The sequence below is a fragment of the Streptomyces millisiae genome, assembly GCF_031845425.1.
Lineage (GTDB): Bacteria > Actinomycetota > Actinomycetes > Streptomycetales > Streptomycetaceae > Streptomyces > Streptomyces millisiae.
The window spans coordinates 1-91101 of the sequence record NZ_JAVREM010000025.1; the positions used below are offsets into that span (position 1 = coordinate 1).

Here is a 91101-nt window from a genome sequence, read left to right on the forward strand (position 1 = left end):
GAACCAGAAAGGCAGCTGCCACCCCGACAGCAGAGCCGTCGCAGGCCGTCGTGGGCGAGGGGACCTTCGAGCCCTGCGCGGCAGCGCCCGGGGCTCTGAGAGGGGAGCTCAGAGCCCCGGGCAGGATGCCGGGCGGGGGGTCCCGGCGGCTGAGGCGGTTGGGGCCGCCGCCTCAGTGCGTGGTGGCGCGTTCGGCGCCGGCGCCCGTGAGGGCGCGCACCTGGAGCTTGGCGAACTTGCCGGGGTCGCTCTCCTTGGAGAGCAGCGTGCCGATCACCGCGCAGAGCAGGCCGACCGGGATGGACACCAGGCCGGGGTTCTCCAGCGGGAACCAGTGGAAGTCGACGCTCTCCGGGAAGAGCGACAGGTTGTTGCCGGCCGCGTCCACGCCCTTGCCGGAGACCACCGGCGAGAAGAACACCAGGCCGACGGAGCTGATCAGGCCGCCGTAGATGCCGGCCACCGCGCCCGTCGTGTTGAACCGCTTCCAGAAGAGCGAGAGGAGGATCACCGGCAGGTTGGCCGAGGCCGCGATCGCGAAGGCGAGGGCGACCAGGAAGGCCACGTTGAGGTTCTGCGCGAAGATCGCCAGCACGATGGCCACCGCCCCGACGCCGATCGCCGCGAACCTGGCGACCCTGACCTCCTCCTTCTCGCTCGCCTTCCCGCGCCGCAGCACGCTGTTGTAGAAGTCGTGCGCCAGCGAGGAGGACGAGGCGATCGTCAGCCCTGCCACCGTGGACAGGATCGTGGCGAAGGCGACGGCCGCGATGAACGCGAGCATCACCGCGCCCCAGAACTCCCCGCCGAAGTGGTCGCCGACCGCCTGCGCGAGCTGTGGCGCCGCCGTGTTGCCCGCCGAGTTCTGCGCCCTGATCGCCTCGCTGCCGACCAGCGCCGCCGCGCCGAAGCCCAGCACCAGGGTCAGCAGGTAGAAGGTGCCGATGATGCCGATGGCCCAGTTGACCGACGTCCGCGCGGTCTTGGAGTCCGGCACCGTGTAGAAGCGGATCAGGATGTGCGGCAGGCCGGCCGTGCCGAGCACCAGCGCCAGGCCGAGGCTGATCAGGTCCAGCTTGTTGACCATCGTCTGCCAGGCGTCGCCGGCCACTTCGACGCCGTATCGCTGGCCGGGTTCGAGGAACGCCTGCCCGGCGCCGCCGTCGGCCGACGCGTCGTTCATCAGCGCGCCGAGGTCGAAGTCGTAGATGGCCAGCACCAGCGCCGTCACGAGCAGCGCGCCGCCCATCAGCATCACGGCCTTGACGATCTGCACCCAGGTGGTGCCGGTCATGCCGCCGAAGGACACGTAGACGACCATCAGGATGCCGACCACCACGATGCCCACGATCTTGGCCGTGTCGGCGCTCATCCCGAGGTAGGTCTCGCCCTCCTCGATGCCGAGCAGCAGCGCCACCAGCGCGCCCGCGCCCACCATCTGGGCCAGCAGGTAGAAGATCGAGACGGTCAGCGTGGAGACGGAGGCCGCCGTCCGTACCGGGCGTTGCCGCATCCGGTACGAGACCACGTCCGCCATCGTGAACCGGCCGGAGTTCCGCAGCAGTTCCGCGACCAGCAGCAGGGCCACCAGCCAGGCGACGAGGAAGCCGATGGAGTAGAGGAACCCGTCGTACCCGAAGAGCGCGATCATGCCGGCGATGCCGAGGAAGGAGGCGGCGGACATGTAGTCGCCGCCGATCGCGAAGCCGTTCTGGATGCCGGTGAAGCCGCGGCCTCCGGAGTGGAAGTCGGTCGCCGACTTGGTCTTGCGGCTGGCCCTGATCGTGATGCCGATCGTCAGGGCGATCAGCGCCACGAAGAGGATCATCGTGATCAGCCGCTCCTGCGAGGTGGCGCCCTCGCCCTCGGCGGCGACCACCAGGGTGCTGGTGCTGGTGAGCATCACGCCTCGTCTCCCTTCCGCGCGGCCGGCACGCCGGACCCGGTCTCCAGCTCCTCGCGCAGCTCGTCGGCGAGCGGGTCGAAGCGGCGGTTGGCGTAACGGGAGTACAGGATCGCGATGCCGAACGTCGTGACGAACTGGAGCAGCCCGAAGAAGAGCGCGACATTGGCGTTCCCCACCACCTGGGTGGACATGATGTCGCGCGCGTAGGCGGACATCAGCACGTACAGCACGTACCAGGCGAGGAAGCCGATGCTGGCCGGGACCACGAAGCGCAGCAGCCGGGCGCGCAGTTCGTGGAAGCGGGGATCGTCGTGCATCGCGGCCGAGCGTGCCTCCAGATCACCGCCCGGTGGCGGATCGCTGGCTTCGGGGACGGAATGCGTCGTCGTCATCTCCGGCTCCAATATCGGGCGGTGCGGAACTTCTCCGGGGAACTCCTCGGGGGACTTCTCCGGGAACTGTCTTCCGAGGAAATGTAAGGAGCGTCACACAGCCTCGGTACCGCCCAGCAGCGCCACTCGACGAACGGTCGAATTCCGCGCCGAGTGGCGGACGACCGGCATTCGATCCCGAACACGCGTCAGGGGCCTCCCCTCCGCCGGCTGCGGAGGGAAGACCCCTGACGAACGAACCTGTCGGTCAGCTCACTTGATGATCTTGGTGACCTGGCCGGCGCCCACGGTCCGACCACCCTCACGGATGGCGAACTTCAGGCCCTCCTCCATGGCGATGGGCTGGATCAGCTCGACGCGCATGTCGGTGTTGTCGCCCGGCATGACCATCTCGGTGCCCTCGGGGAGGTGCACGACGCCGGTCACGTCCGTGGTACGGAAGTAGAACTGCGGGCGGTAGTTGTTGAAGAACGGCGTGTGACGGCCACCCTCGTCCTTGGACAGGATGTACGCGGTCGCCTCGAACTCGGTGTGCGGGGTGACCGAACCGGGCTTGATGATGACCTGGCCGCGCTCGACGTCCTCGCGCTTGACGCCACGGAGCAGCAGACCCACGTTCTCACCGGCGCGCCCCTCGTCGAGGAGCTTGCGGAACATCTCGATGCCGGTGACGGTGGTGCTGGTCTTCTCCGTGTGGATGCCGATGATGTCGACGGTCTCGTTGACCTTCAGGACACCACGCTCGATACGACCGGTGACGACGGTGCCACGACCGGTGATCGTGAAGACGTCCTCGATCGGCATCAGGAACGGCTTGTCGATGTCGCGCTCCGGCTGCGGGATCGCGTCGTCGACGGCCTGCATGAGCTCCAGAACGGTCTTGGACCACTCCGGGTCGCCCTCGAGGGCCTTGAGCGCCGAGACCTTGACGACGGGGACGTCGTCACCCGGGAACTCGTACTCGGTCAGCAGCTCACGGACCTCGAGCTCGACGAGCTCCATGATCTCCTCGTCGTCCACCATGTCGGCCTTGTTCAGGGCGACAACGATGTACGGCACGCCGACCTGGCGGGCCAGGAGCACGTGCTCCTTGGTCTGCGGCATCGGGCCGTCGGTGGCGGCGACCACCAGGATCGCGCCGTCCATCTGGGCGGCACCGGTGATCATGTTCTTGATGTAGTCCGCGTGGCCCGGGCAGTCAACGTGAGCGTAGTGACGGTTCTCCGTCTGGTACTCGACGTGCGCGATGGAGATGGTGATACCGCGCTGACGCTCCTCCGGAGCCTTGTCAATGTTCTCGAACGCGAAGCTCTCGTTCACGTCCGGGTACGCGTCGTGCAGCACCTTGGTAATCGCCGCGGTAAGCGTCGTCTTGCCGTGGTCGATGTGACCGATGGTGCCAATGTTGACGTGCGGCTTAGTCCGCTCGAACTTCGCCTTCGCCACTGGGGTCCTCCTGTGGACTGGTGCTGTACGCCCCCCGCGTCTGCGGGAGGTTTTCAGAATGGTCGACCGAACCGGTCAGGACCCCGAGGGGATGCCCTTGACCGCTTCGCTGAAGGGCTGGGCACCGGGGGCGGCAACGCGCCCCCGACGCCCCGTATCGCCCAAGCCTAAGGGTTACTCGCCCTTGGCCTTCGCGATGATCTCCTCGGCGACGTTCCGCGGAACCTCACCGTAGGAGTTGAACTCCATGCTGTAGCTCGCACGCCCCGAGGTCTTGGAGCGCAGGTCGCCGACGTAGCCGAACATCTCCGACAGCGGAACCAGGGCCTTGACGACCTTGTCCCCGTGCCGGTCCTCCATGGCCTGGATCTGGCCACGGCGGGAGTTGATGTCGCCGATGACGTCGCCCATGTAGTCCTCGGGCGTGTTGACCTCGACCGCCATCAGCGGCTCGAGGATCACCGGCTTGGCCTGACGGGCGGCCTCCTTGAAGGCCATGGAGCCCGCGATCTTGAACGCCATCTCCGAGGAGTCGACGTCGTGGAACGCACCGTCGAGCAGGGTCACCTTGACACCCGTGAGCGGGTAGCCGGCGAGGACACCGAAGTCCATCGCCTCCTGGCAGCCGGCGTCCACCGAGGGGATGTACTCCTTGGGGATGCGGCCACCGGTGACCTTGTTCTCGAACAGGTAGCCACCGTCCTCCAGCGGCTCCAGGGCGATCTGCACCTTCGCGAACTGACCGGAACCACCGGTCTGCTTCTTGTGGGTGTAGTCGACCCGCTCGACGGCCCGACGCACGGTCTCCCGGTAGGCGACCTGCGGCTTGCCGACGTTGGCCTCGACCTTGAACTCCCGCTTCATGCGGTCGACCAGGATGTCGAGGTGGAGCTCGCCCATGCCGGAGATGATGGTCTGGCCCGTCTCCTGGTCGGACTTGACCTGGAAGGACGGGTCCTCCTCAGCGAGGCGCTGGATCGCGATGCTGAGCTTCTCCTGGTCGCCCTTGGACTTGGGCTCGATGGCGACCTCGATCACCGGGGCCGGGAAGTCCATGGACTCCAGGATGACCGGGTTGGCCGGGTCGCACAGCGTCTCGCCCGTCGTGGTCTGCTTCAGACCCATGACGGCCACGATGTCGCCGGCGCCGACGCGATCGATCTCCTCACGCTTGTTGGCGTGCATCCGGTAGATCTTGCCGATCCGCTCCTTCTTCTCCTTCACGGAGTTCTGCACCTGCGCGCCCGCGGTGAGCACGCCGGAGTAGACCCGGATGAAGGTGAGCTTGCCCAGGTGGGGGTCGCTCGCGATCTTGAAGGCGAGGGCGGCCAGCGGCTCGTCCTCGGACGGCTTCCGACGGATGACCTCGTCGGGGTCGCGCACGGCCTGGCCCTCGATGGCCTCGACGTCCAGCGGCGACGGCAGGTACCGCACCACGGCGTCGAGCAGCGGCTGCACGCCCTTGTTCTTGAACGCGGTACCGCAGAACACCGGGGTGACCGTGGAGGCGTCGGTGCCGGTGGACGCGAGGGTCACGCGGCGGATCGCCGTGTACAGCTGCTCCTCGGTGGGCTCGTTGCCCTCGAGGTACAGCTCCATGAGCTCCTCGTCGTTCTCCGCGACGGCCTCGACCAGCTTGGCGCGCCACTCCTCGGCCTGGGCCTGGAGGTCCTCGGGAATGTCGACGACGTCGTACATCTCACCGAGCTTGGTGTCCTCCGACCACACCAGGGCCTTCATCCGGACGAGGTCCACCACGCCCTTGAATCCGGCCTCGGCGCCGATCGGCAGCTGCATCACGAGCGGCTGCGCGTTGAGCCGCTCGACGATCATGTCGACGCAGCGGAAGAAGTCGGCGCCCGTGCGGTCGAGCTTGTTCACGAAGCAGATGCGGGGCACACCGTAACGGTTCGCCTGCCGCCAGACCGTCTCGGACTGCGGCTCCACGCCCGCGACCCCGTCGAACACCGTGACGGCACCGTCGAGCACCCGGAGGGAACGCTCCACCTCGACGGTGAAGTCGACGTGGCCCGGGGTGTCGATGATGTTGATGGTGTTCTCGACGTTGTCCAGCGACCAGTGACAGGTGACAGCGGCGGACGTGATCGTGATGCCACGCTCCCGCTCCTGCTCCATCCAGTCGGTGGTGGCCGCGCCGTCGTGAACCTCACCGATCTTGTAGCTCAGACCGGTGTAGAACAGGATCCGCTCGGTGGTCGTCGTCTTGCCCGCGTCGATGTGGGCCATGATCCCGATGTTGCGGACCTTGGCCAGGTCAAGTGAAGTGGTAGCCATCTGGCTTCAGTCTTCTCTCGGTCTCGATGGGGGTTTGCGACTACCAGCGGTAGTGCGCGAAGGCCTTGTTGGACTCGGCCATCTTGTGAGTGTCCTCGCGCTTCTTGACGGAGGCGCCAAGACCGTTGGAGGCGTCGAGCAGCTCGTTCATCAGCCGCTCGGTCATGGTCTTCTCACGACGGGCACGGGAGTAGCCCACGAGCCAGCGGAGCGCGAGGGTGGAGGAACGGCCGGGCTTGACCTCGACCGGCACCTGGTACGTGGCACCGCCGACGCGGCGGGACTTGACCTCGATGGTCGGCTTCACGTTCTCCAGGGCACGCTTGAGGGAGATGACCGGGTCGTTGCCCGTCTTCTCGCGCAGCCCCTCCATGGCGCCGTACACGATGCGCTCGGCGGTGGAGCGCTTGCCGTTGAGCAGCACCTTGTTGATCAGCGACGTCACCAGAGGAGAGCCGTAGACCGGGTCGACGTGAACCGGACGCTTCGGCGCGGGGCCCTTACGAGGCATCTCTTACTTCTCCTTCTTGGCGCCGTAGCGGCTGCGGGCCTGCTTGCGGTTCTTCACACCCTGGGTGTCCAGGGAGCCGCGGATGATCTTGTAACGAACACCCGGCAGGTCCTTCACACGGCCACCGCGCACCAGCACGATGGAGTGCTCCTGAAGGTTGTGGTTCTCACCCGGAATGTAGGCGGTGACCTCGATGCCGTTGCTCAGACGCACACGGGCGACCTTGCGCAGGGCCGAGTTCGGCTTCTTCGGGGTGGTCGTGAACACACGCGTGCAGACGCCACGGCGCTGGGGGGAACCCTCGAGCGCGGGCGTCTTGTTCTTCTCGACCTTGTCCTGCCGGCCCTTGCGGACCAGCTGCTGGATCGTTGGCACCGTTTCTCCGGTTTCTCTGTGCCGATCTCGATAAAGCTAACCTGGACACCCGCCGACCCACGCGGTCGGGCGTGTCGAAGACTGCAGGATTCCCGCGCGATGCGGATGCAGATCCCGGGTCTCCTGTCTGGCTGCTGAAAGCGCGCAGGAGAAACCCCAGGCACAAGGTCAGAGCGTACCTACCCCACGGGCTGCGGTCAAAACGATCTCCCAGCCGCACAATGACCGTATGAACAGAGGTGGGGAAAGTGGAAACGATGGTGTGGCGAGAGCCACGGAGACACCCGAGACGACTGACGATACCGGCTCGGAGGCCGAGCCGACACCGCCCCGAAGACGCCGACGCCGCTGGCTCTGGGCATCCCTCGGCGCCCTGACCGCCGTCCTGCTGCTCGCCGGAACGGCGGTCGGCTTCGTCTACTGGCGCACCGACCAGGCGCTCAGCTCCATCGAGCGAATACCCGACGCGCTCCCGACCGCGCCCGAGGCGTCCCAGCCACCGCGCGCCGAGGGCGACGCCCTCGTCTACCTGCTGGTCGGCGTCGACGACGACCGGACGCCCGACGACTCGGAGGCCGGCTGGCAGGCGGGCGCGGCCCGCAGCGACACCATGATGCTGCTCCAGATACCCGCCGACCGGCGGAGCGCCTGGCTGGTCTCGCTGCCGCGCGACACCTGGACCGAGATCCCGGGCCACGGCGAGGCCAAGCTCAACGCCGCCTACTCCTGGGGCGGCCCCTCCCTGATGGTGGAGACCGTCCAGAACCTGACCGGCGTCCGGATCGACCACCTCGCGGTGATCGACTGGTCCGGCTTCCGCGAACTCACCGACGCGGTCGGCGGCGTCACCATCGACGGCGCGCGCCTCGACGGCCGCGAGGCACTCGCCTACGTCCGCGAACGCAAATCGCTCCCCGAGGGCGACCTCGACCGCGCCCGCCGCCAGCAGAACTTCCTGCGCTCCCTGCTGAACGAGACGCTGAGCGCCGGCACCCTCACCGACCCGGGCCGCCTCGGCGGCCTGCTCGACACGGTCGGCGACGTCGTCAGCGTCGACGACGGCCTCAGCAACGGCGACCTGCGCTCGCTCGCCTGGGACCTGCGCGACCTCCGCGGCTCCGCCGTCCACTACATGAACGCGCCGGTCACCGGCACGGCGATGATCGAGGGCCAGTCCGTGGTGCTGCTGGACGAGGCCGCGGCGGCGCCACTCTGGGAGGCCATCCGCACGGACACCATGCCATCCGTCGCCGCGTCCGGCGAGGCACCACCCGAACTCGGCACGAACGTCCGCTGACGCCGTGTCCTGGCCGGCCGAGGGTTCTCCCCCACCCACCCGCCCTGTTCCCGCTACCGCGCCATGCCGACGAACGCCGCGAAGGCGTTCGCGGATACGAGCAGAGCGGGCCCTTCGGGGTGCTTGGAGTCCCGTATGCCGACCCGCCCCGCGCGGCTCAGATCGGCGACCTCGACACAGTTGGTCCCGTTCTCCGCGCTGTAGGACGACTTGAACCAAGCGGACTCGGGGGCGACTTCCGGTGCCATACGGTGAGTCATTCGCATCAGATCTCCCGTGCTAGCCGTTGTAGAAACATGGGCGTCTCACCCGGGGAGAGAGCACCCGCCCGCAGGGCGTCAAACCCCCGGGTGAACTTCCAGACGGTGGTGTCCTTGTCATTGACGGTCGATCCCTCGGGAGCGTCAGCCTGGACGACGGTGGGAAGTCGGCCCTCAAACTCCAGCAGGGTGAAGTTGAAGCTGGAGCGGTAGGTCACCGTACTGGACGGCAGGATCTGCACTGTGACATTGTCCAGCGCCGCGAGCCGGTTGATCTCCTCGTACTGTTCACGCATCACCTCCGGGCCGCCGATGACACGTCGTAGCGCGGCCTCGTCCAGGATGGCCCACAGCGCCACCGGGGCGTCCTGCCGGGTGATCAATTCCTTGCGTTCAACGCGGAGCTGAACCATGCGCTCGACAAACTCGGTAGTCGTCTCCTCGACCGGCTTGGCGGCAAGGAACATCTCCCGGGCGTAGCGTTCGGTCTGGAGCAGGCCGTAAACCACGTCCGGCTGCCAGGCCCGGAGGCTCCGGGCACCGCTCTCCAGGCCGACGAACGTCGCCATCCCTGACGGCATCGTGCTTCGGTACTGCGCCCACCAGCCGCGTTTGAGCGAGTCCCGGTGGATCTCGATCAGGAACTGCACGTCGTCCTCGTCGGTGACGCCGTACCGGTCGAGGAGTTCCCGCAGGTCTTCCACCCTCGGCAAGGCCGTGAGCCCGTTCTCGACCCGGTGGAGTTTGGAGACGGAGAACGTCAACCCTTCGACTGCCTGCACCAGGGTGAATCCGGCTTTGTCTCGCAACCGTTTGAGCTCCCAGCCGAGTTGCATGCGCCGAACCGTGGGTCCGGTGGGTGCCGCCATGAGTCCGCCTCCCTGTTGACCGAGCTTACTGAGCCGTCATGCGAGCCGTGAGCCTGGCAACGCAGGCCGCCCCTCTCAGGAGCAGAGCCCACCTCGTCGCATATGCCATCTCACGCGGGATTCCCAACCTCTATTGCGAGGCGCATCCCGCCGCCATCAAGCTTATTGTGCGCTACCGGGCGACCACGAACGGTAGTTGGCGCTTGAGGGTTGGAGGTCGCATGCCGCAACGCCCGCAACTGGCGGTCGGTGCCACCGTTCTGGACACACGAACGGGGCGGACCGGGGTCGTTCAGCTCCTCCGCGACGCGCGGGGCAACGTCTGCACCTCGGCGATACAGCGGCCAACCCGCGCCCTGCTCCGCGCCGTTGGGCGCCGCGAGCCGCTGTGGTGGGCGCGCGTCGCGGACCTCACGCCGCCGCCGGCCGAGGAGTCGACGGACCTGGGCCTCGGCCACCGCGCGCACCCGTTGCTCGGCCGGACCGTGCGGGACACCGCCACCGGCAGAACCGGCATCCTGCGCGCCGTCTGTCCCGACTCCGCGGACGCCCCTCCGGTCGCCTGGCTGTCCCCGCCGGGCGGCGGCCGGGAGTGGACGACGGCCACGGAGGCCGTCGAGGTGTGCTCCCCGGACGGCCGACCAAGCGGCCACCGAAATGAAGAGCCCTGCCCCCGAGGGTAGGGTCGAGTCGACGAGCCGGGCGGCGCGAGAGGGCTGCCCCGCCCTCGAAGGAGGCTTCACATGCCCACGCGGCCCGGCGCCGGCGTTCCGCAGCCCCTCCCAGGTCTTCGCGCGATGCGGCGGGTCCTCGTCACCGGAGCGTCGCGCGGGATCGGCCGGGCCGTGGCCCTGGCGTTCGCCGAGCGCGGGGACCGGGTGGGAGTGCACTACGCCGCGGGCCGCGCGGACGCGGAGGAGACGCTGCGGCGACTGCCAGGTTCCGGCCACGCCCTGCTCGCGGGCGATCTCGGCGACCCGCAGGCCGCGCGGGACGTCGTCGACGGCGCCGTACGCGATCTCGGCGGGATCGACGTCCTGGTCAACAACGCCGCCGCCGCGCCGTCCGAGGACACCAGGCACCTGGTGACCGAGGTGTCCTACGAGGACTGGCAACGCGCATGGCACCGCATGGTCGACGTCAACCTGCTCGGCGCGGCGAACGTGACCTACTGCGTCGCCCGGCACCTCATCGATCGTGCCGGCACCGGCAGCATCGTCAACATCGGCTCGCGCGGCGCGTTCCGCGGCGAGCCGGACTTCCCCGCGTACGGCGCGAGCAAGGCCGCGCTGCACGCGTTCGGTCAGTCGATGGCCGTCGCGCTGGCACCGCACGGCATCGCGGTGACCTCGGTGGCGCCCGGCTTCGTCGCGACCGAACGGCAGGCCCAGAAGCTGGCGGGCAGCGGCGGCGAGGCGCTGCGCGACCAGAGCCCGTTCGGCCGGGTCGGCACCCCCGAGGAGGTGGCGGCCGCGGTGCTCTACCTGGCCTCCCCGGAAGCCGCCTGGTCGTCGGGAACGGTCCTCGACCTCAACGGCGCCTCCTACCTCAGGACCTGAGGCCCCCGGGGCCTCCACGCCACCGGGAGGGGAGGAGGAGACGCCCTCTCACGCCTCGGCCGGCTCTTCGCCGTGGGTCGGGACGATGTCGAGCTCGCGCATGCGGCGGACGCCCCATTCCCCCAGCGGGCCGAGCGCCGCGTAGAGATTGACGCCCTGGTCGGTCAGCTCGTACTCGACTCGTGGCGGTGTCTCGTCGAACACGGTCCGCCGGACGATCCCGTCCGCCTCCAGTTCACGCAGTTGCTGAGCCAGCACCTTCTCGCTGATGCCGGGGAGGCTGCGGCGCAACTCGCCGAACCGATGGAGCCGCTCGTCGAGCGCCCAGAGGATCAGCGCTTTCCACTTGCCCTCGATGACGTCCATCGCGGCGTCGAGGGCACAGATGTAGGGCGGGTTGCGCATCCGCCACATGGTATCCGGACGCACTGGCGCCGGTTCAGCGGGCGGCGACCGCGCGCCGCATCCGCCACAGCGAGGCGTTCAGGTGTCCGGCCAGATCCGTGGGCACACCCGCCTCTCCGGAGGCGGAGAGGATGTTCTCCAGGCCGGTCGCCTGCATCGCGGGGTTGAACTCGTCCGGGACGGTTTCGCGCCCGTCGGCCCCGGCGACCGTGATCGGCAGCATCTGCTCCATCCACGGCTGGAGCACCTCACGCCTGAACGTCTCCACGTCGCCGCCTTCCGCGTGGACCAGTGCGACGGCGTGGTCCGCCCCGGCGCCCATGCCGTACATGCCGCTCAGCGCGGCCATGTCGTACAGCGCCGCGAACCCGGGGTCCTCGCCCACCCAGTGGGAACGGCCGATGGGGGCGAGCACCGGGGCGAGACGGTCGAACAGGTCACGCGCGCCGCTGTAGAGGATGAACGCCCCATCCGTCCCCACCGTCGGAGGCACGGCCATGATCCCGCCGGCGAGGAACCGCACCCCGTGCCCGCCGAGCCACCCGGCGAGCTCGCGGGCCTGCCGTGCGGAGCCGCTGGTGAGATTGACGAGCGTGCCGCCGGCCAGCTCCCGCAGGGCTGGTGCGAGCGTCTCGCGGACGCTGGCGTCGTCCAGCAGGCACACGACGGCGAGATCGCCGGCCCCGATCGCCCCTGCCACGCTCGACGCCTCCCGCGCTCCGCGCGCGACCAGTTCGTCCGCCTTCCCTGCGATGCGGTTCCAGACCGTCACCTCGCGCCCACTGTCGAGGAGCGCGCCCGCCAGTGCCCGTCCCATGGCCCCCAGGCCGAGAATGCTGATTCGTTCATGGTGCGTTTTCATGCAGATCACTGTTCCTACGGACCATATGGGCCACAAGTACCCACTTTTAAGTGCGTGGTTACCCAAAGGTCAGCCGCCCGGCCCGCACCTGACAGCCTGCGGGGGCCTGCTGGCGAACCCGTTCTTCCTGACCGTCGGTGACCGAATCGGCTTCGCCGGCGGCAGGCTCGTCGCGAGGCACCGACCGGCGATGCGATATCGATCGGACAGCATATTGATATCCTGACCGGTACGTCACTTTACGGATCGAGGAGTGTCTTATGGCGCGAACAGTCATCGACGTCAACGACGAGCTGCTGGCTGAGGCAGCCGAGATCTTCGGAACCACGACCAAGGTCGCCACGGTGAACGCCGCCCTGGAAGATGCGATCAAGCGGCGGAAGCGTGCCTCGTTCCTGGCCTGGCTCGCCGAGGGCGGTCTGCCGGATCTGACCGGCCCGGTCGAGGCACAGAACAAGGACACGGGCCGGGCGGCATGAAGGTCCGCCATCTGATCGACAAGTCGGCCCTGGCCCGGTATCCCAAGCCGACGGTCCGAGCTGTGATCGAACCGCTGCACAACGCCGGCGTGCTGGCAGTGTGCGGGGCAGTTGAGGTCGAGGTCCTGCACAGCGCCCGGTCGAAGGCGGACGCGGAGCGAATCCGCGACGAAATGCGCGGCTTCGACTGGCTGCCCACCCCGGACGAGGTGTGGGACCGGGTGCTGGAGGTACAGACCCGGCTGATCGTGGCTGGGAACTGGCGGGCGGTGTCGGTGTCGGACCTGGTCATCGCCGCGACCGCCGAGCGGCACGGGGCAGTCGTACTGCACTACGACGGCGACTACGACATGATCGCCGGCGTGACCGGTCAGCCGACCCGGTGGGTCGTCCCGGCCGGCACAGCGGACCACTGAACCGCCGCGGATGTCGTCACCCCGGCCCGCTTCCAACCTCCGCTGTGGGCAGGCTGGGCTCACCCTTGTCCGGGCCGAGGTCCCTTCGAGCCGCGAAGCCGGCAGGCGTCAGCGCCTGCGGTCGGTGAGGATGACCGCCGCGGTGATGAGGGCGAAGATCGCGATGGGCGCGGCGACGAAGAGGCTCAGCGTCTCGAAGACGCTCAGGCCCGGGCCCGGGTCGTCGCCGTCGTCGCGGATGAGGGCGAAGGCGGCCGGGGAGGACAGCATCGTCAGCAGGCCCGCGCCGACCGCGCCGGCTGCCGCTCGCTTCGCGTTGCGCTTCATGTTCAGGTTGACCACACAGGCCACAGTAGCCAACGGGTTCCGGCGGCCGTTCAGGGGCCCGCCATCTCGGCGCGAAGGGCGTCGAGCAGCGCCACCACGCGCGGCGAGGCGGCCAGCGCCTCCAGGGTGGTGGGGCGGCCGTCCGCGTCGGCGATCGGCAGGCGCCAGTTGGGGTACTCGCGCCAGGTGCCCGGCACGTTCTGCGGGCGGCGGTCGCCCGTCGCGTCGGGGAGCCAGACGCCGACCATCCGGGCCGGGGTGCGGGCCAGGAAGCGGTAGGCGGCGGCGATCACCTCCGGTTCCCCGGCGTCCGGCGGCAGCAGGCCGAGCCGGTCGAAGTACGCCAGCCACTCGGCGTTCTCGGCGTGCGCGTCCCGCAGTTCGCCCTCGGCGTCGTCGGTGATGTCGAGCAGGTCCCGCAGCCGCACGTGGTCGGCGGCGAGCCGGGCCGCCGTGGGCGGCAGGTCGTGGGTGGTGACGGTGGCGAGGCAGTCGGCGCGCCACGCCTCCGGCGGCAGCGGCGGGGCGCCGGGGGCCGCCCAGTCGCGTTCGAACCACAGCACGGAGGTGCCGGCGATGCCGCGCGCCGCCAGCTCCTCGCGCACCCCGGGGGCCACGGTGCCGAGGTCCTCGCCGATCACCACGGCGCCGGCCCGGTGCGCCTCCAGGGCCAGCACGCCGAGCATGGCGTTCGCGTCGTAGGAGACGTAGGTGCCGTCGGCCGGGTCGGCGCCCTCCGGGATCCACCAGAGCCGGAACTGGCTCATCACGTGGTCGATCCGCACCCCGCCCGCGTGCCGCAGCACCCCGGCGAGCAGCTGGCGGTAGGGCTCGTAGCCGTGTTCCGCGAGCCGGTCGGGGCGCCAGGGCGGCAGGCCCCAGTCCTGGCCGCGGGTGTTGAACGCGTCGGGCGGGGCGCCGGCCGAGACGCCGGCGGCGAGGATCGGCGCCTGCGCCCAGGCGTCGGAGCCGTGCGGGTGCACGCCGAGCGCCAGGTCGTGGACGAGGCCGATGGGCATGCCGGCGGCGCGGGCTGCCCGCTGGGCGCGGGCCAGCTGGGTGTCGGTGAGCCAGGCCAGCCAGCTGTGGAAGTCGATACGCTCCAGGAGCTCGGCGCGGGCCCGGGCGGTCGCCGGGGAGCGTGGGTCGCGCAGCCCGGCGGGCCAGCCGCGCCAGTCGGGGCCGTGTGCTTCGGCGAGCGCGCACCAGGTGGCGTGGTCCTCCAGCGCCTCGCCCTCGGCCGCGAGGAAGGCGCAGTAGGCGGCGCGCCGGCCGGGGCCGAGGGGGACGGCGGCGCGCAGCGTCTCCAGGGCCTGCCGCTTGAGGTCCCAGACGGCGTCCCGGTCGATGTGGGCGCCCCGGTGGAGGACGTCGGCGCGCAGTTCCGCGGCGCGGGCCAGCAGCTGGTCGATGTGGTGCCGCGCGTCGGCGTCGAGGTAGGCGTACTCGGGGATGTCCTCGATCCGCAGGTGGACGGGGTCGGGGTAGCGGCGGGTGGCGGGCCGGTAGGGGGACGGGTCGGTGGGCTGGCCTGGGCCGCCGGGCACGGCCGCGTGCAGCGGGTTGACCTGGACGAAGCCGGCGCCGTGCGTGTGTCCCGCCCAGCTCGCGAGGTCGCCGAGGTCGACGAGGTCGCCCATGCCCCAGGAGCGCTCGGAGAGCAGCGAGTAGAGCTGGACCAGGAGCCCGAAGGCGCGTCCTGGCGGTGCCGGGAGCCGGGGCGGGACGACGATCAGCGTGGCCTCGGCGGTGCGGCCGTCGGGGGCGGTGGCGTGCAGCGTGTGGTAGCCGAGGGGCAGCGGGGCGGGGCCGGTGGGGAGCGGCAGGGCGACGCCGTCCTCGGTGTGCAGCCGCAGGGTGGTGCCCGGGGGCAGCGGCGGCGGCTGGTCGCCGTCGCGCAGCACGAGGGTGGGTGGGAGCAGCGGGCCGTGGTCGAGGTCGTCGGGGTCACCGGGGATCTCGTCGGCCTCTGGATCGATGCCGAGGGCGACGAGGACGGCGGCCACGGTCTCCCGGGGGACCTCGGCCGGCTGGCCGGGCACGGCTTCGTGGACCGTGGCGACGCCGTGCGCGGCGGCGAGCCGGCTGAGCCGCGTCGGCCCCTCCATCAGGGGCCGCACGGCTCCGCGGTGGGGGGCGCGGGCTCGGCGGTGAGCGGCGGGTCGAGGGCGAAGGGGCGCTCGGCCGTGAGGGGGATCAGCTGGCCGAGGGGCGGCTCGCTCGTGAGGGGCAGCTCGTGGGCCTCGGCGGCCTCGGCCGGCATCGGGATCAGGACCGGGGGTTCCCGGTCCCACTGTTTGTCGGTCTCGATCTCCATCCGGGCGGCGGCTGGGGCCACGACGTTCTCCGTTCACGAGGGCGGGGCCTGGGGTGGACACCGCTTGCCCTACCCAGTGAACGCCAGCCCACCCGTTCTCGCGACAGGAAAGCGGCGCAGCTCACGCTGGGTGCGGCCGAAATTCTGCCGCCGGAGGCGGCAAGAACCGCCTGAATTTACGGCGCCGGGCCCCGTGCGGCTGGCCGCCGCACCGCCCACGCACCGCTGCGCGGCGGGTTCCCCGCCACGACCGCCACGACCGCGCCGAGCGCGGCCGCCCGGCGTCGGCCGGCCGCGTGCGGCGGCGGCGACGCCTCGCCACCGTGACCGCGCGGACCGAGCGCCGCTGCGCGGCGCCCAGCCGGGCGGTGGAACCCGCCGTGGGCGCCCTCGCTGAGTCAGGGCCGTTGGGACGGCGCGCGGCTAAGCCGCCGAGCCGCCGAGCCGCTGCGCGGCGGCCAAGCCGCTCGCAGCGAAGAGCATCACCGCCGGGACACCGCGGCGAAGGCTGCGCGTGGCCGGCAGCCGCCAGGGCTTGCCCGGCACGGCAGCGACACCGGCAGTGCCGGGCTCGGGTGCGGATGCCCCTCGCGACAGCGACATCGCGGCGCACCCGCGCGCGGCCCGCAGCCGCCGGGGCCTGCTCGACACGGCGGCGGCCAAGCCGCACGGGCTTCCGGCGGCAACCGGCCGCATGCGGCGGCGGCGACGCCTCGCCACCGTGACCGTGCGGACCGAGCGCCGCTGTGCGGCGGCGACGCCGCACGCCACCCGCCGCGGCAGCGACGTCGCAGCGAAGACCGTCACCGCCGGGGACACCGCGGCGAAGCCGCAGGTGACCGGCAGCCGCCAGGGCTTGCCCGTCGCGGCAGCGACACCGCGGGGCGACCGTCGTGTGGCCAAGGCCGTCGCGGCAGCGACGCCGTGGGTCAGCCGGCACGTCCAGCGACGCCGTGGCCGAGGCCGTCGCGGCCAGCGACGCCGCGGCCTTCGATTCTGGCGAGGGCGTCGTCGGCGCCGTAGGGGCGGAGATACGGGAGCCACCGCGGGTCGCGGTGGCCGGTTCCGATGATGCGCCAGGCCAGGCCGGACGGCGGGCCCGGCTGATGGCGCAGGCGCCAGCCGAGCTCGGCGACCTGGCGGTCGGCCTTGATGTGGTTGCAGCTGCGGCAGGCGGCCACCACGTTGTCCCAGGCGTGCTGGCCGCCCCTGCTGCGCGGGATGACGTGGTCGACGCTGGTGGCGACGCCCCCGCAGTAGGCGCAGCGCCCGCCGTCGCGGGCGAACAGGGCGCGTCTGGTGAGCGGGACGGCGCTGCGGTAGGGGACGCGGACGAATCGTTTGAGCCGCACCACGCTGGGCGCGGGGATGGCGTGGGTGGCGCTGCGCATGAGGGCGCCTGTGGACTCCAGGCTGACGGCCTTGTCGTTGATGAGCAGGATGAGTGCGCGGCGCACTGATACGACGCCGAGTGGTTCGTACGACGCGTTGAGGACCAAGACGTGTGGCACGGACGCCCTCCGTTTCCGTCGGCGGCACGTGGCTCGCGCCGGGACGATCTACCTCAGTGTGTCCTGGGCACGGCCGGTAGCGCCACCACGATCGGGAAATGAGCTGATTGTGTCGTTCGCCACGTGCGCCCCGCCTGTCCCTTCCGGCGCCCCGCCCGGGGCGGGCAGCGGGGCGGTGAGATGGTGCTGGATGGCGGCCCCCACGGAGGCGACGAGCGTCTCGTAGTCCATGGACACGAGCGGCTCGACGCGCAGCACGTAGCGCAGCAGCGCGGCGCCCACGCTCTGGGTGAGCACGAGGCCGGCCCGCGTCTCCAGGTCCGGGTCGTCGGGGAAGGCGCCGCGCAGGGCGGGGACGAGCCGCCTCGCGACGGTGGCCTGGATGGTCCTGGCGGCCTCCGGGTGGGTGGGGGCGGCGCGCAGCACGGCGGCCTCGGCGCTGTTGGTGCCGCCCTCCCAGGGGTCGAGCAGCAGGCGGGCGACGTGCCGGCCCATCTCCTCGCGCGGCACCCGGGAGAGGTCGGCCGGCTGCTCGCCGGCCCCGACGGTGGCGGAGAACAGGCCGGCCTTGCTGCCGTAGTACCGCATGACCATGGCCGGGTCGACGCCGGCCTCGGCGGCTATGGCACGGATGGTGGCCTTCTCGTAGCCGTCCGCCGCGAAGCGGGCCCTGGCGGCGTCCAGGATGGCCCGGCGCGCCGCGGCGGAGCGTGGCCCGAACCTGCGGGTCGGGCGCAGCGCCGCGCCCTCCCGGACTTCCTCGCTGTGCTGCATTCCGTCAGGCTAACCAGGGGCACTGACACCGTGTGACCACGTGGCGGGAGCGGCGCGACGGACATCGGGACAAACCGCGAACCGCATGGCGTGCGCCACAGAACCGTCATCGCGCGCTCCCGAGCCGTCCCCACCTTGTTTACCGTGGATCGGTGAACCGAGAGGACCGATGAGCGAGACATGAGCGCTAACTGGGAGACCTGGCTGACGGCCGGACTGCGGATCCTGCTGATCGTCGCGATCGCGCTGACCGTGCGGTGGGTCGTGCGGCGCGCCATCACCCGGCTGATCTCGCGGCTCAACCGCGAGGACCCGGAGAACCGGCGGCTGACGCGGAGCGGGCTGCTGCTCAACTCGGAGCGGCGGCGGCAGCGCTCCGAGGCCATCGGCTCGGTGCTGCGCAGCGCGGCCTCGGTGCTGATCCTGGGCACGGCGGGGCTGATGGTGCTGTCCGAGATCGGGGTGCAGCTCGGCCCGCTGATGGCGAGCGCCGGTGTCGCCGGTGTGGCCATCGGCTTCGGGGCGCGCAGCCTGGTGCAGGACGTGATCAGCGGGATGTTCATGCTGCTGGAGGACCAGTACGGGGTCGGCGACACGATCGACGTGGGCGAGGCCACCGGCACCGTGCTGGAGATCGGCCTGCGGGTGACGACGCTGCGCGGCGACGCCGGCGAGGTCTGGTACGTGCGCAACGGCGAGATCAAGCGGGTGGGCAACCTGAGCCAGGGCTGGTCGACGGCGCTGGTGGACGTGGAGGTGCCGGCGGACACCGACGTCGAGGCGTTGAAGAAGATGGTGGCCGAGGTGGGCGCCGAACTGTCCCGCGTCGAGCCGTGGCACGAGCTGCTGTGGGAGCCGGTGCGGTACCTGGGCGTGGAGTCGGTCTCCGCCGAGTCGATCATGGTGAAGGTCGCCGCCAAGACGCAGCCGGGGCGCGGTCCCGAGGTGGAGCGTGAGCTGCGGTGGCGGTTGAAGCGCGCCCTGGACGAGGCGGGTCTCGCGAACCGCGAGCCGCTGCCGCTCGTCGGCCAGGGCGGGCCGCGCCCCGCGGCGGCGGCGCCGGCCGAGCCGGCCGCCGCGGAGTGAGCCGGCCCGCGGTTCAGGCCTCGGCCGTGCCGCTGCCGGCACGGCGTGGCCACGGGCGGCCCTCGCCGCGCTCGACGGCCGTGTTGTAGCGGGTGAGCAGGGCGGCGAAGGCGGCCAGCTCCTCCCGCGTCCAGTCCCCCAGGGTGGTGCCGAGGCAGTCGACGAGGCCCTCCCGGTCGGCGCGCAGCCGGCGCTCGCCGTCCGGCGTGATGCGGAGCTTGCGGGCCAGGCCGCCCTCCGGGTCGGGGATGCGCTCCAGGAGCCCGGAGCGCAGCATGGCGGCGGTCTGCCGGTTGAGGGTCGAGGTGTCGAGGCAGAAGGCGTCGGCGAGCTCGCCGATGGACATCGGGCCCTCCGCCTCGATCCGGCTCAGCACGACGTACGCGCTGCGCTCCAGGCGGTCGCCGGAGTAGAACTTCCGGAAACTCCCCATGGTGGCGTGCCGGCGCAACAGCATCAGCTCGCGCTCGATCTCCTCGATCTCCGCGCGCCTCTCGCGCTCTGCCCGCACTTCCGACACTCCCTCGCGACTCGTGAAACCGGGTTGGCGCGGTCTCCTTCATGTGTACTCTACATACGGTGTGCATCATGCACATAGCCGCGCCGCGCGCGGCTCGTGCCCCGGAGCGGAGACCACATGAGTAGCCCCTCGCCCGCGCCGCGCGCCGGCGTCGTCGTCGGCGTGCTGTCGGGCGCCGGAATCACCGCCTCGCTGATGCAGGCGCTCATCGTGCCCCTCATACCCGAACTGCCCCTGCTGCTCGACACCTCGGCCGCCAACGCCTCGTGGGCCATCACCGCGACGCTGCTGGCGGCCGCCGTCGCGACACCCGTCGTCGGCCGCCTCGGCGACCTCTACGGCAAGCGGCGGATGCTGCTGGTCAGCATCGGCCTGCTGGTCGTCGGCTCGGTGGTCAGCGCGCTCTCCGACACGCTCGCCCCGATGGTCGCCGGCCGGGCGCTGCAGGGCGCCAGCATGGGCATCATCCCGCTCGGCATCAGCGTCATGCGGGACGTGCTGCCGGCCGAGCGGCTCGGCTCGTCCATCGCGCTGATGAGCGCCTCGCTCGGGATCGGCGGCGCGCTCGGTCTGCCGGCCGCCGCCGCGGTCGCCCAACACGCCGACTGGCACGCGCTGTTCTGGGGTTCCGCGGCGCTCGGCGCGCTGGTCGCCGTGCTGGTGGCGGCGCTGGTGCCGGAGTCGCCGTCCCGGGTGGGCGGCCGGTTCGACGTCGTCGGCGCCCTCGGCCTCTCGGCCGGCCTGGTGGCGCTGCTGCTGCCCGTCTCCAAGGGTGGCGACTGGGGTTGGGGCAGCGCGACGACGCTCGGCCTGTTCGCCGCGGCCGGCGTGCTGCTGCTCGCCTGGGGCGCCTGGGAGCTGCGGTCGTCCGCCCCGCTGGTCGACCTGCGCGCCACCGCCCGCCGCCCGGTGCTGGTCACCAACCTGGCCACCGTCATGGTCGGCCTCGCCATGTACGGCGGGATGCTGGTGCCGATCCAGCTGCTCCAGCTGCCCGAGGCGACCGGCTTCGGGCTCGGCGAGACCATGGTGACGGCCGGCCTGTGGCTCGCCCCGACCGGCCTGGTGATGATGCTGGTCTCGCCGCTCTCCGCCCGGATCTCCGCCGCGCGCGGCCCCAAGGTCTCGCTGCTCGCCGGCACCCTGGTGCTGGCCGTCGGCTACCTGACCGCGTTCGGCCTCGCCGGCTCGTCGCTCGGCGTGCTGGTCTTCAGCTCCGTCGTCAGCGCGGGCGTCGCCCTCGCCTACGCCGCGATGCCGGCCCTCATCATGGGCGCGGTGCCGCCGTCCGAGACGGCCGTGGCCAACGGCCTCAACACCCTGATGCGATCCATCGGCACCTCCACCTCCAGCGCGGTCATCGGCATGGTGCTCGCCCGCCTGACCACCGGACTGGCCACCCCGGCGGGCCCGGTGACGCTGCCGTCCGAGGCCGGCTTCCGCGCCACCTTCGCCATCGGCGCCGGCGCCTCGCTGCTGGCCGCGCTCGTGGTGCTCGCGATCCCGGGCCGGGCACGCCCGGCCGGCGCGGCGGCCGGGAAGAACGAGGCCGGGCGGAACGAGGCCGGGAAAAAGGAGGCCCCCCGCGCCCGGCGCCGGAGGATCATGTCCGCATGACCAACTCACCCGTCACGATCCGCGGCTACCGGCCGACCGACCACGCGGCGCTGCACGAGATCTGCATACGCACCGGGCACGTCGGGGAGGACGCCAGTGACCGCTTCAAGGACCCGGCGATCCTGCCGGCCATCTTCGCCGAGCCGTACGCCGAGCTGGAGCCCGAGCTGGTCTTCGTGGCGGACGACGGCGAGCGGGTGCTCGGCTACATCGTGGGCACCGCGGACAGCACCCGCTTCTTCGCCGAGTTCCGCGAGCGCTGGCTGCCGACCGTCGCCGAGCGCTTCCCGGCCCCGGTCGGCGAGCCGGCCGACGCGGACGAGCACCTGCGGCACCTGCTGCACCACGCCGAGCTGATGCTGGTCCCCGAGATCGCCGCCGAGTTCCCGGCGCACCTGCACATCGACCTGCTGCCGCCGGGGCAGGGCCGCGGCCTGGGTCGCCGCCTGATGACCGCGTTCCTCGACGCGCTCCGGGAGCGCGGGGTCCCCGGCGTCCACCTCGGCATGAACCCGGCCAACACCCGCGCCCGCGCCTTCTACGACCGCCTCGGCTTCGTCCCGCTCCGCCAGGTCGACCCCACGCACCACCTGGGCATGCGCCTCGGCTGACCGCCGCCCGCCGCCGGACGTCGAACAGCTCTGCGACGGACGGCGCGTCGGCCGCCGGCCACCGCCACGCTCGCGCCCCCCTCCCCGGCCGGTGACCGCGCGCCGGCGATCAGCAACTCAGGCCCGCCCACCACGGGTTCGCCCGCCCCGCCGGGAACCGCGCGACCGCCGGGCGCGTGAGCACTGGAGAACCCGGGCGCCCGGCGAAGATCGCGATCACGAAACAAGATCCCGGCAGGGGCTGTCTGGTTGCCCGAGGCGAGCGGCATACTTCTCGCCGTGTGGCCCGTGCCGAATCGTGAGGGGGAGGGCCCGTACACGTGACTCACCCGCCGATCGCTCCGCCGGCACCGCCCGCGCCCCGGGCCTCGTCGGCGCCGCCGGCGCCCCCCGCGCCGGTGCCGCCGGCCGAACCGCCGCGGCGCGGGTCGTGGGCGGAGGGCGCGGCCCGGCTGCGCGCGGCGGCCAGGACGGAGCCCGGCCGGCTGCGGATCATCGGCGTGGTGCTCGCCGGCCTGCTCCTGCTGTTCGGCGCGGCGACGTTCTGGCAGGTCACCGACCGCTACCGGGCCGCCGACACGGTGTTGGAGAGCAGCCAGCCGCTGAGCGCGGGCGCGGCCGAGATCTACCGGCTGCTCGCGGACGCCAACACGGCCGCCGCCACCGGCTTCCTGGCCGGCGCCGACGAGGACCCCGCGGTGCGGCAGCGGTACGAGGAGGACATCGCCAACGCGGCCGGCCGGCTGGCCGACGCGGCGGCCGACACCTCCGAGTCCGACGAGGCGCAGGAGTACATCACGCTGCTCAACGAGCGGCTGCCGGTCTACACGGGCCTCGTGGAGACCGCCCGCGCCAACAACCGTCAGGGGTTGCCGCTGGGCGGCGCGTACCTGCGGTACGCCGACGAACAGATGCAGCAAACCCTCCTGGTGGCCGCCGCCGACCTCTACGAGCTGGAGACCGACCGGTTCCAGCACGACATCGCCGAGGCCCGGGCCTGGCCCTGGCTCGCGCTCGGCGCCGGCGGCGCGGCCCTGGTGGTGCTCGCCTGGGCCCAGCGACGCCACTACCTGCGCACCAACCGGCTGTTGAGCCCCGGTCTGATCGCGGCCTCGACCGCCGCGACCGTGCTCCTGCTGTGGCTGACCGGCGCGCACGCCCTGGCGCGCGACGCGCTCCACGAGGCGGACCGGGGCGCGGCGCGGTCGCTCAGCTCGCTCAACGGCGCGTGGACCGAGGCGCTGCGCGCCAGGGGCGACGAGAACATCACGCTGGTCGCGCGGGGCGCCGACGACGCGTCGGAGGAGAGCTTCCAGGCCCGGCTCGAGACCCTGCTGGGTCGCGACCCGGGCCGGCCGGGTGGCCTGCTCGCCGACGCGGCGGAGCGGGCGGCCGGCGACCCGGCCGGCGAGGCGCCGGTCGAGCGGGCCATCGAGGCCAGCCGCGAGTGGTCGGCGCGGCACGCCGACGCCAGGGAGGCGGAGCTCGCCGGGGACTACGACGGCGCCGTGGACCGGGTGATCGGCGGGCGCGCCTCGACCGGCGAGATGTTCGACCGGGTCAACGACTCGCTGGCCGACGCCGTGGCGCACGAGCAGGAACAGTTCGAGGCGGCGGGCGACCGCGGCCGGGACCGGCTCGACGGCCTGGCGGCCGGCTCGCTGGTGCTCACGGTGCTGGGCGTCGCCGGCACCGCGCTCGGCATCGGCCGCCGGCTCTCGGAGTACCGGTGAACGCCGGACGGCCCGGCGGCCGGCCCCGAAGGGGCATGGGTGCCGACGATCGGTGCGACGGCGGCCGCCAGCCGGCCGGTGAGGCACGCCGACGATCGCCGTCCCGGCGGACGGCCCCCGACCGGGCGGTGGCCGAGGACAGCCCGCGCCCCCGCACGAGAGAGGTGCCGACGATGACGCGCGGGAGCAGCGGGTGGGCAGCGGCCGCGCGGCGGCGCCGGCCCGTCGAGGTGCCGGTTCCGGCGACGGGTGCGCCCACCGGTGCGGCTGTCACGGCCGGTGCGGGCGCCGAAGGTCCGCAGGCCGCGTGGTCGCCGAGGACGGCCCGCGGCCGTGCGCCCGGGGGGTGTCGATGACGACGGAAACGAACCAGGGGACGGCGGCCGCACGAGCCCTCGCCGAGCGACCCCGGCGCGCGGGTGCGACGGGCCCGGCGCGGCACGCCGTGGCCGGACGCGCGACCGAACCTGGCCGGCCGGCCCCGGCGACCGGCCGATGGCCGCGCCGACCGGCCGGATGGCCGCCGAGGGCCGCCCGCCGCAGGGCCTCGCTCTGCGCGGTCGCCGCCGCGCTGCTGCTCGCCGTGGGCTGCGGGGCGCCGCCGCCGGAAGCCGGCCCCGCCGGGGCCGCGCCCGCGGCGCGGACCGCGAACGGCCCCGCCAGCGGCAGCGACAGCCGCAGCGCCAGCGGCATCGGCCCGTTGGCCGAGCCGGAGCGCTGCGCCGACAACCGCGACGCGGCCGAGAGCCTCCCGGCCGCCCGCGTCAGGGGCGACGCGGTGAACGCCATCAGGGAGCGCGGCCAGCTGCGCGTCGGCATCGACCTCAACAGCTACCTGTGGGGCTACCGCCAACCGGACAGCACCGAGATCGTCGGCTTCGACATCGACCTCGTGCAGGCGATCGCCGTCGACCTGCTGGCCGACCCCTCCCCCGACATCACCTACCTCGCCATCCCCACCGACCAGCGGATCGAGGCGTTGCGCACCGGGCAGGTCGACATGGTGGTGCGCACCATGTCCATCACCTGCGAGCGCCGCGAGCGGGTGGCGTTCTCCACCGCCTACTTCGAGACCGGCCAGCAGCTCCTCGTCCCCAACGGCTCGGAGATCACCGGCTTCGACGAGTCGCTCGCCGGCGCCCGACTGTGCCGCGCCGACGGCTCCACCGCGGAGCGGCTGCTCGAACGCCAGGACCACGGGGCCGAGGTGATCCGGGTGCCCAACCACCTCGACTGCCTGGTCCGCATCCAACTCGGCCAGGCCGACGCGCTGATGACGGACAGCGCGCTGGCCGCGGGGCACGTCGCGCAGGACCCGTCGATGCACATGGTCGGCGAGCCGCTGACCCGCGAGTCCTACGGCGTCGCGATGAACCTGGCCAACACCGACCTGGTGCGCTGGGTCAACGCGGTCCTGGAGGACTACCGCGCCGGTGGCTGGCTCACCTCGTACAACCAGTGGCTGGCCGACTACCTCTACGACCCGCGGCGCGACCCGCCCCCGGCGCCGCCGGAACCGCTCTACCGCGAGTGAGTGACGGCGCCCCGGCCGCCGGGAAGAGATGCGGAAACAGGACGGACGAGTGACGCGTGACGAGAGGCGAGGGGAGAGAACGATGGCCCCGGAATCCACCGGGAAGGTGTTGAGCCGGGAAGAGGTGGACCGCGCGCTGGCCCGGCTCGGCGCCGAGCACGAGGCGATCGAGTCCTCGCTGCTCGCCCTCCAGGACCACGCCGGCTGCCGGCTGCTCGAGGGCGCCGAGCTCTCCGGCGTCACCCGGGAGCGGTGGGAGCGCGCCGAGCGCCTCGTCCCGCTGCTGTGGTCGCACTTCGACGTCCTCACCAGGGCGCTGCACAACGCCAGGCAGCTGCGGGCGCGCAGCCGCTACCCGGGCGAGGACGAGCTGCGGCGGCTGACGGCGCTCCTCGACGGCGCGCAGCTGGAGATCACCGGCGAACCCGAGGGCGGTCCCGCCGAGTCGGTCGGCTGGCCCGAGCTGCTCGCCAGGATGAACGCCGGCTACGCCAGCGTGCTCGACGTCGTGGTCGCCGCCGACGCGGTCTGGTCGGCGCTGCCCGCCCGGATAGACCTGCTCTCCGCCGAGCTGCGCCGGCTCTCGGCGCTGGCCCACTCGGTCGGCGTCCGCCCCGGCGAGCACCCGGCCGGCGACGAACTGCGCGAGGTCACCGACGAGTTGACGACGCTGCGGGCCGAGGTGATCGCTGACCCGCTGGCGTTCTGGATCCCCGACGGCGGCAGCAGCGCGCCCGGCGGCGGGCGCCCCGACACCGCGCGCTACGACCGCGCCGCCCGCGCCCTCGACGACATCAGGCGCGAGGTCGACGCCGTCATCGGGGTCCGCAAGGACGCCGAGGAGCGGCTGATCCGGCTGCGCGACGTGCTGGCCAGGGCCGACCGCACCCTGGCCGAGGCGCGCACCGCGCGCGGCGAGGTGCTGGCCAAGATCGCGGCCTCCGAGGTGCCCGCGGTCAGCGGCCCGCCGAGCCTGCTGCACGAGGAGCTGGCCACCGCCGCCGACTACCGGCGCCGCGCCCAGTGGCACCGGCTCTCGCCGCTGCTGGAACGCCTGGAGGTGCGCGCCGAGGAGGAGTTGGAGCGGGCGCGCGACTCGCTGTCCGCGGTGACCGTGCCGCTGGCGGTGCGGGCCCAGCTGCGCGGCCTGCTCGACGCCTGCCGGGCGCGGGCCGCCCGGGGCGGCAAGGCCGAGGAGCCGCTGCTCGTCGAGCGGTACGACGCGGCCCGCCGGCTGCTGTGGACCGCGCCCTGCGACCTGCGCGCCGCGGAACACGCGGTGCTCCGCTACCAGGAGGCGGCGGCCGAGGTGCTGATGACGAGGAGCGACTCGTGAGCCCGCTGCCGCCCGACGACCTGGAGGTGCCCTGTCAGCGGCCTGGCTGCCAGGGCAGTTACGAGGACGTCGGCGGTGGCGAGCTGTACTGCGGCGACTGCGGCCTGGCGCCCGTGGTCTCGCCGCTCGGCATGCTCGGCGAGAACGCGACCGGCCTCTCCGGCGCGCTGCGGTCGCCCGTCGCGGCGGGCGCGGCCGGCCCCCTGGAGGACGACCCCTCGTCCTCGCGCCCGTCCCGCCCCTCGCGCTCGCAGTCCTCGCGCCGCTCGGTCTCCGGGCGGCTCTCCCGCTCGCTCAGCGGCGGCCTCGCCGTCGACTCGGTCTCGGTGCGCAGCTCCCGGTCGAGCGCCAGCGGCACCGCGCGCTCGCGGCTCGGCGCGGGCCTGGTGACGATGCCGGGCGTGCCGCGCCCCGACCCGCTGTCCGCGGTGCTGGAGGACCCGGAGGTGCCGGAACGCAAGCGGTTCTGCGGCAACAGCGACTGTGGCGCGCCGGTGGGCCGCGCCCGCGCCGGCCGGCCGGGACGCACCGAGGGCTTCTGCACCAGGTGCGGCCACCCGTACTCGTTCGTGCCGAAGCTCCAGCCGGGCGACGTGGTGCGGGACCAGTACGAGATCGCCGGCTGCCTGGCGCACGGCGGCCTCGGCTGGATCTACCTCGCCATCGACCGGGCCGTCTCCGACCGGTGGGTGGTGCTCAAGGGCCTGCTCGACACGGGCGACGAGGACGCGATGGCCGCCGCGATCTCCGAGCGCCGCTTCCTCGCGGAGATCGAGCACTCCAGCATCGTCCGGATCTACAACTTCGTGGAGCACCTGGACCGCCGCACCGGCAGCATGGACGGCTACATCGTCATGGAGTACGTCGGCGGCAAGTCGCTCAAGGAGATCGCCAACGAGCGGCGCGCCCCCGACGGCCACCGCGACCCGCTGCCGGTCGAGGTGGCCTGCGCGTACGGCATCGAGGCGCTGGACGCGCTCGGCTACCTGCACAGCCGCAACCTGCTCTACTGCGACTTCAAGGTCGACAACGCGATCCAGCAGGACGACCAGCTCAAGCTCATAGACATGGGCGCGGTCCGGCGGATGGACGACCAGGAGAGCGCGATCTACGGAACGGTCGGCTACCAGGCGCCCGAGGTCGCCGAGATCGGGCCCTCCGTGGCCTCCGACCTCTACACGGTGGCCCGCACGCTCGCCGTGCTGACGTTCGACTTCCAGGGCTACACGACGTTCTACGCGGACAGCCTGCCGGACCCGGAGAACATCGAGGTCTTCCAGCAGTACGAGTCCTTCTACCGCTTCCTGGTCCGGGCCACGGACCCCGACCCGTGGCGCAGGTTCGGCTCGGCGCAGGAGATGGCCGAGCAGCTGACGGGCGTGCTGCGCGAGATCGTCGCCGTCAACACCGGCCAGCCGCGCCCCGCGCTCTCCCAGCTCTTCGGCCGCGAACTCGGCGTCGTCGACACGGAGTTGGTCCCCCGCCCCGAAGGCGAGGTCTCCCAACTCGGCGCGGGCCCACGGCGGCGCCGACTGCGCGGTGCGAAACCGCTGCGCGGTGCGGCCGCGGCTGCGGCTGCGCCGCAGGCGCGGCCGGCCGGCGAGGGCCGGCCCTGGCCGGCCGATGGCGGGCCTCCGGCCCGCCACGGCACGGCCTGGCCGGGGCCGGCAGGCAGCCTGCCCGCCGGCGGCAGCCGGCCGTGGCCGGCGGGCGAACCCGCCGAGACCGGCACCGGTGCTCCACATAGCGGCTTCGGGCCGGATACCCGGCCTGGCTGGCCGGAGCACGGGAACGGCCCGGGCCAGGGCGACGGCCGGGCGGCCTGGACACCGACTCAGCACGCCGCAGGCGACCCGCACGGGCCAGGACCCGAACCCGCCGAGGCCGGCACCGGTGCTCCACATGGCGGCTTCGGGCCGGATACCCGGCCCGGCTGGTCGGAGCACGGGAACGGCCCGAACCAGCCCGCTGCCCGGGCCTGGGCCCCGGCCCAACACACCGCCGCAGGCGACCCACACGAACCCGGCACCCACGCACCACCGCCGTGGCCGGCGGGCGAGCCCGCCGCGCGCGGCGCCGGCGTTCCGCCGGAGGCCGGCGCACGCGAACCGCACGACGCGGGCGGGCCCGAGGCCCGGGTGGCCTGGGCGACGGCTCAGCACGCCGCAGGCGACCCGCAGGCGACCGGCGACAGCCGGCCGTGGTCCGAGGCCGAGGCCGCCGCCGCGCGGCGTGGGTTGCGGGAGCCGGACGGCTCGCCCGAGCCGCCGGCCTGGCCCGCCGCCGGCGAACCCGCCGAAGGCCCAGCCATGGCCGCGCCCGCCGGAGGCGACCCGCCCAGGACCGTCCAGCTCGACCTGCGGGCCGTCGCGCTGGCGTTGCCGGTGCCGCGGGTCGATCCCGGGGATGCCAACGCCGGGTTCCTCGCCGGGTTGATGGCCACCTCGCCCGCCGATCTGCTGGTGGCGCTCCGTGCCGCGCCCACCGACTCCATCGAGGTCAGGATCCGCGAGTTGCGGGCCTACCTCGAGGTCGGGGACGGCAGGTCGCTCGCCATCGCCAGGGCGTCGGCGGCCGGGCTCGCGGAGCGCCGCGGCAGCGACTGGCGGGTGGTCTGGTACCGAGGGCTGACCGCGCTGGTCACCAGGGACTGGGAGACGGCCGCGCTCGCCTTCGACGCGACCTACGACGCGTTCCCCGGCGAGTTGGCGCCGAAGCTGGCGCTCGCGGTGTGCGCCGAGGTGCTCGGCCAGCTGGACAACGCCGCGGACTACTACGAGTTGGTGTGGAGCACCGACCCCAGCCACGTCAGCGCCGGCTTCGGCCTGGCCAGGGTGCGTCTCGCGGCCGGCGACCGGCGCGGGGCCGTGGCCGCGCTCGAGTCGGTGCCGGAGACCTCGGCGCACTACACGGCGGCCCGGGTGGCGGCCGTGCGGGCCCGGCTGCGGCAGCGGGCGGCCACCCCGGACCTGCTGCCCGACCTGCTGGCCGCGGGCGCGCAGCTCGCCGCGCTGCGTGGCGCGGGACTGGAACCGTGGCTGGCCGAACAACTGTCCTGTGAGGTGCTGGGTTCCGCGCTCGACTGGGTAATCTCCTGCCCCGGACCTTTCCCAGAGCAAACAGACCAGGGGCGTCAGCTACTCGGCGAGCCGCTGAACGAGACCGGGGTCCGGCTGGGCCTCGAACGCTCGTACCGGCGGTTGGCCCGGCTGGCGCCGACCCGAAGTGAACGCATTGAACTGGTGGAGGCGGCCAACCGCTTCCGCCCTAGGACATGGGTGTGACGATGCCGAGGCTCGACCAACTCTCCGCCTGCCCCGGCTGCGGTGAGCCACTGGAGGACGACGACCGATTCTGTGGCGTCTGCGGTACGGACCTGCAAGCGGTCGGCCGCGTCGCCGCGCCGCCCCCGCCTGCCGCCGGCTACGCGCCCACGCCCACGCCCACCGAGCACGACTTCACCCTGCCTCCCCCGCAACCGCCGGCGCAGCCGCAGTCGCAACCGCGGCAGCCGGCGGTCGACCCCAGGGCCCAGCAGGCCGCCCAGCATGCCGCCCAGCATGCCGCCCCGCCCCCGCCGGCACCCGGCTACGCCCCGCCCGCCCCCCCGGCGCCCCCGGCGCCCCCGGCGCCCCCCGCGCCGCCGGCCGACCCCCGCGCCGCGCACCCGGCTCCGCCCGCGGCGCCGCAGGCCACCAGGTACGACGACCCGCGCGCCGCCGCGCCCGGTGGCGGCGCCTGCCCGGTGTGCGGTAATGGATACGTGGACGCCGAAGGCCACTGCACCGGGTGCGGGCGCGGCCCCGCCGGGACCCGGGACCACGCGGAGCGCGAGCTGGGCGGCGTGGCCGCCGTCAGCGACATCGGCCTGCGCCACCACCGCAACGAGGACGCGTTCGCCGTCGCCGCCACCGCGCTGCCCGACGGCCAGCCGGCCGTGATCGCCGTGGTCTGCGACGGCGTCTCCTCCTCCACCCGCCCCGACGAGGCCTCGGCGGCCGCCGCCGGCACGGCCCGCGAGTTCCTGCTCGGCGCGCTGCCCAGGGGCGTCCCCGGGCCGCAGGCCATGCACGACGCGCTGCTCGCCGCCGGCACCGCGGTCGCCGCGCTCGCGCAGGGCACCGAGCCGGAGCCGGGACGCAACTCCCCGGCCTGCACCATCGTCAGCGCCGTGACCGCGGGATCCACCCTCACGGTGGGGTGGATCGGGGACAGCCGCGCCTACTGGGTGCCGGACGAGCCGGGCGCCGCCGCCGCGCGCCTCACCGAGGACGACTCGTGGGCCGCCCAGATGGTGGCCGCCGGGCTGCTCACCGAGGCGGAGGCGATGGCCGACCACCGTGCGCACGCCATCACCGCGTGGCTGGGCGCCGACGCCCAGGAGATCGACCCGCACACGGCGTCGTTCAAGCCGGACCGGCCGGGCGTGGTGATCGTGTGCACCGACGGCCTGTGGAACTACGCGGAGACCGGGCAGCAGATGGCGCACGTGGTGCCGGAGCACGCCAGGCGCGCCCCGCTGGCCACGGCACGGCAGTTGGTGCGGCACGCGCTGGACTCGGGCGGTCACGACAACGTGACGGTGGCCGTGATCCCGTTCCCGCCCGCGGCCCAGGCGTGAGGCAGACCCCAGGACAGTACCTAGACGTACCGGGCACGGCGGCGGGTACTGTTCGTCTGAGGAGGAAGGCCCGCAGACCGATGTCGCCATGGCAGGCGGACGACGTGAGTAACTGGAGGCAGTCACATGCCGACATGCCCTAACGGCCACCAGTCGGTGGCCGAGGACTGGTGCGAGGTGTGCGGTCACCGCATGCTCGCGCCCGCCGCCGCCATGCCGCCGCCACCCGTCGGCTACCCGGGCGCCGGCCAAGGCCCGGGTGGGCAGCTGCCGCCACCGCCGCAGGCCGGCGGCTACGGCTACCCGGCCCCCCAGCAGGCGCCGCCGCCACCGCCGCCGCCCGCGCAGGGCCACGGCGGCTACGGCTTCCCGGACGCCACGGCGCCGATGCAGCAGCTCAACCCCACCGAGCTGTGCCCGCAGTGCCGCACCCCGCGCGAGTCGCAGGCGCCGTTCTGCGAGGAGTGCCGGTACAACTTCCTGACCAACTCCCCCACCACCTACATACCGCCGGCCGCGCCCGGCGGGCAGCAGTACCCGGGGCAGCACGGGCAGCCGGGACCGCCGCCGATGCCCGGGCAGCGCGACATGTACGGCCAGCAGGCCGCCGCGCCGCAGGCCCCGCCGATGCCGCCGCAGCACCAGCAGCAGCCGCCGCAGCACCAGCAACAGCAGGCGCCCGGCACCAACACCGACTGGATGCTGCCGCCGCCCGGCGGCCCGGGCGCGCCCGGTGGCCCCGGCCAGTACCAGCAGCAGCCCCCGCCGCCGCCCTACCCCGGCCAGCAGCAGCCACCGCAGCAGCAACCGCCGCAGCAGCAGCAACGGCCGCCGCAGCCGGAGCGCTGGCTGGTGACCATCGGCCCCGACCCCGAGTACTTCCAGGCGATGATGCGCCGCTCGGGCCCCGAGGCCCACGAGCTCAAGCTGCCGGCCTACGCGCCCGAGCAGCAGGTGCCGCTGACCGGCAACGAGATCACCATCGGCCGCCGCCGGCAGTCCACCGGCGAGGCGCCCGACATCGACCTCTCCCGCCCCCCGGAGGACCCGGGCGTCTCCCACCGGCACGCCGTGCTCGTCCAACAGGCCGACGGCGGCTGGGCGGTGGTCGACCAGGACTCCACCAACGGCACCACCGTCAACATGGCCGAGGACCCGATCCAGCCGTTCGTGCCCGTGCCGCTGCGCGAGGGCGACCGGGTGCACATCGGGGCCTGGACCACCCTCACCCTCTACCGGGGGTGAGGCGCGCCGTTCGGGCGTTCGAGGGCGACCAGTAGCATCGACGGCTGTGACGAACATAACGGCCGCGATCAAGGTCGACGGGATACGCAAGCGATACGGCGATGTCCAGGCCGTCGACGGGGTGACCTTCGAAGTCGGCCGTGGTGAGTTCTACGGCATCCTCGGGCCGAACGGCGCGGGCAAGACCACGACCATGGAGATCGTCGAGGGGCTGCGCGAGCCCGACGAGGGCACCGCGCTGCTGCTCGGCGAGCCGTCCTGGCCGCGCGACCCGAGGCTGCTGGCCCGGATCGGCGTGCAGCTCCAGGCGTCGGCGTTCTTCGAGAAGCTGACGGCCCGCGAGCAGATCCACACCTTCGCGGCCCTGTACGGCGTCTCGACGGAGCGGGCCGACGCGATGCTGGAGAGCGTCGGCCTCACCGAGAAGGCCAACGTCCGCGACGACAAGCTGTCCGGCGGCCAGGCGCAGCGGCTCTCCATCGCCTGCGCGCTGGTCCACGACCCCGAGCTGGTCTTCCTCGACGAGCCGACCACTGGGCTCGACCCGCAGGCCAGGCGCAACCTCTGGGACCTGCTGCGGGAGATCAACTCCAGCGGCCGCACGGTGGTGTTGACCACCCACTACCTGGACGAGGCGGAGATCCTCTGCGACCGGGTCGCCATCATGGACGCCGGCCGCATCCTGAAGATCGGCGCCCCGGCCGACCTGATCGCCGAGACCGGCGTCGACACCCTGGAGGACGTCTTCCTCCACCTGACCGGACGGGAGTTCCGCGAGTGAGCGCGTTCCGAAGCCTCTCGCGGGCCATGGTCCTCGGCCTGCTCCGCGACCGCACCGCGGTGTTCTTCACCCTGGTGTTCCCGCTGATGTTCCTGGCCCTCTTCGGCGCGTTGCTGCGCGACTCGGGGGTCGCCAGCAGCACGGTCGTCCAGGTCGGCGCCGTGGACGTCCTCGACGACATGCCGGCCGACCAACGGGCCGCGCTCTCCGACGCGCTCACGATCATCGAGACCGGCGACCGCGACCAGGCCCTGGAGGACGTCCGCGAGGGCGAGGTCGACGCCGCCGTCTGGCAGGACGCCGAGGGCCGGATCGAGCTGCGCTACTCGGCCGCCGACGCCACCGCGGCCGGCACCGTGCAGGGCCTGATGCAGTCGATCGTGCAGGGCGCCAACGTGGCCGCGACCGGCCAGCCGCCGGCCTTCCAACTCGCCACCGACCAGGTCGAGGACCACTCGATCAAGCCGATCCAGCAGCTGACCCCGGGACTGCTCGGCTGGGCCATCGCCACCGGCGCCGCGTACATGTCGGCGTTCACGCTGGTCAACTGGCGCAAGAAGCGGATCCTGCGGCGGCTCTGGCTGGCCCCGATCCGCCCCTCCACGGTGATCAGCGCCCGGATCGGCGTCAGCCTGGCGATGGCCTTCATCCAGTTCGCCATCTTCATCGGCGTCGCCACCATCCCCTACTACGGCCTCACCCTCTCCGGCTCCTGGTGGCTCTCGCTGCCGCTGGTCGCCTGCGGCACGCTGGCCTTCATGTCCATCGGCCTGCTGATAGGCGCCTGGGCCAAGACCGAGGAGGCCGCCAACGGCGCCCTCCAGATCGTCGTCCTGCCGATGGCGTTCCTCTCCGGCTCCTTCTTCCCCACCGACGGCATGCCGTCCTGGCTGCGGGCCGTCTCCAACGTGCTGCCGCTGAAGCACCTCAACGAGTCCATGCAGGACGTCCTCACCCGCGGCCAGAGCTACGGCGCGGCCCTCCCCGCCATGCTGGGCCTCCTGGCCTTCGCCGCGGTCCTGACCCTGATCTCGGCCCGCCTCTTCCGCTGGGACAACGCGTGACCGCCCTGGCGGCCGGAGCGCCCCGAAGGGGCGAGGCCGACCATGGCGGTAAGCGTCGTAGCGGCGTACTGGACGCGGCGCGGGCGTGGGAGAGGCTGGTGGGCATACGTTCCCGAGCGGATGCCGAAGCCGCAGGGCTGGTCCTCGAGGGAGCGGAGGACGGCCGTCACTGGAGTCCGGAGGCCACGCCCGAGGCCGAGGCACTCGCCGCCCGTTATCTCCCGCTCTGTCTCGCCGGACAGCGCGTCACCTTCGCACAACTCGGGCAGAGCCTGGACGGCTTCATAGCCACCCGTACCGGGGACGCCAACTACGTCACGGGGGAGGAGGACCGCCGTCATCTGCACCACCTCCGGGCACTCGCCGACGCGGTGCTCGTCGGAGCCGACACAGCGGTCGCGGACGACCCCCAGCTGACGGTGCGGGCATGCGCGGGACCCAACCCAGTGCGCGTGATTCTCGACCCGAACGGACGGGTGCCACTCACCCGGCGGGTGTTCACCGATGGGGCGGCTTCCACCCTGTGGGTGGTGGCCGCGGGCCTGGAGCCCGGGCGACGGCTCGCGGACGGGGTGGAGGTACTCGCGCTGCCAGACCGCGACGCGTTCGCCCCCGGACGTCTGGTTCGGGCGCTCGCACGGCGCGGCCTCGGCCGGTTGCTCGTCGAAGGCGGCGGCATCACCGTGTCGCGCTTCCTCCGGGAACGGGCACTGCACCGGCTCTACCTCACCGTTGCCCCCGTCCTTCTCGGCGACGGGGTCCCGGGGATTCGTTTCCCCGGGACCCCGGTCATGCGTGACGCCCTTCGTCCTCCCGTGCGCCGCGCCGCCCTCGGCCAGGACACACTCTTCGAGATCGAACTAGCTGGGCCTTCGGGATGATCTCGGCCCGCGTCACAACGCACGCTCGTAAGACGCCCAGGCGATGTGCGACTCGTGCAGGGTGACCGTGATCCCCGCCAGGCCACGGGCGCCTTCCCCCAACGCGCCGGCGTGCACGCTCTCGGCGACGCGGTCGGCGATGACCTTGGCCAGGAACTCCGTGGAGGTGTTGATCCCGGCGAAGGCGGGTTCGTCGTCGAGGTTTCGGTAGGTGAACTCGCTGATGATTCGATTGAGTTCACGGGACGCTAGCCCGATGTCGACCACGATGTTGTCCGCGTCCAATTCGTCACGGCGGAAGGTGGCATCCACCAGGTATGTTGCCCCATGGAGACGCTGAGCGGGGCCGAAGACCTCTCCCCGGAAGCTGTGAGCGATCATCAGATGATCACGGACGGTGATGCTGAACAACGGTCACCTTTCGGTTGCGAGCCCGTCTGGCCGTCGCTGGCCAACACCAGGTCTTACTTCCTCGGCGCTGTCGTAGCGGACGCGCTGACACAGCCCCGGAAGGTCGCCGGCGGCGATCCCCGGCATCACCCCAGGCAGTTCCTCGAAGGAACACTCGGCAGTGATCAGCGCGTCGAAGGAAGGGTTATCAAGAAGATCGAGCGCGAGCCCGAGTCGGTCAGCGAAGGTCCGACGGGAACGCCGGGCTGGCGACACCGCCCCCACCTGGCTGCTACGCACGACCAGACGGCGGGAGTGGAACGCACTCCCCAAGGGCAGACTGACCCGACGATCGCCGTACCAACTCATCTCCAGGACGGTCCCCTCCATGGCGAGGAGTTCCAGGGACCGTGCGAGTCCGTCCTCCGTGGCGCTCGTATGAACAACGAGATCACAGTCGTCCAGGGCGTCCTCCGGCAGTGCGAAGTCGACACCCAGCGCGGCGGCGACACAGGCCCGGGCAGGGTCCGCGTCAACGAGTTGGACGCGGACGGAAGGGTACTGGGCGAGAAGAGCCGCGACGCAGGAACCAACCATCCCGGCGCCGACGACGGCGATCCGATCACCGATCAACGGCGCGGCGTCCCACAGAGCGTTCACCGCGGTCTCGACGGTCCCGGCAAGTATGGCGCGTGCGGCCGGAACGGCATCCGGTACGACGGTCACGGCGCTGGCCGGAACGACGAACCGGGTCTGATGCGGGTAGAGGCAGAAGACGGTACGCCCGAGCAGGGATGCCGGCCCTTCCTCAACCACCCCGACGTTGAGATAGCCGTACTTGACCGGCCCTGGGAATTCCCCCTCCTGGAACGGCGCGCGCATGGCGGCGTACTCGCTCGCGGGCACGCGACCGTGGAAGACGAGTGTTTCCGTCCCCCGGCTCACACCGGAGAAGAGCGTACGAACCAGAACCTCGCCAGCCGCGGGGCTGGGCAGGTGAACGTCGCGTATCTCCACACACCCAGGGGAGCTGAGCCAGAGGGCACGAGCGGTTCGCTCCACCGGCATGCCCCCGCGATCAGATCGATTCAACGGACGCCAATATACGAACCGGCAGATACAAAGATCAACGTTCTTGATCACAGCCGGTCTAACTGGCCTGCCCCGTGAGCGGCGAAAGCGGGATCTTTGGCGTGGTGGTGGGGCAGCGGGCCGGGGAGACGGTAGTGCCGTATGTGTGGGTGACCTGTCAGGAGTTGATCTTCCCGACCCGGCCTGACGGCCTGACCGTCCCGAAGGGCCTTCCCCGCCCGTCCGTGCGGGATGGTCGTCAGTCCGCGTCCCGTTCCGGCAAGGGCCGGTACCGGCTGGGCCTTGGTGTCTGACCTTCCGGCGGGTAGTCGCAGTCCAGGCTACTGATCTCGTAGTCGTCGCCCTCGTTCTGTTCCTGGTCGACGACCACCGCCGCGGTGCAGACGCGGCCGTGGTCGTCGGTGAACGTGACTATCTCGCTGTAGTCCGTCGGGGTGCCGCACCCCGCGAGCAGCAGCACCGCGACCCCGGCGGCCACCGCGGCGCCGAACCTCCACAGCTTTCTCCGCCTTGCCCCTCCCGCATGACGCCATCGCCCACACCGTAGACGTGCCGGCCCCGACGCGCCATGGATCGAAGGCCTCGGCTCAGCGGCTCAGGGGGGTGTCCCGGTCCAGGCGGGACAGTTTCTCGGGGTTGCGCACAGCGTAGAGGCCGGTGATCAGGCCGTCGTCGAGACGCAGGGCCAGGACGGTGTCGACCTCGCCGCCCTGCCGCACGAACAGCGCCGGGGCGCCGTTGACCTGGGTTGGGTGGAGCGCCGTCGTGGCGGCGATCCTGCCCGTCCCCCCACCCACCCGCCCTTTCCCGGCGGGCCGCCCACGCCTACCGCGCCGGCGGTCCGCCGGGTACCGCGCGCGTGAGCGCGTTGGCGTCCGTCGTCCACTCCCACCCGCTGCCATCCACCGGGCGCAGGTGCGCCTCAATGCGAACGACTTGTCCCGTCCGGCCGGTGACGTGTTCAAGGACGGCCTCCAGCCGGCCGACGCGCCCGGTCGCGTCGGTGACCCACTCGCCAATCAGCTCATGCGTCCCCCATCGCAGCCTGATGTCCTCCTTCATCGGCCCTGCCCCAGCTCGGCCAGCAGGCAGTCCAGGAGCGCTCCGCCGTGCGTGGTGGGCGTACGGTCGAGTTGCAGCCGGGTGAGCCAACTGCGACCGCAGCGGGCTCGTCGCCCGTCGACCAGCGTCAGGTCGGGCGACGGAAGCTTGCTGCTGCCGCCTTGGCCGACGCAGAAGACGTCGCGCAGCTCTCGGCGGCGCGACGGCCACGTCGCGGCCGTGCCGGGCGGCACCAGGAACTCGACCGCGTTCCGGGCCGGCACCTCAAGCACCGGTCCGATCGCGGCGACGTGGTGCGGAAGTTGAGCGAGAACCGCGACACCGACCGAGCTCGGGACACGGACGGTGTCCCACAACCGACCCGCTGGCACAGGCACCGCGCGTCGCCATGGCCAAGCTGCGAGAACGTCGTCTTCGCGCGCCCCTGCCGCCACCACCCAGGCGACGGCCGCTGCCACGTCCGCCCCGACCGGCGCGGCTGCCGGGCACATTCCGCACACTCGCACGGCCCAGCCGAGACATCCCGTGCGAGTGAGGGTGTAGGCGTGACCGCCGGACCGCAGCCCCACCGCGGACCCGCATCGCACGCATTCGAGCCCGTCGAGCCTCCGCTGTATCGCGGCCGTGACATCGCCCAACGGCGCGAAGAACGACAACAGATCAGGCGTGTTGGTACGCACGGGCACCCCCGGGTGTCATCGGCGATTGCGATGACAGACCGTAGAAGTCCGGTGACCCGCACTTTATGAGAGTGCGGAATAATCGCAGGTCGGCGCCGGAAATCAGTCCTCAAGGCGGAAGCGGGTCGACATACGGCGCAGCCGCTCAGACCCGGCGGCGTGCTCCGCTCGGCGAATCCGGCGGAGGGTCGCGCGCGCGATGGGGTGGTTCCGGATCAGCTGAGGTGCCGTCGCTTCCGCCCGCTCCAACTCAGCGAGCGCCCGGTCCCGGTGGCCCGACCACAGATGGGCTCGGGCCAGGTCGAGGCGGTAGTGGCCGCGTCTCCGCAGTCCGGCCTCGGCGGCGGGCCGGATGTCGTTGTCGAGCCGGTCTCCGACGTAGAGCGTCTCTTCCGGCGGAACAGGTACGACCTCGGCCACCCGCTCGAAGAACGTCGGGTCCGGCTTGCTCGCTCCCCAGTCGTCCGAGGTACCGATCAGGTCCACGTCGTCGGCGAACAGCTCGCGGAGGATGCCTCCGGCGCGGACCGTCTGGTTGCCGGCGATGCCCAGCCACAGGCCGGCCTCCCGAAGCCGGGCGAGGGCCGGCCGGACGTCCGGATAGAGGTCCTCCTCACCGAACCACTCCGGCTGGCCGGCGGCGGCTCGGCGTTCACGCTCCGCGTCGAGATCGAAACCGGGCCGGAACACCTGGAACGTCTCCCGGTAGTCAAGGCCCCGCGCGATCACGGCCCCGAACTGGGCGGCGAAGGTGTGTCGCGGCACTCCCAGCCAGTCGGCCCAGGTGCCGTACTCCCTCGTCTCGTCGACGAGACACTCACCGACATCGAACACCACGGCGCGAATCACCCGCCCAGCCTACGGGCGGAGCCCCCACCACGGTCGAGAAGACCTCGGCTCAGCGGCTCAGGGGGGTTCCTCGGTCCAGGTGGGAGAGCTTGTCCGGGTTGCGCACGGCGTAGAGGCCGGTGATCAGGCCGTCGTCGACGCGCAGGGCCAGGACGGTGTCGATCTCGTCGCCCTGGCGCACGAGCAGCGCGGGGGCGCCGTTGACCTGAGTCGGGCGTAGCGCCATCGTGGCGGAGATCCGGCCCAGCACCTGGGCCACCCGCTCGGCCCCCACGACCGGCGCCAGCGCGGCCCGGACGACGCCGCCGCCGTCGGTCAGCAGGACGACGTCGGGGGCGAGGACGTCGAGCAGGCCCTGGAGGTCGCCGGTCTCGACCGCCCGGCGGAACGCCTCGACGGTGCGGTGGTTGTCGGCGGCGGACGGGGCCGCGCGTGGGCGGCGGGCGGCGACATGGGCCCGGGCCCGGTGGGCGATCTGGCGGACGGCGGCCGGGCTCTTGTCGACGGCCTCGGCGATCTCCTCGTAGGGCAGGTCGAACACCTCGCGCAGCACGAACACCGCCCGCTCGGTCGGGGTGAGCGTCTCCAGCACCAGCAGCATCGCCATCGAGACGCTGTCGGCCAGTTCGACGTCCTCGGCCACGTCGGGCGCGGTCAGCAGCGGCTCGGGCAGCCAGGGGCCGACGTAGGACTCCCGGCGCCGGCCGAGCGCGCGCAGCTGGGCGAGCGCCTGGCGGGTGGCGATCCGGACCAGGTACGCGCGCTGGTCCCGCACGGTCTCGTGGTCGACGCCCACCCACCGCAGCCAGGTCTCCTGCAGGACGTCCTCGGCGTCGGCGGCCGAGCCGAGCAGCTCGTAGGCGACGGTGAAGAGCAGGTTGCGGTGGGTGACGAAGGCCCGGGTGACGCCGGCCCTGTGGTCACCGCGGTCGTTCGTGGTCCGGTCGTCCATCGTCGGCTCCTGCCCGTTCGCTCTCGACTGCGCCGCACACGAGATGCCGGCCACCGCCGCCCTGTGACAGCGGGGACCGGTGACGTACGCCACATCGCCGTGCCGTCACAGGGCTCCGGCCGTCGGCATCTTGTGTTCGTCCGGCGCGGCAGCGCACGACACGACGAGTGAGGACGACGTCATGGAACCCCGTTTCAACCTGTTCGACAGCCCGACCGCCGCGAAGATCGCCAAGCGCTTCTACAACGTCTCGTTGGCCCTGGACGGGTCGACGCTGCCGAAGTCCCTGCGGGAACTGGTGGAGTTGCGGGTCGCCCAGCTCAACGGCTGCGGCTTCTGCGTCGACATCCACACCAAGGAGGCGGCGGCCGCCGGTGAGTCCGCGCTCCGGCTCAACCTGGTCGCCGCCTGGCGGCACACCACCGTGTTCACCGAGGCCGAGCGGGCCGCGCTGGCGCTCGCCGAGGAGGGCACCCGGCTCGGCGACCACGGCGTGACCGACGCGACCTGGGCCGAGGTGCGCAGGCACTACGACGACGACCAGGTCGGGGCGCTGGTCTGCCTGGTCTCGCTGATCAACGCCGCCACCCGGATGAACGTCATCGTGCACAACCCGGGCGGCTCGTACGAGCCCGGCCAGTTCGCCGGCCTGTCGAACTGACCGGCGGGCGGGGCGCTCAGGCCGCCAAGCCGGTCACGCGTTGATCATCGAGAACGCGGCGAACGTCAGGTACTTCCAGAGCTCCTGCTCCAGGTCCTCCGGCAGGTCGAGGCTGTCGACGGCCGCCCGCATGTGGCGCAACCACGCGTCGTGGGCGGCCTGGTCGACGCGGAACGGGGCGTGGCGCATCCGCAGGCGCGGGTGGCCGCGCTGCTCGCCGTAGGTGCGGGGGCCACCCCAGTACTGGATGAGGAAGAGCCGCAGCCGCTCCTCGGCCGGGCCCAGGTCCTCCTCCGGGTACATGGGGCGCAGCAGCGGGTCGTCCGCCACTCCCTCGTAGAAGCGGTGGACGAGCTTGGTGAAGGTCTCCTCGCCTCCGACCCGCTCATAAAACGACTGCTGTTCCTCGCTCACCCCCCCATCGTCGCAGACCCGGTGACGCGGGGTCCGGGCAGTCCCCCGCGAGATAACGAAACGGCAACCGAGCGTTCGCCGTACGTCCGTACTCTCCCGCGCATGTCCCTGTGCGTACGCGTCACCCTGCTCGCCACCGTCGTGTGGGCGGTCATGTCCGCCGCCCCGGCGGCGGCCGATGCCGAGCCACGGGACACGCCGCCGCCGGAGCGGGCGGTGAGCCAGCCGTTCCGGCACGGCACCGAGGGCTACGCCTGCTACCGGATACCGGCGATCGTCGCCACCACCGCGGGGACGCTGCTGGCGTTCGCCGAGGCCAGGGTCGCGGACTGCGCCGACGTCGGCGACATCGACCTCGTCGTGCGGCGGTCGACCGACGGCGGCCGCACCTGGGAGGAGCCGACGGTGCTGCGCGGCGTCGGGGACGACGGCGGCTACGGCAACCCGGTGCCGGTGGTGGACGCCGAGAGCGGCCGCGTCACCCTGATGTTCGCGTACAACACGTGGACCCCGAAGCCGGACGACGTCCGCTCCCGCGGGCCGCGTTCGCTGGCGCTGCTGCACTCCATGGACGACGGCCTGACCTGGCAGGACGGCGGGCGGCTGCCCGGCCTCAAGCCGCCGTCGTGGACCTGGATCTCGGTGGGTCCCGGCCACGGGATCCAGCTGCAACGCGGCCCCCGGGCCGGCCGGTTGGTGGTGGCCGGCGACCACGACACGCACGACGACAGGTCGGGCGGGCAGCTGTACTACAGCGACGACGGCGGGCTCAGCTGGCGGCTCGGCGCGGTGTGGGAGACGGTCGAGGAGCTGCCGCACCCGGTCGAACTCTCCCTGGTGGAGCGGGTGGACGGCTCGCTGTACATCAACGCCCGCGGCCTGGACAACGTGCGGCTCGCGGCGTACAGCGAGGACGCGGGCGAGAGCTTCGCCGGCGGCTTCCGTCAGGTGCGGGACCTGGACACGCCGCCGGTCTCCGGTTCGCTGCTGCGGCTGACCGCGACCGACCAGGGCGACGACCGCGACCGGGTGCTGCTGTCCGCGCCGACCAGGCCGGGCGAGGAGGTCGGCAGCCGGCGCCGGATCATGACGATCCGCTCCAGCTACGACGAGGGGCGCACCTGGCACACCGTGGGCACCGTGATCACCCCGGCCAGGGCCGGCTACTCGGACCTGACGCTGCTGCCGTCCGGCGAGATCGGGCTGCTCTACGAGACCGGCCGGCACAGCCCGCACGGCACCCTCAACTTCACGGCGTTCACGGAGCTCTCCCTGGACGCCGGCCGGCGCGAGCTGACCCTGCCGGACATCGTCGGCTGCCCGGTCGCCCGCCACCAGCCGACCGAGACCGTCGCCCCCGCCCGCTACGGGCGGCTGACGCCGGCGCGGCTCACCAGCCTGGCGTCCACCGTCAACGCGGTGACCATCCGCTACGGGAAGCGGGACCGGCGGTGAGCCCCACGGGCCCGGCTTGACCCTCACGTCGCGTGAGGCCGGAGAGTGGGGCACGTGAGCGACTACTACGACGCGTTCGAGATCAGCCCCGTGCCCGCTCCAGGACCGGACGCGGTGCTACCGGAGCCGTTCCGCGGCATCTACGGAATGCCCGCCTTCGCGACCATCCCCACGAACGATCTGGCGGCGTCGGTGGACTTCTGGACCCGTGGGCTCGGGTTCTTCGAACTGTTCAGCATCCCCGGCGGGGTCGTGCACCTGCGCCGGTGGGCCTTCCAGGACGTGCTCCTCGTCCCGGCCGAGAGCGTTCCGGAGCGGCCGCCGGCGATCAGCCTCAGCTTCGCGTGCGTGCTCAGCCAGCTCGACCCCCTCGTCGAGGCGTGCCGCGCGATCCGCCCGGACTCGGTCGAGGGGCCCCGGGACACCCCCTGGTCCACCCGGGACGTGGCGGTGATCACCCCCGAGAACGCACGGATCGTGTTCACCGCGGCGAGGCCCTTCGACCCGGCCAGCCAGGAGGCCAGGGACCTGGCGGCCGTCGGGATCACCCCACCTGGCCTCGGCCACGACGACAATGAGGAGCATGCCTGACGACACCGACACCGACACCGACGCCGACGCCGAGGCCGAGGCCGAGGCCGAGGCCGAGGCCGAGGCCGACGGCCTGACCGTCGGGCAGGTCTCGACCCGTCTTGGCGTGACCGTCCGCGCGCTGCACCACTGGGACGAGATCGGTCTGGCCCGGCCGTCGCTGCGCACGGCCGCCGGATACCGGCTCTACACCGCCGCCGATCTGGAACGCCTGCACCGCGTCGTCGTCTACCGGGAGATCGGTCTCGGCCTGGACCGGATCCGGGCCGTCCTGGACGACCCGACCGCGGACGTGCCCGGCGCGCTGCGCGCGCAGCGCGCCCAGGTCGCCGAGCGGATCGACCGTCTCCAGCGGCTCGGCGCCGGTCTCGACCGGATGATCGACGCCCACGAGCGCGGCCTGCTGCTGACCGTCGAGGAGCAGGCCGAGGTCCTCGGCCCGGGGTGGAACCCGGACTGGCCCGCCCAGGCCCGTCAGCGCTACGGGGAGACCACGCAGTGGCTGCAGTACGTCGAACGCTCGGCCGCTCGCGGTCCCGAGGAGTGGCAGGCCGTCGCCGCCGCCGTCACCGACCTCGACCGCGCCCTCGGGGAGGCGATGGACGCCGGCGTCGCACCCGGCAGCCCGGAGGCGAACGGGCTCGTCGAGCGGCACCGCGAGGTGTTCGCCTCGTACTTTCCGCTCACCAGGGAGATGCAGGTCTGTCTGGGCCGCATGTACGAGGCCGATCCGGGGTTCGCCGCCCACTACGACGGCATCCGCCCCGGCCTCGCCACCTGGTTCCGGCGGATCGTCGACGCCAGCGCCCGCGCCCACGGCATCGACCCCGACACCGCGACCTGGCGGTAGGGCGCGCGGTGCCTACAGCGGCGTCACGCTGAGCCCCGGCCCGCCGCCACCGCGGCGCACCGCGATGGAGCCGAGGAAGGTGCGCAGCCGCAGCCACGCCCCCTTGCTGAGCACCGCGACCGGGGTGGTGGCGCGCAGCATGCCGAGCGCGTGCGCGGCGTGCACGGCGCGCAGCGGCAGCGGGGTGCCGGGCAGCGACCGGGACCAGATCTCCTCGGCCAGCGCGTCCAGCGCCTCGCGGGTGGCCTCGCCCGGTGTCAGCGCCTCCCGCCGGGTGCGGAACTCGGAGACGACGGCCGCCGCCTCGTTCCGCACCCGCCCCACGGGCAGCTCGGACTCGGGCCGCCAGACGCCGCGCGGCGGCAGCACCCCGGCCCAGGAGGGGCCGGTCACCGCCGCCGGCACCGTCATCGCGTCGGCGTCGGCGTCGACCGACTCCAGCAGCTCGCCGGCGGAGACGGTGACGTCGAGCGTCGCCGGCTCGCGCAGCCGAAAGGCGCGGACGGCGAGCACGTCGAACCTGGCCGGCCTGGTGAAGACGGAGACCACGGCGCCGTCCGCCTGGAGCCGGGCGGCGGCCGCCCGGTCCCAGCGCAGCTGCCGCTCCAGGTAGGCGGCGAACTCCCCGGCCTCCCCCGGCTCCGCGAGGGCCAGCCGCGCCGATGCGCTCATGCCGCGGTCGAGCCCTCCACCAGGCCGCCCGCCCCGTCGTCCTGGTACTTGCTCAGGAACTCCCGCTCCTCGGCGGTCAGCCGGCGCGGCCGGGAGTCCTCCAGGCGGTACGGGACGACGACGGTCGCGGCGCGGGCGTAGACCGTCTCGGCGTCCCTGATCTCGTAGGCGACGGTGACGGAGGCGCCGCCGAGCCTGGCCACCCAGGTCTCGATGGTGACCGGCTCGTGCCGGTGCACCATCGGCTTCAGGTAGTCGATCTCGTGCCGCGCCACCACCGAACCGCCGGTGAAGGCGCCGGAGTCGGCCTGCCGGGCGAGCCGGAACATGAAGTCGATCCTGGCCTCTTCGAGGTAGCGCAGGTAGACCACGTTGTTGATGTGCCCGAACGCGTCCATGTCGGACCAGCGCAGCGGGCACAGGTACACATGCCGCACGGCGTCAGCCCCGGGTCAGCTTCTTGTAGGAGGTCCGGTGGGGGCGCGTGGCCTCCGGGCCGAGCCGGGAGATCTTGTTCTTCTCGTACGACTCGAAGTTGCCCTCGTACCAGAACCAGGTGGAGTCGCCCTCGTACGCCAGGATGTGGGTGGCGACGCGGTCGAGGAACCAGCGGTCGTGGGAGACGACCACGGCGCAGCCGGGGAAGTCGAGCAGCGCGTTCTCCAGGGAGGAGAGCGTCTCCACGTCGAGGTCGTTGGTCGGCTCGTCGAGGAGCAGCAGGTTGCCGCCCTGCTTGAGGGTGAGCGCCAGGTTGAGCCGGTTGCGCTCGCCGCCGGAGAGCACGCCGGCCGGCTTCTGCTGGTCCGGGCCCTTGAAGCCGAAGGCGCTGACATAGGCGCGGGACGGCATCTCGACCTGGCCGACGTTGATGTGGTCCAGGCCGTCGGAGACGACCTCCCACAGCGTCTTCTTCGGGTCGATGTTGGCCCGGCTCTGGTCGACGTAGGAGATCTTGACGGTCTCGCCGACCCTGACGTCGCCGGAGTCGACCGGCTCCAGGCCCAGGATCATCTTGAACAGGGTCGTCTTGCCGGCGCCGTTGGGGCCGATGACGCCGACGATGCCGTTCCGCGGGAGGGTGAAGGAGAGGCCGTCGACCAGCACCTTCTCACCGAACGCCTTGTGCAGGTCCTCGACCTCGACCACCACGTTGCCCAGGCGCGGGCCCGGCGGGATCTGGATCTCCTCGAAGTCCAGCTTCCTGGTCTTCTCGGCCTCCGCCGCCATCTCCTCGTACCGCTGGAGGCGGGCGCGGGACTTCGCCTGCCGGCCCTTGGCGTTGGAGCGCACCCACTCCAGCTCCTCCTTGAGCCGCTTGGCGCGCTTGGCGTCCCGCTGGCCCTCGACCTTGAGGCGGGCCTGCTTGGTCTCCAGGTACTTGGAGTAGTTGCCCTCGTAGCCGAAGGCACGGCCGCGGTCCAGCTCCATGATCCACTCGGCCACGTTGTCCAGGAAGTACCGGTCGTGGGTGATGGCGACCACGGTGCCCGGGTACTTGGCGAGGTGCTGCTCCAGCCACTGCACGGACTCGGCGTCCAGGTGGTTGGTGGGCTCGTCGAGCAGCAGCAGGTCGGGCTGCTGCAGCAGCAGCTTGCAGAGCGCCACCCGGCGCTTCTCGCCGCCGGAGAGGTTGGTGACCTGCCAGTCGCCCGGGGGGCAGCCCAGGGCGTCCATGGCCTGCTCCAGCTGGGCGTCCAGGTCCCAGGCGCCCGCGTGGTCCAGCTGCTCCTGGAGCTTGCCCATCTCCTCGCCGAGCTCGTCGGTGTACTCGGTCGCCATCTGCTCGGCGATCTCGTTGAACCGGTCGAGCTTGGCCTTGGTCGCGGCCACGCCCTGCTGGACGTTCTCCAGCACGGTCTTCGACTCGTCGAGCGGCGGCTCCTGGAGCAGGATGCCGACGGTGGCGCCGGGCGCGAGGAACGCGTCGCCGTTGGAGGGCTGCTCCAGGCCGGCCATGATCTTCAGGACGGTCGACTTGCCGGCGCCGTTGGGGCCCACGACACCGATCTTCGCCCCGGGCAGGAAGCTCAGGGAGACGTCGTCAAGGATCACCTTGTCGCCGTGCGCCTTGCGCGCCTTGCGCATGGTGTAGATGTACTCAGCCAAGAGAAACCGTCCGGCGGGTCAGATCAGTGGGCAGTGGGTGCGGAGGAGTCCATCCTGCCGCATGTCCCTGCCACGGCGAAAACCGGAATCGGCCCCGCCCGGCCGGGGCAGCACGAAGGGGCGGGCCCTGACGGGCCCGCCCCTCACGCTCTGTGCGTCGGTGCTACCGCTGTGCTCAGCTGTCCGAGCCGGCGGAGGCGGTGCGACGGCGCATGAAGAACACGCCCGCGCCACCGACGACCAGCAGCGCCACGGCGATGCCGGTGATCATGCCGACGTTGCTGTCGGAACCAGTCGCGGCCAGGTCAGGCTCGTCGGTGTCGCCACCGCCGGTGCTGGCCGGGGCCGGCTCGTTCTCCTCGTCGATCGGGGTCGGGGCCTCGCCGCCGCCGGGGGCGCAGTCGAGGACGCCGGTGAACCGGAAGTCCTCCTCGCCCTCGATCGGGTTGGCGATGGTGATGTCGTACTCCTGGCCGTTCTCGACCGGGACGAGGATGGGCTCGGGGGTGCCCGGGGCGACCGTCACCGTCTCGCCGTTCAGCTCGAACTCGAACGGCACGTCACCGGTGTTGGTGACGGTGACCTGGACGCCACCCTCGGCGCAGATCTCCTCGGCGTCGACCGCGACGGCCGGGGTGCCGGGGGCGGCCCAGTTGGCGCTGGCGCCCGCGCTGACCGAGGACTCCGAGGAGCCGGCCAGGATCATGGTCTGGGTGCGCACGTCGATGCCGGTGAAGGCGCGGCCGATCGGCACCTGGGAGGTGGCGGTGGCGGTCAGCGAGGCGCTGCCGTCCTCGGCGTCCGCCGGCACGTCGAAGAAGAGCTCGGTGCCGTCGGTGACCGGGTCGTCCTCGGTGATGACGTTGCCGGCGCCGTCGGTGATGGTCACGCCCTGCTCGGCCGCGGCCGGGTCCGGGGCGACGGAGACCGCGTCGGCGGTGGTGTCGACCGTGATCGGGCCCAGGCGGTTGCCGGGCTGTCCTGACACCTGGTTCGGGGTGAGGGTCAGGGACGCGCCCGGCTCGGCGGCCTCCTCGGCGTTCTCGGTCAGCCAGTCGGCGAGGGCCGCGGCGTTCTCGCTCTCCGGCTCCGCCTCGACGCCGTCGGAGAACTCCCAGATCGCGGCCTGGGTGCCGGCGCCGGCCTCCGCGTCGGTCAGCGACTCGACGCCGGCCTGCTCGGCCAGCGCCAGGCTGTCGACGACCGGGTAGGAGTTCTGCAGGATCCACTGGATCCGGCCCGCGTCGGGGTTGTTGTGCAGCCGGGACTCACTCCACCCGACCTCCCGGTACCGGGCGTTGGACGCCGTGGCGGTGGTGAAGTCGATGCAGTACGTCTGGAGCGTGCCGCCGTCGTCGGCCTGCAGGGTGAACAGACCACCCCGGTACGTGTCCGTCTCACCCTCGTGGGTGACGGCGATGGGGCCGGAAGCGTCCCGGTCAAGACCGCCGAGCGTGGCGGTGGCACCGCCGTTGTGCGGGTTCTCCTCCGCGGCGGCCGTGCCCGCGGTCGCGAACGCCCCCGCAGCCATCAGGCTGGTGGCGATCGCGGTGGCCGCAAGGCGGGCAGTGGCCCGCTTGCGCGCAAGAATCATGGTGTGTGTCCCCTCCACGAGATCACAGGGCGCAGCCGCAACGTGAGGCGGCGCGCACATCAACATCCCCGTGCGTACGGGGATCGTAGAGAGGGGAGTTCGGCAATGTCCCCACGAGAACGAGGAGTTACACATTCCGAGGTCGAATCGTTACCTCGGATCACGGACGGTTGGCGCAGCCGGGGACAACGCGGACAGCGAAGCCAGTGACGGGAGTTCGACGCCCCCGGTGGGTGAGGCGACCACCACGAACCGCTCCCTGACCTCGCGGTAGCGCATCAGCTCCGCGGCCACCGGTTCGAGCACCTGGCTGTGGCCGCGGTCGGCGGCAAGGCGGCGCAGCCGCCACTCCTCCTGCTGCCCGTAGGACCTGGCCGGGCCGCGGGCGGAGATCCGGCAGGCCCAGGCGAGCAGCGGGCCGCCGAGGGAACCGCAGAGCAGCAGCGCGAGCGGCAGCCAGCGGCCCACCACGGGTTGGCCGGCGACGGCGGCCACCACCCAGCAGACGCCCAGGAGTTGGGCCGCGAGCAGCACCGCCTGGCCGATGGCGGCGACGGACCACCAGCGGGGCTTGGGCAGCGGCTCGGTCGACTGCTGTTCGAGGGTGCGTTCCAGGTCGTCGGGCAGCCGCTCGGCGCCCCGCCGGGCGGCGTCCTTCACCGCCCTGCTCCACGGCTCGGGCAGCCCCTCGGTCGCCTCGTCGGCCAGCTGCCGCACCGCCTGTTCGACGACGGCCGTGGCCACCGTGCGGGTGCCGGCGGCGCGCAGCCGCTGGGCGGCGAGCGCCGGCGGCTCGCCGCGCCGCTCGGCCTGCCGGGCGGCGAGGCGGCGCAGCAGCTGCGCCCAGGGGGTGCCGCAGGCCCGGTCGGCGCGGCGCAGCCAGCCGCGTTCGGCGGCCTGGCCGGCGGCCGCCGCGCCGACGGCGGCGGCGAGCCGGTCCTCGAACTCCTCCCTGGCGTGCGGGGTGAGGCCGGCCGGGGCCTCGGAGCCGTCCGCGACGTACTTCGGGCCGAGCCGGCGGGCGACGCCGTCCACGTCGGCGGAGAGCCGGCGGGTGGCCGCGGTGCGGGAGGCGGCCAGCTCGCCGACGGTCTGGCGCAGTTCGGCGACGCCGTCGCCGGTGAGCGCGGAGACGGCGAGGACCCCGGCGCCCGGCTCGCCGTGTTCGCCGAGGGCCACGCCGCGCTCGTCGAGCAGCCGGCGCAGGTCGTCGAGGACGGCGTCGACGGCGTCGGTCGGCAGCCGGTCGATCTGGTTGAGGACGATCAGGCTGACGTCGGCGTGGCCGGCGAAGGCCCGCAGGTAGCGCTCGTGCAGCAGGGTGTCGGCGTACTTCTCGGGGTCGACCACCCAGATGACGGCGTCCACCAGGCCGAGCAGCCGGTCCACCTGTTCGCGGTGGCTGACGTCGACGGAGTCGTAGTCGGGGAGGTCGAGCAGGACCAGGCCGCGCAGCCCGGGGTCGAGGACGTGGGCGCGGCGGCGGGCCCTGGCGGGCACGCCGAGCCGTTCGAGGAGCCCGTCGGGGTTCTGCTCGCGGCCGGCCTCCCAGGCGCAGGAGACGGCGGTGGCGGTGGTGGGGCGGCGCACCCCGGTCTCGGAGAGCTGGGCCCCGGCCAGGGCGTTGAACAGGGTGGACTTGCCGGTGCCGGTGGCGCCGGCGATGGCGACCACGGTGTAGGCGCGCGGCAGCTTGTCGCGGGCGGCGGCCTCGTCGAGCAGCCGGCCGGCCTCGGCGAGGTCCGCCTCGGCGAGGCGGGTGCGGGAGAGCCCGATCAGCTCGCGCAGCGCGCCGAGCCGCCGGCGCAGGGTCCCCTCCTCCGCTGGCCCCTGGGGGCCCGCGGGCTCGTGCTGGGGGTCGGGCCGCGGTTCCTCGGTGGTGTCCCGCCGGGTGCGGGTGATGGTCATGCTCTCGGTCACCGGACTTCTCCTGCCTCTCGGGCTGGTTCGGGTCCCGCTCGTCTGGACACCGCCGTACCGCTGTGCCAGCCGTGCACCAGGGACAGCGCGGCGACGAGCTCGACCTGGGGGGTCGGGCTGATCTCCAGGTCGTGCAGGGGCGCGCCGCGGCGGTCCCGCTCGCCGTCGAGCACCCGGCCCACGCAGCCCCTGACCTCCCGGTCGCCCTGCTCGGTCAGCCGGGCCGCGACGCGGGTGCCGAGCGAGCTGGAGAGGGCCTGCCGGGCGACCGTGCCGCCCTTGCCGCCGAGCAGCGCGGCGGCGAGCAGCGCGGCGATCTCCGTCTCGGCCCCGACCATCGAGCGGCCGCTGCCGCCCTGGTCGGGGCGGAGCCCGACGGCCGCGCAGGCCTCCTCGGCCAACTCCTCCAGGCAGCGCCGCAGTCGGCGGACCTGGATGCCGATACGTTCCCGCACCGCCTCGGCTCCGTCGACGCCGCCGGCCGGCGCCCCCGGCTCCTTCGCCCAGGCGTCCTCGACGCGCTCGTCGGCGGCCGACACGGCCTCGACGAGCAGCCCGGCCAGCGCCCGGGTCAGCGAGTCGAGCAGCTCGTCGGGGCTGGCGTCGTGCGGGAAGGACAGCCAGTGGGCGCGTGCCTGACCGGTGAGCAGCCCGCCGCCGGCCAGGCAGTCGTGCACCCGGCGGCCGGCCTCGGCGTAGGCGCCGGCGAGCCGCTGGTCGAGGCGGACGGCGGTGGCGTGCTGGGCGGCGCAGGCGCCGGCGAGCGCGCCGACGCGGGCGCGCAGCGAGGCGAGGGCGCCGGCGGCGGTGCGGGCCGCGGCCCGCTGCCGCGCGTCGCCGTCGTGGGCGCGGCGGAACAGCCACTCGCGGAGCGCGGCGACGGCGGTGGCGGGCAGCAGTCCTGAACCGCCGCGGGCCGACTCGGGCAGCTCGGGCACGGTGAACCGGGGCACGCCGCCGAGCCCGGCCCTTTCGAGCATCGCGTCGTAGTGCCGGGAGACCTCGGCGGCGATCTGGTGCGGCACCCGGTCGAGGACGGTGGCCAGCGTGACGTCGTACTCGCGGGCGCTGCGCAGCAGGTTCCAGGGCAGCGCGTCGGCGTAGCGGGAGGCGGTGGTGACGAGCACCCAGACGTCGGCGGCGCAGATCAGCTCGGCGGCGAGGTCGCGGTTCTCGGCGACCAGGGAGTCGATGTCGGGCGCGTCGAGCAGGGCGATTCCGGCGGGCACGGCCCTGGTGGCGTGGACGGCCAGCGCGGCCGACGCCTCGCCCTCGCCCTCCTGACGCTGGGCCACCACCCGGTCGAGGCGCGGCAGCACCCGCTGGTCGCCGAACCAGTGCTGGTCGTCGGGGTGGCAGACGAGCACCGGGGTGCGGGTGGTGGGGCGCAGCACCCCGGCCTCGGTGACATGGCGCCCGACCAGCGAGTTGACCAGCGTCGACTTCCCGGCCCCGGTGGAGCCCCCGATGACCGCGAGCAGCGGCGCCTTCGGGCTGCGCAGCCGGGGCAGCAGATATCCGTCGAGCTGGGCGAGCAGCTCCCCCCGCGACCGCCGGGCGCGCTCGGCGCCCGGCAACTCCAGTGGGAAGCGCGCGGCAGCGAGACGCTCCCGCAGTACGGTGAGCGCGTCCAGCAGTTCGGGCCGTGCGTCCAAGATCGCCACATGCGCAGAATGCCCAATTTCAAGCTATTTCCAAAGCATATTCCACCGAACGCGCCTCATTCCGGGCAGCAGCCCCCACCCCCCGGCATAACGACTAGGCAACACCCCTCCCCAGGGCCCCCAAAAACGCTGCGCGGCTCGCACTCGCCTGCGATTATCAGGGCTGCTTCACTCAATCTCCACACCACGGTGTTGCCGTGAAGCAACAGGGACGAACCCCTCAAGGCCATATCCTGTGCCACGGCGAGGTCACCAGGGGGCTCCGTCCCGCGCCATGACCGAAGACCGGCCCCCGTAGCTCAGTGGATAGAGCAGGCGCCTTCTAAGCGCTTGGCCGCAGGTTCGAGTCCTGCCGGGGGCGCCACACGGACGCGAGGCGCTCCACCGTCGGGGTGAAAAGCCCCTCCCCTCTCCTCTCCGCTCCCGCCGCGCGGGGACGACACGCGGGCCCGGCCCGGCGCGCCCCCGCGCGGCCACGGAGGTCAGACGCCGAACGCCGCCGGGTAGCGCACGGTGCCGCCGGGCAGCGGGTGGTCGGCGTCCAGGGTGAGGGCCATCAGGGCCTCGTCGGGGACGTCGAAGGTCACGCCGATGCCGTGCCCGGAGGCGCGCGTGAAACCGAACCTGGGGTAGTAGGTCGGGTGTCCGAGGACGACGACATGGTGCTCGCCGAGGTCCTCGGCGGCCCGCAGCGCGGCGCGGACGGCCGCGGTTCCGGCGCCGGCGTTCTGCCGTCCCGGCCGGACGGCGACCGGGCCCAGGCACAGGGCCGGGGCTTCGTCGATGTGACAGCGGGTCAGCAGGGCGTGGCCGACGAGCTCGCCGCGCTCGTCCGCGACGACGAGGGAGAGCCCTTCGAGCCAGGCGCTCCGGTCGGCGCGCAGGGCGTCGACGAGATCGGCCTCGAGCGCCGTGGGGAAGGCGGCGAGGTCGATCTCACGGATGGCGGAGCGGTCGGCGCCGGTCTCGGCGCGCGTGATCCAGGTGTTGCCCATGGCAGATGAGAATCCGTTCCGGAGAAGGTGTGTCTGGACGCCTCGCGAGCTCACGCTCCCGGCGAGGCGGGACGGGGCGGGTCAGGCCACGCGCCGGGACGTGAGGGAGACCCGGGCGCGGAACGCGGTGGCCCTGAGCGCGGTCATCAACCTCACCTCCCCGGTTCTCACTTCCGAGCGAACACGAACGGGGGCAGCGTACCCCGGCCCCCGCACCGCCGGCACGGCACTTGTCCGGTACTTTCGTCCGATGAACAACCGTCGCCCCACCATCGAGCAGGTCGCCGCCCGGGCCGGGGTGGGCCGGGGCACCGTCTCCCGGGTGATCAACGACTCGGGCGCGGTGAGCGAGCGGGCACGCGGGGCGGTGCTCCGGGCGATCGACGAGCTCGGCTACGTGCCGAACCGCGCCGCCAGCGCATTGGCCGCGCACCGCACCCGCACCGTGGCGCTGGTCATGTGCGAGACGGACGAGCGGCGGTTCGAGCAGCCGTACTTCGGCCAGATCGTGGGCGGCATCGGGGCGGCCGCCGAGGCGGCGGGTCTCGCGCTGACGCTGCGGCTCACGCAGTCGCCGGCCGAGCGCGCCGACCTGGTCGACCAGCTGCGCGCGCAGCGGGTGGACGGCGTGTTGATGATCTCCCTGGTGTGCGAGGACCCGCTTCCCGCCCTGTTGGAGAGCCACGGGGTGCCCACCGTGCTCGGCGGCCGGCCGTGCGGGCTCGACGTGGTGCCGACGAGCTATGTGGACGCGGACAACCTGGCCGGCGCCCGGCGCGCCACCGAGTACCTGATCGGCCGGGGCCGGCACCGCGTCGCCACCATCGCGGGCCCGCAGGACACCACGGCGGGCATCGACCGGCTCGCCGGCTACCGGGAGGCGCTGGCCGGCCGTCCCGAGCTGGTGACCTACGGCGACTTCAGCGTCTCGGGCGGCATGGTGGCGATGCGTCGGCTGCTGGACTCCTACCCGACGCTCGACGCGGTGTTCGCCGCCTCGGACAACATGGCGCTCGGTGCCCTGTGGGCGCTTCAGGAGCGGGGCCTGCGGGTGCCGCAGGACGTGGCGGTGGTGGGGTTCGAGGACGCGGTGGTGACCTCGCACGCGCAGCCGGCGCTCACCACGGTGCACCAGCCCACGGCGGCGATGGGCCGGCGGATGATCGAGCTGCTGCTCGACCGGATGACCGGCGCGCCGGCGGCCGACGCGCCGGTCATCTGCGACACCAGCCTGCTGGTGCGCGAGTCGGCCTGAGCCCTCAGCCGCCGGCGAAGCGGGCCACCAGGAGGTCGAGGCGGCGGTCGGCCGCCTCCCTGGGGAGGCGGCCGGAGCGGGTGAGGGCGACCAGGCCGTGCAGGGCCGACCAGAAGACCTCGGCGAAGCGGTCAGGGTCGGCGTCCTCGCCCAGCACGTCGGCGAGCGGGTCGAGCAGCGCCTGGAACGCGTCACGCAGCGGCGCCGGCGAGGCGGCGTCGGCGAAGAGCAGGCCCGTGTCCAGCAGGAACAACGCGTCGTAGAGGGCGGGGTTGCGCTCGGCGAAGTCGACGTAGGCGCGGGCCAGGGCGGCGACCGCGGCCGGGCCCCGGGGGACGTCGGCCACGGCGTGGGTGAGCGCCGCGGCGAGCTCGGTGGCGCCTTCGAGGGCCACGGCCCCGACGATCTCGCGCTTGCCGCTGAAGTGGCTGTAGAGCACGGGCTGGCTGTACTCGATGCGCTCGGCGAGCCGGCGCGTGGTGACGGCCTCCCAGCCCTGGGTCTCGGCGAGCTCGCGCGCGGTGGCGACGATCAGCTGGTGGCGGTGGGCGCGGTCACGTTCCCTGCGTTCCTGTACCGACATGGCACGAGACTAGCGTCGCTAGGCAGGCGAGCGAAGGCACCCGGCCCGCGACCGCCGCCGAACGACGGTGGCCTCGCCGCCCTCGCGCGGCTGGTGGTGGGCCTGGTGTGACGGCGCCGCGTCCCGGGTACCCGGGGCGTCCCCGCCGCCCAGCCCCGAAGGGATGAGAAGGCATGCGCGTCGTGGTGGTGGGCGCGACCGGCAACGTCGGGAGCGCCCTGGTCCGTGCCCTGGCCGGAGATCCGGCCGTGACCTCCGTGTTGGGGCTCGCCAGACGAACGCCCGACTGGACGGTGGCCAAGACCTCCTGGGACTCGGTCGACCTGCGCACCGAGCGGTCCGCGGTCGAGCTGACCGAGTGCTTCCGTGGCGCGGACGCCGTGGTGCACCTGGCCTGGATGCTGCAGCCGGCCCGCGATCCGGCGCTGACCTGGCGGGCCAACGTGCTGGGCACCACCCGGGTGCTCGACGCGGTGGCCGCGGCCGGGGTGCCGACGCTGGTGGTCGCCTCCTCGCTGGCCGCGTACTCGCCGGGACCCAAGGACCGGGCCGTGGACGAGAGCTGGCCGACGCACGGCTGGCCGGGGTCCGCCTACAGCCGGGAGAAGGCGTATGTCGAGCGGCTGCTCGACACCTTCGAGCTCAGGTCGCCCGACACCCGCGTGGTGCGGATGCGGCCCGGCTTCCTGTTCTCCCGCGAGTCGGCGGCCGAGCAGCGGCGGTTGTTCATCGGCCCGCTGCTCTTCGCGCCCATGGTGCGGCCCGAGCTGAGCCCGGTCGTCCCCGACCTGCCGGGACTGCGGTTCCAGGTGCTGCGCACCGGCGACGCCGCGGACGCCTACCGGCGGGCGCTCACCAAGCCGGTGCGCGGCGCGTTCAACCTGGCCGCGGACCCGGTGGTGGACCCGGCCATGCTCGGTCGGCTCCTCGACGCCCGGCCGGTCCGGCTGCCCAGGACCGTGCTGCGCGGCGCGCTGGCCGCCGCCTACCGCGGCCGGCTGGCCCCCGTGCCGCCGCAGCTCCTCGACGCCCTGCTGCGGCTGCCGCTGATGGACTGCTCGCGGGCCGCGGACGAGCTGGGCTGGCGCCCCAGGTTCGGCGCCGAGGACGCGCTGCGCGACCTGATCCACGGGCTGCGCCACCGGACGGGCGCGCACACCCCGCCGCTCGAACCCGACCTGCCCGGCGGCCGGTTGCAGGAGCTCGCCACCGGCGTCGGCCGCCGCCCCTGAGCGGCCACCCCCGAGCGAGCGACACACCACACGAACAAGGAACGGGAACAAGGAACGGGAACGAGGTGTCCCAGTCATGACCACGTACGGCTACTTCCTGGCCAGCGAGGACCACGGCCCGCGCGAACTCGTGGAGCAGGCCCGGATGGCGGAGCACGCGGGCTTCGACTCGCTGTGGATCTCCGACCACTACCACCCCTGGCTCGACGCCCAGGGCCAGAGCCCGTTCGTCTGGTCCACCATCGGCGCCCTCGCCGAGGCGACCTCGCTGCCGGTGGAGACCGCCGTCACCTGCCCCACCATCAGGACCCACCCGGCCGTCGTCGCCCAGGCCGTGGCCACCAGCGCCGTGCTGCACCAGGGCCGCTTCCGGTTCGGCGTCGGCAGCGGCGAGGCGCTCAACGAGCACATCCTGGGCACCGCCTGGCCCGAGGCTCCGGTGCGGCTCGAGATGCTGGAGGAGTCCCTGGAGATCATCAGGCGGCTGCTGACCGGCGAGCGGGTGAGCCACCGCGGCCGCTACTACACGGTGGAGAACGCCCGCCTCTACACCGTGCCCGACGAGCCGGTGCCGATCGACGTCTCCGGCTTCGCGCCGGCCGCCACCGACCTGGCGGCCCGGGTCGGCGACGGCTTCGTCACCATGGGCCCCGAGGCCGAACTGCTGCGCCGCTTCCGCGAGAACGGCGGCGGCGACAAGCCGGCGTCCTGCGGGATCAAGGTCTGCTACGACACGGACCAGGACAACGCGGCCCGCACCGTGCTGGAGCGCTGGCCCAACATGTTCCTGCCCGGCGAGCTGGCCGCGGTGCTGCCCGAGCCCAGGCACTTCGAGCAGGCCAGCACGCTGGTCACCGAGGAGCACGTGCGGAACGGCCCGATGCCGCTCGGCGACGACCCCGAGGAGCACGTCAGGTCCCTCACCGCCTGCCACGACGCCGGCTTCGACCACGTCTACGTCAACCAGATCGGCCCCGACATGGAGGGCTTCTTCGACCTCTACCGCACCAAGATCCTCCCCCAACTGCCCCGCTGAGCAGACCGCTGAGAAGGCGATCCGAGAAGGAGGTACGCCATGACCGCCCCCGCGCACCCGGAAGACGACGTGATCCGCATCCTGCTCGACCAGCACGCGCGCATCCGTGAGCTGTTCACCGAGGTCAAGTCCGTGAGCGGCGTCCACCGGCAGCAGGCGTTCGACGAGTTGCGGGCGCTGCTGGCGGTGCACGAGACGGCCGAGGAGATGATCCTGCGGCCGGTCGCCAAGGAGACCGCGGGCCCGCTGGAGGCGGACGCGCGGAACCGGGAGGAGGAGGCCGCCAACCGGGTGCTGGTGATGCTGGAGCGGCTGGACGTCGACAGCCCCGACTTCGACCGGACCTTCCTGGAGTTCGAGCAGTCGGTGCTGCGGCACGCCGAGCACGAGGAGCGGGAGGAGTTCCCGACCGTGCGGGCCGGGCGCACCCCCGCGGAGCTGGAGGACATGGGCCTGAAGCTGCGGGCGGCCGAGAAGGTCGCGCCCACCCACCCGCACCCGTCGACGGCCGGCAAGCCGGCGGCGCAGTGGGCGCTCGGGCCCTTCGCCTCGCTGGTCGACCGGACCAGGGACGCCATCGACGCGGCGGCCCACCGGCCCAGCCGGCCCCGCTGAACCCGGTCAGTCCCTGGGCAGCAGGGTGCCGAGCGGCCCGAGGTCCAGGTTGAGGTCCTCGGGCCGCAGCCCGTACCGCTCGCGCAGCTCCCCCATCGCGCGGTCGAGCAGCATCAGGGTGGTGCCGATCCGCTCGGTCTGCTCCTCCGTCAGCTCGCCCGAGTCGACCCGGCGCACGGCCTGGCGTTCCATCAGCTGGCGCAGCAGCTCGACGACGGTGAGCACCAGGGCGACCAGGTCCCGGCCGACGGTGTCGGCGTCCAGGTCCAGGCGGCCGGCGGTCACAGCGGCCCGCCGTCGGCCCAGGGCGCCGGCACCCGCTCGTTGACGGAGGAGAGCAGGGCGTGCAGCGAGAGCCTGACCAGCGGCACCTCGGCGATGGCGATCACCAGGTCGCCGCTGATCACCACGCCGGTGGCGAGCACCCGGTCGAGCAGGTCGACCAGCGGCACGCCGAGGGGCCCGTGGCGGAGGTCCTCGCCGTGCCAGGGGACCGGCTCGGTGGTGGCGGTCACCGCTCCCCGCCCTCGTCGAGGCCCGCGAAGGAGTAGGGGGCCCAGGGCCCGGTGAGCTCCACCGTCACCCGGTCGGCGAGGTCGGGGGCGGCGCGCAGCGCGGCGACGGCGGCGGCCAGCTCGGCGGCCCGGTCGTGGTCCACCAGGTAGGTGGCGTTGAGCAGTTGGCGGTGCGGCCGGCCCGGCGCCGGCTCGTGCGGGCGGAGCCGGCGGGCGGCGGCGGCGATGGGGCGGAGCGCCGCGTCCACCCGCTCGGCCGCCTCGGCGGCCGCGTTCCCGCGCTCCTCGCGGTCCTGCTGCCGGCCCCTGATCCGGTCCAGGTAGGCGCGGCCGGTGAGCGGGGCCCCGGCCGGCTCCTCGGCCGGCCGGGCGGCGCCGGTCGAGAGGACCTTGACGCCCCACTCGGCGCGGCCCGCGACCCGGTCGAGGGCGGCGAGGAAGCGCGGGGCCTCGCCGGCGATCGCCCGGCGGGCGCGCTCCTCGCCCTGGTAGAGGGTGGCGAGCGGCAGCGGCACCACCGGGCAGGACCCGGCCACGGCCGCCACCACCCGGTGGTGGTCGGTGGCGCACCGCTCGACGAAGGCGCGGTCGCCGAGCCGGTCGCGCAGCGCCGCCTCGGCGTAGTCGGCGGCCGGCAGGTCCTGCACGACGGCGGCCAGCGGCCCGGCGGCGACCAGCCGGACCCGGCCGACGGCGTCCCGGTGCCCCGGCAGTCCGTCGAGCGGGGGCCGGGCGTCGCCCGGGCAGACGGCGAAGACGCAGGTGGCGACGGCGGTCTCGACAGTGCTCGGGGGCGGGGTCATCGCTTGTGGTGCTCCTTCTCCTCCAGGGCGGCGAGTTGTTCGCGCAGCAGCCGGTTCTCCTCGGCCAGCGCGTCGTGGGCGGCGCGGGTGGAGAGCGAGGGCTCGGTCTCCCACCAGTTGATGCCGGCCCGCTTCGCGGTGTCCACGGAGGAGACGAACAGCCGCAGGCGCACGGTCAGCAGCTCGATGTCCAGCAGGTCGATCTTGATGTCGCCGGCGATGACGATGCCCTTGTCCAGGACGCGTTCCAGGATGTCGGCGAGGTTGGCGGTCCGCGGCGGATAGGGCTCGAGCGGCTCGTAGTTCTCCAGCGGCTGCGGGATCCGGCTCATCTGCGTCTCCGCCCGCCCCGCGGCTTGCCGCCGCCCTCGTCCTCGCCGTCCTCCTCGCCGTCCTCCTCGTCGCCCTCTTCCTCGTCCTCGCCCTCGTCCTCCTCGTCCTCGAACTCCTCGTCCTCGTCCTCCTCGTCGTCGGCCAGGCCCTCCTCGTGGCTGCGCACGACCTCGCCCTCGCGGATCTCGCCGCGCCAGCCCTCGGCCTCCTCCTCGGCCTCCAGCGTGACGTAGCGCTGGAAGTGCTTGAGGTCGAGGCGCAGCCGGCGGCCCTGGGCACGCCAGAGGTTGGCGGTCTTCTCGAAGAAGCCGGCCGGGTAGTACTGGACGACCACCACGATCCTGGTGAGGCTGGGCGCCAGCTCGTGGAAGGAGACCACGCCGCGGGTGCTGCCGCGGGAGCCCTCCGAGGTCCACTCGATGCGGTCGTCGGGCACCTGTTCCTTGACGGTGGCCTTCCAGTCGCGGGTGGAGGGCCCGATCTTGGCCTTCCAGGAGCTGGTGATGTCGTCGTCCTCGCGGTCGACGCTCTGCACGCCCTTCATGAAGCCGGAGAACTGGTCGTACTCGCACCAGTAGTCGTAGCAGGCGCGCAGCGGCACCCCGACGTCCAGGGTCTCGATGATGCTGGTGAACTTGCCGCCCTTGGCGCCGCCCTTGCCGCCGCCCGCCTTGTCGGCCGCCTCCTTGACCCGGTCGCTGGCCTTGCCGACGGCCGAGCCCGCCGCGTCCTTGGCCCGGCCGCCGACGGCCCCGGCCACCATGCCGGCGCGGTCCTTGGCGCCGCCGGTGAGCCGGTGGAGCTGGGCGCCGGCGAACCTGCCGAGCTCCTCACGGAGCCGTTCCAGGCTCTCCGCCATGACGTCCGGCTGTCGGTCCTCGGTGTCCCTGCCCTGGTCCTGTCTCGCCATGTCGCTCACCGCCCGCCGGACGAGCGGGCCGCGCCGGCCTTGGCCCGCTGCTGGGTGGTCTTCTTCTTGCCGCCCTTGCCGGCGGTGCCCTGCCGGGAGCGCTGGGCGCGCCCGGTGTCCGGCTGCTCCTCCTCGTGCTCCTCCTCGCCGCCGTCCGGCCCGTGGTGGCCGTCGAGGACGGCGCTGCGGGCCTGGAGCGCGTCCGCGAGCGCTTCGATGCGGTGACCGGCGATGTTCCGCCCGGCCTGGAGCAGGTGTCCGCCCATCTGGCCGAGCTGTGGCATGCCGTGCTGCTTCTCGCCCGAGTCCGAGCCCGAGTCCGAGCCGTGCCGGCCGCCGCCGAGGCCGCGGCCGAGCACATAGCCGGCGACGGCCAGGGCGACCTTGGCCTTCTTGGTGCGGCCCATCAGGTAGCCGCTGGCGATGCCCGCCGCGAGGGCGGCTCTGGTGGTTTCCTTCATCGTCGCCCTCCGGCGTGTCGGGTGTGCCATCCTTCGTCGGCCGTCTGGAGTCGCTGGATGCGGTGGAGGATGGGCTCCTCCTCGCGCTCGAACTCCGCCTGGTCGATCTCCCCCTCGTCCAGGGCCCGGTGCAGCGCGGCGAGCCGCGCCATCAGCGGCGCCGGGTCGTAGTACTCCTTCTCGGCGGCCTCGGCCACCTGGTCGGTCAGCCAGCGGACGCCCCGTACCGGGGCCAGCGGGAGGAGCAGCAGCCCGGAGAGCAGTCCCATCCGTGGCTCACCGCCCGCCGGCCGCTGGCGGGTGCGCGGCGGTGCCGGCCGTCTCGGGGCGCGGCGTCACGAAGCTGAAGCAGGGCAGCGGGCCGCTGAGCCGCAGCTCGGCCCGGTCACCCAGCTCGGCGGCCCGGCGCTCGGCCGTGGCCCTGAACTCCGGTTCGCGGGCGGCCGCGACCAGGAACGAGACGTTGCCGACACACTCCGGGAGCTCGGGTCCCGGCGCGGTGGCCTCGGCGAGCGAGGCCAGTTCGCGCAGCGCGCTGGCCGCGGCCTCGGCGGCGCGGCGCCGCAGTCCGGCGGCGACGGCCTCGCCGAGGCGCACGCTCGCCTCGTAGCCGGGGCGGCGCCTGGCCGCCTCCCGCAGTCGGCGGACCGTCCGGTCCTCGCGGACGAGGTCCGCCATGGCCTCCTCCACGGGGAACGCCTTGAGGTTCATCTCCAGGCGGCCGTCGAGCCGTTCGAGGGTGGCGAGGTGTTCGGCCTCGTCCTCCCGCAGCCGCCGGCGGACGGCCTCGGCGTCCGGCGCGACCACGCCGAAGCGCATGGGGATCACCGGCCCTTCGGCGGCGAGCGCCAGCAGGACGTCCTGGTGCGCCAGCAGGTCGCGCCGCCGGGCGAGCAGCCGCTCGGGCGGCGTGCTGACGACGGCGGCCAGCGGCCCGGCCCGCAGCATCCGCGGCCTGGCCGGCGGGGAGCCGACGCCCCGGCGGTCCGCCGGTGGCGTGCGGCCGGCGTGCACGACGCCGTAGACGTAGACCTTTCCGGTGGCCATGGCTCAGCCCCGGCCGGGGCCGTGTCGGCGGGCCTGGCGGCGCAGCCCCTCGGTGGCGCGCTCGCCGGTCTCCTCGACGGCCTCCCCGGCGTGCTTGAGCTTCTTCTTGACGGAGCGGTGGTGACCGGGGGTCAGGGCCTCCTTGGCCTTGTGGCCCTTGCGTTTCACGGCCTTCTTCAGCCCCTTGCGGGCCGCCGCCTCGGCCGGGTGTCTCACCCCGGCCATGCCGCCGAAGAGTTCGGGGACGGTGCGGGAGCGGCTGTCCTCCTCGAGGTCTATCCGGTTGCACGCCTCGGCGAAGCGCAGATAGGTGTCGACGCTGGCGATCACCACCCGGACGTCGATCTTGAGGATCTCGATGCCCACCAGCGAGACCCGCGGGAAGACGTCGATGACCATGCCGCGGTCGAGGATGATGTCGATGACGCCGTAGAGGGTGCCGGTGCGCGGGACGCAGGCGACGTCGTCGCGGTAGGTGGTGGTGACCGTCATGCCGGGTCTCTCCTTACGCTGCGGGCGTCAGTAGACGCCCTCGGGTTCGGTCGGCGCGGCGCGCCGGAAGCGACGCACCCCGCGGTAGCGCAGGAGCTCCCCGTCCTCGTCGAGTTCGACCTGGTAGGTGGCCAGCAGGCTCGTCGTGTCCGGGATCCTGGGCACTTCGAGGACGTCGACGTCCACCCGTCAGCCCTCCTCCTCGCGCGAGACGGCCGAGACGCCGTCCACCGGGTGGCCGACCAGTTGTTCGAGGCGTCGGCTGGCCCTGCGGGCGGCCCCGAGCGGGCCGCGTACCGGCTTGGGCCGGCGCCTTGCGTGGCGGCCTGGCCGCTCCGAGTCGTCTCCCATGGGACGAGTCCGCGCACGGCCCCGCCGGTCGCGCGCCCGGTGCTGGGCCGTCCGGGCGGCGCGTTACGGCGTTCGGCGGCCGCGGCCCGTGCGGTACCTGGCGGTGGTCGCGAGGATCGCGGCGAGGGCCGTGGCGGCCGCGGCGGCGGTCGCGGTCGCGGCGGCCAGTCGGCCGTCCGCGTGGTGGAGTTCGGGGCGCGGCGCGGCGACCGTCTCGGGGCGGTCGGCGGGCGCCGGGGTGGCTCCCGGCAGGCCGAGCGCCAGGGCCTCGGCCAGGTGCATGGCGCGGCGGCCGGTGTCGGACTGGTCGATCTGGGTCCGGCAGCTGAAGCCGTCGGCGAGGATCAGCGTGTCGGGCCCGGCGGCCCGGACGGCGGGCAGCAGGACGCGCTCGGCGCACGCCATCGAGACGTCGTGGTGGCCGCGTTCGAAGCCGAAGTTGCCGGCCAGGCCGCAGCATCCGGAGTCGGGGATCTCGGCGTCGACGCCGGCCCTGCGCAGCACCTCGCGGTCGGGGTCCTGGCCGAGCACCGCGTGCTGGTGACAGTGGGTCTGCACGAGGGCGGCGCGGCGCACGGCCGGCGGGCGCCAGCCGTCGGGGGCGTGCCGCAGCAACGCCTCGGCGAGCGTGACGGTCTGGTCGGCGAGGCGCCGGACGTCCTCGTCGTGGCTGAACAACTCGGGCGCGTCGGCCCGGAAGACGGCGGTGCAGGAGGGTTCGAGGCCGACGATCGGCGTGCCGGCGGTGAGCCAGGGCCGCAGCGTCTCCACGGTGTTGCGCAACACCCGTGCCGCCCGGTCGAGTTGGCCGGTGGAGAGCCAGGTGAGCCCGCAGCAGACCGGCCGCTCGGGGACGGCGACGCGCAGTCCCGCGGCCTCCAGCACCTCGACGGCGGCCTGGGCGACGTGCGGGTGGAAGTAGGTGCTGAAGGTGTCGGGCCACAGCAGCACGGCGCGCGGGTCGCCGGGGATCGGCTCGGACACGCCGCGCCCGCGCCACCAGTCGAGGAAGGACCGCTCGGCGAAGAGCGGCAGGTCCCGCTCCGGGGTGACGCCGGCGAGCCGCTTGCCGAGCGGCGCGAGCCCGGGGGCGTGCAGGGCGGCGTTGACGGCGCGGGGCGCGGCCTGGGCGATCCTGGCCCACAGCGGCAGCCAGCCGAGCGTGTAGTGGGCCGCCGGGCGGGGCCGGCCGGCGTAGTGGTGGGCGAGGAACTCGGCCTTGTAGGTGGCCATGTCGACGCCGGTGGGGCAGTCGGACTTGCAGCCCTTGCAGGCCAGGCACAGGTCGAGGGCGTCGCGCACCTCGGTGGAGCGCCAGCCGTCGCTGATCGCCGCGTCGGCGTGGCCGCCCATCATCTCGAACAGCAGCCGGGCGCGGCCCCGGGTGGAGTGCTCCTCCTCGCCGGTGGCCCGGTACGACGGGCACATCACGCCGCCCTCGTGGGAGCGGCAGTTGCCGATGCCGACGCAGCGCATCACGCCGCGGCGGAAGAGGTGGTCGTCCTCGGGGTAGTCGAAGTGGGTGGGGGTGTCGTGCGGGCGCCAGCGCGGGCCGAGCCGCAGTTGGCCGTCGAGCGGGTTGGGGCCGCGGCCGGGCACCGGCGAGACGATCTTGCCCGGGTTCATCCGGTTGTCCGGGTCGAACAGGCCCTTGAGGGTGGCGAACGCCGCCACGAGCCGCTGGCCGAACATCCGGTCGAGCAGTTCGCCGCGTGCCTGGCCGTCGCCGTGCTCGCCGGAGAGCGAACCGCCGTAGGAGACCACGAGGTCGGCGGCGCGCAGCATGAACTCCCGGAAGCCGGCGACCCCCTGGGCGTTCCTCAGGCCGAACGGGATGCGGGTGTGCACGCAGCCCTGGCCGAAGTGCCCGTAGAGCGACGGGTGGTCGTAGCCGAACTCCTCGAACAGCCGCTTGAGGTCGCGCAGGTAGTCGCCGAGTCGCTCGGGCGGCACGGCCGAGTCCTCCCAGCCCTCCCAGGTCTCGCGGCCGTCCGGCGGCCGGGCGGTGACGCCGAGGCCGGCCTCCCTGGCCTGGAGGAACTTCTGTTCCCTGAGCGGGTCCTCGGAGATCGCCACCCGGTCGTCGTCCTCGGCCAGGCCGAGTCCGGCCAGCAGCCGCCCGGCCTCCTGCTGGGCCTCCTCCGGGCTGTCGCCGCCGAGTCGCACGAACAGCCAGCTGTCGCCGCGCGGCAGCAGCGCGAGCGAGTCGGCGTGCAGCCCCTCCTCGCGCATCAGCTGCGCCATCCGGTCGTCCAGCGCCTCCAGTTGGAGCGGCCGGCAGTGTTCGAGCACCCGCGGCACGTCGGCGGCGGCGGCGCAGACGTCGGGGTAGCCGAGCACCACGAGGGCGTCGGCCGCCTCGACCGGCACCAGGTCGAGCTCCGCGCGCAACACCGTGACCAGCGTGCTCTCGCTGCCGACCAGCGCCTTGGCCAGGTCGAAGCCGTTCTCCGGCAGCAGCGAGTCGAGGTTGTACCCGGAGACCCGGCGCGGGATGCGGGGGTAGCCGGCGCGGATGTCGTCGGCGTACTCCTCGGCGAGCGCGCGCAGGCCCCGGTAGAGCCGGGCCTCCTCGCCGCCGGCGGCGAGGATCTCCTGGTAGCGGCGCTCGTCGGTGGGCCCGACCCACATGCGGGCCCCGGTGTAGGTGAGGACCTCCAGCGCGCGCACGTTGTCGACGGTCTTGCCGTACGCCTGCGCCGAGGCGCCGCAGGAGTTGTTGCCGATCATGCCGCCCAGCGCGCAGTGCGTGTGGGTGGCCGGCTTGGGGCCGAACTTCAGGTGGTGTTCGGCGAGTTGCCGGTTGAGGGCGTCCAGCGTGATGCCGGGCTCCACGACGCAGGTCCTGGCCGCCGGGTCGACGGAGACCAGCCGGTCGCAGTACTTGGTCCAGTCGATCACGACGGCCACGTTGGTGCACTGGCCGGCCAGGCTGGTGCCGCCGCCCCGGGAGAACACGGGCGCGCCCTGTTCGGCGCAGACGGCGACGGCCTCGGCGGCGTCGTCGACGGTGCGGGGCAGCACCACGGCCAGCGGCACCTGCCGGTAGTTGGAGGCGTCGGTGGCGTAGGCGCCCCGGCTGCCCGGGTCGAAGCGGACCTCGCCCTCGACCCGGGCGGTCAACTCGGCCCGCAGCCGGCGCATGTCGAGGCCGGCGAAGTCCTCGGGCCCGGGGTCGCGCACCAGGCGCTCGCTCATCGGATCACCGTCCTTCTCGATGGCCCCCCGGGGGGTCGCGCCGCCGGTCGCGGGCTCAGCCTCGGCCGCGGCGGCCGGGCAGGAACTCCTGGACCTTCTGCTTGAGGCCGATCCTGACGACGTCGGCGCGGTCCGGGTCGCCCTGCAGCAGGGCGGACACCGTGGACTCGGCCTGCTCCCACGTGGCGTGCGGCGGGATCGGCGGGACGGCCGGGTCGGTGACGAACTCCAGCACGCTCGGCCGGTCCGCGGCCAGCGCCTCGCGCCAGGCGTCCCGCACCCCTTCCGGGCTCTCGACCCGCACCGCGTGCAGCCCGATGGAGCGGGCGAACTCGGCGTAGGGCACGTCGGGGATGCGCTGCGAGGGCTCGAACTGCGGGGCCCCCGACATGGCCCGCATCTCCCAGGTGACCTGGTTGAGGTCCTGGTTGTTGAGCACCCCGACCACCAGCCGCGGGTCGCTCCACTCCCGCCAGTACTTGCCGGCGGTGATCATCTCGGCGAGGCCGTTCATCTGCATCGCGCCGTCCCCGACCAGGGCGATGGCCGGCCGGTCCGGGTGGGCGAACTTGGCGCCGATCGCGTAGGGCACGCCGGGGCCCATGGTGGCGAGGTTCCCGGAGAGCGAGCCGCGCATCCGGCCGCGGAACCTGACGTGCCGGGCATACCAGTTGGCCGAGGAGCCGGAGTCGGCGGAGATGATCGCGTCCTCCGGCACCACCTCGGAGAGGGCGTGCGCCACCAGCTCCGGGTTGATCGGGTCGGCCTCGGTGGCGGCGCGGCGGTCCATCGTCTTCCACCAGCGCTCGACGTTCCGCTCGATGTCGCGCCGCCAGACGTCGTGCTTCTTCTGCTCCAGGCGCGGCAGCAGCAGCCGCAGGGTCTCGCGGGCGTCGCCGATGAGGTTGACCTCGAACGGGTAGCGCATGCCCGCCATGTGCGGGTCGAGCTCGATCTGCACGCCCCTGGCCTGGCCGAACCCCGGCAGGAACTGGGTGTAGGGGAAGCTGGACCCGATGGCGAGCAGCGTGTCGCAGTCCCGCATCAGCTCGTAGGAGGGGCGGGTGCCGAGCAGGCCGATCGCCCCGGTGACGTACGGCAGTTCGTCGGAGAGCACGTCCTTGCCGAGCAGGGCCTTGGCGACGCCGGCGCCGAGCCGGTCGGCGAGCTCCATCACCTCGTCCCGGGCGCCGGCGGCGCCCTGGCCGACCAGCACCGCGACCTTGCCGCCCTCGTTGAGCAGCGTGGCGGCGCGCTCGATGTCCCGTTCCGCGGGCACGGGCGCGCCGGTCGAGGTGTCGAGGCTGGACGGCACCATCTTGAAGGCGTGCGTCGGCGGCTGGTAGTCGAGCTCCTGCACGTCGGCCGGGATGATCACGGCGGTGACCGTGCGGCGGGCCCGGGCGGTGCGGAAGGCGCGGTCGATGACGTTGGGCAGCTGCTGGGGGACGGTGACCATCTCGCAGTAGTCGGAGGCCACGTCCTTGAACAGCGAGAGCAGGTCGACCTCCTGCTGGTAGGAGCCGCCCATGGCGCTCCTGTTGGTCTGTCCGACGATGGCGACGACGGGCACGTGGTCGAGCTTCGCGTCGTACAGCCCGTTCAGCAGGTGGATCGCGCCGGGCCCGGAGGTGGCCGCGCAGACACCGACCCGGCCGGAGAACTTGGCGTAGCCGACGGCCTCGAAGGCCGCCATCTCCTCGTGCCGCGCCTGGATGAACTGCGGCTTGTCCGCCGCCCGCCCCCAGGCCGCGAGCAGCCCGTTGATGCCGTCCCCGGCGTAGGCGAACACGTGCTCCACTTCCCAGTCGCGCAACCTGCCCAGCACATAGTCCGCCACCTTCTCGGCCATGAGACGGCTCCAATCCTCCGTGTCGGGGACAGTAATCCGGAGCAAGCCGGACCAAGGACCACAAATGGCCCCCTGTCTTGGTAACACAGACGGAGCAGTCCCGCCCCCCGAGGCCGCTCCCGCACGGCCTCGACCGGGCCGGCCGGATCCCGGGGCGCGGCCCCCGTCGCACAGAAGTCTGATCTTGAGACGCGCCGAGCGGGTGCGGAACGCTGTCCGGTGCCGTCCCCGACCCAGGAGATCCGGCCATGAGCAACGAACCGGCCCCAGGACCCCGCCGGAGCGGCGACCCGAGGTCCGCCACCGCCGTGCTGGGCGTCGCCCTGTGCGCGGCCCTCTCCGGCACCGTCTCCGTCCTCGTCGCCGGTCTCACGCTGTCCCCGACGGTCATCGCCTTCTGGCGGGTGGCGATCGCCGCGGCGGCGCTCGCGATCCTGCTCGCGCCGTCCCGGCACCGCCGGCTGCTGCGCTTCCCAGGACCCGTGGTCCTCGTGCCCGGGGTGCTGATGGGCGTCCAGTGGGTGATGCACTTCGCCGCCCTGCAGCAGACGTCGATCATCAGCGCCGTGCTCATGACCTCGACGGCCCCGGTCCTGGTCGCCCTGCTGGCCCCGCTGCTGCTGCGGGAGCGGCCGACCCCCCTGTCGCTGACGGCGCTGCCGCTGGCCGTCGCCGCCACGGCGGTGGTCGTGACGGGCGGCGAGGGGGGTGCCGAACTCTGCCCCGCCGGCGTGGCGTTCGGGGCGGGCTCCGCGCTGTCCTACGCCCTGTGGATCATCTGTCTCAAGCGGTACGCCGACGACATCGACCCGACCACCCTGGTGTTCTACCAGACCCTGGTGGCCGCGCTGGTGCTGAGCCCGACGTACCTGCTCGCCAGGCCGGCCGTCACCCGGGACGAGCTGGGCCGGCTCGTCCTGCTCGGCGTCCTCCTCACCGCCTGCCTCGGCATCGCCTACCAGAGCCTGATGCGGCGGGTGACGGCCCTGGAGCTCGGCGTCCTCTCCTACGTGGAGCCCGGCACCGCCGCCCTGTTGGCGGTGGCCCTGGAGGGCGAGCCCCTCAGCCTGGAGATCGTGGCGGGGGGCACGGCGATCTTCCTGGCCGGGGGCCTGGTCACCCTGGGGAACCTGCGGAGCCCCCGGAACCGTGCCCCCGCGCTCACGCCGGCAGGTCGTACTCCGTGAGCGACATCAACGCGTCCTGCTCCGGGTTGGTGAGCTCGGCGACGCGCATGGCCTGGCGTTCCGTCATGTTCTGGAACAGCTGGCGGGCGGTGCGGCCGTTGCCGAAGCCCTCCCCGCGCGGGATGGCGCCTATGTAGCCGGTGAGCGCCTTGCGGGCGCCCTCCGTGAGCTGGTAGCGGTGCCGGCGGGCGTTGTGCTCCACGATGCTGACCAGCTCCTCCGTCGAGTAGTCCGCGAAGGTCAGGCTGCGGGAGAAGCGGGAGGCCAGGCCCGGGTTGGAGTTGATGAAGCGGCTCATCTCGCCCGGGTAGCCGGCGGCGATGACGACGACCTCGTCGCGGTGGTCCTCCATCAGCTTCACCAGGGTGGCGATGGCCTCGCTGCCGAAGTCCTGCGCCACCCCGGCCGGGGTGAGCGCGTACGCCTCGTCGATGAACAGCACCCCGCCCATGGCCTTCTCGAACGCCTCGGTGGTCTTGGGTCCGGTGTGGCCGATGTACTCGCCGACCAGGGCGCTGCGGTCGACCTCCACCAGGTGGCCGCGGGAGAGCAGCCCGAGGGCGCTCAGCAGCCGGCCGTAGAGCCGGGCCACCGTGGTCTTGCCGGTGCCCGGGTTGCCGGCGAAGACCAGGTGGCGGCTGAGCGGCGGGGCCGGCAGGCCGGCCTCCTGCCGCATCCGCACGGTCTGCATCAGCTTGACCAGGCCGCCGACGTCCCGCTTGACGCCGTCGAGGCCGACCAGCTCGTCCAGTTCGGCGAGGAGTTCGGGCAGCGACTCCTGGGTCGGGCCGTCCTCGTACTCGTCCCCGGGACGCTCCGCGGTGCTGGCGGTGGCGGTCGGCCTCGGGGCCGCGGCGGCCGGCCCCTGGTCGCGGTTCCGGTCCCGGTCGTGGTCCCGGTCGCGGGGTCTGCGGCGCCGGTCCTGTCCCGGGCCGTGCGTGGGCGGGTGCTCGGGGCCGCCGTGGCCGCGGTCGAGCCCGGGCAGCCGGGGCGAGCCGACGTTGATCGCGACGCAGTTCTCGAAGACGGCGTGCGCGCCCTCGCCGAGCCCCAGGTCGTGCGCGGAGTCGAAGACCCGGCAGCCGCGGAAGCGCGGCGCCGCGTCCCTGGCCACGTGCAGCGCGGGCAGCGCGCTGGCGATCACGTCGCAGTGGTCGAAGGTGCCCCTGGCGCCCTCGCCGACGAACACCCCGTGCTTGCCGGAGCGCGCCACCCGCACCCCGCGCAGCCGCGGGTCGGCGCCCGCCGACAGCTCGACGCCGTTGCCCTGCTGCCCGGTCACCGTGCAGTAGAACAGCAGCGACTCCTCGGTGGAGCGCAGCCTGACCCCGGTCTCGCCGCCGGTCACCCGCGCGCCGCGGGCCATCACCCGGGCCTGGTCGCGCACCTCGACGCCGGAGAGCCGGGCGCCGGCCAGCGTCGACTCGTTGATCTCGGCCTTCGCCGTGTGGTCGAGACGCACCCCGGAGCGGGCCGCGTTCTCCACCCGGCAGTCGGTGAGCAGCGCCTCGGCCGCGTCCTGCACCAGCACCCCGTTGCGGCCCGCGCCGAACAGGCCGCTGCCGCGCAGCAGCACCCGGGAGGTGTCGCGGGCGCGCAGCCCGGAGCCGGAGCCGCCGTGCACCCGAAGCAGGTCCGCGCGCAGCACGGCGCTGCCCGAAACGGCGATGCCGATGCCCTCCACGCCCTCGATGGCGGTGTCGTCCAGGCGCGCCAGGCCGTCCCCGGTGATGTGCAGCGCGGTGTGCCTGGCGGCCCGCAGCCGGGTCCGCCTGGTCACCAGCACGCCGCCGGCGGTGGGGTCGGCGAGCTCGGCCGACAGGTCGTTGTCCAGCGGGATGGTGCCCACCGGGACCTCGGGGCGCGCGGTGAGGTTGCGGGAGCCGAGCACCTCGACCCGGCCGTGGCTGACGACGCAGTCCTCCAGGGTGAGCCCCGAGGCGTCCTCCACCCGCAGCAGCGCCTCGGCCGGGTCCGCGCCGCGCAGCACCAGGCCGCGCATCCGGCAGTCGGGCGCGGCCACGGTCAACGGCCCGGCGGCCAGCGGCACCGCGATGGTCACCGAGCCGTTGCCGTGCTGCGGCAGCAGCGTCACGCGGCGGGCGAGGCGGAACGACTCGGCGTACTCGCCGGGCGCGACGCTGATCACCGCGCCCGCCGGGGCGACGGCCAGGGCCTCGGTGATCGTGCGGTGCGCGCCCCGGGTCCTGGGGGCGACGCGGATCGGGTCGTCGGTCATTGACCCGCCCCTCCTTGCGAGTTGTTGGGATCCTGCCCGTCGGGTTCCGGCTGGGGCGAGGTGATGCCGAGCGAGGCGCGGATGTCGGGGCCGAGCCAGAACATGGCGATGCTCTTGTCCATCAGCTTGCCGATGACCGGCATCACCAGGAAGTCGATCACACCGGCGCGGTGGTAGAGGCGGGCAGCCATGGTGTTCTGCATCATGCCGCGGATGGCGCCGACGCTGAACGCGCCCGCCAGGCCGCCGGCGAAGCCGGCCAGGCCGTAGAAGGCGGCGGCGCCGCCCTCCAGTTTGTGCCGGTTGCCCTCGGAGTCCTTGACACCGAAGATCGCGGCGCCGGCCGCGCCGGCGGCGAAGCCGGACAGGCCGCCGATCCCGGCGTTGAGGAAGAAGTCGTAGGTGCCGCCGCGCCAGCGCAGCACCTTCTCGTTGCCGGCCCACTCGGACGCCCAGGCGTCGTCGTTCTGCCGGAAGTTGTAGGCGTAGCCCTGGTCCTTGTTGCCGAAGCCGACCTTCCAGGTGCCGCGGTGGGCGCCCCAGTTGTGCAGGCCGGCCGAGAGGGACTTGACGCCGGCGGAGATGGCCGCGTTGAACGCCGCCTGCTGCACGTCGGTGATGGTGAACGGGGTGCCGGTGGCCGCCGAGACGATGCCGAAGACCGTGAGGTTGAGCAGGAAGTCCAGGGCGAACTCCTGGGTGAGCGCGACCCCGACCGAGCCCATGTTGTTGGCGAGGAACGGCGTGTAGAGGGACTCGGCGCCCCGCACCGCGCCCGGCCGGTTGGTGACGGCCGGGCCCCAACTCCAGCGCAGCGACTCGCCCCACTCGCGGGTGAAGCCGCGGAACTCGTTGGAGAAGTCGATGAAATGCGTCTCGCGGCCCACGAGATGGGTGGTGCCGAAGGTGTCGCGCTGGAAGATGTTGCCCGGGATGGTGCGCTCGGTGACCACGGTGTGGCCGTTACCGTCGCCGAAGACGTGCCGGCGCCACTGCTTCTGCCAGGTCTCGGTCTCCAGGAACGAGCCGTCCGGGAGCCGCTTCGTCTCGCGCACCGCGACCCCGGCGTCGTACTCCTTCCAGCCGCGGTAGGCGTCGGCGCCCCGCGCCGCGTCCAGGCCGTCCGGCTTCGCGACGTACTCGCGGACCCGGAACGGCTCGATGGTGAGGATGTCGCGCGCCGGGTTGCCGCTCTTCGCGAACGCCGGGATCTCCTGGATCCGGATGGCTCCCTCGCTGTCCAGGTGGTCGGCCCACCGGGCGCCCGGCTTCCAGTCGTTCGAGAGCCGGCCGGAGTCGTCGTACCACCGGCGGACCCGCACGTCCTGGTCCCCGAACCGCTGCACCTGGCCGTCCGCGCCGATCTTGTTCCAACGCCAGGACGGCGGGTGGTTGGCGTCGCCCGGCACTCGCCAGGCGTCGAGGGTGACGCCGTCGGCCAGCAGCCGGTGCTCGCGGACCAGCTGCCCCGTGCCGTCGAAGTCCTGGAACGAGTGGCGGTCCCACCCCCGGTAGTGGATGTCGTTGGTGGCCGCGTACTTGCGCACGCCGCCCGAGCCGTTGGGGCCGCTCCAACGGTTGACACCGTCGCTGCGGATCTGGACGGCGTCGTCGCCGAGGCCGAAGGTGTCCTGCCGTGCGACCACCGCGGCGTGCGGGTCGGTGATGATCCAGTCGGCGGAGCCGTCCTGGTGGCTCATCCGCCGGAAGTCGAGATCGTCGCCCACGTCGAAGGGGGTGCGCTCCAGCGGGCGCGGACGGTACTCCAGCATGGTGCCGTCCGTGAAGCCGACCCGGGCTATCTGCCAGTCACCGGCGTTGGCGGTCGGCGAGAACGGGTCGGCGTGGGCCCGGTTGACGTGGAAGCGGTCCACGAACAGCACGTCGTTGCCGGTCTTTCCGCTGCCGGCCGGAAGGCGGACGTTGTTGAAGTCCGCCGGGTTGAAGCTGCGGTGGCCCTGCAACTTGTCCGCGCCCTCCGACCAGGGCTGGTAGCGGTTGGGCAGGGTGACGCCGTCCGGCAGCTTGACGTTGTCGCCCACGGTCAGCTCGTTGCCGTTGGTGAGCTTGCGGGTCTCGCCGACGAAGTCGCCGGTGTGGCTGATCCGGAACACGCCGTGGCCGTGCTGGCTGGTGAACTGGATGCCGTGGTTGACGGTCGTTCCGCCACTGGATTGCTCCCAGCGGGCGATCTGCATCCTGCTGTCCTTGGCCCAGTCGGTCACATCCGTACGGAAGGTCATGCCTCGGAACTCCGAACTGAGCACCGAACGCCAGGCGTTCGGCGGCCGCTGCTCGGCGATCCGCTCGATGGTGAGGATGTCGCCGTTCTTCAGGGCCGCGGAGCCGCCGACCTCCTTGCCGGTGGGCGCGATGGCCTTCCACTCGGCGCTCCAGCTGCCGTTGGCGTTGATGTCGTGCGCGGTGTAGCGGCGGAGGTTGTCCAGGCCGGCGATCCGGCCGACCTTCTGGTGCACCAGCTTGGTCTCGCCGGTGGTGGGGTCGGGCATCCGGTCGATCCACGCCCGGCCCGGGCTCCAGGTCCTGGTGCCGGAGGCGACCTGCTGGTAGTCGGCGTCGAACCGGTACCAGGTGCTGGTGCTGCCGGACCAGTAGTGCGCGTTCATGCCGCGCATGTCGGCGATGACGTGGCCGCCCTGCGGGTTCTCCCGGAAGTGGCGGACGGGGTTGCCCGCGTTGTTGTAGTCGACCCAGGCGCGGCCGCTGACGCTCCACTTGCGGCGGCCGAACTCGCCCAGGTTGCCGTCCGCCCGGATCTCCGACCAGTGGTCCCGGCTGCCGGGGCCGTAGGGGACGCCGTTGCCGCCGCGCAGGCTGGGGGCGGCGACGTGGCTGTCGAGCACGGCGCCGTCGGGCAGCACGCGGCGGTCGAAGACCGGGGCGCCGGAGTGGGAGAGCAGCGAGACGTGGCCGCGCTCGGCGCCCTTGACGTCGACCTTGCCGAAGTCGAACCACCCCGGGTTCTGCGGGGCGGTCGCGCCGGCGACGCCGCTGTTCCTGGTCCAGGTGGGGGCGTCGGGGTTGGTCCGGTAGTCGATGAGGAAGTGCTGGTTGCCGACGGCCCGGCCCTGGTGGAAGACGTCGATCCGCTGTTGGGTGATCTTGCCGGTGGTGCTGTACTCCTGCCACTCGTTGGCCCGGGCGCCGTGCCCGTCGACGCGGTAGCCGCCGTTGTTCGGCAGGGTGTGGATGGTGCCGTGGGTGGTGATCGGTGTGAGCTCGCCGCCGCGCAGCTGGAGGGCGTTGGCGTTGGTGATGTCGAGGTAGCGCGAGTCGACGCCGTCCGACAGTTCGAGGACCCGCAGGTTGGTCGGGGCGCCGCCGTCCGCCGCGTGCAGCGTGACGTTGCGGACGTTGGTGGTGGCGTGGGGCGCGCTGACGGAGACGTCGAGGTGACCGTCCTGCCGGTAGAGCCGGAAGGCGCCGTCCTCGCCGTTGACGCGGAAGCCGGGGTTGGGGTTGGCCGCCGTCCGGGGCCGGGGCAGCACGGTGCGGTCGGGGACGACGGCGCGGTTGTTGTCGAGCAGTTCGTAGGCGCGGAGGTCGACGTGGTTCTCGAACTGGCGCATCCGCACGAACTGGTCGGTGCCGCCCGCGCCGGTGCCGGGCAGCCGGGTGTCCTGGAACTGGAACGCACCGTCGTTGCCGAACCGGGCGACGATGCCGTTCCCCGGGGTGCTGACCTGGAGATCCCCGCTCGGCAGCCGGGTGATGGTGACGTTGGGCGCGGGGGTGCCGTCCGCGTTCCGCAGTCCGACGCCGGCCGGGTTGGTGGTGTCGACGAACGCGTAACGCGTCGGCTGTCCCGGCTGGTTGATGGTGAGGACGTCGTGGGTGACGTTGCCGTTGTTGTCGATCGCCAGGCCGCGGCCGTTGATGTCGAGGCGCAGGCCGGTGCTCGTGCCCGCCTGGTCGAACTGCTCCACGACCGTGGCGGATGCCGTGGGGCGCTGGGCGCCCACGGGCGTGATCGTCGCGGTGGGGTTGCCCTGCCGGACCACGAGGTCGTGGCCGTTGATGGAGCCGGGACCGCCGTTGACCCGGAAGGTCTCCTCGATCAGCGAACCGTCGTACCGGTGGACGGTGTTGCCGTGCGGGTTGGGCAGGGTGACCATCCCGCCCCGGACGGTGCCGGCGGGGATCGCGCCGCCGTTGCCGGTGTGCAGGACGGGGGTCGCGCTGCCGGGCGGGACCGGCAGGTGGCCGAAGGCGTCGAGCCCGACGCCGTTGCGCCCGACGAACTGGGCGGCGGTGCCGACCAGGTCGCCGGCCTGGTTGACGATGGCGTGCGGCCCGGTCGGCACCGGGATGCGGAAGGTGCCGGTGGTGCCCTGCGCGACGCCCGGGGTGGTCCCGACGCGGGGCGGGGCGCCGTTGGGCACGGTGACGTCCTGACCGACGAGCGGGCCCCTGGTGTGGTGGACGACGTCCTGGATCAGGGCGCCGTTCGGGTGGTAGGTGCTGGTCACGTTGCCGGCGACCTGCTGGACGTTGCCGCCCGGCTGGTGGGTGAGGCCGGTGGCCGCGGTGCCGTCCGCGCCGCGGAACGTCGGGGCGGCCCCACCGCCCACCGGGGTGTGGACGAAGACGTTGCGCGTCGCGCCGCCGTGTCCGGTGAGTTCGACGACCCGGGACAGCTGGGTGCCGGTGGAGTCGACGGAGACATGGAGGCCCGCGCCCACCAGGCGGGTGCCGTGGCCCTGTTGGGGGACACGCGTGACGCCGGCCAGCTGCTCCCCGTCGAGCCCGCGGATCGTGGCGCCGCTCGCGGTGTCGTTGATGGGCGCGAAGAGGTGGTAGTCGGCCGCGGTCCGGCCGGCGGGGACGGTCGTCGGCGGCGTCGGCAGGCTCAGCACGTGGTGCGTGGCGGTGCCGCCGCCGTCGACGACGAGCCGGTTGTGGTTGAGCGTGACGAGGTGGTGGCCGTTGAGGTGGGTGCCGAGCCCGGTGACGCCGCCCGGCACCACGGATCCGTCGGCGCGCACCAGGTCGGGTGCGCCGCCGGCCAGTTCGTCGAAGCGGAGCGAGGAGCCGGTGAAGCCCTGGACGCCGCCGAGGTCGACGTTACGGTGCAGGCCGAGCGGCTGGGCGTCGCTGATCCGGACCGTCAGGTCGCGCGAGACGCCGCCGCCGAAGTCCCGGTGCACGCGCACCGTGGTGCCCGCCGCGTCGCCCGCCGCGAAGGTGACCGGCGCGTGGCCGGGCCCGGTGGCGCCGGTCACGGTCGGCCCGCCGGGGGCGAGGTCGTCGATCCGCAGGTTCACCTGGCCGAACCGGGCGTCCGTGAGGGAGGCGGTGCGTTCGACCGTGACCAGCTGGACGCCGTCGCCGTCCACCCGGAAGCTCAGGTCGCGGGTCACGCCGCCGCCGAGGTTCTGCTGGGCCCGGAACAGGCCCCGCGGGTCGCCGGCGGCGTGGGTGGCCTGGACCGGCGCGCCGTTGCCGGTGATGAGCTGGACCTGGCTGACGGCGCCGTTCTCGTCGAAGCTGGTCGCGAAGCGGACGCCGTTCATCCCGTCGGCCTGGAAGTTGATGCTGTGCGCGCCCTGCGGCGCCAGGGGGCGGGGCGTGTGCGTGACCGTGGAGCCGGAGCCGGAGCCGCTGGCGTCCTCGGTCGAGCGGCCGGGGGGCGGCGGGGGCGCGATCTCGGTGAGGTCGTCCAGGCCGGTGTTGACCGTCCCCGACCCGCCCGGCAGCGGCGTGCCCTGGGTGATGGGCGGGCTGACGTTGGTCGTGGTGGCGTTGCTCCCCGAGCCCAGGTTCTGCAGCGGGATGTCGTCCGCGCCGTTGAGCGCGCCCGAACCGTGCGGGGTGAAGGCGGTGTTGACGGTCAGCGTCTGGAAGTAGGCCGGCGGCGGGGCGTTGTGGGTGATGCCCAGTTCCTCCAGCGCCCGCCACATGGCCACGTCCGGGTTGATGTCCCACAGCTTGCCGCTGAACAGGTCGGAGACCGACCGGCCGCCGCCACCGCCGCCGCCACCGACCGCCTTCTCCGGCGTCGGGGCGGGGGCCGGCGGGGTGGCCGTGGTCTCGGGGCGCGCGGCGAGCGGCACGGGGACCGGCTGCGGGGCGGTGGTCACGCCCTCCGCGAGGTGGCTGTCGAGCGTCGGCGGCGTGTACCCGGTGCCGGTCGGCCGCGGGCCGTCCGTCGCCTCGGTGAAGCGGGTGACCCCCGCGTCGTTGGCGCCGTTGGCCGGCGCGGCGGCGGAGAGCTTGGCGTCGGCGGGCGTCGGGATGTCGGCCGCCCTGATCCCGCCCGGCACGTCGATGTCGCCGGCCCTGACGCCGTTCGAGAGCGACAGGTCGTTGGTGGCCGAGAGTCCGACGGGGCGCGCCTCGATGGAGCTGATCTTGATCGGGGCCACGCCGTTCATGTTCAGCGTGATGTCGCCGAGCGCGGCCGTCTCGGCGCCCGTCGCCCGCACCGTGGGCGGGGTGGCGACCACCGGCGGCGGGGTGACGGCGGCGGCCGGCGGGGCCACGGTGACGTCGAGCTGCGGTGACTGGGCGGCGGGCGTGACGGTCGGCGCGTCGTTGAGTGAGTGCTGGAGCCCCTCGCCGAGGTTGATGGAGAAGGAGTTGGTGTTGCCGAGGTTGACGTCCAGCTGGCTCGGGTTGGGCGCGGCGATGGAGACGCCGTCCGGCAGCGCGTTCGCGACGGTGACGTTGTCGAGTTGCGCGGCGGTCGGCGGGGCGATGCTGACGTTGTCCGCGAGCGCCGGCATCGAGGTGTTGAGCCCCTGCATGGTGGGCATCTCGACGGGCCCGAGGTCCAGCATCGGGCGGCTGGCGCCGGCGAGGTTGACCTCCGGCATGCTCAGCGACATGCCCTGGTCGGCGAAGTTCAGCCGGAGCGACGGCATCGAGGGCAGGTTGAGGTCCAGCGCGAGCCCGTCGCCGCCGAGCCGGGGCGCGGTCGCCGGCAGGTTGCCGAGGCCCTGTCCCGCGCCGGCGTCGACGATGCCGGCGCCCGGGTTGAGGTTGGCCGTCGGGATGGTCACGCCGCTCGGCGGGACCACGCTCATGTCCCCGAGCTGCGGCATGTTGGCGATCGAGATGGCGGGCATCCGGCCGTCGGCCGTGGCCGGCGCGATGGTCACCCCGTTCTGGCCGTAGGTGACCCTGATCGGGGTGAACGCGTCCATGTTGATGGTCAGCGTCAGGTCGCCCGTCCTGGTGCCGCCCGCGAAGCCCTCGGGGAGCAGCGGGACGGCGACGCCGACCGGCTGGCCGCCGGGGCCCGGCATGTGCACCACGACGGACGGCGGGGTCGCGCCGACCAGGCCGCCGGTGTTCATCGCCGGCATGTCGAAGACGTTGCTGCCGAGGGCGGGGCCCGGCATCCCGGAGATGCCGATGTCCAGGCCGCGGCCGGCGAAGTGCAGCGAGATCGGCGGCATCGAGGGCAGGTCGGGGAGGGCGAAGCCGCCGGCGCCGTTGGTGACGCCCTGGCCGAACCGGCCCGCGTCGGCGAGGTTGATCACGTGGGCGATGCCGGAGAAGGACTGGGTGCCGGCGAACCCGGCCGGCTGGTACCTGGCCAGCTTGGTGGCGTCGACGATCGGCAGCCCGTCGGAGCCGAAGCCCCTGATGGCGCGGATGTCGATGACGTTGCTGCCCTGGACGAACGCGCCCGTCCTGAACTGGTTGCCGAGGCCGCGGTTGACGAGCGAGATCCGGAACGCCCGGCCGAGGCCGGTCAGGGAGAAGGTGGCGCCCATCTCGGCGGCGTTGACCGGGGCGATGATCGCCAGCGGGCCGAAGCCCTTGAAGTGCGAGACGACATAGCCGCCGAACCCGGTGGCGTTGCTGATCCGGTAGAGGGCCGTACTGCCCGTCCAGCGGGTGAGGTTGACGGCCGACTGGCCAAGCCCTGCCAGTCCGTTGGCGCCCCAGCCCGCCCGCAGCGTGTCGAACGCGAAACCGGTGAAGTGGCCGGCGCCGCGCAGCCCGTTGAAGCCCGAGACAGCCAACCAGGCGATGCCGCGGCCGAACTGCATCGGCACCCAGAGCATCCCCCGACCCACCAGGTTCGTCAGGTAGATGAACTTGCCGAGGTTGTTCATGTGCGTCATCGGCGCGAAGGTGGTCTTCCCCCAGTTCTTGAAGGTCGAGCCGATCTTCGTGATGTTGATGCCCCGGGTGGTGGGCACCAGCACGCCGATGATGGACAGCACCAGTTCGGTGATGCTGGCGTTGCCGTTGGCGAAGTCGATCGCGGTCTTGACGAGCAGCGCGGCGTTGATGGCGAGGGCGGCGAGCGCGACCGGGCCGCCGAGGATGATGGCCGGCAGGATCAGGGCGATCGCGAAGAAGGTCAGGAACTTCCAGAACTCGGCGCACTCGTCGACGGGCGAGGGGATGTCGTAGGCGGCCGAGTTCAGCGCCTCGCCGGCCGTCTGGGCGGCGCTCTCCAGCGCCTCGCGGGCCTCCTCGGCCTTGCCCTTCTGGGTCTCCCGGCCCTCCTCGTCGTCCTCGTCGAGCCCCTGCGCGGCGGTCAACGCGGCGTCCGCGATGCCCTGTTGCTCGATCATGACGCCGCGGTAGGTGACCAGCGCGTCCTGGACGGCCTGGTGGGCGTCGCGGAAGCCGTCGATGTAGTTGCGCAGCCGGTTGTCCATGAGGTCGCGCAGCGCGTCGGCCGTCTTGCCCTTGAACGTCGTGCTGTGCGAGTTCATCAGCTCGGTGAGGCCCGAGTCGATCTCGTCCGCGATGGTGAGGAGTTCGGCCTGCGAGTCGATCAACGCCTGGAGTTCGTCCGGGTCGCCGGGCGTCGGGTCCTCGCCCAGGTTGATCGCGCTCCAGTCCGGTGGGCGTGGCATGACCTGGGTCCCTCTCCTTCTCGCTGCCGCGGGCCGCGGGGGTGCCGGTGGGTGCCGGTGGCCTCCCTCGCAACCTCCACGCGCGAACGGCCTCCGGGGTTCACTCCCGCGATCGGTCGGAACCTTCCCTGAACCTTCCCCACGGCTGGTGCGTGGAGGGTGAGAAGGCGCTCCCCATGCGGGGAGTCGAGGAACCCCGGGCCAGGGAGGCGCGTATGCCCGACTTCGCGATGGACTACGAGGAGCTCTACGCCATGCAGCGCGGCATGCACTCGCTCGCCGACCAGGCGGGCGACGGCGGCGGCAGCGGCAAGTTCGCGGAGATGGGGAACCGTTCCGCCTCCGAGAACACCGCGGTCTTCGGCTCCAGCTATCTGGCCACCCAGTTCGGCGTGTTCTTCCGGATGTCGAAGAGCCGCACCGAGAAGGCCACCGAGAAGCTGCGGCAGTTCGGCGACACCTTCGAGGGGGTGGCGACGGCGCTGTTCCAGCAGGACTCGGAGATCGCCGCGGGCGCGGCGGCCGCGTCGGCCAGGTCCGAGTTCAACCGCTGGCTGGACGAGAAGGAGCGGCACGACAACTGGGTCGAGGCCAACGAGACCTGGAACGAGTACCTGGAGAGCATCGGCGCCGCCGACTACTTCGACGAGCACCCGGACGCGGTGATGGGCGAGGTGTGCGCGGCGGACGACCGGCCGTCCTTCTGCGACCAGTGGGAGCAGGACCTCGACGACGGCAACGCGCCGCAGCAGCCGAGCCCCGAGGAACCGCCGGTCCCGGGCGAGAAGCCGCCGAGCATCATGGAGTTCACCAACGCGGACGGCTCCACGACCGAGGTCACGCTCGAGTACGACGACGAGACCTACGAGATCACGAGCGAGACGTCGGTCACCACCCTGCCGGACGGCGAGACGTTCACCCAGACCACCGAGTTCACCTACGACGACGACGGCAACGTCACGTCGGAGTCGGTGACCGTCAGCCTGCCGGACGACTCGGAGACCAAGACCGTCACGGACTACACGTACGACGAGAACGGCGAGGTCGTCACGGAGACCGCGACGACCACGCACGACGACGAGGAGACGACGTCGGTCACCGAGTACGAGGGTGAGCGGACTCCCGGCCTGCGCTACGACGACCGCGACTACACCGTCACCACCGAGGGCCCGGACGGCACCACGACCGTCGAGGAGATCACCATCAACGAGGACGGCTCGGGGACCCGCACCGTCACCGAGACCGACGAGGACGGCAACGAGACGACCACCACCTACACCCGTGAGGGCCCCGGGAACCGGTGGGTCGAGGACGACTGAGCGCCCTCTCGACGACTTCTCCGTAGCCAGCATCCGAACCAGCGACCGAGGGAGACCCGGCCATGCCCAACATCAGCATCACCTACCAGGACGTGGACAGCGCCGCCACGGCCATGCGCACCAGCAACGAGACGGTCATCCAGCCGGCCGCCGACGCGGCCAAGGCGGCGGTCGACGACGCGCTGGCGAACCACCTGATCATGCCGAACACCGGCGGCGTGCTCACCCAGAAGTACACCGAGTTCCACACCCAGTTGACCGAGCTGATCGCCAACATCTCCAACTTCGCCGACCAGTTCGTGGCGATCAAGGACGGCATGATCGACCTCGACGAGCAGATGGCGAACAACCTCAACAACCCGCCGGCGCAGTAACGGACCGCCGCGCCCCACCCCCACCCCCATCTCCATCCCCGAACGAAGGAGGCGACCATGGCGGACCTCTCCGCCGACTACGCGGGCATCCTCGACACCACGACGAAGCTCAGCACCCAGTGCGGCATCATCATCCCCGAGATCTACAGCCTGATGGCCGAGGTCAGCACGCTGCTGGACAACGGTCTCTACCTGGAGCAGGCCAGCCCGGCCCTGAAGACCGCTTACGAGGAGTTCAGCAGGTCGCTGCAGTCGGCGGCCGGCAACCTCCAGATATTCGCGAACATCTTCACCGGCATCAAGGAGAGCCTGCAGAACAACGACGCGGAGCTCTTCGCCTCCACGCTCTCCAGCCTGGACGGCGAGGGCGGCTACGAGGTCACGGCCGAGGACTTCACCACCACTCCCCCGGACCCGCCGGCGTGGAACGACGCCAACAACATCGGCGGCACGCCGGTCACCTGGAACGAGGACCGCACGCAGCTCACCGGTCACGGCAGCTGACGACCACCGCCGATGTGACGGCGGCCGGGCCCTACGCCGGGCTCGGCCGCCGCGTGCCGAGCTCCGCATGGGCGGGCGGGGCGCGGCATCGGCTGGACGCCGCCGTGATCAGGGCGCCGAACCGCCCCCGGGTGTCAGCCGCTTCGTGCTCGTCGTCAACGTGCACATGGCCGTAGGTGTTGAGCCTCTCGCCGACGTAGCAGGCCGCGCCGGGTGACGGCCATGGACCGGTGGACCATCGACGGGTGCCCGTGGTCGCCGCCCCCTGATCAGTTCTGGCCGGACGGCCATCGCCCGCACGCCGAGCCCGGCCGCGGCGCGCACCGTGTCCTCGGCGGCCCCTTGGCGCACGTCGCCCGAACCGCTCAGCTTGAGGCGCTGTCCCCCGAGTCCGACTGCCGAGCGGCGCGCAGGTGTTCCCGGGCCCACTCCTCGAAGGTGGTGAGCGGGATGCCGAGCTCCCGCGCGAACTCGGGGCGGGCCGGCTGGCCGGTCGCGTTCAGCCAGGCGCCCGAGGCGCCCATCCCCGGCATGCCGGCGGCGACGGCCTCGGCCTCAGTCAGGTCGGGCGCGGACAACTCCCGGTCCAGCACCCGGGAGAGCACCTCAGCGACCTCCGTCATCGACAGGTAGTCGCTCGCCAGCTCCAACTCGACCCCGTGGAACCGCTCCGGCGCCGTGAGGGCCGCGGCGGCCGCCGCGCCGATGTCCCGGGAGGCGACCAGCGACAGCCGGGTGTCGGGCTTCAGCAGGGTCACGATGCCGCCCTCGATCCCGCGCGGGAAGAGGTAGGCCATGGACGGCAGGAAGTTCTCCATGAAGAAGGCCGGCTTGAGGATCGTCCAGTGCGGGAAGCCGGCCTCGCGCACCCGGTCCTGGATCGCGCTCTTGGCGTCGAGGGACGGGGCCATGAAGTCCCAACGCCCTTCCGCCCAGCCGGGCACCGCGGTGTGCTGACCGGCGCCCGAGACGGAGGTGTGCACGAACTGCGGCACGCCGGCGGCCTTCGCGCCCTCGACGAGGTTGACGCCCTGGGCCACCTCCCCCTCGAAGTCGAAGCCGTCGCCGACGAACGCCGGCATCTGCACCGAGAACACGGCGCGGGCGCCCTCGGCGGCCCGGACCACGGAGTCGCGGTCGCGCAGGTCGCCGGTGACCAGTTCGGCGCCGAGCGCCTCGACGGCCCTGGCCCGGTCGGCGGCCGGGTCCCGGACCAGGGCGCGGACCGGAACGCCCGCCGCGAGCAGGGCCCGGGCGGTGGCCCCGCCCTGCCGGCCGGTGGCCCCGGTGACGAGTACGGGTGCGGGTGCGGGATCAGTGGACATGGCTACTCCTCGAATAAGTGGCGGGGCCCGCCGTTTCTACTCCGGTAAGATATGGCGGGCCCCGCCACTTAGCAAACCCGGAGGTGACCGCCATGCCCGCCCAGCGACGCGCGGACGCCCGGCGCAACCACGCGCGGATCCTCGCCGTGGCCGAGGCCGAGGTCGCCGAGCACGGCGCCGACGCCTCCCTGGAACAGATCGCCCGCACGGCGGGCGTCGGCTCCGCGACCGTGCGCCGCCACTTCCCCACCCGCCGCGCGCTGCTCGAGGCGGTCGCCCACACCCGGATCGAGGCGCTGTGCGCCCGCGCCCACGCCCTGGCAGACGCCGAGGACGCGCGGGCCGCGCTACTGGAATGGCTGGGCGAGGTCGTCGCCTACTGCGCGTCCGTCCGGGGCTTCGCCGCCGCGATCGCGCACGACGGCGCGGCGCCCGGCTCGGTGTACGAGAACAGCTGCACGACGGCGATCGAGACCGCCGGCACCCCCCTGCTACGCCGCGCCGCCCGCGCCGGCGCGGTGGCACCCGGCGTCACCCTCACCGACCTGATCACCCTGATCGTCGGCATCGCCCTGGCCACGGAACACCACCCCGACCCCGCCCCCGAGGCCACCCGCCTCTTCCACCTGGCGGTGGCGGGCCTGAGCCCGGGCTCCTGAGCACTCTCCGACATTTGTATAGGTCCGCATATAATAAACGGACCTATACAAATATGGAGCGTGCCATGGACAAGCCCTCCGAGATGTTCGACCGTGATTTCGAGTGGGCCGAGCTGACCCGGTTCGCCGCCCTGCCCGGCCCTCGGGCCACCCTGGGCGTCGTCTCCGGCCGCCGCCGCCAGGGCAAGACCTTCCTCCTCGACGCCCTGACCCGAGCCAGCGGCGGCTTCATGTTCACCGCCACCGAGAGCACCGAGACCGACGCCCTCCGAGAGTTCGGCGCGGCGCTCGCCCACTACCGCGACCAGCCCACGCCTTTCCGCTTCTCCCACTGGGACGAAGCCGTCACCGAGCTCATGCGCATCGCCGACCGCGGCGGCCCCACCACCGCGGTCATCGACGAGTTCCCCTTCCTAGCCAAGGCGTCCCCCGCGCTCCCCTCGATCATCCAGCGCGCCCTCGACCCCACCGCCCAGCGCGACAACACCCCCGTCCGGCTCCTGCTGTGCGGATCAGCCCTGTCCTTCATGGGCGGGCTGCTCGCCGGCAACGCCCCGCTCCGGGGCCGCGCCGGCCTCGAACTCGTCGTGCCCACCCTGGACTTCCGTCTCGCCGCCGACTTCTGGGAGATCACGGACCCGCGCACCGCGCTGCTCACCAACGCCGTCGTCGGCGGCACCCCCGCCTACCGCCGCGAGTTCACCCAGGGCGACACCCCCGCCGGGCCCGAGGACTTCGACGACTGGGTCGTCCGGGCCGTACTCAACCCGGCCCGTCCCCTCTTCCGCGAGGCCCGCTATCTGCTCGCCGAAGAGCCCGAGCTCCACGACACCGCGCTCTACCACTCCGTGCTGGCCGCCATCGCGGCGGGCAACTCCTCCCGAGGCGGGATCGCCGACCACCTCGGCCGCAAGTCCACGGACCTTGCCCACCCACTCAGCGTCCTCCAGGACGTCGGCCTGATCACCCACGAGGCCGACGCCTTCCGGCGCAACCGGGCCGCGTACCGCATCGCCGAACCGCTCGTCACCTTCTACCACGCCGTCATGCGCCCGGCCTGGGGCAACCTCGAACGCCCAGGCCGCGCCCCGACGATCTGGCGCCGCGCCCAACCCACGTTCCGCAGCAAGGTCGTCGGCCCGCACTTCGAGCAGGTCTGCCGCGAGTGGGCCCGCTGGCACGCGGCGACCGAAACCCACGGCGGGCAGGTCGCCGACGTCGCCAGCGGCCTCGTCAACGACCCGGCGGCCAGAACCAGCCATGAGGTCGACGTCGCGGTCCGCGGCGAGACCGACGACGGCCGCGGGGGACTCCTGGCCATCGGCGAGGCCAAGTGGAACGAGGCCATGGGAACGCGCCATCTGGAACGCCTCCGGCACATCCACGCCCTCCTCACCTCCCGCGGGATCGCGACTGAGACCACCCGCCTCCACTGCTACAGCGGAGCCGGGTTCAGCCCCGAGCTGCGCCGCCTCGCCGAGACCGACCCCCTGGTCGAGCTGATCGACCTGGACCGCCTGTACCACGGCGAGTGATGACTGTCCTCACCAGTGGTCGGGGGTCGGGATCGCCCGGCCGAAGTCGCCGGCGCGCAGGGCGTCGGTGGGTATCGACCAGTGCATCCAGCCGCCCTCGCCGCCGATGGACCACTCGTGGTGGTCGGAGAGTTGGAGCAGGTGGTGGTACCGGTTCGGATCCTCGCCCGCCGGCACGGTGGGGTAGGAGCCCGTCGGGAACACCGGCCGGCCGAAGGCCGTGTCGTCGGCGTGGAGCGCGCCTGGCTGTTCCGGCCAGTCACTGAGCGCGGTCCTGATGTCGTAGCTGTCCAGGTGCTCGGCCCCCGGGCTCCTGGCGAGGCTGTCCCAGGCCGGGTCGAAGGCGTCGGGCAGGGAGAACCCCGGCGAGGCCGCCCACGGAACCGGCTCGAAGACGCTCGACCGGGCCGGGGCCCTCGTCTCGACGGCGTGCGCGGCACGTGCCGCGATCACCCGGCCCACCCGCGGGTCGGTGCTTTGGTGGGCGAGCGCCACCTCGCAGGCGGCGGGGTCGCTCTGCTCCGAGTCGCCGTCGAGGACGAAGAAGTTGAGCAGGCCCGTCCCGGCCGGGAGCAGCTCGCCGAGCCAGGGCGCCAGCACGTCGGTGTCGAGGACGGCGAGCAGGCTCAGCGGGAAGCCGTCACAGGTCGGCCACGGCGTGCCCGGCTCCAGCAGCGCCCGGCCGCCGAACCGGCTACGCCCGGCGGCCTGGCCGGGCTCGGCCTCGGTGAGCTCGAACCCGGGCCGGGCCAGCCCCACGAAACGGGTGGCCACCTGCGGGCCGAGCCGGTCGGCGCAGAAGTCGCGCAGCGCGGTGAGGGTGATCTCGGGGTCCATCACGGCATTCAACACCCGTCTGAGGCAGACGGATGAGGCCGAACTTGCCCGGGCGTGCTGCTCATCCATGCGGCGTCCTCTCGTGATCAGGCTGTCGTCAGTCGAAGACCGTGACACCACCGTCCCAACTCCCACCGCTCCCGCGAGGCATTCGCGGCGTGGACGAGCACCGCTTCAACCGTCACGCGCAGTCGAGCGCCCCCGACTTCGCGGCCTTGATGAACGCTGTCCAGGCAGCGCAGGAGGTCTGAGTCGAGGGAATGGATCGGTCCTTGGTGTCCCGCACGGCGACCACGGCGATGTCGGAGACCACCGCGACCTCGACGCAGTTGCCATTACTCGCCGTGTAGCTGCTCGTACGCCACAGGGCGTTGCCAAAGGCAGCCGCACGCGACTCAGCCGACTTCGTCATCTCAGAGCTCGCTCTCGATTCGTTGGACCAGCTCAAGCGTAGCCTCGGGAGTAAAGGCCGCGGCACTCAGATTCCGGAACATCCTGTTGAGACGCCTCAGCACCGCTGGGTCGTCACGAAGGCTCGTCGTCGCGTCTGCCGCCTCGGTGAACGCTGCCTCGACGTCGCCGTTCTTCTCCGTGGCGAACAGGCTGAAGGCACCGGTACTGGCACCTTTCTCACCCGCTTCGAACGGGATGACACGGAGGTCCACATGCGGAAGTTCGGCGACCTCGGCCAGCTTGCGTAGCTGCGCCTTCATCACCGCCGGCCCACCGACCTGGAGACGCAGGGCCGCCTCGGTGATGACCACCTGCAAGTGCAGGGGATCCTTCTCCCGGAGACGTTCCTGCCGACGCATGCGGACCTCGACAAGACTCTCCACCTGGTCGGGGCCAAGGGCCACGTATCCGCCGGCCGTTACCGCGTTGGCATAGCCCTCGGTCTGGAGAAGGCCAGGAATGAGCAGGGTCTGGTGTTCGCTACACCGCGCTGCCTCAGCCTCATAGGCCAGGAACTCGCTGTAGTTGGCGCTGATCACGTCGTTGTACGTGTGCCACCACGGAGGCACACGTTGCCGCCCACGTCTCATCAGCTCGGCCAGGGCATCACGGAACTCGCCTTCCTCCACCTCGTAGAGCTCCATGAAGCCATCGAAGTCCTTCGGCGTGCAGGCGCGCTTCCCAAGCTCAATCCTGCTGACCTTCGAGTTGTGGCAGCCGAGTTCGGCTCCGACCTCCTCAGTCGTCAGCGCGGCACGGTCCCGCAGCTTGCGCAACTCGGCACCGAGCCGTCGCCGCGCGGTCAGCGGGCTGACGTTGGACACGACTGCCATGCGACCTCTCTCCTCTTGACCTTCCGGCTCCCCTGAGGTTAGCGACGTCCACCCAAAGCCACTGGATCACTCAGGAGAGGGCTTCTCGCAGAATTTTGGCAGATTGCCAGTCAGAGTATTGACGGACCGCCAGATGGACGGCCACCCTGTCCACGCGACACTGCGCGCATCGGTGGTGACCCTGGGTGTCCCTCCGTGGGCTCTCTTAGCGCGTGGTGCGGACTTGGAGGTACCCATGGCGGTTTCCGTACACAAGAACCAGACGCAGTCCACCCGGGCCTGGACCTTGACCGCGAACCCGCACGAGATACAGCGGTGGCGTCAGGCGGTGGCCGAGGCGTTGCGCCGGTGGGGAGCCTCGCGGGAGGCAATCGACCTCGCATGTCTGGGTGTCTCCGAGCTGTTGTCGAACGTGATCAAGCACGTCGATGACCCACGGTGCCGTCTCCGGGTCCGCCGGGTAGGCGAGCGGATCGTCGTCCAGCTCATCGACAGGTCGCCGACGCCTCCCTCCTTCGAAGCCCCGGACTGGGACTCCGAGTCGGGGCGAGGGCTGTGGATGCTGCGGGAGATGTGCGCGCAGTTCGGCTGGGAGAAGGTACCGAGTCAGCTCGGCGCGAAGTGCGTCTGGTTCTCCTGCGCGCTGACGAACAAGGTCGAGCGGTGAACTTCGAGGCCGAGCCGCCGTGACCTGGGACCGCCCCGACCGCCCCCACACCTGCCCGGGTGCGCCAACGGAAGAGCGAGCGCGCGCAAGACGCGTGGGATGTCGGTTCGAATCCGACACCGGGCACGTTCGCTCCGCGCCGGAGCCAAGCTTTCGTGGCTCGCGACGCGGATTCGGCGGACACAGCATCTTCGACACGAAGGAGAAAGCCATGAGTGCCACGACGCCGGAAACGTCGCCCCGGCCGATCCGTCCGTTCGGCTTGAGCACGGCCGTCCCCGTCACCGAGGTCGCGGACGATACCCCGGCCAGCCTCGGCCTCTGCCCCGAGCGGCAGATCACTGTCACCGAGGACGGCGTGCCCGCCGTCCACGAGCCCTCGATGAAGACCGCGTTCACGACGAAGTCGCAGACCCGCGAGGACATGCAGCTCGCGACGGACACCGAGAACGACACCGACAGGTAGCCGAGGGAGTGAGCTGAATGACGGTCCTGGTGCTGACCCGTTCCTCGATGGACGCGGTCGCCGACCTCGTCATCGACGAACTGAACCGGAGGTCGGTTCCCGTCCATCGAATGGACCCGGCCGACTTCCCCGAGTCGATGGCCATCACGGCGCGCATCGAGGCCGGCCGAACGGACTGGGACGGGACGTGCACGGCCGGCACCGGGACCTGTCCCTGCACGAGATCGAAGCCGTCTACTACCGTCGCCCCGGCCGCCACCGCATGCATCCGGGGCTGGGCGAGGGTGACGCGCGATGGGCCGGCGAGGAGGCTCGGGCCGGATTCCATGGCGTGTTGTCCACCCTGTGCAGCCTGTGGGTGAATCATCCGCGCCACAACGCGGCGGCCGAAGTCGCCCCCGCCGCCCTGGCTGCGGCAACTCGCTGCGGCCTCCCCGTCCCGTCCACCGTCATCACGAACGACCTCAATGAGGCACGGGAGTTCGTGAGCGCGCTGCCCGGTCGGGTCGCGGCCTACAAGCCGTTGGCCGCCGCCGGCCCGGTCTCACACAACGGCCGGGTCCAGGCGGTCTGGACGAGCCGCGTTCACGCAGACGACCTGACCGAGGACGTGGCCCGCACCGCCCACCTCTTCCAGCGGTGGATCGACAAGGCATACGAGGTACGACTCACGGCAGTCGGCAACCGGCACTTCGCCGCCGAGATCCACGCCGGATCGGCCGCGTCGCGCATCGACTTCCGGCGGGACTACGACTCCCTCACCTACCGACCGTGCGACGTCCCGAAGGGCATTGCCGAGGGCGTCGAACGTCTGATGGCCGCCTTCCATCTCCGCTACGCCGCCATGGACTTCCTCGTTGATCAGGACGGCGACTGGCACCTCGTAGACGTCAACCCCAACGGCCAGTACGGCTTCATCCCCGACCTCCGCGGCCCCATCACGCGCGCCCTCGCGGATCTGTTGGAAGGACCACACCGATGAGCACAGTGACGACATACCAGGAGGCCAGGAGCCGCCTGGTCAAAGCCCTGACTGACAACGGCGACCTCCGATCACCGGCGTGGCAGGCCGCCTTCGAGGCTGTCCCTCGCGAGACGTTCACGCCGAACTTCGACATCCGCGACGGCGAGATCAGACGGGCCTACGCCCCCGGGGACTCCGGCTATCTGGAGGCCGTCTACACCGACACCTCGCTCGTGACCCGCTGGGACGGCGCCGGCGTGGCCACGAGTTCTTCCACCATGCCCTCGCTCATGGCCCGCATGCTCGAAGCGCTCACCCTGCCCGATGACGCGAACATCCTGGAGATCGGCACGGGGACCGGCTACAACACCGCCCTGCTGTGCTGCCGACTCGGCGCGGACAACGTGACCAGCGTCGATGTCGAGCCCACCCTGACCGCCGTCGCCCGCGAACGGCTCGCGCAGCTCGGCTACCAGCCAACCGTCGTCACCGGCGACGGCATGGCCGGCTGTTCCGAACGCGCCCCGTACCACGCCATCCTGGCCACCTGCGGCGTTCGACGTATCCCCATCCCATGGTTGCGACAGCTCCGCCCCGGTGGCGTCGTCGTCACCAACATCGGGGCAGGGATCGTCCGTCTGGTCCGACACGAGGACGGCGGCGCGGAAGGCCGGTTCCTGCCGGAGACCGCCGCGTTCATGCTCGCCAGGTCCGGGCCGGAGCAGGACGCCGAGAACGGCGTGCATCACCTGGGCCTCGCCCTCGGCGAGGAGGGAGAAGCACTCACCGACACGATCCCCACCACGTCCGAGGACGCCGACCGGTTCTTCGCCGATCTCGTCCTGTCCGACTCCCTGGACCTGACCCTCCGCCAGCCGGAGGTGCTGGCGGTCACGCTCACCAGGGACGACGGGAGAACCCACCACTGCCTCATGGACCCGGCGACCCGCTCCTGGGCCCGGGTCACGCCGGTGGGTGGCGTGACCGTGTGCGTCGAGCACGGCGGGTCTCGGGACCTGTGGCGAGAGCGGGCTGACATCCTCAGCCACTGGATCAGGGCCGGGCGCCCCGGGCCCGCCGGGTATGGCCTGCGTGTCGCGGCGGACGGCCACCACACCCTCTGGCGAGACGGCGCGGAGGGCCGGGAGGCCTGGCGCCTCCCGGGCTGAGGGAGCAAACGGCACGGCCCGGCCGTGAGGGCCGGGCCGGCGCGCGGAGCGGAAAGGGTGGGCGGGT

General features: G+C 72.6%; 84 protein-coding genes, 2 tRNA genes and 2 pseudogenes. 37 read left to right on the forward strand and 51 right to left on the reverse strand.

Annotation, left to right across the window (positions count from 1 at the left end):
* Nucleotides 1-172 precede the first annotated feature (172 nt).
* The 6 genes from RNC47_RS19180 to rpsL form a co-directional block, all read right to left on the reverse strand.
* The gene (locus RNC47_RS19180; protein WP_311600365.1) at nt 173-1903 is read right to left on the reverse strand and encodes a solute symporter family protein; all 1731 of its coding nucleotides are present in this window, start codon (nt 1901-1903) and stop codon (nt 173-175) included.
* Nucleotides 1903-2298, reverse strand: coding sequence for a DUF485 domain-containing protein (locus tag RNC47_RS19185; protein WP_311600367.1), 396 nt, complete (start codon nt 2296-2298; stop codon nt 1903-1905). Before RNC47_RS19185 ends, RNC47_RS19180 begins: the two co-directional genes overlap by 1 nt.
* Nucleotides 2299-2550: 252 nt before the next feature.
* Nucleotides 2551-3744, reverse strand: coding sequence for an elongation factor Tu (gene tuf, locus RNC47_RS19190; RefSeq protein ID WP_311600369.1), 1194 nt, complete (start codon nt 3742-3744; stop codon nt 2551-2553).
* Between the two features lie 174 nt (nt 3745-3918).
* Nucleotides 3919-6039 carry an elongation factor G gene (gene fusA / locus RNC47_RS19195; protein WP_311600370.1) on the reverse strand — a complete coding sequence of 707 codons (2121 nt, stop codon included), beginning with the start codon at nt 6037-6039 and terminating at the stop codon, nt 3919-3921.
* 40 nt (nt 6040-6079) lie between these two features.
* On the reverse strand, nt 6080-6550 hold the full coding sequence (rpsG, locus tag RNC47_RS19200; RefSeq protein WP_132816012.1) for a 30S ribosomal protein S7: 471 nt from the start codon (nt 6548-6550) through the stop codon (nt 6080-6082).
* A gap of 3 nt (nt 6551-6553) precedes the next feature.
* Nucleotides 6554-6925 (reverse strand): 30S ribosomal protein S12, encoded by a 372-nt coding sequence (gene rpsL, locus RNC47_RS19205; protein WP_049572471.1) that lies wholly within the window; start codon nt 6923-6925, stop codon nt 6554-6556.
* Nucleotides 6926-7187: 262 nt separating this feature from the next.
* Between rpsL and RNC47_RS19210 the strand changes: the two genes are divergently transcribed.
* A complete protein-coding gene (locus RNC47_RS19210) occupies nt 7188-8222 on the forward strand; it encodes an LCP family protein (protein ID WP_311600376.1) in 1035 nt (344 codons plus the stop codon).
* Nucleotides 8223-8275: 53 nt separating this feature from the next.
* Here RNC47_RS19210 and RNC47_RS19215 read toward each other — a convergent pair whose 3' ends face one another.
* Together RNC47_RS19215 and RNC47_RS19220 are read right to left on the reverse strand one after the other, a co-directional pair.
* Nucleotides 8276-8470, reverse strand: coding sequence for a DUF397 domain-containing protein (locus RNC47_RS19215; protein WP_311600378.1), 195 nt, complete (start codon nt 8468-8470; stop codon nt 8276-8278).
* 17 nt (nt 8471-8487) lie between these two features.
* A complete protein-coding gene (locus RNC47_RS19220; RefSeq protein WP_311600379.1) occupies nt 8488-9351 on the reverse strand; it encodes a helix-turn-helix domain-containing protein in 864 nt (287 codons plus the stop codon).
* A 221-nt stretch (nt 9352-9572) separates the two neighbouring features.
* On the opposite strand from RNC47_RS19220, the gene RNC47_RS19225 reads away from it, so the two are divergent.
* Both RNC47_RS19225 and RNC47_RS19230 read left to right on the forward strand, forming a co-directional pair.
* Nucleotides 9573-10034, forward strand: coding sequence for a hypothetical protein (locus RNC47_RS19225; RefSeq protein ID WP_311600381.1), 462 nt, complete (start codon nt 9573-9575; stop codon nt 10032-10034).
* A 60-nt stretch (nt 10035-10094) separates the two neighbouring features.
* Complete coding sequence (locus RNC47_RS19230; RefSeq protein WP_394814818.1) at nt 10095-10910, forward strand: SDR family NAD(P)-dependent oxidoreductase; 816 nt, start codon at nt 10095-10097, stop codon at nt 10908-10910.
* A gap of 48 nt (nt 10911-10958) precedes the next feature.
* Here the strand turns inward: RNC47_RS19230 and RNC47_RS19235 are convergent, their stop codons facing one another.
* Both RNC47_RS19235 and RNC47_RS19240 read right to left on the reverse strand, forming a co-directional pair.
* Nucleotides 10959-11315 (reverse strand): winged helix-turn-helix transcriptional regulator, encoded by a 357-nt coding sequence (locus RNC47_RS19235; protein WP_394814819.1) that lies wholly within the window; start codon nt 11313-11315, stop codon nt 10959-10961.
* A gap of 34 nt (nt 11316-11349) precedes the next feature.
* Nucleotides 11350-12177, reverse strand: coding sequence for an NAD(P)-dependent oxidoreductase (locus RNC47_RS19240; protein ID WP_311600383.1), 828 nt, complete (start codon nt 12175-12177; stop codon nt 11350-11352).
* Nucleotides 12178-12437: 260 nt separating this feature from the next.
* Between RNC47_RS19240 and RNC47_RS19245 the strand changes: the two genes are divergently transcribed.
* Both RNC47_RS19245 and RNC47_RS19250 read left to right on the forward strand, forming a co-directional pair.
* Complete coding sequence (locus RNC47_RS19245; protein ID WP_311600384.1) at nt 12438-12656, forward strand: type II toxin-antitoxin system VapB family antitoxin; 219 nt, start codon at nt 12438-12440, stop codon at nt 12654-12656.
* Nucleotides 12653-13072 (forward strand): PIN domain nuclease, encoded by a 420-nt coding sequence (locus RNC47_RS19250; RefSeq protein ID WP_311600385.1) that lies wholly within the window; start codon nt 12653-12655, stop codon nt 13070-13072. Before RNC47_RS19245 ends, RNC47_RS19250 begins: the two co-directional genes overlap by 4 nt.
* Nucleotides 13073-13180: 108 nt before the next feature.
* Here RNC47_RS19250 and RNC47_RS19255 read toward each other — a convergent pair whose 3' ends face one another.
* From RNC47_RS19255 to RNC47_RS19275, 5 genes are all read right to left on the reverse strand, one after another.
* Complete coding sequence (locus RNC47_RS19255) at nt 13181-13399, reverse strand: hypothetical protein (RefSeq protein WP_449657350.1); 219 nt, start codon at nt 13397-13399, stop codon at nt 13181-13183.
* A gap of 50 nt (nt 13400-13449) precedes the next feature.
* On the reverse strand, nt 13450-15507 hold the full coding sequence (malQ, locus tag RNC47_RS19260; protein WP_311600389.1) for a 4-alpha-glucanotransferase: 2058 nt from the start codon (nt 15505-15507) through the stop codon (nt 13450-13452).
* Entirely contained in the window at nt 15507-15737 is a 231-nt protein-coding gene (locus RNC47_RS19265; RefSeq protein WP_311600491.1) for a hypothetical protein, read from the reverse strand. Before RNC47_RS19265 ends, malQ begins: the two co-directional genes overlap by 1 nt.
* 908 nt (nt 15738-16645) lie before the next feature.
* On the reverse strand, nt 16646-17227 hold the full coding sequence (locus tag RNC47_RS19270) for an HNH endonuclease (RefSeq protein WP_311600390.1): 582 nt from the start codon (nt 17225-17227) through the stop codon (nt 16646-16648).
* 48 nt (nt 17228-17275) lie between these two features.
* The gene (locus tag RNC47_RS19275) at nt 17276-18001 is read right to left on the reverse strand and encodes a TetR/AcrR family transcriptional regulator (RefSeq protein WP_311600392.1); all 726 of its coding nucleotides are present in this window, start codon (nt 17999-18001) and stop codon (nt 17276-17278) included.
* A 180-nt stretch (nt 18002-18181) separates the two neighbouring features.
* Between RNC47_RS19275 and RNC47_RS19280 the strand changes: the two genes are divergently transcribed.
* Complete coding sequence (locus tag RNC47_RS19280) at nt 18182-19087, forward strand: mechanosensitive ion channel family protein (protein ID WP_311600394.1); 906 nt, start codon at nt 18182-18184, stop codon at nt 19085-19087.
* Nucleotides 19088-19100: 13 nt separating this feature from the next.
* Here the strand turns inward: RNC47_RS19280 and RNC47_RS19285 are convergent, their stop codons facing one another.
* Nucleotides 19101-19544, reverse strand: coding sequence for a MarR family winged helix-turn-helix transcriptional regulator (locus tag RNC47_RS19285; protein ID WP_311600485.1), 444 nt, complete (start codon nt 19542-19544; stop codon nt 19101-19103).
* Nucleotides 19545-19724: 180 nt separating this feature from the next.
* On the opposite strand from RNC47_RS19285, the gene RNC47_RS19290 reads away from it, so the two are divergent.
* From RNC47_RS19290 to RNC47_RS19340, 11 genes are all read left to right on the forward strand, one after another.
* Nucleotides 19725-21224 (forward strand): MFS transporter, encoded by a 1500-nt coding sequence (locus RNC47_RS19290; RefSeq protein WP_311600396.1) that lies wholly within the window; start codon nt 19725-19727, stop codon nt 21222-21224.
* Entirely contained in the window at nt 21221-21835 is a 615-nt protein-coding gene (locus RNC47_RS19295; RefSeq protein ID WP_311600398.1) for a GNAT family N-acetyltransferase, read from the forward strand. Before RNC47_RS19290 ends, RNC47_RS19295 begins: the two co-directional genes overlap by 4 nt.
* Nucleotides 21836-22155: 320 nt before the next feature.
* Nucleotides 22156-23568, forward strand: coding sequence for a hypothetical protein (locus RNC47_RS19300; protein ID WP_311600400.1), 1413 nt, complete (start codon nt 22156-22158; stop codon nt 23566-23568).
* 352 nt (nt 23569-23920) lie between these two features.
* Nucleotides 23921-25102: a glutamate ABC transporter substrate-binding protein gene (locus tag RNC47_RS19305; protein WP_311600402.1), complete on the forward strand. Its 1182-nt coding sequence runs from the start codon at nt 23921-23923 to the stop codon at nt 25100-25102.
* An 82-nt stretch (nt 25103-25184) separates the two neighbouring features.
* Nucleotides 25185-26438 carry a hypothetical protein gene (locus RNC47_RS19310; protein ID WP_311600404.1) on the forward strand — a complete coding sequence of 418 codons (1254 nt, stop codon included), beginning with the start codon at nt 25185-25187 and terminating at the stop codon, nt 26436-26438.
* Between the two features lie 20 nt (nt 26439-26458).
* Nucleotides 26459-29722 (forward strand): tetratricopeptide repeat protein, encoded by a 3264-nt coding sequence (locus tag RNC47_RS19315; RefSeq protein WP_311600486.1) that lies wholly within the window; start codon nt 26459-26461, stop codon nt 29720-29722.
* 2 nt (nt 29723-29724) lie between these two features.
* Entirely contained in the window at nt 29725-31059 is a 1335-nt protein-coding gene (locus RNC47_RS19320) for a PP2C family serine/threonine-protein phosphatase (protein ID WP_311600487.1), read from the forward strand.
* 126 nt (nt 31060-31185) lie between these two features.
* Nucleotides 31186-32304, forward strand: a complete 1119-nt coding sequence (locus RNC47_RS19325; protein ID WP_311600406.1) for an FHA domain-containing protein — start codon at nt 31186-31188, stop codon at nt 32302-32304.
* A 46-nt stretch (nt 32305-32350) separates the two neighbouring features.
* Nucleotides 32351-33085 (forward strand): ABC transporter ATP-binding protein, encoded by a 735-nt coding sequence (locus tag RNC47_RS19330; protein WP_311600408.1) that lies wholly within the window; start codon nt 32351-32353, stop codon nt 33083-33085.
* Nucleotides 33082-34149: an ABC transporter permease gene (locus tag RNC47_RS19335; RefSeq protein WP_311600409.1), complete on the forward strand. Its 1068-nt coding sequence runs from the start codon at nt 33082-33084 to the stop codon at nt 34147-34149. Before RNC47_RS19330 ends, RNC47_RS19335 begins: the two co-directional genes overlap by 4 nt.
* A complete protein-coding gene (locus RNC47_RS19340) occupies nt 34146-35030 on the forward strand; it encodes a RibD family protein (RefSeq protein ID WP_311600411.1) in 885 nt (294 codons plus the stop codon). Before RNC47_RS19335 ends, RNC47_RS19340 begins: the two co-directional genes overlap by 4 nt.
* Before the next feature lie 12 nt (nt 35031-35042).
* Here RNC47_RS19340 and RNC47_RS19345 read toward each other — a convergent pair whose 3' ends face one another.
* The 8 genes and pseudogenes from RNC47_RS19345 to RNC47_RS19380 all read right to left on the reverse strand — a co-directional run bounded on the left by RNC47_RS19345 (nt 35043) and on the right by RNC47_RS19380 (nt 40055).
* Nucleotides 35043-35441 (reverse strand): 6-pyruvoyl trahydropterin synthase family protein, encoded by a 399-nt coding sequence (locus RNC47_RS19345; protein ID WP_311600413.1) that lies wholly within the window; start codon nt 35439-35441, stop codon nt 35043-35045.
* A 3-nt stretch (nt 35442-35444) separates the two neighbouring features.
* Complete coding sequence (locus RNC47_RS19350; protein ID WP_311600488.1) at nt 35445-36482, reverse strand: MDR/zinc-dependent alcohol dehydrogenase-like family protein; 1038 nt, start codon at nt 36480-36482, stop codon at nt 35445-35447.
* A 268-nt stretch (nt 36483-36750) separates the two neighbouring features.
* Nucleotides 36751-36990: a hypothetical protein gene (locus tag RNC47_RS19355; protein WP_311600414.1), complete on the reverse strand. Its 240-nt coding sequence runs from the start codon at nt 36988-36990 to the stop codon at nt 36751-36753.
* A 109-nt stretch (nt 36991-37099) separates the two neighbouring features.
* Nucleotides 37100-37300, reverse strand: a pseudogene (locus RNC47_RS19360) (RNA polymerase subunit sigma-24); the annotation flags it as partial.
* 37 nt (nt 37301-37337) lie between these two features.
* Nucleotides 37338-37574 (reverse strand): hypothetical protein, encoded by a 237-nt coding sequence (locus RNC47_RS19365; protein WP_311600415.1) that lies wholly within the window; start codon nt 37572-37574, stop codon nt 37338-37340.
* Nucleotides 37571-37846 carry a hypothetical protein gene (locus RNC47_RS19370; protein ID WP_311600417.1) on the reverse strand — a complete coding sequence of 92 codons (276 nt, stop codon included), beginning with the start codon at nt 37844-37846 and terminating at the stop codon, nt 37571-37573. The genes RNC47_RS19365 and RNC47_RS19370 overlap by 4 nt, the downstream gene beginning before the upstream one ends.
* Nucleotides 37847-38356: 510 nt before the next feature.
* Nucleotides 38357-39103, reverse strand: a complete 747-nt coding sequence (locus tag RNC47_RS19375) for an HAD family hydrolase (protein WP_311600419.1) — start codon at nt 39101-39103, stop codon at nt 38357-38359.
* Between the two features lie 49 nt (nt 39104-39152).
* Entirely contained in the window at nt 39153-40055 is a 903-nt protein-coding gene (locus tag RNC47_RS19380) for an RNA polymerase sigma-70 factor (RefSeq protein WP_311600421.1), read from the reverse strand.
* 181 nt (nt 40056-40236) lie between these two features.
* On the opposite strand from RNC47_RS19380, the gene RNC47_RS19385 reads away from it, so the two are divergent.
* Nucleotides 40237-40716: a carboxymuconolactone decarboxylase family protein gene (locus RNC47_RS19385; protein ID WP_311600423.1), complete on the forward strand. Its 480-nt coding sequence runs from the start codon at nt 40237-40239 to the stop codon at nt 40714-40716.
* 33 nt (nt 40717-40749) lie between these two features.
* Here RNC47_RS19385 and RNC47_RS19390 read toward each other — a convergent pair whose 3' ends face one another.
* Nucleotides 40750-41130 (reverse strand): globin, encoded by a 381-nt coding sequence (locus RNC47_RS19390; protein WP_311600425.1) that lies wholly within the window; start codon nt 41128-41130, stop codon nt 40750-40752.
* A gap of 102 nt (nt 41131-41232) precedes the next feature.
* On the opposite strand from RNC47_RS19390, the gene RNC47_RS19395 reads away from it, so the two are divergent.
* The 3 genes from RNC47_RS19395 to RNC47_RS19405 are packed head-to-tail and all read left to right on the forward strand — an operon-like array spanning nt 41233 to nt 44026.
* Nucleotides 41233-42585, forward strand: coding sequence for a sialidase family protein (locus tag RNC47_RS19395; protein ID WP_311600427.1), 1353 nt, complete (start codon nt 41233-41235; stop codon nt 42583-42585).
* Between the two features lie 54 nt (nt 42586-42639).
* Complete coding sequence (locus RNC47_RS19400; protein ID WP_311600428.1) at nt 42640-43176, forward strand: VOC family protein; 537 nt, start codon at nt 42640-42642, stop codon at nt 43174-43176.
* Nucleotides 43160-44026 (forward strand): MerR family transcriptional regulator, encoded by an 867-nt coding sequence (locus RNC47_RS19405; protein ID WP_394814820.1) that lies wholly within the window; start codon nt 43160-43162, stop codon nt 44024-44026. The genes RNC47_RS19400 and RNC47_RS19405 overlap by 17 nt, the downstream gene beginning before the upstream one ends.
* 12 nt (nt 44027-44038) lie before the next feature.
* Here RNC47_RS19405 and RNC47_RS19410 read toward each other — a convergent pair whose 3' ends face one another.
* From RNC47_RS19410 to RNC47_RS19435, 6 genes are all read right to left on the reverse strand, one after another.
* Nucleotides 44039-44698, reverse strand: a complete 660-nt coding sequence (locus RNC47_RS19410) for a hypothetical protein (protein WP_311600431.1) — start codon at nt 44696-44698, stop codon at nt 44039-44041.
* Nucleotides 44695-45135, reverse strand: coding sequence for an acyl-CoA thioesterase (locus RNC47_RS19415; protein WP_394814821.1), 441 nt, complete (start codon nt 45133-45135; stop codon nt 44695-44697). The genes RNC47_RS19410 and RNC47_RS19415 overlap by 4 nt, the downstream gene beginning before the upstream one ends.
* Nucleotides 45136-45139: 4 nt before the next feature.
* A complete protein-coding gene (ettA, locus tag RNC47_RS19420) occupies nt 45140-46804 on the reverse strand; it encodes an energy-dependent translational throttle protein EttA (protein ID WP_311600432.1) in 1665 nt (554 codons plus the stop codon).
* A gap of 175 nt (nt 46805-46979) precedes the next feature.
* Nucleotides 46980-48398: a thioester domain-containing protein gene (locus RNC47_RS19425; protein ID WP_311600434.1), complete on the reverse strand. Its 1419-nt coding sequence runs from the start codon at nt 48396-48398 to the stop codon at nt 46980-46982.
* A 150-nt stretch (nt 48399-48548) separates the two neighbouring features.
* A complete protein-coding gene (locus tag RNC47_RS19430) occupies nt 48549-50318 on the reverse strand; it encodes a GTPase (RefSeq protein ID WP_311600435.1) in 1770 nt (589 codons plus the stop codon).
* Nucleotides 50315-51982: a dynamin family protein gene (locus RNC47_RS19435; RefSeq protein ID WP_311600436.1), complete on the reverse strand. Its 1668-nt coding sequence runs from the start codon at nt 51980-51982 to the stop codon at nt 50315-50317. The genes RNC47_RS19430 and RNC47_RS19435 overlap by 4 nt, the downstream gene beginning before the upstream one ends.
* A gap of 288 nt (nt 51983-52270) precedes the next feature.
* Here RNC47_RS19435 and RNC47_RS19440 point away from each other — a divergent pair.
* Nucleotides 52271-52346: transfer RNA gene (locus tag RNC47_RS19440), tRNA-Arg, on the forward strand.
* Between the two features lie 118 nt (nt 52347-52464).
* Here RNC47_RS19440 and RNC47_RS19445 read toward each other — a convergent pair.
* Nucleotides 52465-52977 (reverse strand): GNAT family N-acetyltransferase, encoded by a 513-nt coding sequence (locus RNC47_RS19445; protein ID WP_311600437.1) that lies wholly within the window; start codon nt 52975-52977, stop codon nt 52465-52467.
* A 250-nt stretch (nt 52978-53227) separates the two neighbouring features.
* Here RNC47_RS19445 and RNC47_RS19450 point away from each other — a divergent pair, with 250 nt between their 5' ends.
* Nucleotides 53228-54232, forward strand: coding sequence for a LacI family DNA-binding transcriptional regulator (locus RNC47_RS19450; protein ID WP_311600439.1), 1005 nt, complete (start codon nt 53228-53230; stop codon nt 54230-54232).
* Nucleotides 54233-54236: 4 nt separating this feature from the next.
* On the opposite strand, the gene RNC47_RS19455 is transcribed toward RNC47_RS19450, so the two are convergent.
* Nucleotides 54237-54815 carry a TetR/AcrR family transcriptional regulator gene (locus RNC47_RS19455; RefSeq protein ID WP_311600441.1) on the reverse strand — a complete coding sequence of 193 codons (579 nt, stop codon included), beginning with the start codon at nt 54813-54815 and terminating at the stop codon, nt 54237-54239.
* A gap of 173 nt (nt 54816-54988) precedes the next feature.
* On the opposite strand from RNC47_RS19455, the gene RNC47_RS19460 reads away from it, so the two are divergent.
* The 3 genes from RNC47_RS19460 to RNC47_RS19470 all read left to right on the forward strand — a co-directional run bounded on the left by RNC47_RS19460 (nt 54989) and on the right by RNC47_RS19470 (nt 57698).
* Nucleotides 54989-56047: an NAD-dependent epimerase/dehydratase family protein gene (locus tag RNC47_RS19460; RefSeq protein ID WP_311600442.1), complete on the forward strand. Its 1059-nt coding sequence runs from the start codon at nt 54989-54991 to the stop codon at nt 56045-56047.
* A 76-nt stretch (nt 56048-56123) separates the two neighbouring features.
* Nucleotides 56124-57083 carry a TIGR03557 family F420-dependent LLM class oxidoreductase gene (locus RNC47_RS19465; RefSeq protein ID WP_311600444.1) on the forward strand — a complete coding sequence of 320 codons (960 nt, stop codon included), beginning with the start codon at nt 56124-56126 and terminating at the stop codon, nt 57081-57083.
* Nucleotides 57084-57122: 39 nt separating this feature from the next.
* The gene (locus tag RNC47_RS19470) at nt 57123-57698 is read left to right on the forward strand and encodes a hemerythrin domain-containing protein (RefSeq protein WP_311600446.1); all 576 of its coding nucleotides are present in this window, start codon (nt 57123-57125) and stop codon (nt 57696-57698) included.
* A 6-nt stretch (nt 57699-57704) separates the two neighbouring features.
* Here the strand turns inward: RNC47_RS19470 and RNC47_RS19475 are convergent, their stop codons facing one another.
* From RNC47_RS19475 to RNC47_RS19530, 12 genes and pseudogenes are all read right to left on the reverse strand, one after another.
* The gene (locus RNC47_RS19475) at nt 57705-57983 is read right to left on the reverse strand and encodes a gas vesicle protein K (RefSeq protein ID WP_311600447.1); all 279 of its coding nucleotides are present in this window, start codon (nt 57981-57983) and stop codon (nt 57705-57707) included.
* Nucleotides 57980-58213 carry a gas vesicle protein gene (locus RNC47_RS19480; protein ID WP_311600448.1) on the reverse strand — a complete coding sequence of 78 codons (234 nt, stop codon included), beginning with the start codon at nt 58211-58213 and terminating at the stop codon, nt 57980-57982. The genes RNC47_RS19475 and RNC47_RS19480 overlap by 4 nt, the downstream gene beginning before the upstream one ends.
* The gene (locus RNC47_RS19485; RefSeq protein ID WP_311600450.1) at nt 58210-59016 is read right to left on the reverse strand and encodes a GvpL/GvpF family gas vesicle protein; all 807 of its coding nucleotides are present in this window, start codon (nt 59014-59016) and stop codon (nt 58210-58212) included. The genes RNC47_RS19480 and RNC47_RS19485 overlap by 4 nt, the downstream gene beginning before the upstream one ends.
* Nucleotides 59013-59348: a gas vesicle protein gene (locus tag RNC47_RS19490; protein ID WP_311600452.1), complete on the reverse strand. Its 336-nt coding sequence runs from the start codon at nt 59346-59348 to the stop codon at nt 59013-59015. Before RNC47_RS19490 ends, RNC47_RS19485 begins: the two co-directional genes overlap by 4 nt.
* Nucleotides 59345-60259 carry an SRPBCC family protein gene (locus RNC47_RS19495; protein ID WP_311600454.1) on the reverse strand — a complete coding sequence of 305 codons (915 nt, stop codon included), beginning with the start codon at nt 60257-60259 and terminating at the stop codon, nt 59345-59347. The genes RNC47_RS19490 and RNC47_RS19495 overlap by 4 nt, the downstream gene beginning before the upstream one ends.
* Before the next feature lie 5 nt (nt 60260-60264).
* Nucleotides 60265-60720 carry a hypothetical protein gene (locus tag RNC47_RS19500; protein WP_311600456.1) on the reverse strand — a complete coding sequence of 152 codons (456 nt, stop codon included), beginning with the start codon at nt 60718-60720 and terminating at the stop codon, nt 60265-60267.
* A complete protein-coding gene (locus RNC47_RS19505; RefSeq protein WP_311600458.1) occupies nt 60717-60989 on the reverse strand; it encodes a gas vesicle protein GvpG in 273 nt (90 codons plus the stop codon). Before RNC47_RS19505 ends, RNC47_RS19500 begins: the two co-directional genes overlap by 4 nt.
* Nucleotides 60990-60996: 7 nt before the next feature.
* Entirely contained in the window at nt 60997-61767 is a 771-nt protein-coding gene (locus tag RNC47_RS19510; RefSeq protein WP_311600460.1) for a GvpL/GvpF family gas vesicle protein, read from the reverse strand.
* A 3-nt stretch (nt 61768-61770) separates the two neighbouring features.
* The gene (gvpJ, locus tag RNC47_RS19515; RefSeq protein WP_311600462.1) at nt 61771-62259 is read right to left on the reverse strand and encodes a gas vesicle protein GvpJ; all 489 of its coding nucleotides are present in this window, start codon (nt 62257-62259) and stop codon (nt 61771-61773) included.
* 27 nt (nt 62260-62286) lie between these two features.
* Nucleotides 62287-62610 (reverse strand): annotated as a pseudogene (gene gvpO / locus RNC47_RS19520) (gas vesicle protein GvpO).
* 63 nt (nt 62611-62673) lie between these two features.
* Nucleotides 62674-65808: an FAD-binding and (Fe-S)-binding domain-containing protein gene (locus RNC47_RS19525; RefSeq protein WP_394814822.1), complete on the reverse strand. Its 3135-nt coding sequence runs from the start codon at nt 65806-65808 to the stop codon at nt 62674-62676.
* A 55-nt stretch (nt 65809-65863) separates the two neighbouring features.
* Complete coding sequence (locus tag RNC47_RS19530) at nt 65864-67660, reverse strand: thiamine pyrophosphate-requiring protein (protein ID WP_311600463.1); 1797 nt, start codon at nt 67658-67660, stop codon at nt 65864-65866.
* Nucleotides 67661-67908: 248 nt separating this feature from the next.
* Here RNC47_RS19530 and RNC47_RS19535 point away from each other — a divergent pair, with 248 nt between their 5' ends.
* Nucleotides 67909-68847: a DMT family transporter gene (locus RNC47_RS19535; RefSeq protein ID WP_311600465.1), complete on the forward strand. Its 939-nt coding sequence runs from the start codon at nt 67909-67911 to the stop codon at nt 68845-68847.
* Here the strand turns inward: RNC47_RS19535 and RNC47_RS19540 are convergent.
* Nucleotides 68822-71086: a right-handed parallel beta-helix repeat-containing protein gene (locus RNC47_RS19540; RefSeq protein WP_311600466.1), complete on the reverse strand. Its 2265-nt coding sequence runs from the start codon at nt 71084-71086 to the stop codon at nt 68822-68824. The genes RNC47_RS19535 and RNC47_RS19540 overlap by 26 nt on opposite strands.
* Nucleotides 71083-79929, reverse strand: coding sequence for a hypothetical protein (locus tag RNC47_RS19545; protein WP_311600468.1), 8847 nt, complete (start codon nt 79927-79929; stop codon nt 71083-71085). Before RNC47_RS19545 ends, RNC47_RS19540 begins: the two co-directional genes overlap by 4 nt.
* 215 nt (nt 79930-80144) lie before the next feature.
* Here RNC47_RS19545 and RNC47_RS19550 point away from each other — a divergent pair, with 215 nt between their 5' ends.
* From RNC47_RS19550 to RNC47_RS19560, 3 genes are all read left to right on the forward strand, one after another.
* Nucleotides 80145-81248 carry a hypothetical protein gene (locus tag RNC47_RS19550; RefSeq protein ID WP_311600469.1) on the forward strand — a complete coding sequence of 368 codons (1104 nt, stop codon included), beginning with the start codon at nt 80145-80147 and terminating at the stop codon, nt 81246-81248.
* 62 nt (nt 81249-81310) lie between these two features.
* The gene (locus RNC47_RS19555; RefSeq protein ID WP_311600470.1) at nt 81311-81622 is read left to right on the forward strand and encodes a hypothetical protein; all 312 of its coding nucleotides are present in this window, start codon (nt 81311-81313) and stop codon (nt 81620-81622) included.
* A gap of 57 nt (nt 81623-81679) precedes the next feature.
* The gene (locus RNC47_RS19560; RefSeq protein ID WP_132930532.1) at nt 81680-82126 is read left to right on the forward strand and encodes a hypothetical protein; all 447 of its coding nucleotides are present in this window, start codon (nt 81680-81682) and stop codon (nt 82124-82126) included.
* A 365-nt stretch (nt 82127-82491) separates the two neighbouring features.
* Here the strand turns inward: RNC47_RS19560 and RNC47_RS19565 are convergent, their stop codons facing one another.
* Nucleotides 82492-83451, reverse strand: coding sequence for an NmrA/HSCARG family protein (locus RNC47_RS19565; RefSeq protein ID WP_311600473.1), 960 nt, complete (start codon nt 83449-83451; stop codon nt 82492-82494).
* A 92-nt stretch (nt 83452-83543) separates the two neighbouring features.
* Between RNC47_RS19565 and RNC47_RS19570 the strand changes: the two genes are divergently transcribed.
* Together RNC47_RS19570 and RNC47_RS19575 are read left to right on the forward strand one after the other, a co-directional pair.
* Nucleotides 83544-84110, forward strand: coding sequence for a TetR/AcrR family transcriptional regulator (locus RNC47_RS19570; RefSeq protein WP_311600474.1), 567 nt, complete (start codon nt 83544-83546; stop codon nt 84108-84110).
* Nucleotides 84111-84175: 65 nt separating this feature from the next.
* On the forward strand, nt 84176-85645 hold the full coding sequence (locus RNC47_RS19575) for an AAA family ATPase (protein WP_311600475.1): 1470 nt from the start codon (nt 84176-84178) through the stop codon (nt 85643-85645).
* A 9-nt stretch (nt 85646-85654) separates the two neighbouring features.
* On the opposite strand, the gene RNC47_RS19580 is transcribed toward RNC47_RS19575, so the two are convergent.
* The 3 genes from RNC47_RS19580 to RNC47_RS19590 form a co-directional block, all read right to left on the reverse strand.
* The gene (locus tag RNC47_RS19580; RefSeq protein WP_311600476.1) at nt 85655-86482 is read right to left on the reverse strand and encodes a DUF1963 domain-containing protein; all 828 of its coding nucleotides are present in this window, start codon (nt 86480-86482) and stop codon (nt 85655-85657) included.
* A 181-nt stretch (nt 86483-86663) separates the two neighbouring features.
* Complete coding sequence (locus tag RNC47_RS19585; RefSeq protein ID WP_311600477.1) at nt 86664-86894, reverse strand: DUF397 domain-containing protein; 231 nt, start codon at nt 86892-86894, stop codon at nt 86664-86666.
* A gap of 1 nt (nt 86895) precedes the next feature.
* The gene (locus RNC47_RS19590) at nt 86896-87768 is read right to left on the reverse strand and encodes a helix-turn-helix domain-containing protein (RefSeq protein WP_311600478.1); all 873 of its coding nucleotides are present in this window, start codon (nt 87766-87768) and stop codon (nt 86896-86898) included.
* A 235-nt stretch (nt 87769-88003) separates the two neighbouring features.
* Between RNC47_RS19590 and RNC47_RS19595 the strand changes: the two genes are divergently transcribed.
* The 5 genes from RNC47_RS19595 to RNC47_RS19615 all read left to right on the forward strand — a co-directional run bounded on the left by RNC47_RS19595 (nt 88004) and on the right by RNC47_RS19615 (nt 91034).
* A complete protein-coding gene (locus RNC47_RS19595; RefSeq protein ID WP_311600479.1) occupies nt 88004-88435 on the forward strand; it encodes an ATP-binding protein in 432 nt (143 codons plus the stop codon).
* Between the two features lie 53 nt (nt 88436-88488).
* Nucleotides 88489-88561, forward strand: a tRNA-Leu gene (locus tag RNC47_RS19600).
* An 85-nt stretch (nt 88562-88646) separates the two neighbouring features.
* Nucleotides 88647-88901, forward strand: coding sequence for a putative ATP-grasp-modified RiPP (gene tgmA, locus RNC47_RS19605; protein WP_311600480.1), 255 nt, complete (start codon nt 88647-88649; stop codon nt 88899-88901).
* A gap of 187 nt (nt 88902-89088) precedes the next feature.
* Nucleotides 89089-89883 (forward strand): ATP-grasp ribosomal peptide maturase, encoded by a 795-nt coding sequence (locus RNC47_RS19610; RefSeq protein ID WP_311600481.1) that lies wholly within the window; start codon nt 89089-89091, stop codon nt 89881-89883.
* Nucleotides 89880-91034 carry a methyltransferase domain-containing protein gene (locus RNC47_RS19615; protein ID WP_311600482.1) on the forward strand — a complete coding sequence of 385 codons (1155 nt, stop codon included), beginning with the start codon at nt 89880-89882 and terminating at the stop codon, nt 91032-91034. Before RNC47_RS19610 ends, RNC47_RS19615 begins: the two co-directional genes overlap by 4 nt.
* The last annotated feature ends 67 nt before the right edge of the window (nt 91035-91101 follow it).

Excerpts from the sequence above, each read along its gene's own strand:
- RNC47_RS19180 (WP_311600365.1), bottom strand. The coding sequence starts at position 1,903 with ATGCTCACCAGCACCAGCACCCTGGTGGTCGCCGCCGAGGGCGAGGGC.
- RNC47_RS19185 (WP_311600367.1), bottom strand. The coding sequence starts at position 2,298 with ATGACGACGACGCATTCCGTCCCCGAAGCCAGCGATCCGCCACCGGGC.
- fusA (WP_311600370.1), bottom strand. The coding sequence starts at position 6,039 with ATGGCTACCACTTCACTTGACCTGGCCAAGGTCCGCAACATCGGGATC.
- rpsG (WP_132816012.1), bottom strand. The coding sequence starts at position 6,550 with ATGCCTCGTAAGGGCCCCGCGCCGAAGCGTCCGGTTCACGTCGACCCG.
- RNC47_RS19215 (WP_311600378.1), bottom strand. The coding sequence starts at position 8,470 with ATGGCACCGGAAGTCGCCCCCGAGTCCGCTTGGTTCAAGTCGTCCTAC.
- RNC47_RS19220 (WP_311600379.1), bottom strand. The coding sequence starts at position 9,351 with ATGGCGGCACCCACCGGACCCACGGTTCGGCGCATGCAACTCGGCTGG.
- RNC47_RS19225 (WP_311600381.1), top strand. The coding sequence starts at position 9,573 with ATGCCGCAACGCCCGCAACTGGCGGTCGGTGCCACCGTTCTGGACACA.
- RNC47_RS19230 (WP_394814818.1), top strand. The coding sequence starts at position 10,095 with ATGCCCACGCGGCCCGGCGCCGGCGTTCCGCAGCCCCTCCCAGGTCTT.
- RNC47_RS19235 (WP_394814819.1), bottom strand. The coding sequence starts at position 11,315 with ATGCGCAACCCGCCCTACATCTGTGCCCTCGACGCCGCGATGGACGTC.
- RNC47_RS19240 (WP_311600383.1), bottom strand. The coding sequence starts at position 12,177 with ATGAAAACGCACCATGAACGAATCAGCATTCTCGGCCTGGGGGCCATG.
- RNC47_RS19245 (WP_311600384.1), top strand. The coding sequence starts at position 12,438 with ATGGCGCGAACAGTCATCGACGTCAACGACGAGCTGCTGGCTGAGGCA.
- RNC47_RS19250 (WP_311600385.1), top strand. The coding sequence starts at position 12,653 with ATGAAGGTCCGCCATCTGATCGACAAGTCGGCCCTGGCCCGGTATCCC.
- RNC47_RS19255 (WP_449657350.1), bottom strand. The coding sequence starts at position 13,399 with ATGAAGCGCAACGCGAAGCGAGCGGCAGCCGGCGCGGTCGGCGCGGGC.
- malQ (WP_311600389.1), bottom strand. The coding sequence starts at position 15,507 with ATGGAGGGGCCGACGCGGCTCAGCCGGCTCGCCGCCGCGCACGGCGTC.
- RNC47_RS19275 (WP_311600392.1), bottom strand. The coding sequence starts at position 18,001 with ATGCAGCACAGCGAGGAAGTCCGGGAGGGCGCGGCGCTGCGCCCGACC.
- RNC47_RS19280 (WP_311600394.1), top strand. The coding sequence starts at position 18,182 with ATGAGCGCTAACTGGGAGACCTGGCTGACGGCCGGACTGCGGATCCTG.
- RNC47_RS19285 (WP_311600485.1), bottom strand. The coding sequence starts at position 19,544 with ATGCTGTTGCGCCGGCACGCCACCATGGGGAGTTTCCGGAAGTTCTAC.
- RNC47_RS19290 (WP_311600396.1), top strand. The coding sequence starts at position 19,725 with ATGAGTAGCCCCTCGCCCGCGCCGCGCGCCGGCGTCGTCGTCGGCGTG.
- RNC47_RS19295 (WP_311600398.1), top strand. The coding sequence starts at position 21,221 with ATGACCAACTCACCCGTCACGATCCGCGGCTACCGGCCGACCGACCAC.
- RNC47_RS19305 (WP_311600402.1), top strand. The coding sequence starts at position 23,921 with ATGACGACGGAAACGAACCAGGGGACGGCGGCCGCACGAGCCCTCGCC.
- RNC47_RS19310 (WP_311600404.1), top strand. The coding sequence starts at position 25,185 with ATGGCCCCGGAATCCACCGGGAAGGTGTTGAGCCGGGAAGAGGTGGAC.
- RNC47_RS19320 (WP_311600487.1), top strand. The coding sequence starts at position 29,725 with ATGCCGAGGCTCGACCAACTCTCCGCCTGCCCCGGCTGCGGTGAGCCA.
- RNC47_RS19325 (WP_311600406.1), top strand. The coding sequence starts at position 31,186 with ATGCCGACATGCCCTAACGGCCACCAGTCGGTGGCCGAGGACTGGTGC.
- RNC47_RS19365 (WP_311600415.1), bottom strand. The coding sequence starts at position 37,574 with ATGAAGGAGGACATCAGGCTGCGATGGGGGACGCATGAGCTGATTGGC.
- RNC47_RS19380 (WP_311600421.1), bottom strand. The coding sequence starts at position 40,055 with ATGGACGACCGGACCACGAACGACCGCGGTGACCACAGGGCCGGCGTC.
- RNC47_RS19385 (WP_311600423.1), top strand. The coding sequence starts at position 40,237 with ATGGAACCCCGTTTCAACCTGTTCGACAGCCCGACCGCCGCGAAGATC.
- RNC47_RS19395 (WP_311600427.1), top strand. The coding sequence starts at position 41,233 with ATGTCCCTGTGCGTACGCGTCACCCTGCTCGCCACCGTCGTGTGGGCG.
- RNC47_RS19405 (WP_394814820.1), top strand. The coding sequence starts at position 43,160 with ATGAGGAGCATGCCTGACGACACCGACACCGACACCGACGCCGACGCC.
- RNC47_RS19410 (WP_311600431.1), bottom strand. The coding sequence starts at position 44,698 with ATGAGCGCATCGGCGCGGCTGGCCCTCGCGGAGCCGGGGGAGGCCGGG.
- RNC47_RS19425 (WP_311600434.1), bottom strand. The coding sequence starts at position 48,398 with ATGATTCTTGCGCGCAAGCGGGCCACTGCCCGCCTTGCGGCCACCGCG.
- RNC47_RS19445 (WP_311600437.1), bottom strand. The coding sequence starts at position 52,977 with ATGGGCAACACCTGGATCACGCGCGCCGAGACCGGCGCCGACCGCTCC.
- RNC47_RS19450 (WP_311600439.1), top strand. The coding sequence starts at position 53,228 with ATGAACAACCGTCGCCCCACCATCGAGCAGGTCGCCGCCCGGGCCGGG.
- RNC47_RS19455 (WP_311600441.1), bottom strand. The coding sequence starts at position 54,815 with ATGTCGGTACAGGAACGCAGGGAACGTGACCGCGCCCACCGCCACCAG.
- RNC47_RS19460 (WP_311600442.1), top strand. The coding sequence starts at position 54,989 with ATGCGCGTCGTGGTGGTGGGCGCGACCGGCAACGTCGGGAGCGCCCTG.
- RNC47_RS19465 (WP_311600444.1), top strand. The coding sequence starts at position 56,124 with ATGACCACGTACGGCTACTTCCTGGCCAGCGAGGACCACGGCCCGCGC.
- RNC47_RS19470 (WP_311600446.1), top strand. The coding sequence starts at position 57,123 with ATGACCGCCCCCGCGCACCCGGAAGACGACGTGATCCGCATCCTGCTC.
- RNC47_RS19485 (WP_311600450.1), bottom strand. The coding sequence starts at position 59,016 with ATGACCCCGCCCCCGAGCACTGTCGAGACCGCCGTCGCCACCTGCGTC.
- RNC47_RS19490 (WP_311600452.1), bottom strand. The coding sequence starts at position 59,348 with ATGAGCCGGATCCCGCAGCCGCTGGAGAACTACGAGCCGCTCGAGCCC.
- RNC47_RS19495 (WP_311600454.1), bottom strand. The coding sequence starts at position 60,259 with ATGGCGAGACAGGACCAGGGCAGGGACACCGAGGACCGACAGCCGGAC.
- RNC47_RS19500 (WP_311600456.1), bottom strand. The coding sequence starts at position 60,720 with ATGAAGGAAACCACCAGAGCCGCCCTCGCGGCGGGCATCGCCAGCGGC.
- RNC47_RS19505 (WP_311600458.1), bottom strand. The coding sequence starts at position 60,989 with ATGGGACTGCTCTCCGGGCTGCTGCTCCTCCCGCTGGCCCCGGTACGG.
- RNC47_RS19510 (WP_311600460.1), bottom strand. The coding sequence starts at position 61,767 with ATGGCCACCGGAAAGGTCTACGTCTACGGCGTCGTGCACGCCGGCCGC.
- gvpJ (WP_311600462.1), bottom strand. The coding sequence starts at position 62,259 with ATGACGGTCACCACCACCTACCGCGACGACGTCGCCTGCGTCCCGCGC.
- RNC47_RS19525 (WP_394814822.1), bottom strand. The coding sequence starts at position 65,808 with ATGAGCGAGCGCCTGGTGCGCGACCCCGGGCCCGAGGACTTCGCCGGC.
- RNC47_RS19530 (WP_311600463.1), bottom strand. The coding sequence starts at position 67,660 with ATGGCCGAGAAGGTGGCGGACTATGTGCTGGGCAGGTTGCGCGACTGG.
- RNC47_RS19535 (WP_311600465.1), top strand. The coding sequence starts at position 67,909 with ATGAGCAACGAACCGGCCCCAGGACCCCGCCGGAGCGGCGACCCGAGG.
- RNC47_RS19540 (WP_311600466.1), bottom strand. The coding sequence starts at position 71,086 with ATGACCGACGACCCGATCCGCGTCGCCCCCAGGACCCGGGGCGCGCAC.
- RNC47_RS19545 (WP_311600468.1), bottom strand. The coding sequence starts at position 79,929 with ATGCCACGCCCACCGGACTGGAGCGCGATCAACCTGGGCGAGGACCCG.
- RNC47_RS19550 (WP_311600469.1), top strand. The coding sequence starts at position 80,145 with ATGCCCGACTTCGCGATGGACTACGAGGAGCTCTACGCCATGCAGCGC.
- RNC47_RS19555 (WP_311600470.1), top strand. The coding sequence starts at position 81,311 with ATGCCCAACATCAGCATCACCTACCAGGACGTGGACAGCGCCGCCACG.
- RNC47_RS19560 (WP_132930532.1), top strand. The coding sequence starts at position 81,680 with ATGGCGGACCTCTCCGCCGACTACGCGGGCATCCTCGACACCACGACG.
- RNC47_RS19565 (WP_311600473.1), bottom strand. The coding sequence starts at position 83,451 with ATGTCCACTGATCCCGCACCCGCACCCGTACTCGTCACCGGGGCCACC.
- RNC47_RS19570 (WP_311600474.1), top strand. The coding sequence starts at position 83,544 with ATGCCCGCCCAGCGACGCGCGGACGCCCGGCGCAACCACGCGCGGATC.
- RNC47_RS19575 (WP_311600475.1), top strand. The coding sequence starts at position 84,176 with ATGGACAAGCCCTCCGAGATGTTCGACCGTGATTTCGAGTGGGCCGAG.
- RNC47_RS19580 (WP_311600476.1), bottom strand. The coding sequence starts at position 86,482 with ATGGACCCCGAGATCACCCTCACCGCGCTGCGCGACTTCTGCGCCGAC.
- RNC47_RS19585 (WP_311600477.1), bottom strand. The coding sequence starts at position 86,894 with ATGACGAAGTCGGCTGAGTCGCGTGCGGCTGCCTTTGGCAACGCCCTG.
- RNC47_RS19590 (WP_311600478.1), bottom strand. The coding sequence starts at position 87,768 with ATGGCAGTCGTGTCCAACGTCAGCCCGCTGACCGCGCGGCGACGGCTC.
- RNC47_RS19595 (WP_311600479.1), top strand. The coding sequence starts at position 88,004 with ATGGCGGTTTCCGTACACAAGAACCAGACGCAGTCCACCCGGGCCTGG.
- tgmA (WP_311600480.1), top strand. The coding sequence starts at position 88,647 with ATGAGTGCCACGACGCCGGAAACGTCGCCCCGGCCGATCCGTCCGTTC.
- RNC47_RS19615 (WP_311600482.1), top strand. The coding sequence starts at position 89,880 with ATGAGCACAGTGACGACATACCAGGAGGCCAGGAGCCGCCTGGTCAAA.